General features: G+C 66.4%; 104 protein-coding genes and 1 pseudogene (1 of these 105 running past the window's edge). 64 read left to right on the forward strand and 41 right to left on the reverse strand.

Features of this window, described 5'->3' with window-relative positions; translation table 11 throughout:
- Positions 1–213: 213 nt before the first annotated feature.
- On the reverse strand, positions 214–477 hold the full coding sequence (locus tag BS38_RS0114060) for a hypothetical protein (protein WP_028271394.1): 264 nt from the start codon (positions 475–477) through the stop codon (positions 214–216).
- A 230-nt stretch (positions 478–707) separates the two neighbouring features.
- Between BS38_RS0114060 and BS38_RS0114065 the strand changes: the two genes are divergently transcribed.
- Positions 708–980 (forward strand): DUF2277 domain-containing protein, encoded by a 273-nt coding sequence (locus BS38_RS0114065; protein WP_028271395.1) that lies wholly within the window; start codon positions 708–710, stop codon positions 978–980.
- Here BS38_RS0114065 and BS38_RS0114070 read toward each other — a convergent pair.
- The 8 genes from BS38_RS0114070 to BS38_RS0114105 all read right to left on the reverse strand — a co-directional run bounded on the left by BS38_RS0114070 (position 977) and on the right by BS38_RS0114105 (position 9,461).
- Complete coding sequence (locus tag BS38_RS0114070) at positions 977–3,316, reverse strand: heavy metal translocating P-type ATPase (RefSeq protein WP_442853347.1); 2,340 nt, start codon at positions 3,314–3,316, stop codon at positions 977–979. The two genes, BS38_RS0114065 and BS38_RS0114070, sit on opposite strands and share 4 nt — an antisense overlap.
- Positions 3,317–3,451: 135 nt before the next feature.
- The gene (locus BS38_RS0114075; RefSeq protein ID WP_028271397.1) at positions 3,452–3,682 is read right to left on the reverse strand and encodes a heavy-metal-associated domain-containing protein; all 231 of its coding nucleotides are present in this window, start codon (positions 3,680–3,682) and stop codon (positions 3,452–3,454) included.
- A 93-nt stretch (positions 3,683–3,775) separates the two neighbouring features.
- Complete coding sequence (locus BS38_RS0114080; RefSeq protein WP_028271398.1) at positions 3,776–4,120, reverse strand: metal-sensitive transcriptional regulator; 345 nt, start codon at positions 4,118–4,120, stop codon at positions 3,776–3,778.
- Positions 4,121–4,201: 81 nt separating this feature from the next.
- Positions 4,202–5,401 carry an MFS transporter gene (locus BS38_RS0114085; protein ID WP_156037128.1) on the reverse strand — a complete coding sequence of 400 codons (1,200 nt, stop codon included), beginning with the start codon at positions 5,399–5,401 and terminating at the stop codon, positions 4,202–4,204.
- Between the two features lie 240 nt (positions 5,402–5,641).
- Positions 5,642–6,175, reverse strand: coding sequence for a DinB family protein (locus BS38_RS0114090; protein WP_028271400.1), 534 nt, complete (start codon positions 6,173–6,175; stop codon positions 5,642–5,644).
- On the reverse strand, positions 6,172–6,678 hold the full coding sequence (locus BS38_RS0114095; RefSeq protein WP_028271401.1) for a universal stress protein: 507 nt from the start codon (positions 6,676–6,678) through the stop codon (positions 6,172–6,174). Before BS38_RS0114095 ends, BS38_RS0114090 begins: the two co-directional genes overlap by 4 nt.
- Before the next feature lie 96 nt (positions 6,679–6,774).
- The gene (locus BS38_RS25165; RefSeq protein WP_051628915.1) at positions 6,775–7,134 is read right to left on the reverse strand and encodes a CU044_2847 family protein; all 360 of its coding nucleotides are present in this window, start codon (positions 7,132–7,134) and stop codon (positions 6,775–6,777) included.
- Positions 7,131–9,461: a CHAT domain-containing protein gene (locus tag BS38_RS0114105; RefSeq protein WP_197024950.1), complete on the reverse strand. Its 2,331-nt coding sequence runs from the start codon at positions 9,459–9,461 to the stop codon at positions 7,131–7,133. Before BS38_RS0114105 ends, BS38_RS25165 begins: the two co-directional genes overlap by 4 nt.
- Positions 9,462–9,693: 232 nt before the next feature.
- Here BS38_RS0114105 and BS38_RS0114110 point away from each other — a divergent pair, with 232 nt between their 5' ends.
- From BS38_RS0114110 to BS38_RS0114120, 3 genes are read left to right on the forward strand one after another with little or no spacing between them, the layout of a single operon-like run.
- Entirely contained in the window at positions 9,694–9,894 is a 201-nt protein-coding gene (locus tag BS38_RS0114110; RefSeq protein WP_028271403.1) for a hypothetical protein, read from the forward strand.
- Positions 9,895–9,953: 59 nt separating this feature from the next.
- Complete coding sequence (locus BS38_RS0114115; RefSeq protein ID WP_028271404.1) at positions 9,954–11,087, forward strand: WD40/YVTN/BNR-like repeat-containing protein; 1,134 nt, start codon at positions 9,954–9,956, stop codon at positions 11,085–11,087.
- A gap of 9 nt (positions 11,088–11,096) precedes the next feature.
- Positions 11,097–11,384, forward strand: a complete 288-nt coding sequence (locus BS38_RS0114120) for a MoaD/ThiS family protein (RefSeq protein WP_028271405.1) — start codon at positions 11,097–11,099, stop codon at positions 11,382–11,384.
- A 5-nt stretch (positions 11,385–11,389) separates the two neighbouring features.
- On the opposite strand, the gene BS38_RS0114125 is transcribed toward BS38_RS0114120, so the two are convergent.
- The 3 genes from BS38_RS0114125 to BS38_RS0114135 all read right to left on the reverse strand — a co-directional run bounded on the left by BS38_RS0114125 (position 11,390) and on the right by BS38_RS0114135 (position 14,499).
- Positions 11,390–11,626, reverse strand: coding sequence for a hypothetical protein (locus BS38_RS0114125; RefSeq protein WP_028271406.1), 237 nt, complete (start codon positions 11,624–11,626; stop codon positions 11,390–11,392).
- 198 nt (positions 11,627–11,824) lie between these two features.
- A complete protein-coding gene (locus BS38_RS0114130) occupies positions 11,825–13,516 on the reverse strand; it encodes an alpha-amylase family protein (protein ID WP_028271407.1) in 1,692 nt (563 codons plus the stop codon).
- Complete coding sequence (locus BS38_RS0114135) at positions 13,513–14,499, reverse strand: TIGR03885 family FMN-dependent LLM class oxidoreductase (protein WP_028271408.1); 987 nt, start codon at positions 14,497–14,499, stop codon at positions 13,513–13,515. The genes BS38_RS0114130 and BS38_RS0114135 overlap by 4 nt, the downstream gene beginning before the upstream one ends.
- 137 nt (positions 14,500–14,636) lie before the next feature.
- Between BS38_RS0114135 and BS38_RS25170 the strand changes: the two genes are divergently transcribed.
- The 4 genes from BS38_RS25170 to BS38_RS0114155 all read left to right on the forward strand — a co-directional run bounded on the left by BS38_RS25170 (position 14,637) and on the right by BS38_RS0114155 (position 18,628).
- Positions 14,637–15,809 carry a Re/Si-specific NAD(P)(+) transhydrogenase subunit alpha gene (locus BS38_RS25170; protein WP_051628916.1) on the forward strand — a complete coding sequence of 391 codons (1,173 nt, stop codon included), beginning with the start codon at positions 14,637–14,639 and terminating at the stop codon, positions 15,807–15,809.
- A complete protein-coding gene (locus BS38_RS0114145) occupies positions 15,809–16,105 on the forward strand; it encodes an NAD(P) transhydrogenase subunit alpha (protein WP_028271409.1) in 297 nt (98 codons plus the stop codon). Before BS38_RS25170 ends, BS38_RS0114145 begins: the two co-directional genes overlap by 1 nt.
- Positions 16,102–17,475, forward strand: a complete 1,374-nt coding sequence (locus tag BS38_RS0114150; RefSeq protein ID WP_028271410.1) for an NAD(P)(+) transhydrogenase (Re/Si-specific) subunit beta — start codon at positions 16,102–16,104, stop codon at positions 17,473–17,475. The genes BS38_RS0114145 and BS38_RS0114150 overlap by 4 nt, the downstream gene beginning before the upstream one ends.
- Before the next feature lie 70 nt (positions 17,476–17,545).
- On the forward strand, positions 17,546–18,628 hold the full coding sequence (locus tag BS38_RS0114155) for an ATP-dependent DNA ligase (RefSeq protein ID WP_028271411.1): 1,083 nt from the start codon (positions 17,546–17,548) through the stop codon (positions 18,626–18,628).
- A gap of 170 nt (positions 18,629–18,798) precedes the next feature.
- Here the strand turns inward: BS38_RS0114155 and BS38_RS0114160 are convergent, their stop codons facing one another.
- Positions 18,799–20,118 (reverse strand): MFS transporter, encoded by a 1,320-nt coding sequence (locus BS38_RS0114160; RefSeq protein ID WP_028271412.1) that lies wholly within the window; start codon positions 20,116–20,118, stop codon positions 18,799–18,801.
- Between the two features lie 304 nt (positions 20,119–20,422).
- Between BS38_RS0114160 and BS38_RS0114165 the strand changes: the two genes are divergently transcribed.
- The 12 genes from BS38_RS0114165 to BS38_RS0114220 all read left to right on the forward strand — a co-directional run bounded on the left by BS38_RS0114165 (position 20,423) and on the right by BS38_RS0114220 (position 32,126).
- Positions 20,423–21,217 carry an IclR family transcriptional regulator gene (locus BS38_RS0114165; RefSeq protein ID WP_043438754.1) on the forward strand — a complete coding sequence of 265 codons (795 nt, stop codon included), beginning with the start codon at positions 20,423–20,425 and terminating at the stop codon, positions 21,215–21,217.
- A 166-nt stretch (positions 21,218–21,383) separates the two neighbouring features.
- The gene (locus BS38_RS0114170; protein WP_028271414.1) at positions 21,384–22,265 is read left to right on the forward strand and encodes a shikimate dehydrogenase; all 882 of its coding nucleotides are present in this window, start codon (positions 21,384–21,386) and stop codon (positions 22,263–22,265) included.
- A complete protein-coding gene (locus BS38_RS0114175) occupies positions 22,265–24,241 on the forward strand; it encodes a bifunctional sugar phosphate isomerase/epimerase/4-hydroxyphenylpyruvate dioxygenase family protein (RefSeq protein ID WP_028271415.1) in 1,977 nt (658 codons plus the stop codon). Before BS38_RS0114170 ends, BS38_RS0114175 begins: the two co-directional genes overlap by 1 nt.
- A gap of 45 nt (positions 24,242–24,286) precedes the next feature.
- On the forward strand, positions 24,287–25,192 hold the full coding sequence (gene pcaH / locus BS38_RS0114180; protein WP_028271416.1) for a protocatechuate 3,4-dioxygenase subunit beta: 906 nt from the start codon (positions 24,287–24,289) through the stop codon (positions 25,190–25,192).
- 4 nt (positions 25,193–25,196) lie between these two features.
- Positions 25,197–25,787 (forward strand): protocatechuate 3,4-dioxygenase subunit alpha, encoded by a 591-nt coding sequence (gene pcaG, locus BS38_RS0114185; protein WP_028271417.1) that lies wholly within the window; start codon positions 25,197–25,199, stop codon positions 25,785–25,787.
- Positions 25,784–27,271 (forward strand): lyase family protein, encoded by a 1,488-nt coding sequence (locus BS38_RS0114190; RefSeq protein ID WP_028271418.1) that lies wholly within the window; start codon positions 25,784–25,786, stop codon positions 27,269–27,271. The genes pcaG and BS38_RS0114190 overlap by 4 nt, the downstream gene beginning before the upstream one ends.
- On the forward strand, positions 27,264–28,082 hold the full coding sequence (locus BS38_RS0114195) for an alpha/beta fold hydrolase (RefSeq protein WP_028271419.1): 819 nt from the start codon (positions 27,264–27,266) through the stop codon (positions 28,080–28,082). Before BS38_RS0114190 ends, BS38_RS0114195 begins: the two co-directional genes overlap by 8 nt.
- Complete coding sequence (gene pcaC / locus BS38_RS0114200) at positions 28,079–28,555, forward strand: 4-carboxymuconolactone decarboxylase (protein WP_442853346.1); 477 nt, start codon at positions 28,079–28,081, stop codon at positions 28,553–28,555. The genes BS38_RS0114195 and pcaC overlap by 4 nt, the downstream gene beginning before the upstream one ends.
- Positions 28,552–29,751, forward strand: coding sequence for a thiolase family protein (locus tag BS38_RS0114205; protein ID WP_028271421.1), 1,200 nt, complete (start codon positions 28,552–28,554; stop codon positions 29,749–29,751). Before pcaC ends, BS38_RS0114205 begins: the two co-directional genes overlap by 4 nt.
- Positions 29,752–29,753: 2 nt before the next feature.
- A complete protein-coding gene (locus BS38_RS0114210) occupies positions 29,754–30,431 on the forward strand; it encodes a 3-oxoacid CoA-transferase subunit A (RefSeq protein ID WP_028271422.1) in 678 nt (225 codons plus the stop codon).
- 1 nt (position 30,432) lies between these two features.
- Complete coding sequence (locus BS38_RS0114215; protein ID WP_028271423.1) at positions 30,433–31,116, forward strand: 3-oxoacid CoA-transferase subunit B; 684 nt, start codon at positions 30,433–30,435, stop codon at positions 31,114–31,116.
- Positions 31,117–31,301: 185 nt separating this feature from the next.
- Positions 31,302–32,126, forward strand: coding sequence for an IclR family transcriptional regulator domain-containing protein (locus BS38_RS0114220; RefSeq protein ID WP_028271424.1), 825 nt, complete (start codon positions 31,302–31,304; stop codon positions 32,124–32,126).
- 21 nt (positions 32,127–32,147) lie between these two features.
- On the opposite strand, the gene BS38_RS0114225 is transcribed toward BS38_RS0114220, so the two are convergent.
- On the reverse strand, positions 32,148–32,630 hold the full coding sequence (locus BS38_RS0114225; RefSeq protein ID WP_028271425.1) for a pyridoxamine 5'-phosphate oxidase family protein: 483 nt from the start codon (positions 32,628–32,630) through the stop codon (positions 32,148–32,150).
- Positions 32,631–32,739: 109 nt separating this feature from the next.
- Between BS38_RS0114225 and BS38_RS0114230 the strand changes: the two genes are divergently transcribed.
- Positions 32,740–33,663 carry a diacylglycerol/lipid kinase family protein gene (locus BS38_RS0114230; RefSeq protein ID WP_028271426.1) on the forward strand — a complete coding sequence of 308 codons (924 nt, stop codon included), beginning with the start codon at positions 32,740–32,742 and terminating at the stop codon, positions 33,661–33,663.
- Between the two features lie 100 nt (positions 33,664–33,763).
- Here BS38_RS0114230 and BS38_RS0114235 read toward each other — a convergent pair whose 3' ends face one another.
- The 6 genes from BS38_RS0114235 to BS38_RS0114260 form a co-directional block, all read right to left on the reverse strand.
- Positions 33,764–34,492, reverse strand: a complete 729-nt coding sequence (locus tag BS38_RS0114235; RefSeq protein ID WP_028271427.1) for a maleate cis-trans isomerase family protein — start codon at positions 34,490–34,492, stop codon at positions 33,764–33,766.
- 8 nt (positions 34,493–34,500) lie between these two features.
- Positions 34,501–35,955, reverse strand: a complete 1,455-nt coding sequence (locus BS38_RS0114240) for an amidohydrolase family protein (protein ID WP_028271428.1) — start codon at positions 35,953–35,955, stop codon at positions 34,501–34,503.
- 10 nt (positions 35,956–35,965) lie between these two features.
- Positions 35,966–36,781 (reverse strand): aspartate/glutamate racemase family protein, encoded by an 816-nt coding sequence (locus BS38_RS0114245; protein ID WP_028271429.1) that lies wholly within the window; start codon positions 36,779–36,781, stop codon positions 35,966–35,968.
- Entirely contained in the window at positions 36,778–37,461 is a 684-nt protein-coding gene (locus BS38_RS0114250) for a GntR family transcriptional regulator (protein ID WP_028271430.1), read from the reverse strand. The genes BS38_RS0114245 and BS38_RS0114250 overlap by 4 nt, the downstream gene beginning before the upstream one ends.
- Before the next feature lie 105 nt (positions 37,462–37,566).
- Positions 37,567–38,913 (reverse strand): MFS transporter, encoded by a 1,347-nt coding sequence (locus BS38_RS0114255; RefSeq protein ID WP_028271431.1) that lies wholly within the window; start codon positions 38,911–38,913, stop codon positions 37,567–37,569.
- 264 nt (positions 38,914–39,177) lie between these two features.
- The gene (locus tag BS38_RS0114260; RefSeq protein WP_043438729.1) at positions 39,178–40,017 is read right to left on the reverse strand and encodes an ACT domain-containing protein; all 840 of its coding nucleotides are present in this window, start codon (positions 40,015–40,017) and stop codon (positions 39,178–39,180) included.
- Positions 40,018–40,443: 426 nt separating this feature from the next.
- On the opposite strand from BS38_RS0114260, the gene BS38_RS0114265 reads away from it, so the two are divergent.
- The 17 genes and pseudogenes from BS38_RS0114265 (at position 40,444) to BS38_RS25200 (ending at position 60,400) form a co-directional block, all read left to right on the forward strand.
- Positions 40,444–42,057, forward strand: a complete 1,614-nt coding sequence (locus BS38_RS0114265; RefSeq protein WP_043438731.1) for a sugar transferase — start codon at positions 40,444–40,446, stop codon at positions 42,055–42,057.
- Positions 42,058–42,072: 15 nt separating this feature from the next.
- Positions 42,073–43,185 carry a Gfo/Idh/MocA family protein gene (locus tag BS38_RS0114270; RefSeq protein WP_028271434.1) on the forward strand — a complete coding sequence of 371 codons (1,113 nt, stop codon included), beginning with the start codon at positions 42,073–42,075 and terminating at the stop codon, positions 43,183–43,185.
- Positions 43,182–44,177 carry an NAD-dependent epimerase/dehydratase family protein gene (locus BS38_RS0114275; RefSeq protein WP_028271435.1) on the forward strand — a complete coding sequence of 332 codons (996 nt, stop codon included), beginning with the start codon at positions 43,182–43,184 and terminating at the stop codon, positions 44,175–44,177. Before BS38_RS0114270 ends, BS38_RS0114275 begins: the two co-directional genes overlap by 4 nt.
- Positions 44,174–45,349: a DegT/DnrJ/EryC1/StrS family aminotransferase gene (locus tag BS38_RS0114280; protein WP_028271436.1), complete on the forward strand. Its 1,176-nt coding sequence runs from the start codon at positions 44,174–44,176 to the stop codon at positions 45,347–45,349. Before BS38_RS0114275 ends, BS38_RS0114280 begins: the two co-directional genes overlap by 4 nt.
- Positions 45,342–45,989 carry a NeuD/PglB/VioB family sugar acetyltransferase gene (locus BS38_RS0114285; protein ID WP_028271437.1) on the forward strand — a complete coding sequence of 216 codons (648 nt, stop codon included), beginning with the start codon at positions 45,342–45,344 and terminating at the stop codon, positions 45,987–45,989. Before BS38_RS0114280 ends, BS38_RS0114285 begins: the two co-directional genes overlap by 8 nt.
- Positions 45,989–47,071 (forward strand): glycosyltransferase family 2 protein, encoded by a 1,083-nt coding sequence (locus BS38_RS0114290; RefSeq protein WP_051628917.1) that lies wholly within the window; start codon positions 45,989–45,991, stop codon positions 47,069–47,071. Before BS38_RS0114285 ends, BS38_RS0114290 begins: the two co-directional genes overlap by 1 nt.
- Positions 47,068–48,591, forward strand: coding sequence for a lipopolysaccharide biosynthesis protein (locus tag BS38_RS0114295; RefSeq protein ID WP_197024951.1), 1,524 nt, complete (start codon positions 47,068–47,070; stop codon positions 48,589–48,591). The genes BS38_RS0114290 and BS38_RS0114295 overlap by 4 nt, the downstream gene beginning before the upstream one ends.
- Positions 48,588–49,721: a DegT/DnrJ/EryC1/StrS family aminotransferase gene (locus BS38_RS0114300; protein ID WP_043438733.1), complete on the forward strand. Its 1,134-nt coding sequence runs from the start codon at positions 48,588–48,590 to the stop codon at positions 49,719–49,721. The genes BS38_RS0114295 and BS38_RS0114300 overlap by 4 nt, the downstream gene beginning before the upstream one ends.
- Positions 49,718–50,923: a rhamnosyltransferase WsaF family glycosyltransferase gene (locus BS38_RS0114305; protein ID WP_028271441.1), complete on the forward strand. Its 1,206-nt coding sequence runs from the start codon at positions 49,718–49,720 to the stop codon at positions 50,921–50,923. The genes BS38_RS0114300 and BS38_RS0114305 overlap by 4 nt, the downstream gene beginning before the upstream one ends.
- A complete protein-coding gene (locus BS38_RS25175; protein ID WP_197024952.1) occupies positions 50,920–52,140 on the forward strand; it encodes an acyltransferase family protein in 1,221 nt (406 codons plus the stop codon). The genes BS38_RS0114305 and BS38_RS25175 overlap by 4 nt, the downstream gene beginning before the upstream one ends.
- Entirely contained in the window at positions 52,137–53,060 is a 924-nt protein-coding gene (locus BS38_RS25180) for a DUF6492 family protein (RefSeq protein WP_051628919.1), read from the forward strand. Before BS38_RS25175 ends, BS38_RS25180 begins: the two co-directional genes overlap by 4 nt.
- A pseudogene (locus BS38_RS27960) lies at positions 53,057–53,434 on the forward strand (VanZ family protein); the annotation flags it as partial. The gene BS38_RS25180 and the pseudogene BS38_RS27960, both read left to right, overlap by 4 nt.
- A gap of 93 nt (positions 53,435–53,527) precedes the next feature.
- Positions 53,528–54,124 carry an acyltransferase gene (locus tag BS38_RS27630; RefSeq protein WP_028271442.1) on the forward strand — a complete coding sequence of 199 codons (597 nt, stop codon included), beginning with the start codon at positions 53,528–53,530 and terminating at the stop codon, positions 54,122–54,124.
- A gap of 9 nt (positions 54,125–54,133) precedes the next feature.
- Positions 54,134–56,764: a WecB/TagA/CpsF family glycosyltransferase gene (locus BS38_RS26730; RefSeq protein WP_081818899.1), complete on the forward strand. Its 2,631-nt coding sequence runs from the start codon at positions 54,134–54,136 to the stop codon at positions 56,762–56,764.
- Positions 56,761–58,125, forward strand: a complete 1,365-nt coding sequence (locus tag BS38_RS25190; protein ID WP_051628920.1) for an O-antigen ligase family protein — start codon at positions 56,761–56,763, stop codon at positions 58,123–58,125. Before BS38_RS26730 ends, BS38_RS25190 begins: the two co-directional genes overlap by 4 nt.
- A gap of 9 nt (positions 58,126–58,134) precedes the next feature.
- On the forward strand, positions 58,135–58,956 hold the full coding sequence (locus BS38_RS25195) for a hypothetical protein (RefSeq protein WP_051628921.1): 822 nt from the start codon (positions 58,135–58,137) through the stop codon (positions 58,954–58,956).
- Between the two features lie 268 nt (positions 58,957–59,224).
- The gene (locus tag BS38_RS25200) at positions 59,225–60,400 is read left to right on the forward strand and encodes a DegT/DnrJ/EryC1/StrS family aminotransferase (protein ID WP_081818900.1); all 1,176 of its coding nucleotides are present in this window, start codon (positions 59,225–59,227) and stop codon (positions 60,398–60,400) included.
- 11 nt (positions 60,401–60,411) lie between these two features.
- On the opposite strand, the gene mscL is transcribed toward BS38_RS25200, so the two are convergent.
- Positions 60,412–60,873 carry a large conductance mechanosensitive channel protein MscL gene (gene mscL, locus BS38_RS0114350; RefSeq protein ID WP_028271443.1) on the reverse strand — a complete coding sequence of 154 codons (462 nt, stop codon included), beginning with the start codon at positions 60,871–60,873 and terminating at the stop codon, positions 60,412–60,414.
- Positions 60,874–61,076: 203 nt separating this feature from the next.
- Between mscL and BS38_RS0114355 the strand changes: the two genes are divergently transcribed.
- Positions 61,077–62,153, forward strand: coding sequence for an FUSC family protein (locus BS38_RS0114355; protein WP_028271444.1), 1,077 nt, complete (start codon positions 61,077–61,079; stop codon positions 62,151–62,153).
- Positions 62,154–62,196: 43 nt separating this feature from the next.
- Here BS38_RS0114355 and BS38_RS0114360 read toward each other — a convergent pair whose 3' ends face one another.
- Entirely contained in the window at positions 62,197–63,474 is a 1,278-nt protein-coding gene (locus BS38_RS0114360; RefSeq protein ID WP_028271445.1) for an MFS transporter, read from the reverse strand.
- A 136-nt stretch (positions 63,475–63,610) separates the two neighbouring features.
- On the opposite strand from BS38_RS0114360, the gene BS38_RS0114365 reads away from it, so the two are divergent.
- From BS38_RS0114365 to BS38_RS0114375, 3 genes are all read left to right on the forward strand, one after another.
- Positions 63,611–64,378, forward strand: coding sequence for an IclR family transcriptional regulator (locus BS38_RS0114365; RefSeq protein ID WP_028271446.1), 768 nt, complete (start codon positions 63,611–63,613; stop codon positions 64,376–64,378).
- A gap of 151 nt (positions 64,379–64,529) precedes the next feature.
- Positions 64,530–65,717 carry a 4-hydroxybenzoate 3-monooxygenase gene (locus tag BS38_RS0114370; RefSeq protein WP_028271447.1) on the forward strand — a complete coding sequence of 396 codons (1,188 nt, stop codon included), beginning with the start codon at positions 64,530–64,532 and terminating at the stop codon, positions 65,715–65,717.
- A gap of 44 nt (positions 65,718–65,761) precedes the next feature.
- Positions 65,762–66,787, forward strand: coding sequence for an FAD-dependent monooxygenase (locus tag BS38_RS0114375; protein ID WP_028271448.1), 1,026 nt, complete (start codon positions 65,762–65,764; stop codon positions 66,785–66,787).
- Between the two features lie 31 nt (positions 66,788–66,818).
- Here the strand turns inward: BS38_RS0114375 and BS38_RS25205 are convergent, their stop codons facing one another.
- The 5 genes from BS38_RS25205 to purB form a co-directional block, all read right to left on the reverse strand.
- A complete protein-coding gene (locus BS38_RS25205; RefSeq protein ID WP_081818901.1) occupies positions 66,819–67,253 on the reverse strand; it encodes an acyl-CoA thioesterase in 435 nt (144 codons plus the stop codon).
- Positions 67,254–67,363: 110 nt separating this feature from the next.
- Positions 67,364–67,867 carry a GNAT family N-acetyltransferase gene (locus BS38_RS0114385; protein WP_043438736.1) on the reverse strand — a complete coding sequence of 168 codons (504 nt, stop codon included), beginning with the start codon at positions 67,865–67,867 and terminating at the stop codon, positions 67,364–67,366.
- A 117-nt stretch (positions 67,868–67,984) separates the two neighbouring features.
- Positions 67,985–72,853, reverse strand: coding sequence for an NAD-glutamate dehydrogenase (locus BS38_RS0114390; protein WP_028271450.1), 4,869 nt, complete (start codon positions 72,851–72,853; stop codon positions 67,985–67,987).
- Positions 72,854–72,974: 121 nt separating this feature from the next.
- On the reverse strand, positions 72,975–73,646 hold the full coding sequence (locus tag BS38_RS0114395) for a histidine phosphatase family protein (RefSeq protein ID WP_028271451.1): 672 nt from the start codon (positions 73,644–73,646) through the stop codon (positions 72,975–72,977).
- On the reverse strand, positions 73,643–75,085 hold the full coding sequence (gene purB, locus BS38_RS0114400) for an adenylosuccinate lyase (RefSeq protein WP_028271452.1): 1,443 nt from the start codon (positions 75,083–75,085) through the stop codon (positions 73,643–73,645). Before purB ends, BS38_RS0114395 begins: the two co-directional genes overlap by 4 nt.
- Before the next feature lie 192 nt (positions 75,086–75,277).
- On the opposite strand from purB, the gene BS38_RS0114405 reads away from it, so the two are divergent.
- On the forward strand, positions 75,278–75,583 hold the full coding sequence (locus BS38_RS0114405; protein WP_051628922.1) for a hypothetical protein: 306 nt from the start codon (positions 75,278–75,280) through the stop codon (positions 75,581–75,583).
- Positions 75,583–77,013 (forward strand): hypothetical protein, encoded by a 1,431-nt coding sequence (locus BS38_RS25210; RefSeq protein ID WP_051628923.1) that lies wholly within the window; start codon positions 75,583–75,585, stop codon positions 77,011–77,013. Before BS38_RS0114405 ends, BS38_RS25210 begins: the two co-directional genes overlap by 1 nt.
- Here BS38_RS25210 and BS38_RS0114415 read toward each other — a convergent pair.
- Complete coding sequence (locus tag BS38_RS0114415; protein WP_028271454.1) at positions 77,010–77,435, reverse strand: phage holin family protein; 426 nt, start codon at positions 77,433–77,435, stop codon at positions 77,010–77,012. The two genes, BS38_RS25210 and BS38_RS0114415, sit on opposite strands and share 4 nt — an antisense overlap.
- A gap of 60 nt (positions 77,436–77,495) precedes the next feature.
- Here BS38_RS0114415 and BS38_RS0114420 point away from each other — a divergent pair, with 60 nt between their 5' ends.
- The 5 genes from BS38_RS0114420 (at position 77,496) to BS38_RS25215 (ending at position 83,517) form a co-directional block, all read left to right on the forward strand.
- Positions 77,496–78,614, forward strand: coding sequence for a histidinol-phosphate transaminase (locus BS38_RS0114420; RefSeq protein ID WP_028271455.1), 1,119 nt, complete (start codon positions 77,496–77,498; stop codon positions 78,612–78,614).
- A gap of 149 nt (positions 78,615–78,763) precedes the next feature.
- Positions 78,764–80,011 (forward strand): pyruvate dehydrogenase (acetyl-transferring) E1 component subunit alpha, encoded by a 1,248-nt coding sequence (gene pdhA, locus BS38_RS0114425; protein ID WP_028271456.1) that lies wholly within the window; start codon positions 78,764–78,766, stop codon positions 80,009–80,011.
- Positions 80,008–80,988, forward strand: coding sequence for an alpha-ketoacid dehydrogenase subunit beta (locus BS38_RS0114430; protein ID WP_028271457.1), 981 nt, complete (start codon positions 80,008–80,010; stop codon positions 80,986–80,988). Before pdhA ends, BS38_RS0114430 begins: the two co-directional genes overlap by 4 nt.
- Before the next feature lie 54 nt (positions 80,989–81,042).
- Positions 81,043–82,575, forward strand: a complete 1,533-nt coding sequence (locus BS38_RS0114435; RefSeq protein WP_028271458.1) for a dihydrolipoamide acetyltransferase family protein — start codon at positions 81,043–81,045, stop codon at positions 82,573–82,575.
- 42 nt (positions 82,576–82,617) lie between these two features.
- A complete protein-coding gene (locus BS38_RS25215) occupies positions 82,618–83,517 on the forward strand; it encodes a LysR substrate-binding domain-containing protein (RefSeq protein WP_043438742.1) in 900 nt (299 codons plus the stop codon).
- Positions 83,518–83,556: 39 nt separating this feature from the next.
- Here the strand turns inward: BS38_RS25215 and BS38_RS0114445 are convergent, their stop codons facing one another.
- Entirely contained in the window at positions 83,557–83,895 is a 339-nt protein-coding gene (locus tag BS38_RS0114445) for a hypothetical protein (protein WP_028271459.1), read from the reverse strand.
- A gap of 229 nt (positions 83,896–84,124) precedes the next feature.
- Between BS38_RS0114445 and BS38_RS0114450 the strand changes: the two genes are divergently transcribed.
- The gene (locus tag BS38_RS0114450; RefSeq protein ID WP_028271460.1) at positions 84,125–85,708 is read left to right on the forward strand and encodes an AMP-binding protein; all 1,584 of its coding nucleotides are present in this window, start codon (positions 84,125–84,127) and stop codon (positions 85,706–85,708) included.
- A 9-nt stretch (positions 85,709–85,717) separates the two neighbouring features.
- Here the strand turns inward: BS38_RS0114450 and BS38_RS0114455 are convergent, their stop codons facing one another.
- Both BS38_RS0114455 and BS38_RS0114460 read right to left on the reverse strand, forming a co-directional pair.
- Positions 85,718–86,149 (reverse strand): universal stress protein, encoded by a 432-nt coding sequence (locus tag BS38_RS0114455; RefSeq protein ID WP_028271461.1) that lies wholly within the window; start codon positions 86,147–86,149, stop codon positions 85,718–85,720.
- Positions 86,150–86,216: 67 nt separating this feature from the next.
- A complete protein-coding gene (locus tag BS38_RS0114460) occupies positions 86,217–87,509 on the reverse strand; it encodes an aminotransferase-like domain-containing protein (RefSeq protein WP_028271462.1) in 1,293 nt (430 codons plus the stop codon).
- 122 nt (positions 87,510–87,631) lie between these two features.
- Between BS38_RS0114460 and BS38_RS0114465 the strand changes: the two genes are divergently transcribed.
- Positions 87,632–88,477, forward strand: a complete 846-nt coding sequence (locus BS38_RS0114465; protein WP_051628924.1) for an isocitrate lyase/PEP mutase family protein — start codon at positions 87,632–87,634, stop codon at positions 88,475–88,477.
- Between the two features lie 34 nt (positions 88,478–88,511).
- Here the strand turns inward: BS38_RS0114465 and BS38_RS26735 are convergent, their stop codons facing one another.
- Together BS38_RS26735 and BS38_RS0114475 are read right to left on the reverse strand one after the other, a co-directional pair.
- Entirely contained in the window at positions 88,512–89,342 is an 831-nt protein-coding gene (locus tag BS38_RS26735; protein ID WP_231511252.1) for a GerMN domain-containing protein, read from the reverse strand.
- Between the two features lie 161 nt (positions 89,343–89,503).
- Positions 89,504–90,070, reverse strand: a complete 567-nt coding sequence (locus BS38_RS0114475; protein WP_028271465.1) for an NAD(P)H-dependent oxidoreductase — start codon at positions 90,068–90,070, stop codon at positions 89,504–89,506.
- A 127-nt stretch (positions 90,071–90,197) separates the two neighbouring features.
- Between BS38_RS0114475 and BS38_RS25220 the strand changes: the two genes are divergently transcribed.
- The 6 genes from BS38_RS25220 to BS38_RS0114505 all read left to right on the forward strand — a co-directional run bounded on the left by BS38_RS25220 (position 90,198) and on the right by BS38_RS0114505 (position 98,438).
- Entirely contained in the window at positions 90,198–90,851 is a 654-nt protein-coding gene (locus BS38_RS25220; RefSeq protein WP_051628925.1) for a TetR/AcrR family transcriptional regulator, read from the forward strand.
- Between the two features lie 360 nt (positions 90,852–91,211).
- Positions 91,212–92,198, forward strand: a complete 987-nt coding sequence (locus BS38_RS0114485) for an ABC transporter permease (RefSeq protein ID WP_028271466.1) — start codon at positions 91,212–91,214, stop codon at positions 92,196–92,198.
- Positions 92,199–92,200: 2 nt separating this feature from the next.
- A complete protein-coding gene (locus BS38_RS0114490) occupies positions 92,201–93,172 on the forward strand; it encodes an ABC transporter permease (RefSeq protein WP_028271467.1) in 972 nt (323 codons plus the stop codon).
- On the forward strand, positions 93,169–95,466 hold the full coding sequence (locus BS38_RS0114495) for a dipeptide ABC transporter ATP-binding protein (RefSeq protein ID WP_028271468.1): 2,298 nt from the start codon (positions 93,169–93,171) through the stop codon (positions 95,464–95,466). The genes BS38_RS0114490 and BS38_RS0114495 overlap by 4 nt, the downstream gene beginning before the upstream one ends.
- Before the next feature lie 53 nt (positions 95,467–95,519).
- Positions 95,520–97,229, forward strand: coding sequence for an ABC transporter family substrate-binding protein (locus BS38_RS0114500; protein WP_028271469.1), 1,710 nt, complete (start codon positions 95,520–95,522; stop codon positions 97,227–97,229).
- Between the two features lie 120 nt (positions 97,230–97,349).
- Positions 97,350–98,438, forward strand: coding sequence for a Gfo/Idh/MocA family protein (locus BS38_RS0114505; protein WP_028271470.1), 1,089 nt, complete (start codon positions 97,350–97,352; stop codon positions 98,436–98,438).
- Between the two features lie 106 nt (positions 98,439–98,544).
- Here the strand turns inward: BS38_RS0114505 and ald are convergent, their stop codons facing one another.
- Positions 98,545–99,663, reverse strand: a complete 1,119-nt coding sequence (gene ald, locus BS38_RS0114510) for an alanine dehydrogenase (RefSeq protein WP_028271471.1) — start codon at positions 99,661–99,663, stop codon at positions 98,545–98,547.
- Positions 99,664–99,898: 235 nt separating this feature from the next.
- Between ald and BS38_RS0114515 the strand changes: the two genes are divergently transcribed.
- Entirely contained in the window at positions 99,899–101,119 is a 1,221-nt protein-coding gene (locus tag BS38_RS0114515; protein ID WP_028271472.1) for a helix-turn-helix domain-containing protein, read from the forward strand.
- A gap of 10 nt (positions 101,120–101,129) precedes the next feature.
- On the opposite strand, the gene BS38_RS0114520 is transcribed toward BS38_RS0114515, so the two are convergent.
- The 5 genes from BS38_RS0114520 to ptsP all read right to left on the reverse strand — a co-directional run bounded on the left by BS38_RS0114520 (position 101,130) and on the right by ptsP (position 105,385).
- Complete coding sequence (locus BS38_RS0114520; protein ID WP_231511254.1) at positions 101,130–102,422, reverse strand: FAD-binding protein; 1,293 nt, start codon at positions 102,420–102,422, stop codon at positions 101,130–101,132.
- A gap of 202 nt (positions 102,423–102,624) precedes the next feature.
- Complete coding sequence (locus BS38_RS0114525; protein ID WP_028271474.1) at positions 102,625–102,828, reverse strand: hypothetical protein; 204 nt, start codon at positions 102,826–102,828, stop codon at positions 102,625–102,627.
- A gap of 98 nt (positions 102,829–102,926) precedes the next feature.
- A complete protein-coding gene (locus BS38_RS0114530; RefSeq protein ID WP_028271475.1) occupies positions 102,927–103,322 on the reverse strand; it encodes a helix-turn-helix domain-containing protein in 396 nt (131 codons plus the stop codon).
- 61 nt (positions 103,323–103,383) lie between these two features.
- Entirely contained in the window at positions 103,384–103,662 is a 279-nt protein-coding gene (locus tag BS38_RS0114535) for an HPr family phosphocarrier protein (protein WP_028271476.1), read from the reverse strand.
- A gap of 37 nt (positions 103,663–103,699) precedes the next feature.
- Positions 103,700–105,385 carry a phosphoenolpyruvate--protein phosphotransferase gene (ptsP, locus tag BS38_RS0114540; RefSeq protein WP_028271477.1) on the reverse strand — a complete coding sequence of 562 codons (1,686 nt, stop codon included), beginning with the start codon at positions 105,383–105,385 and terminating at the stop codon, positions 103,700–103,702.
- A gap of 163 nt (positions 105,386–105,548) precedes the next feature.
- On the opposite strand from ptsP, the gene BS38_RS0114545 reads away from it, so the two are divergent.
- The 6 genes from BS38_RS0114545 (at position 105,549) to BS38_RS0114570 (ending at position 111,943) form a co-directional block, all read left to right on the forward strand.
- Positions 105,549–106,274, forward strand: a complete 726-nt coding sequence (locus BS38_RS0114545; protein WP_028271478.1) for a TetR/AcrR family transcriptional regulator — start codon at positions 105,549–105,551, stop codon at positions 106,272–106,274.
- 58 nt (positions 106,275–106,332) lie between these two features.
- Positions 106,333–108,294 carry a PTS mannitol transporter subunit IICBA gene (locus BS38_RS0114550; RefSeq protein ID WP_028271479.1) on the forward strand — a complete coding sequence of 654 codons (1,962 nt, stop codon included), beginning with the start codon at positions 106,333–106,335 and terminating at the stop codon, positions 108,292–108,294.
- A complete protein-coding gene (locus tag BS38_RS0114555; RefSeq protein ID WP_028271480.1) occupies positions 108,294–109,448 on the forward strand; it encodes a mannitol-1-phosphate 5-dehydrogenase in 1,155 nt (384 codons plus the stop codon). Before BS38_RS0114550 ends, BS38_RS0114555 begins: the two co-directional genes overlap by 1 nt.
- 203 nt (positions 109,449–109,651) lie before the next feature.
- Positions 109,652–110,185: a GNAT family N-acetyltransferase gene (locus BS38_RS0114560; RefSeq protein ID WP_442853348.1), complete on the forward strand. Its 534-nt coding sequence runs from the start codon at positions 109,652–109,654 to the stop codon at positions 110,183–110,185.
- Positions 110,186–110,241: 56 nt separating this feature from the next.
- On the forward strand, positions 110,242–110,691 hold the full coding sequence (locus tag BS38_RS0114565) for a MarR family winged helix-turn-helix transcriptional regulator (protein ID WP_028271482.1): 450 nt from the start codon (positions 110,242–110,244) through the stop codon (positions 110,689–110,691).
- Positions 110,692–110,716: 25 nt separating this feature from the next.
- The gene (locus BS38_RS0114570; protein WP_028271483.1) at positions 110,717–111,943 is read left to right on the forward strand and encodes an MFS transporter; all 1,227 of its coding nucleotides are present in this window, start codon (positions 110,717–110,719) and stop codon (positions 111,941–111,943) included.
- A gap of 111 nt (positions 111,944–112,054) precedes the next feature.
- Here the strand turns inward: BS38_RS0114570 and BS38_RS0114575 are convergent, their stop codons facing one another.
- Positions 112,055–113,494 (reverse strand): sugar porter family MFS transporter, encoded by a 1,440-nt coding sequence (locus tag BS38_RS0114575; RefSeq protein ID WP_028271484.1) that lies wholly within the window; start codon positions 113,492–113,494, stop codon positions 112,055–112,057.
- A 319-nt stretch (positions 113,495–113,813) separates the two neighbouring features.
- Positions 113,814–114,932: the 3' portion of an MDR family MFS transporter gene (locus BS38_RS0114580; protein WP_028271485.1), read on the reverse strand. It continues 534 nt past the right edge of the window; 1,119 of the gene's 1,653 nt are visible here — the last part of the coding sequence; the start codon falls outside the window, past its right edge — the gene reads right to left on this strand; the stop codon is at positions 113,814–113,816.

Raw genomic sequence — 114,932 nt, forward strand, 5'->3', positions numbered from 1 at the left:
GGGTTGACGAGCTTCGCGGCGCCGGCATTCCGGCAGTGCCGGTGCGGGCGCCGCTGGACCATGCCAACGACGTCGAGCCCGTTCCCTAAGCGGACGCACGATTCCCGTATCACCGGTTGAAACGCGGATGCCCCGGACGCATGGTTGCGTCCGGGGCATCCGGCAGGAAACGGTGGTTTCCCGAAGTCCATCCCTGGCGGGCAGGCGGCTTTCCTAGCGGGAAGCCTCTTCCTGCTGGGCGGCGTTCTTGGTTGCCTGCTTGCCGGCTTCCTCCAGCGCCTGCGCCACCTTGGCCAGCGCCGTCACGTGCGAACCGGACCATTCGCTGCGGAACTTCTCCGCGTCCGGGCCCTTCCAGTCCGTGCCGTTGAGAGCCTTCGTCAGCAGCGACTTCTGCTTCTCAAGCTCCGACGAACCAGCCTGAAGCTTGGTTCCGAGCGCCTTGAGCTGAACAATGTCTGCACCCCAAATAGCCATTAGTTTTCTCCTTCAGTCAACGGATCCGATCCGATCGGCATCCCCAGCGGCCCCCGGCTCATCCGGAAGATCCATTACCTAGAAACTATCCCGCGGCCCGACGTTCCGTCGATGGGCACCGCTCCCCATGCACCGCTGCCTTGCAAGGACGGCAGGACAGTTGCAGGGTGTCGGTGACCGGACGGGCTTCGAGCCTCGATCCCAGGCGGTCCAGAGCCTAGCATGGGAATATGTGCCGCAACATTAGGACCCTGCATAATTTTGAGCCCCATGCCACGACGGCCGAGGTGGAAGCCGCTGCACTGCAGTACGTGCGCAAAATCAGCGGCAGCACCAAGCCGTCCAAGGCCAACGAGGAGGCGTTCAACCGCGCCGTGCATGAGATTGCCCATGCCACCCAGCATCTGCTCGATTCGTTGGTGACGCATGCCCCGGCCAAGGACCGGGACGAGGAAGCAGCCAAGGCCCGGGCGAAGGCCGCCGTCCGGTTCGGCGCCGCTTAGGCCGCCCGGCTAGCGGGGGCAGGCTTGCCGAAGCTTCGCAGCCGCAGCGAATTGGCAACCACCAGCACCGAACTCGCGGCCATGGCAGCGCCGGCGATCATAGGGTTCAGTAACCCGAGCGCCGCCACCGGAATTCCGACCGCGTTGTAAAAGAAGGCCCAGAACAGGTTTGTCTTGATGGTGGCCAGCGTGCGCCGGGACAGCTCGATGGCCTGGGCCACCTGCCCCAGGTCGTTGCCCATCACGGTCAGGTCCGCGGCCTCGATGGCAACATCCGTGCCCGATCCCATGGCGATGCCAAGATCGGCCTGGGCCAGGGCGGCCGCGTCATTCACGCCGTCGCCCGCCATGGCCACCGTGGCGCCGCCTGCCTGCAGTTTCCGGACTGCCTCCACCTTGCCTTCCGGCAATACGCCGGCGAACACGTCTTCCGGCGCAATGCCGACGGCGGCGGCCACCTGCGCGGCCACCGCGGCGTTGTCCCCGGTCAGGAGGATCGGCCGGAGGCCAAGCTGCTTCAGCCGCGAAATCGCGGCAGCCGAACCCGGCTTGAGGGTGTCCCGCAGCGAGACGATGCCTGCCGGCGCGCCGTCCACGGCAACCCAGATCGCGGTGGCACCGGATTCTTCGGCGGACTGGAGCGCCTGCTCCTGTTCCGGCGTGACACTTATGCCGTTTTCCCGCAGCCAGCCCGTCCGTCCGGCGAGGATGTACCGGCCGGCGACGTGTCCGGAAACTCCGCCGCCCGGCGCCGAACGGAACTGTTCGACGGCGGGCAGCCGCCCGCCGTCGTCGTTCCGGCGCTCTGCGGACAACGCGGCGGCCGCAATGGCGTGGGCGATGGGGTGTTCCGAACCGGCCTCAACCGCCCCGGCGAGCCGCAGCACGTCGGCGTCGGTGTGCGTGCCGAAGGCTCTGGTGCTGTCCACGGCAAGGTGTCCGGTGGTCACCGTACCGGTCTTGTCCAGCAGGATGGTGTCCACGGTGCGGGTGTCTTCAAGGACCTGCGGTCCCTTGATCAGGATCCCGAGTTGGGCGCCGCGGCCCGTGCCGGTGAGGAGGCCGACGGGAGTTGCCAGTCCCAGGGCGCAGGGGCAGGCGATGACCAGCACCGCCACCGCGGCGGTGAAGGCCGCCCGGATTTCGGCAGCCTCAATCACCGGGCCGCTGACGATGGTCCAGAGTGCGAAAGTGGCAACGGCGATCGCGAGCACAATCGGAACGAACACTGCGCTGATGCGGTCCGCGAGCCGGGCGATGGGAGCCTTGCCGGTCTGCGCCTGGGAAACCAGCCGAGCCATCTGGGCCAACGTGGTTTCGGAGCCAACCCGGGTGGCGCGAACCAGCAGGCGGCCGGAAGTGTTGATGGTGGCGCCTATGACGAAGCTGTCCGGACCCACCTCAACAGGGACAGATTCGCCCGTGACCAGGGAGGCGTCAACGGCCGATGCGCCGTCGATCACCACGCCGTCCGTGGCGATCTTCTCCCCGGGGCGGACCACCAGAACGTCGCCAACCGCCAGCTGATCGGCGGGAATCCTTACCTCTGTTCCGCCGGACAGGACAGTGGCATCCTTTGCGCCCAGGTCAAGCAGCGCCTTCAGGGCGTCGCCCGCCTTCTGCTTGGCGTTGGCCTCAAGGTAGCGGCCCAGCAGCAGGAAGGTGGTGACCACCGCGGCCACCTCGAAGTAGAGGCCCCCGCTGCCCATCTCCATGCCGGGGTGTTGGGTCATGCGGGGATCGGCGAACAACTGCCAGGCCGAGAACAGATACGCGGCAATAACGCCGATGGAAACCAAAGTGTCCATCGTTGAGGCGAAGTGCCGGGCGTTGACTGCCGCGGCCCGGTGGAACGGCCAGGCCGCCCACGTGACCACCGGCAAGGCAAGAACCCCCGCCACCCAGCCCCAGTCGGGGAACTGGAAGGAGGGAAGCATCGAAATTGCGAACACCGGGACGGTCAGAATGGCAGCGACGATGAGCCTGGGGCGCAACTTGGCCGCGGCGCCACCGGGGACATGCTCTGCATGCTCGCTCGTACCTCGCTTAGACGCTTGCTGCCGCATGCCCCCGGCGTCGCCGCTGGTGGGCAGCTCGCCGTACCCGGTGGCTGAGCCGGTCGAAGTCTCAGCGCCGCCATCCCGGTTCGGGTAGCGGGGAGGGCGGACCTTGGCCTTGTAGCCTGCCGCTTCCACGGTGGCGGTGATCTGTTCGTCAGTGATGCCCGCCGGGACCGTGACGTGGGCCGACTCCAGGGGCAGGTTCACCGAGGCTTCCACGCCCTCGAGCTTTCCGAGTTTCCGTTCCACCCGGCCCACGCACGAAGCGCACGTCATGCCTTCGATGTCGAGTTCAATCACCCGGCTTCCCGGCTGGTGAAGCAGTTGCTCGTTACTCACGGAGTGTCCTTGGTGTGCGTGTCAATGGTGCGGGTCTGGCTGTCCGCCCCTGGATGCAGCGGGCGGACGAGTTCAGGCTTCGTTGGCCACCACCAGGTAGCCGGCCTCCGCCACTGCTTCTCCGATCTCGGAGCGGGAGAGCTTCTTTTCTGAGGTGATGGTGACGGTGGAAATGCCGCCGGCGTTGAGGTCGACGTCGACCGCTTCCACGCCTTCGAGGGCTTCGAGTTCCTCGCTCACGGAGGAAATGCAGTGTCCGCAGGTCATGCCGGACACGTTCACGATGGTGGATACGGGGCTCATGGTTTGCTCCTGATCTTCGGCGTTCCGATGGTGCCGATCTTGCCAGATTGATCCGGTTGGATCATCTGAATGGTGTGGTGCGTGGGATTGCCGCTACCGCAAGAGGCGCCCGATGGCATCGGTAGCCTCTTTGACTTTGAAATCGATGGTTTCCGCGCGGAGGGCCGGGTCGGGCTCAGAGGCGGCCCCGACGACACAATGGCCGATGTGCTCTTCCACCAGGCCCAGGCTTACGGCGTGGAGGGCTTTGTTTACCGCGGCGACCTGGGTGAGGATGTCGATGCAGTACTTGTCCTCGTCCACCATCCGTGCGATGCCACGGACCTGGCCTTCGATGCGTTTGAGTCTTCGCAGGTATGCGTCTTTGTTCGAGCTGTAACCGTGCCGGGGAGCGGTTCCGGCGTCCTCGGCCAAGGGAGCGTCTGTTGGCGAATCCATATCCCCAACCTATACCCCTAAGGGGTATAAAACAAGTACCCCTAGGGGGTATCTGCGCTGTGCGGGTTACCGTTGTGCCGGTTACCGTTCCCCGGGCTGCCCCGGGGACGGAGGCCCGGGCCTGACGCTGCCCATGCCGAGCAGGGACGTGGCCGCGACGGCCGCGGCGAGGACTCCAAGCCCCAGGGGCAGTGCGGAAGCTGTGGCCACGGCACCCACCAGGAGGGGGCCACCGGCATCGCCCAGTTCCCGTCCCAGTTCGGCTGATCCCATGGTCCGGCCCAGCCGCTCAGGTGGCGTGGTGGCAGCTAAGTGAGCGAAGCCCAGCGGTGTCGCCGTGCCTATCCCCACACCGATCGCCGCCGCCGCGCCGAAGATGGTGACGGGCCCGGGAAACAGCGCCACGCAGGTGATTCCGGCCGCCGTCAGCAGCAGGCCGGCCGTCATGCCGGGCCCGTCCTGGATCCTGCCCCGGTCACGCAGGCGGCCGATCCAGGGTTGGGTCGCAGCGGATGCGAGTGCGAGCAGGCTGACGGCGGCCACTGCCGCCACGGGATCGAGGCCGTGCCCGGTGGCCAGTGCAGGGAGGAAGCCAATTGCCGTTCCCAAGGCTCCGGTGGCAGCCGCCAGGACGAGCGTAGGAACGAGGAAGCTGCGGTGAGTCACTTGGCGGGAAAGGTCCAGCAACGTGTAGCGGGGCCGTGGCAAGGGGGCCAGCCGCGGCAGGGCCACCATGGCCCACACTGCCGTGGCTGCCGCGAGGATGCCCAGGGTGGCAAAGAGGAGGGCGAAGCCGCCGAGGAAGATCAGGGCCGCACCGATCAGGGGACCGCCAACGTAGCCCAGGCTCTTCCACGAACCATATCGGCCAAAGTACGTGCCTGCGTTGCGGCCCGCGAGCCGCGCCACCATCGCCGAGGACGCCGGTGAAAACGCAGAGGCGGCCGCACCCTGGCCGATCCTGGCGAGGCCGAGCATCAGCGGGTTCGCGCCCCACAGCCCGATCAGTGACATCAGGGCAAAGGCGAGGAGCCCCGCCACCACCACCGGCTTGGCGCCAATACGGTCGCTGAGCGCTCCGAACACCGGCTTCAGCACCACCTCGGCAAGGTCGTAAACAGCCAGCAGGATGCCCAGATTCAGCAGGCTCAATCCGATGTCACCACTGTGGGCACCCATGCCCGCCGCGATGCTGTGCGCGCCGAAGGCTGTCACGAAGCCTGCTGCGTACAGAGGCGCGGTGACGGCGGCGGTAGCGGTGGGGATTGGCGCTGTGGTCACGGAATTCGCTCCTGACGTACGGCCGGACATTAAAAAGCTCCGGAGTGCGTTATTGGGGGATACGCACTCCGGAGCAGCTTATGGGGCAGGTTCAACTTCTTCCTGCGAGTACCAGCTTACTTGGCGGTAGCGGTGAGCGCCACCACCTTGAATAACTACTTTCACTTTACTTTCACAGGGTCTTTCGGCCCTCTTTTCACAGTGTTAATTCATAGCGTCGTAAATGCACAGCGCCGTTGGTTACAACGCCCCGCGGGTGCCCATACTGAGCTGGGTGGCATGGAAGTCGAAATGCTCGATGGGGTAGGCGTAGACATCTGCCAGCGACATCCACGGCGTGAAGAACGGATCCCAGCGATCAGGAAAGGACATGCCCCGGGCCATCGCGGTGGCCGACTCACGGCCCATCCGCCGCTCCAGGGAGCGCGTCACCCGCCGGAGTTTCGCCGCCATCCGCTTTCGGTTGAACACGCGGGCCGCAGCCTTGGATCCCAGGTAATTGACGACGTCGAACGGTGCGGTTCCGGCGTTAAGCAGCCTCGCAAACGCGCGGCTGAACGGAGCCGGCAGGACTCCGAACAAGCGGACCAGGGGAAGCAGTGCCTGCACCACCATGTAGCCGAAAACCATATGGAACAGGAGTTCCTCGTTGGTCCAGCGGGTGCCCGAGCTGCGGCGGCGCAGATCGGAATCGGATGCATCCGCCAGCCATCGCTCAAGTTCCGTGAGGTTGCGCTCGTAACCGTGCTGGACAGTCCCGGGAGCCGCGCTCACCCGGACGTATCCCGGTGGGCGCCCATGTGGGCCGGTACCACCAGGACGGGCCGGTCCTGGTGATGGGTCAGCCATGCGGCCACAGAACCGTTGAGGGCTGCCGAGAGCCGGTGCCCCAGCCCGCGCTCCGGCGTCCCCACGATGATCATGGAAGCATTTGCCTCCGCTGCCACGCGGCCCAGGGCGCGGGCAGGGTCTCCAGCCAGTATCCGCAGCGTCCACTCCACCGACTTCGCATCGCAGGCAGCGCCCACGAGGCCGCGGAGCTCTTGGCTCACGGCGCGGACATCGGCGTCGTCCTTGTCCGGGTGCAGGGACAGCCGGTGCGCCGACCGGGCCGGATCCCACTCGACGAGGTAGCTCGCCTCGTCCACGTAGGCGCACAGCAGGGGGGCGCCCAACTTTTGTGCGAGGCCGGTGGCCGACTGCAGCACTTCGGCGTGCTGGCCCGGCAGTACGCCGACCACCAGGGGAGGCGGTCCGCTGAAGCGCTCTGGAGACATACTCCATTGTGACCCTGGGGGCATCCCTTGAACAGCATCCCCGGCCGCCGGGTCACCGGACGGTTCCCGGTCCGGGCCGCCTCAGTCCGGGCGGTCTTAGTCCGGTTCGTCCTCGTCCGCAGCCTCCCGCGCCGGCTTGGGGCGGCGCCAGGTGAGCGTTACCGTGAAGTTTGAGCTGGTGCTGGCCGCGGCAATGAAGGCGCCGGCCTCGGCATGCAGGTCCAGGCCGAACTTGACCGAGACCTCGTCCGGTTTGTCGGGAAGGCTTGTGAGCTCATCAATGACGCCTTGGACCGCCGGCCGGATGTTGCTGAGGGCGCGCTCAAAGGTCTGCTGTGCCCGGGCGAAAACGCTGCTCTGTCCGCCGCCGCGCGTCACCAGCCCGCCGGTGTTGTCTGAAACTTCCAGGAGCACGGTTCCGCCGTCGTTCGTCGGAAATTCCACCAGGCGCGTCATCTCTCGTCCTTCCAATTCTGTCTGAGGGCCAGTCCCAGGAAAATCAGACCGCCGGCGGCGACTGTTGCGTTCTGCACCATTAGCACCAGCGCCCTGGCCGACAGGTCATCGCCCGGGAGCCACATCAGCGGCAGCGTGGCAAGGCAGACCAGGAGAAGCCAGCCGGCCAGGGCCGGTGTGTTGGCAGCGCGGATGGCCAGAATGCCTGCCCATGCGCCGAAAAGTGCTTGGAACAACGTGGCGGCCGTTGCAGCCCATAGAAGGTCCGGTTCCACGCCCACCACGCCAAGCAGCGCACCGGCTCCGGCCGCTACCGCCAGCGTCACGCGCCCCCTTTCGGTCCGATCAGGCAGGCCGGCGAGCAGGAGCAGGAGGTAACCCGCTGGCGCCAGTATTGCGTAGACGAAACGCACGCTGACTTCCCCGCCGGAATACCACCAGTCCATGTCGACCCATTTGAGGTAGGCGAAGAAGACTGCCAGGAGTGCCCCGGCCAGGGCCAGGACAATCCCGCCGGCCGCAAGGAACCTGGAATCCAAGGCCGCCGGCGCGGGCCTCGACTGTGGTGCCGGTGCAGGGCCGGCTGCGCTGCCCGGGGCCGGTGCAGCCTGGCGGGCGGTCCGCTGGGCTGTTTTCTCCGCGGCCCGTAAAGCGTCGTTTTCGCGGCGCAGTTCGTTGCGCGCCTTCGTCGCCAGTCCGGCCGGATCTGACGCGGCGGGATCCAGGGCATACAGTTCCGCCGCCACGTCCACAACGGCCTGCCAGTTTCGGCTGCCTGCGTGATACTCCATCTCACCCTGCAGGTCGGCTGTCCGCTGCCGTTTGGCGCATTCCCGGGCCCGGGCGGCGGCGTCGGGGAAGTCGGGATCCTCCTGCACTGCGGCGTAACCGTCGGCAGCGGCCGTCCAATCTCCGGCGTCTTCGGCTTCCCTGGCGTGGCGGTACGCCTCGGAATGTTCCAAGTGCTGCGCAGCGGAAGCGCGGAGCAGGGCCGCGTCGCGGTAACTGCCGTCAAGCGTCAGCAGGTCATCGAACAACTCGATGGCCACCGGATAATGCTTGGTCCTGAGTTCCGCGCAGGCCTGCACGTACAGCGCGCGGAGCTCCGCCTGCCGGATCCGGGCACTGGACGGCTCCGCTGATCCGGCCGTGCTGTTTGCGGAGGTGCCCGTGGCCGGCTCCTTCGCTGCGGCCTTTTCCCCCACGGCGGGGCGGGGCGGTGCCTTTAAGTTGAACAGGGCGGTGTCGCCGCCCCTGACGTACAGCGCCGGCGTCACCCATTCCAGGGTTCCGTCAGGGCTTCCCATGACCGAGATCCGCCCGACGCGGGCGGCCTCGTCCACGCCGCGTCCGTTGGCGATCGCGGCATAGAAGCCCTGGGCAAAGGCGATCGCGGCGCCGTCGCTGATGGCGAACTGCATCGCTGCCACCGCACTGATGCCGCTGCGGACGAGGGTGGAAGCTGTGCCGGAGAAGAGATCCTCCCGGCCGGTTTCGCCGGAGGAGCAGGAATTCAGGACCACCAGGCGAGGGCGGGGTACGGCAACACTCAGCAGGGCCATCAGGCGGATGGCCCGCACCATCGAGGCCCGGCCGTCGGCCCCCACCAGGGCAACCCGGCCTTCATCGTTCCTGGCGTCGTAGTCACCGTGGCCGATGAAATGGACTGCGTGCCAGGGTCCGTCCAGCAACATCGACTGGATCTCGTCCCACGCACCGCCCGGCGCCCACACGAGTTCAATCCTGCCTTCGGAAACCGGGCCCGCCAAGGCCGCCGCAAGATGGTCGCGTTCCGCTTCGACGTCCAGCGGCGGAAGGTCGCGCGGGGAGGCTATGAGGCCAAGGATCCTCAGCGGAGGGACGATTTCCAGCGGGTTCAGGTGATAGTCCGGTGCGGGAATATGGCGGAGCAGCGGCTCCGTCTGGCATAGGTAGCTTTCGGTTTCCGGATCAAACAACATTTCCCACGGCATCGCCGCCAGTTCAGGAGCAGCGAGCCGCAACACCACCCTCAGCTGCTGGCCGCTGTGCTGGGCGGCGCCCAGGCTGGCCCGGTAAGTTCCATAGACCTCACGGGTAAACAGGGCCTGGAAGAGTTCCTGCCCCACTCCCCGCACTGGCAGCTCTGCCACCGGCGTGGTGCGCCGGGCAGCCACGGCGGAAGCCAGGACGGTGGACTCCAATTCGGTGCGGCGTGCCAGGATCCGGTCCACGTCCAGCCTGAACACCCCCGACGCGTTTCCCCCGGCCGGCGCCTGAACCACGCGCACTGTGTACTCGCCCCGCTCGGAGCCTGATGCAAGTTCGAGTTCTATGTCACCGTCCATGGCAACCTTCTCAGCGCAGTGCGGCATCCCCACAGCGGACGTTCGGTTCCGGTCGTTCGGTGCCGGTTGTTCCGGTGCCGGACAGCCCTACAAGACAAGATTGGCGCAGCGGGACTGCCGGCACAAGGGGTGCGCGGCTGCGTGTCCGGGGAGGCGGGCGCCACGGCCGTTGGGCCCTTGTACACCCCTTTGCCGCGGAATAACGTTGAGGCATAGGGAGAGGTGGTCCACGGTGGAAATCTACATGTGGTGGCTTGATCTGGACTTGGCCAGCAAGGAGTGGCTGCGCGAGAACCTGCGGATGGAGGAATTGCCGTTGCCTGTGCTGCAGGGGATTGCCGAGGCCGGCGGCCCGCACCCTGACACCGCAACCGGAGTCCTCACGAACGCGGATTGGGACTTCATCGAGACCCAGTCTGAATTCGTGGACTGACCGCCAGCACGCATAAACCCGCGTCAAAACCATTGCAGCCTCCGGGCGGGAGTGGTTGCATGGGGTGCATGGCCACCGAAGAGAGTTATGTCCTAGCGATCGGAACCAAAAAAGGGCTGTGGCTGGCGACCAGCCACGACCGGCAGGCATGGTCCATGTCCGGCCCGCATTTTCTGATGAGCGAAGTCCCCAGCATCGGCATCGACACCCGCAACGGGCGTACCCGGATCATGGTGGGCGTCCGCTCCGAGCACTGGGGACCCACCGTTGCGCATTCGGATGACCTCGGTGCCACCTGGACCGAGCCGGAGCAGGGTGCCATCAAGTTCCCGGAGGGCACTGACGCCGCGGTGGAACGCATCTGGCAGATCTACCCCGACGCCGAAGACCGCCCCGGCGTGGTCTGGGCCGGCGCCGAGCCCATTTCCGTGTGGAAATCGACCGACGGCGGCGAACACTTCGAACTCAACCGCGGGCTCTGGGACCATCCGCACCGCAGCGAATGGGGTGCCGGGTACGGCGGCGCGGCCGCACACTCGATCGTGGTTAATCCCTCCGGGGAGAACGTGCACGTCGCGATGAGCACGGGCGGCGTGTACCGGTCGCTCGACGGCGGAACCTCCTGGGAGCCCCGGAACAGGGGTATTTCGGCCTACTTCATGCCGGATCCCAACCCCGAGTTCGGCCAGTGCGTGCACAAGATCGCCGCGGATGCCGCCGTCGAGGGCCGCCTTTACGCGCAGAACCACCACGGCGTGTACCGCACCGATGACAACGGCGAGACCTGGGAGTCGATCGCGGAAGGCCTTCCGGCAGATTTCGGGTTTGTGATGCTGACGCATCCGCGGCGGGCAGGCACCGCGTGGGTGGTCCCGCTCAAAGCCGACGGCGAACGCATCCCGCCGGATGCCAAGCTGGCCGTGCACCGGACGGACGATGCCGGGAAGACGTGGAAGCGCCTTGATTCCGGGCTGCCGCAGGGCGAATACAACGCGGTGCTCCGTGACGCTGCCTCGGTGGATTCCGCGGAACCGGCCGGGGTGTACTTCGGAACGCGCGGTGGCTCGGTCTACGCCAGCCCGGACGAGGGCGAGCACTTCACCGAAGTGGCGTCACATCTGCCGGACGTCCTGTGTGTCCGCGCGGCCGTGGTGTCCGCGGCCCTGGTGCCTGGCGCTCCGGTACCCGCTTAAGGGTCCGTTGTGGCTGACATCAGCGTGGTGCTTCCCAGCATCCTCCAGCCGCTCGCCGGCGGGCAGTCCATCTTGACTACGCCCGCCGACGGGGCGGTGACTGTGGGGATCTTGCTGGACTCGCTGGCCGGTGATTATCCGGTCCTTGCGAGGCGGTTGAGAGATGAAACCGGTGCCCTGCGCCGTTACGTGAATATTTACGTGAACGGGGACGAGGTCCGGCGCTTGCGGGGATTGGAAACTGAAGTGGCTGCCGGCCAGGAAGTGGTGATCATCCAGTCCGTGGCGGGCGGCTGAAGAGCTCAGGCTACTCGCCAAACGCTGCATTCATCCGTATTGATTGCTTTGCGCATCCCGGTCTGACGGTCCATGATCCACACGACGCCGATGCCCGGCGCAGTTTCCTGCACGCGGCCCCGGCGGATCACCACGTCGTCATAGCTGGGGCCCACGGACAGGCGGGCTTCAATCTCGTCGCCGCGGTGCAACTGGTCCAGGGCACGAACACGGGTTACATGGGTTTTGGCTTCCTTCAACATGGCGGGGCCTCCTGAGCTGGAGCTTGTGCTGTTGCCTGCAATTGCCGGCACATCCAGTGTCCTGCGCCATTGTTGCCGCCGCGTTTCATGCCGGTAATGTGCGCGTTAGTTTTCCGCGCCCACCCTGTTTCCGCCCGGAAAGCACCCACCGGCACCTATCCGCCGGTGCTAGATCCGCCGGTGCTAGATCCGCCTGTGCTATATCCGCCGGTCGGCGGGGTGCTGGATCCTGAACCAGCGGTAGCCGTAGCGCTCCAGCTCCAGCTCGAAGCCGCCGTCGTCCGCCAGCGGAACGTTGTCGCCGTCGAGCAGGTCCAGCAGGGTGGCCCCCGCGAAGTTCTCCGCAGGATCTTCCGGGGACGAGACTTTTGCCGTGACGGACGCGGGCTGTGCTGCCATGTTGTGTGCCAGGACCAGTGTGGAACCGGCGCGGGTGCAGCTGTGCAGGAGCACGCCGGGATGGGGCTGCTTAATGAGTTCGAAGTCGCCCCAGGCCAGCTCCGGGCTTTCGCGGTAGCTTCGGATGAGCGCCGCGATGAAATTCCACAACGAGTCGGGGTCCCGCTTGGCGTGGGCAGCGTTGATGTTCTTCGGCCCGAAGTAGCCGTCAACCACCTGGGCCACCAGCTTGTCCGCCGGCGCCGTGGAGAATCCGCCGTTAGCCGTGTCATTCCATTGCATGGGGGAGCGCACCGCGGAGCGGCCCTTGGCACGCAGATCCTCACCCATCCCGATCTCCTCGCCGTAGAACAGGACCGGCGTTCCCGGGAGGGAAAACATCAGGGAATAGACCATGCGGATCCGGGCGGGATCGCCGTCGAGCATCGTCGGCAGGCGGCGCCGCAGCCCCCGGCCGTACATCTGCATGTCCGGGTCCGGCCCGAAGGCCGCGAAGACCTCGGCCCTTTCCTCGTCCGTGAGCTTGTCCAGCGTCAGCTCATCGTGGTTGCGGACGAACATGGCCCACTGGTTGTCAGGATGGATCGCCGGCCTGCCGGCGAGGCTCTTGGCCAGCGGGCGGGCGTCCTCCCTGGCCAGGGACAGGTACAGGTTTTGCATGCTCAGGAAGTCGAACTGCATGTTCAGCTCATTGCCGTCCGGGCCGCCGAAGTATTTCAGCTGGTCCTTATAGGGAAGGTTTACTTCGCCGAGGAGAACGGCACTCCCGTTCCGCCTGTTGACGAAGCTGCGAAGCGCCGCCAGGTAGTCGTGCGGATCGATCTTCGCCGCGTCCTCCTTGGACACGCCCTGCAGCTCCAGGAAGAACGGCACGGCATCCAGCCGGAAACCGTCCAGCCCCAGCTGCAGCCAGAAACCCATCGACTTGGCGATCTCGTCCCGGACCTTCGGGTTGGCGACGTTCAGGTCCGGCTGATGCTTGGCGAACATGTGCAGATACCACTCGCCGGTGGCCTTGTCCTGGGTCCAGATGGACGTTTCCTCGCCGGGAAACACCACCTGCTCCGATGTGTCCGGGGGAGTGTCCTTCCGCCACACGTAGTAGTCGCGGTAGGGGTTGTCCACGGACTTCCGGGATTCCCTGAACCAGGGGTGTTTGTCCGACGTGTGGTTGATGACAAAGTCCGCGATCACCCGCATTCCCCGGTCCTTGGCCGTCCGGACAAACTCCACCACATCGCCCATGGTGCCGAGGCGCGGGTCCACTCCGTACATGTCGGTGATGTCGTAACCGTCGTCCCGGTCCGGCGAGGGGTAGAACGGCATGAGCCAGATGCACGTGACCCCCAGGGCCGCCAGGTAGTCCACGCGCTGGATCAGGCCGCCGAAATCCCCGGTGCCGTCGCCGTCGTCGTCGAAAAAGGTTTCCGGGTCCAGGCAGTAGATCACGGCGTTCTTCCACCACAGATCGGACGTCTCCGCAATCCTCATGCCGTCACCTCCCGGATCGCACTGCCGGCCTGCAGCCGGGGCAGGACGTGTTCGCCGAACGCCTCGATGAAGGGTTTCTGCTCCTGGCCGACGAAGTGCAGGTAGAGCTCATCGAAGCCCAGGTCCGCATACTCCTGCAGCCATGTGGCGTGCTGGTCCAGGCTGGCGGAAATGTTGACCGCCTTCCGGACCTGGTCCTCGCCGACGTCGGTGCTGACGCCGTCAAAGTGGGCCGCGGTGGGCAGGTCCCAGGGTATGGGCGGGGCGAAAACGTTGGACCGCCACTGGTCCAGGGCAATCGAAACCGCATCCTCCTGCCGCGGCGCCCAGGACAGGTGGATCTGCAGCACGGCCTTCCCCCGGCCGCCGTTGTCCCGGTAGACGTCGAGCATCTCTTTCAGCTTCGCGTGCGGCTGGTTCACCGTGACCAGGCCGTCAGCCCAGGTGGCGGCGCGCCGGGCGGTCTGCACGCTGATCGCCGGCGCGATCAGCGGCGGCTTGGTCGCGGGGACGTCCCAGATGCGGGCCTGCTCCACCGTGACCAGGCCGTGGTGCGTCACCTCCTCGCCGTTGTGCAGGCGGCGGATGATGTCAACGCACTCCTCCAAGCGCTGCTGGCGTGTTTCCTTGGCCGGCCACGCATCGCCCGTAATGTGCTCGTTCATGTTCTCACCGCTTCCCGGTGCCATCCAGAACCGCCCGGGGAACATGTCCGCCAGGGTGGCCGAGGCGTGCGCGATGATGGCCGGGTGGTAGCGCTGGCCCGGTGCTGTGACCACGCCAAACCGGAGCGAGGTTGTGGCCAGTGCGGCGCCCAGCCAGGACCAGGCGAAGCCCGAATGGCCTTGCCGGGCGGACCAGGGCTCGATGTGGTCCGAGCACATTGCGGCACCGAAGCCCGCCCGCTCGGCAAGCTGGACGTCCTGGAGTAGCCGGCCCGGGCTGATCTGTTCATGCGACGCGTGAAAACCGATAGTTGCCATCGTTCATGTCTACCCGCGCGGCGGAGGTGTGTCGAGGAAAGCACCGGCGGAGCGGGCTCTTTCTGCATAGACTCTAGCCATACCGACCCGGGACAGCGGGACACCGGACAGCGACGACGCTGGAAAGGGAGTGGCGGGTGAAACTGGGCATTACGCGGGAGCGCCGCGAGGGCGAGCGACGGGTGGCCGCGACCCCGGAGACGGTCCAGCAATTGATTGGCCTCGGACTCGAGGTCCTGGTCGAATCCCGCGCGGGAACCGCGGCCGGCCACAGCGACGCGGAGTATGCCCGGGCCGGAGCGCGGATCGTCCCCGAACTGGATCCCGGATCCCTCGACATCCTCGCCCACGTGCGGCCGCTGGAAGCAACGACGGCGGCGGCATTGCGCCGCGGTGCCGTCACAGCCGGCCTGGCGTCGCCGTCGTCCGAATTACCCACGGTGCGGGCCCTGGCGGACGCCGGGGTGACATCCTTCGCGCTGGAACTGGTGCCGCGGATTTCCCGCGCCCAGTCGATGGATGCCCTGTCCTCCCAGGCCCTGGTGGCCGGCTACCGCTGCGTACTCGAGGCGGCCATCCGCCTGCCGCGCTTCTTCCCGCTCTTTATGACAGCCGCCGGAACCATCCCGCCGGCGCGCGTGCTGGTACTCGGCGTGGGTGTTGCGGGCCTGCAGGCCATCGGTACGGCAAAGCGGCTGGGCGCCCGGGTTTCGGCGAACGACATCCGGCCCGCGTCGGCGGACGAGGTCGCCTCGATGGGCGGCACCTTCATCAAACTTGATCTGGAAACAGCCGAAGCGTCCGGCGGCTACGCCCGCGAGCTCAGCGCGGACCGCGGTGCCCTGCAGCGCCAGCTTCTGGCACCGCATGTGGCCCAGGCGGACGTCCTGATTACGACGGCGGCCGTCCCCGGCCGGCGGGCACCGCTCCTGGTGAGCCGGGAGATGGTCCAGGGTATGCGGCCCGGCTCCGTGGTGGTGGACCTCGCCGCCGAATCCGGCGGCAACGTGGAAGGCTCGGTCCCCGGCCAGGAGATCCAGGTGGATACCGCCGACGGCCAGGGCACCGTGACCCTGGTGGGCCTCAAGGACGCCGCGTCGGCCATGCCGGCCGATGCCTCCCGGCTCTATGCCAAGAACGTGGCCAACCTCCTTGCCCTGGTGGTCCGCGACGGCGCGCTCACCCTGGACTTCGGCGACGAAGTCGTGGCCGGCACCTGCCTGACGCACGACGGCGAGGTCCGGCACGCGCCCACGGCGGAAGCCCTCGCTGCCGCGCACCAACAGCCCGACAACGAGGGGGTGGCCTGATGGACGGCATCAGCCTGCTCACGATCACCGTACTGGCGGTCTTCGTGGGCTTTGAGGTGGTCTCGAAAGTATCCAGCACGCTGCACACACCGCTGATGTCCGGCGCCAACGCGATCCACGGCATCATCCTGGTGGGCGCCATCATTGTGGCCGGTCAGGCGGCCGACCCGTGGGTACTGGCCGTGGCGCTGCTGGCCGTCGTCCTGGCCACCGCCAACCTGGTGGGCGGCTTCGTGGTGACGGACCGGATGCTGGAGATGTTCCGCGGCCGCAGGGACGGGAAGGGTCCGCGATGAGCATCCTGGACCCGGCCTGGACGGGACTCCTCTACCTGTTGGCGGCAGTGTTGTTCATCCTCGCCCTCATGGGCCTGAACTCACCGCGCACCGCGCGCCGCGGCAACCTCGTGGGTGCCGCGGGAGCCGTGCTGGGCGTGGCCACTGTGTTCCTCTCGGCGCGGCTGGACAACATTCCCTGGATCCTCGGCGCAATCGCCGTAGGCTCCGCGGTGGCCGCCCCCGTGGCCCGGCGCGTGAAGATGACCCAGATGCCCCAGCTCGTGGCCGCCTTCAACGGAGTGGGCGGCGGCGCCGCTGCCCTTGTGGCGCTCCTTGAACTGGCACACACGGAGGACGCCTGGGTCCGGCTGGCCATCTCCTTCACGTTGCTGGTGGGCGCGGTCTCCTTCGCCGGCTCCGCCGTTACCTTCGCCAAGCTGCAGGAGCTCATGACCACCAGGCCGGTGGTCTTCCCGGGCCTGCCTGTGATCATGGCGGCGGTGCTGCTGGCCGCGGCGGGTGCCGGGGCCGCCGTCGTCCTGACCGGTTCGCTGCCCCTGGCGCTGGCGCTGCTGGTGCTGGGACTCGCCGCGGGAATCTTCCTGGTGCTGCCCGTGGGCGGCGCGGACGTGCCGATCGTCATTTCGCTGCTGAACGCCTTCACCGGCCTGGCTGTCGCGGCCTCCGGCCTGGTGCTGGGCAATGTGCTGCTGCTCGTGGCAGGCACCCTGGTGGGCGCCTCCGGTACCATCCTGACCCGGGCCATGGCTGCCGCCATGGGCCGCAGCGTGGCGGGCATCCTCTTCGGGGCGTTCCGGGGAGGCTCGACGGCGGGATCCACCGCCGTCAGTGAGCGGCCGGTGCGCTCGTCCAGCGCGGAGGACGTCGCCGTGCTGCTGGGCTACGCGCAGCGCGTGATCATCGTTCCCGGCTACGGCCTGGCCGTAGCCCAGGGCCAGCACACCGCGGCGGAACTGGCCAAGGCCCTGCAGCTCCGCGGAATCCAGGTGGACTTTGCCATCCACCCCGTGGCCGGCCGCATGCCGGGGCACATGAACGTGCTCCTCGCGGAGGCCAACGTGCCGTATGAGGAACTGAAGGAAATGACCGAGATCAACTCGGAGTTCAAGACCGCCGACGTCGCCCTGGTGGTGGGCGCCAACGACGTGGTCAACCCGGCGGCGAAGACGTCCTCCGGCTCGCCCATCTACGGGATGCCAATCCTGGAAGTGGCCGACGCCCGGCAGGTGGTGTTCCTCAAACGTTCCATGCGGCCGGGCTTCGCCGGGATCGAGAACGAATTGCTCTACGAACCGCAGACCACCCTGCTGTTCGGCGACGCCAAGGATTCGCTGACCAAGGTACTTGGGGCGGTCAAGGCCCTGTAGCAGCCTGGCCGCACGACGGACACCGCCGAAGGGGTGGTGCGGCGCGTACCGGCGGGTAAGAATGGGCGTTATGCAATTGCCGGTGATGCCCCCGATCGCGCCCATGCTGGCCAAAGCCGTCAGCTCCCTGCCCGAAGTCCCGGATTCCGGCCCGAAATGGAGCTTCGAACCGAAGTGGGACGGCTTCCGGTCCATCATTTTCCGGGACGGCGACGAGGTGGAAATCGGCAGCCGCAACGGCAAACCCATGACCCGCTACTTCCCCGAACTGGTGGAGGCGCTGAAGGCGAACCTGCCGCCGCGCTGCGTGCTCGACGGCGAGATCGTCCTGGTGGGTGCCTCCGGTGACCGGCTCGACTTCGAAGCGCTCCAGCAGCGGATCCACCCCGCCGCCAGCCGGGTGAAGCTCCTGGCGGCGCAGACGCCGGCAAAGTTTGTGGCGTTCGACCTGCTGGCGCTTGACGACGAGGACCTCACCGGGCGGCCGTTCTCCGAGCGGCGGAGCATGCTGGAGAAGGCCCTTGCGGACAGTTCCGCGCCGGTCCACCTGACCGCCACCACGCGGGACAACGGCACGGCGCAGCAGTGGTTCCACCAGTTCGAGGGAGCCGGCCTGGACGGGATTGTGGCCAAGGCCCTCGACGGCAGCTACCAGCCTGACAAGCGTGTCATGCTGAAGGTCAAGCACGAACGCACCGCGGACTGCGTTCTGGCGGGGTACCGCGTGCACACCAGCGGCCCGGACCGGATCGGGTCCTTGCTGCTGGGGTTGTACAACGGCGACGGCGTCCTGGCGAGCGTGGGCGTGGTGGGCGCTTTCCCGATGCAGCGCCGCAAGGACCTGTTCGAGGAACTCCAGCCCCTGGTGACGGATTTCGACGGCCACCCCTGGGCCTGGGCCAAGCAGGAGGAAGGCAGCCGGACGCCGCGGAACGCCGAAGGCAGCCGGTGGAGCGCGGGCAAGGACCTGTCGTTCATCCCGCTCCGGCCCGAGCGGGTGCTGGAAGTGAAGTACGACCACATGGAAGGTGAACGGTTCCGCCACACCGCCCAGTTCGTCCGCTGGCGGCCGGACCGCGAGCCGGAATCCTGCACCTACGAGCAACTGGAAGAGCCCGTGAAGTACAACCTCGACGACGTGCTCGCCACCTGATCCGGCCGCAAACACCCGGACAAACTGCGGCGGCCCGCCCCCCAAAGGGGACGGGCCGCAGTCGTGACCTTCTTATGTGTGCATCCGGTCGGAAGATCAGGGAATCGCCGTGTCGGAACCATTGTGACTATCAATAGAGAGTCACGACGGCGGCTTCCGCGCTGCCGCTGCTACTTCAGGCCGAGCTCCCGGGTGGGAGTCTTGAAGGATTCCTTGGCCGTGAGGGCCGAGATTGCTGCGATGCCGCAGATGACGGCCGTGAAGATGCTGATCTGGACCCAGCCGCCGGGCTTGATGCCGCCCATTGCCGCCACGATCGCCGGGGCGAAGCCGGCCATCAGGAAGCCGAGCTGGGTGCCGATGGCCAGGCCGGAGAACCGGACCTTGGTGCTGAACATCTCGGCGTAGAAGGACGGCCAGACGGCGTTGGAGGCTGCGTAGCCGAAGGCGAAGAAACCGATGGCGGCCAGGAACATCAGCGGGACGCTGCCTGACTCGAGGCTCAGCAGGAAGACCGGAGTCAGGATCGCGCTGGCCACGGCGCCGTAAATGAACACCGGCTTGCGGCCGATCTTGTCCGCCAGCATGCCGAACAGCGGCTGGGTGCCGAGGGCCACGAAGTTGGCGCCGACCACAAGCCACAGGGTGGTGGTGCCGTCCACGCCGGCAACGGTCTTGGCGTAGCTGATGGCCAGGGTGCCGAAAACGGTGGACACGGCGGCGATGAAGGCGCAGGCCACAACCCGGAGGACGTCGCGCCAGTGGTGCTTCAGGAGGTCGGCAACCGGCAGCTTGGAGATGGCGGCGGACTTCTGTGCTTCGGCGAAAGCCGGCGGTTCGTGCAGGGTGCGGCGGATGAAGAAGGCCACGATGACCACCACGGCGCTGAGCCAGAACGGGATGCGCCAGCCGATGCCGTACTTGATCTCGTCCGGCAGGGCGAGCACGGGGATGAAGACCAGCGCGGCGAGGATCTGGCCGCCCTGGGTGCCGGTGAGGGTCCAGGACGTGAAGAAGGAGCGGCGGTTGTCCGGGGCGTGTTCCAGGGTCATGGAGGAGGCGCCGGCCTGCTCGCCGGCGGCGGAGAGGCCCTGGCACAGGCGGGCGAGCACCAGCAGGGCGGGAGCCCACCAGCCCACCGTGTTGAAGGCGGGGAGGCAGCCGATGAGGAAGGTGGAGGCTCCCATCAGCACGAGGGTGAACATAAGGACCTTCTGCCGGCCCACACGGTCACCGAAGTGGCCCAGGACGACGGCGCCGACCGGGCGTGCCACATAGGCGAAGCCGAAGGTGGCGAAGGACATGATGGCGGCATTGGCATCAGCACTGGGAAAAAACACGTGCGGGAAGATCAGCGCTGCGGCGGAACCGAAGATGAAGAAGTCGTAGTACTCGACGGCGCTTCCCAGGAAGCTGGCGAGGGCTGCCTTCTTCGGGGTCCCGGCCGGTGCAACGGTGCCCGGCGTCGTGGACGGGAGTGTCTGGCTCATGGTGTTCCTTTGTGTGACGACATTGTCGCGGATGGATCAGGATTTTCGCAGCTGCCGCCTGTCTCCAGCCCTCCGTCTCTGACGGAGGCATTCGTGGCGGCGGCCGGTGGTCCTTGTGAAGACCCGGACGAGTAGCCACATGGTGAGAGCTACTTGTGCGATACAGCAATGATGGCTGTGAGGGCTGTCACTTGTCAAGAAAAATAATCACCATCTAGAAATAGCTCTCACAATGTGGCAACATCGAGCTATGAGTGTGAACCAAAACACAGAGCCTGAGGGCGTAGTGGCTGCAGCCCCGGCCATGGCCAAAGAGGCGAACTCGTCCAGGGCCGCCAAGGATGACTCCCGCACGGACATGGTGGGCAAGGCCCTGGGCCTTCTCGTCCTGCTGGGCGATGAGCCGCGGGGAGCCAGTGCGGCGGAGCTGTCCCGCCGCGCGGAGCTCCCCTTCAGTACCACCTACCGCCTGCTGGGCTCGCTCACGCGGGACGGGTTTGTGGATTATGAGCCGGACGGCCGCCGCTACCACCTGGGCCTGCGCGTCTTCCAGTTGGGCCAGCGCGTCTCCAACCATCACGGATTTGCCGGCACGGCGCTGCCCATCCTCCGCCGGGTCACGGAGAAAACCGGGGAGGCCACCATCCTCTCCGTCCGCGACGGAAACCATCACCTGACGGTCAACAAAGTGGATGGACCGCAGACGTTCCGCGTGACGAGTGATCCGGGGCATCTTGGCGCTCTTCACACCACGTCGGTGGGCAAGGCCCTGGTGGCTTTTGCCGAGGACTCCGAGCGGAAGCGGCTGGTGGAGGAGCTGCCGCTTGACCCGCTGACGGAATTTTCCATTACGGACCGGGATGCCTTTCGCGCCGAGATAGACCAGGTCCGCCGGCGCGGCTACGCCGTCATGGACGAGGAGAACGAGCTGGGCATGCGTGCCGTGGCCGTCCCCGTCTTCAATGCCCAGGGTTACGCCTTTGCGTCCCTGGCCACGGCGGTGCCGGTCTTCCGTCTCAGCCTGGAGGACCTGGTGGCGCTCGTTCCCGCACTCCAGGAAGCCGCTTCCGAACTGGCCGCAAGGCTGCCGCAGCGATGAGGTGCGCCGCCCGCGGGGCCATGCGCCGTCGTCGTAATTTGTTCGTCATAAGAACATCGGTGCAATATGTGAACTTTTCCTGTACTGTAATCCCTACCACCCGGCACACCGCTGGCGCCCAGTGCGCCCCGGTCCGCCGGATGCCGTTGTCAAAGGAGCTAAACGGATGAGCAATCGAGCAGAGTCCTTTCTGGTGGGCCTCGTGGGTGATGGCGTCATGCCGTCCCTCACGCCCCACATGCACGAGCGCGAAGGCGATGTGCAGGGCCTGCGGTACCTCTACCGCCCCATCGACCTGCTGGAGCTGGGCCTGCCCGGTGAATCCGTGGGCGATCTCCTGCAAAGCGCGCACCGCCTCGGCTTCAACGGGCTGAACATCACGCATCCGTGCAAGCAGCTGGTCCTGGACCACCTCGACGAAGTGTCGCCGGACGCCCGCCGCCTCGGAGCCGTCAACACCGTGACCATCCGCGACGGCCGCTTCATCGGCCACAACACGGACTTCTCCGGCTTCGCGGCCGCCCTCGCCTCCGGCCTCCCGGACGCCAAGCTTGACCGTGTGGTCCAGCTGGGCGCGGGAGGCGCGGGATCCGCCGTCGCGTACGCCCTCCTCAGCGCCGGCGTCCGCCACCTTGACCTCGTGGATACGGACGCCGCCCGCTGCGCCGCGCGTGCCGCCGAACTGGCCGGGTTCTTCCCGGACAGCACCGTCACCGCACGCACGACGGCGGAGCTCCCGCAGCTGATGCCCCTCGCCGACGGTCTGGTGCACTGCACCCCCGTGGGCATGGCAGCTCACCCCGGCGTTCCGCTGGACCTGTCCCTGCTGGAATCACGGCACTGGGTGGCGGACATCGTCTACCGCCCGATCGAAACCGAGCTGGTCCGCGAGGCCCGGGCCAAGGGATGCGAAGTCCTGGACGGCGGACGCATGGCCGTGGGCCAGGCGGCAGACGCCTTCAGGATCTTCACCGGGCTGGAGCCGGACGCGGACCGCATGCGAGCCCACTTCCTGGAGCTCGTGGCCGCCGAAGAGGTTGCTGCCTGATGCGCACCGGAATCGCAACGGTGTGCCTGTCCGGCACGCTGAAGGAAAAAATGCAGGCCTGCGCCATCGCGGGATTCGACGGCATCGAAATCTTCGAGCAGGACCTCGTGACGTCCTCCTTGAGCCCGGAGGAGATCCGGAAGATGGCCGCAGACCTGGGCCTGACGCTGGACCTCTACCAGCCGTTCCGCGACTTCGACAGCGTTGCTGAAGACGTCCTCGCTGCCAACCTGCGCCGGGCGGAGGCCAAGTTCAAGCTGATGTCCCGCCTGGGCATGGACACCATCCTGGTCTGCTCCAACGTCGGCACGGCCACTGTCGACGACGATTCCCTGCGCGCCGAACAGCTCGCCCGGCTGGCCGGACTCGCCGGGGACCACGGCGTCAAAGTGGCCTACGAGGCGCTGGCCTGGGGAAAATACGTCAACGACTACGAGCACGCCCACCGCCTGGTGGAAACCGTGGACCACCCGAACCTGGGCACCTGCCTGGACTCCTTCCACATTCTTTCCCGCGACTGGGATACCGCGCCGATTGAAGCGTTCAGCGCGGACAAGATCTTCTTCGTGCAGGTGGCGGACGCCCCGAAGCTCTCCATGGACGTGCTGTCCTGGAGCCGGCACTACCGCGTCTTCCCGGGCGAGGGCCAGTTTGAGCTCGCCAAATTCATGGGCCACGTGGTCCGTGCCGGATACACCGGACCGGTGTCGCTGGAGGTGTTCAACGACGTCTTCCGCCAGTCCGACGTCGAACGCACCGCCGTGGACGCCATGCGGTCGCTGATCTGGCTGGAGGAGCAGAGCGCCAAGTGGCTGGACGCCAACGACGCCCGTACGGACAGTGCCGTTGTTGGTGGGCCTGGCGTCAGCGGAGCTGTTGGTGGGCCTGCGGCCCCCGGCCGCCGCCGCTATCCCATGGAACTGGCCACGCTCCCGCAGGTGGCCGAACCGGCAGGCTTCAACTTCGCCGAGGTCAAAGCTGCCGACCCTGCAGGCCTCGAGGAGGTGCTGGGCCAGCTGGGATTTGAATTCAACGGCAGACACCGCACCAAAGACGTGCAATTGTGGAGCATGGGCCACGCACGCGTGATCATCAACGAGCAGGATCCGTCCGGCGGGGCCGGCTCTAACTCTTCACCCGCGATTGCAGCCCTCGGCTTTGACGTCGATTCGCCCGTGATTGCCGCCGCCCGCGCCCAGCAGCTCAAGGCTCCCGCCGTGCCCCGCAAGAGCCAGGCCAACGAAGAAGTCTTCCAGGGCTTCGCCGCGCCGGACTCCACCGAAATCTTCCTCTGCCAGGGCAGCCCGGACGGCACCGCCGCCTGGATCAACGAATTCGGCGAGCCCCGCGAGTTCGGCGAAGGCCTGGAAATTCCGGCCGCCGGCGGACGCATGGCCGTGATTGACCACGTGAACCTCGCCCAGCCGTGGCAGCACTTTGACGAAGCCGTGCTCTTCTACACCAGCGCCCTGGCACTGGAACCGCAGCCGTTCGCGGAGGTGCCAAGCCCCAGCGGGCTGGTGCGCTCCCAGGTGATGCTGACGGCCGACCGCGCCGTGCGCCTGGTCCTGAACCTCGCACCCGTCATCCAGCAGGACGGTGCGGAGGCCGGAACTGCGCACCGGAAGACCTACCAGGAACACATCGCCTTCGCCGTGGACGACCTCGTGGAAACCGCACGCTCAGCGCGGGCCCGGGGCCTGGACTTCCTGCAGATCCCGGCCAACTACTACGAGGACCTGGACGCCCGGTTCGACCTCGATCCCGCGTTCCTGGCCACGCTGCGGGAGCTGAACCTCCTGTACGACCGTGATGCCGACGGCGAGTTCCTGCACTTCTACACCGCCACCGTGGGCAGCGTGTTCTTCGAAGTGGTGGAACGCCGCGGCGGCTACGACGGCTACGGCGCGCCCAACGCGCCGGTGCGGCACGCCGTCCAGTACGACTACCTGCACCAGCAGGGCCGGACCACCTGAACTGACCAACCATCTCCAACCATCAATATCTGAAAGGAGGCTGCTGTGCCTGAAGACATCAACCTTGAGATTTTCAACGCCGACCCGATTACCGAAGACGTGTCGGACGCGGCGCGCCAGGCCGGAACCGAAGCCGCACCGAAGACCTCCGCGCCGCTTGATGCCGCTGCGGAATCGCAGGCGGACCTCAGCGCCGAGATGAAGTCGATCGGCGAGGCCTACGCGGCGGCGCTCAAGAACGGCGCCAAGCCGGAGATCCAGCCCAGGCTGGACTACGCACCTTACCGCAGCAGCGTCCTGCGCCACCCGACCAAGGACCTGCACCACGCGGATCCGGAGACCATCGAGCTGTACTCGCCGGCCTTCGGACACATGGACGTGCACGCGCTGGAAGCGGACCTGACCATCCAGCACAACGGTGAACCCCTGGGCGAACGCATCCTGGTGTCCGGCCGTGTGCTCGACGGTGACGGCCGTCCCGTGGCGGGCCAGCTCGTGGAGATCTGGCAGGCCAACTCCGCCGGCCGCTACATCCACAAGCGGGACCAGCACCCCGCCCCGCTCGACCCCAACTTCACCGGCGTGGGCCGCTGCATCACCGGGGCCGACGGCTCCTACAGCTTCACCACCATCAAGCCCGGCGCGTACCCGTGGAAGAACCACCTCAACGCCTGGCGGCCTGCGCACATCCACTTCTCGCTGTTCGGGCAGGAGTTCACCCAGCGCATCGTCACCCAGATGTACTTCCCCGGTGACCAGCTCTTCCCGCTGGACCCGATCTACCAGTCCATCGTGGACCAGGATGCCCGGGACCGCCTGGTGGCCACCTACGACCACGACCTCACCAAGCCCGAGTGGGCCATCGGCTACAAGTGGGACATCGTCCTGACGGGCTCCAAGCGGACCTGGACCGAAAACGAAGCCTTCGGCACAGATGGCGAAGAGGAATAGTCGGATGAATAACACCACGAAGCTGACCCCAACCCCCGGCCAGACCGTTGGCCCCTTCTACGGCTACGCCCTCCCGTACGAGAAGGACCGTGAACTGCTGGCTCCGGGTTCACCGGGCTCCATCCGCCTGCAGGGCACCGTGTACGACGGCGCCGGACACCCCATCCCGGACGCGATCCTGGAAATCTGGCAGCCGGATTCCGAGGGCAAGGTGGTGCACCGCACCGGCTCACTGGTCCGCGACGGATACACGTTCACCGGCTTCGGGCGGAGCGCGGTGGGCAACACCGGCGTGTACACCTTCACCACGGTTAATCCCGGCCCCACCGAGCCCGTCCCCGGAAAACCAGCGGCGGCTCCGTTCATTTCGGTGGCAGTGTTTGCCCGCGGCCTGATGAACAGGCTCTTCACCCGTGTGTACCTGCCGGAGAACGAGGAAGCACTGGCAGCTGATCCGCTGCTCTCCTCCCTGGACCCCGAACGCCGCAGCACGCTGATTGCGCGCCGCGACGCCGACGGTGGACTCACCTGGGACATCCGGCTGCAGGGTGAGGGCGAGACCGTTTTCCTCGACTTCGAGGGCGCCTCCCAGTGACTGCTTCCCACCTGTCCGACGGCGACGTCGGGCTCCTCAGTCCCGTGTCGGCGTCGCCTTCGGTGGCGGCGCTGACGGGGGACCGGGCTGTCCTGGCGGCGATTCTCGCCGTCGAGGCCGGCTGGGCATCGGTGCTGGAGAAGGCCGGCCTCGCGCCGGCCGGCTCCGCCGCCGTCGTGGCTTCCGCGGCGGACGTGGACCGCTATGACGTGGCGGGCATCGCTGTCCGCGCACAGGGCGGCGCCAACCCGGTCATCCCGCTGCTCACCGACCTCCGTGCCGAGGTCAAGGCACTGGATACGGATGGCGTGGACGCTGCCGGCCCGGGTGGCAGTGTTGGTGCCCTGCGCGCGGTTCACACCTCGCTGACCAGCCAGGACGTGCTGGATTCGGCGCTGATGCTGCTGGCAAAGAACGCCGTTGCCGCGCTCGTGACGGACCTTCGCGGAATCACGACGGCGCTGGCGGACATGGCGGAGCAGCATGCGGAGACGCTGTGCGTCGGCAGGAGCCTGACGCAGCACTCGCTGCCGTTTACGTACGGGCTGAAGGCGGCGCAATGGTTCCACGGCCTGGCCGCTGCGGCCCGGCGCCTCGAGGCCGTGGAGCTGCCGCTGCAGACCGGCGGCGCCGCGGGCACGCTGGCGGCCGGAACAGTGCTCACCAAGGACTCGGTGGAGACGCCCTTCGACCTGGCGGGCAACCTCGCCGCGCACCTTGGCCTGGCGGCAGCGCCCGGGCCGTGGCACACCAACCGGCTGGCCGTCACGTCGCTGGGCGATGCCCTGGCCGGCGTCACCGATGCCCTGGGCAAGATGGCCTCCGACGTGCTGTTCCTCAGCCGGCCGGAAGTGGGCGAGCTCGCCGAACCCCGGGCTGCCGGCCGCGGAGTGTCCTCGGCGATGCCGCAGAAGCAGAACCCGGTGTTGTCCGTGCTGGTCCGCAGCGCGGCACTACAGGCCCCGAACCTGGCCGCACAGCTGCACCTGGCAGCGGCCAACTTCAACGACGAGCGTCCCGACGGCGCCTGGCACAGTGAATGGCCGGCCTTCCGCCAGCTGCTCCGCCTGGCACTCGGCGCGGCCGGGCAGCTGCGCGAGCTCGCCGAAGGCGTCCAGGTCTTCCCGGATGCCATGCGCCGCAACCTGGAGCTGTCCGGGCCACTGCTGCTCAGCGAAGGAGTGTCCGCCGCCGTGGCGCCGCTGCTTGACGAGCGGGACGGCAGGAACGGCAAGCAGCAGCTCCAGGAGGTGGTGGACCGGACGCTCCAGGCTCCGCCCGCAGAACAGCCCGGAACGTACCGCCGCCTGCTGCGCGAGACCGTACCCGCCAGCGCGGTGTCCGATGACCGGCTGGAAGAACTCCTGGATCCTGCCAGCTACCTGGGGCAGGCCGCCGAAATTTCCCGCCGCATCCTGGCCGCCTACCCCGACTTTGCGCGCACCCCTATCCAAGAAGACCTGAACGGAGACTCCCGTGGCTAGACCCACAGTCAAGGCAGTATTGCTCTCCCCGCAGCGACCGCTGGGGGACAAGCCCCTCGTGGTGGTGGGGCCGTCGCTGGGGACGTCCTCAGTGCTGTGGACGCAGGCCGGCGCCCTGCTCGGGACCGACTTCGACGTCGTCGCCTGGGACCTGCCCGGCCACGGCGTCTCACCGGCCGCGACGGAAACGTTCGACGTCGCCGAACTGGCTGACGCCGTCGTCGACCTTGTCGACTCAATCGCCCCGGGCGAGAGGTTCCACTACGCGGGCGTGTCCCTCGGCGGGGCCACCGGACTGCAGCTGGGCATCAAGCACGGCGAACGCCTCAAGAGCCTCTCCGTGCAGTGCAGCGGCGCCAAGATCGGCACGCCCGAAGGCTGGCTGGAACGCGCCGAGACCGTCCGCGCCCAGGGCACCGCAGTGATGATCCAGGGTTCGGCGCAGCGCTGGTTCGCCGCCGGTTTCATGGACCGTGAGCCCGAGGTCAGCAGCCGCCTGCTGCACTCCCTGCGCGACGCCGACCGCTTCAGCTACGCCTTCTGCTGCGAAGCCCTGGCCGGATTCGACGTCCGCGCTGAGCTGGGCAGCATCCGGGTTCCCACCCAGGCCGTGGCGGGCGCGGAGGACTCCGTGGTGCCGCCGCCGTTCGCCAAGGAAATCGCGGACGGCATCACCGCCGGCGGCGGGACCGCAAACGCGGTGACGCTCGAGGGCGTGGCACACCTGGCTCCGGCCGAGGCGCCCGCCCACGTTGCCGAGTTGCTGAAGAGCCTGATTACCTGGAGCGAAACCAGCGGAGCAGCCAAGTGAGCGGCGCGGAAGTGTCAGGCACAGGCACAGGCACAGGCACCGGTACTGGCGCAGGCACAGAGCGGCACGGCGTGGTCCAGCCGGACGCCACCAGCCAGGAAATTTACGACGGCGGCATGGTGGTCCGCCGCGAGGTGCTGGGTGCCGCGCACGTGGACCGCGCGAACGCCAACAAGGACGCCTTCACCGAGGACTTCCAGGACATGATCACCCGCATCGCCTGGGGCGGCATCTGGACCCGTCCAGGCCTGACCCGGCAGATGCGCTCCGCGGTCACCCTCACCGCGATGGTGGCGCACGGGCACTGGGAAGAACTGGCCATGCACGTCCGCGCAGCCATCACCAACGGCCTCAGCAGGGACGAGATCAAGGAAATCCTGCTCCAGACCGCCATTTACTGCGGAGTCCCCTCCGCGAACACCGCCTTCAAGACCGCGCAACAGGTTTTTAAAGAAATGGATGCAACCTCATGAACCAGGCTTTTGTGTACGATGCCGTGCGCACCCCGTTTGGGAAGTTCGGCTCCGGCCTTGCCGGTGTCCGGCCGGATGATCTTGCCGCGCATGTGATCGGTGAGATTGTGAAGCGGGCTCCGAAGCTCGATGTTGAGCGGATCGACGAGGTGGTGTTCGGGAACGCGAACGGCGCCGGCGAGGAGAACCGGAACGTGGCCCGGATGGGCACCTTGCTGGCCGGGTTGCCGGTGTCGATCCCGGGCACCACGGTCAACCGGCTCTGCGGTTCCTCGCTGGACGCGGCGATCATCGCTTCCCGCCAGGTCAACGCCGGGGACGCGGAGTTGATGCTGATCGGCGGCGCGGAGTCGATGTCCCGGGCCCCGTGGGTGCTGCCCAAGACGGAGAAGCCCTACCCGGCAGGGGACCTGAACCTGGCCTCGACCACGCTGGGCTGGCGCCTGGTGAACAAGGCGATGCCGAAGGACTGGACCATCTCCCTGGGCGAAGCCACCGAGCGTTTGGCCGAGAAGTACGGGGTGAGCCGTCAGCAGCAGGACGAGTTCGCGGCCAACTCCCACAACCTCTCCGCCGCGGCCTGGGATGAGGGGTTCTACGACAACCTCGTGGCGCCGGTGCCGGGCACGGACCTGGTCCGGGACGAGGGGATCCGGGCCGGGTCCTCGGCGGAGAAGCTCGCCGGGCTCAAGACCGTGTTCCGGGCCGAGAACGGCACCGTGACCGCCGGGAATGCGTCCCCGCTCTCGGACGGGGCGTCCGCGGCCTGGATCGGGAGTGAGAACGCGGCCGGGATCCTCGGGATGGCGCCGCTGGCCCGGATCGCCGGGCGCGGCGCGCACGCGAACGATCCGCAGTACTTCGGCTACGCCCCGGTGGAGGCGGCGAACAAGGCCCTCGCGAAGGCGGGCATCAGCTGGGAGCAGGTGGGCGCCGTCGAACTGAACGAAGCGTTCGCCGCGCAGTCCCTGGCCTGCATCAACGCCTGGGGCATCGACCACTCGATTGTGAACCGGCACGGCGGCGCGATCGCGATGGGCCACCCGCTGGGTGCCTCCGGCGGCCGGATCCTGGGCACCCTGGCCCGGTCCCTGCAGGCCTCCGGTGAACGCTGGGGCGTCGCCGCGATCTGCATCGGCGTCGGCCAAGGCCTCGCCGTCGTCCTCGAAAACGTAACTTCCGGAGTTAAGGGCTAACCATGCTGAATTTCATTGACACCGTCGGCGAGGCAGTCGCCGGCATCAAGGACGGTTCCACCGTGATGATCGGCGGCTTTGGCAACGCCGGCCAGCCGTTCGAACTGATCGACGCGCTGCTGGACAGCGGCGCCACGGACCTGACCGTGGTGAACAACAACGCCGGCCAGGGCGACCAGGGCCTGGCCCTGCTCATCAAGGAAGGCCGGGTGAAGAAGATGATCTGCTCCTTCCCTCGACAGTCCGACTCCTGGCACTTCGACGCCAAATACAAGGCCGGCGAGATCGAACTCGAACTGGTCCCGCAGGGCAACCTGGCCGAGCGCATCCGGGCAGCCGGCGCAGGAATCGGCGGCTTCTTCACCCCCACCGGCTACGGCACCATGCTGGCCGAGGGCAAGGAAACCCGCATCCTGGACGGCCGCGGCCAGGTCTTCGAGACCCCCATCCACGCCGACGTCGCCCTGATCAAGGCGCTCAAGGCCGACGGCGTCGGGAACCTCGTATACCGCAAGACGGCACGCAACTTCGGCCCGATCATGGCCGCTGCGGCCAAGCACACCATCGTCCAGGTCTCCGAGATCGTCCCGACCGGCGGACTCGACCCGGAAAACGTCGTGACCCCCGGCATCTACGTCAACAGCATTGTCCGTGTTAGTAATTCAGTGAAGGTGGCCTGAGATGAGCATCCAGACAGCATCCATCCAGACATCCGACGCGCCCCTGGGCCGCGACGACCTTGCCCGCCTGGTGGCCCGCGACATCAAGCCCGGTTCGTTCGTGAACCTGGGCATCGGCCAGCCCACCCTGGTGTCCAACTACCTCGAACCGGAGCAGAACATCACGCTCCACACCGAGAACGGCATGCTCGGTATGGGCCCGGTGGCTGAAGGGGACCAGATCGACGGCGACCTCATCAACGCCGGGAAGATCCCCGTCACCGAACTGCCGGGGGCGTCCTACTTCCACCACGCCGACTCCTTCGCGATCATGCGCGGCGGGCACCTGGACATCTGCGTCCTCGGCGCGTTCCAGGTCTCCGCCACCGGAGACCTCGCCAACTGGCACACCGGCGCACCGGACGCCATCCCCGCCGTGGGCGGCGCGATGGACCTGGCCACCGGCGCCAAGGACGTCTTTGTGATGATGACGCTCCTGACCCGCGACGGCGCGTCCAAGATCGTGGAGGCCTGCACCTACCCGCTCACCGGCGTGGGCTGCGTGACCCGCGTGTACACGGACAAGGCCGTCTTCCTGACCGGTCCGGACGGCGTTCAGGTCCGCGAGACGTTCGGCTGCACCCTTGAGGAACTCCAGGCCCTGGTGCCCGTCCCCCTCACAGCAGCCCCCGCCGTCGAACGCTAACCGCGCCCAGCGCGAACGGACACCTAAGGCCCAAACCCCGGCGCGAACTGGCAGCAGATGCCCTCAAATCCCCGATCTGAGGGCATTATCTGCCCGTTCGCGCTCAAGGGCGGGGCCGGAACTGCCCGTTCGCGCTCAAGGGCTGTGGGGGACCGGCGCCGCGCAGGCTAATAGGATTGGTAACCATGACCGACGCAGCAGCAGAGACCGCGCCCAGGCCTTCATCTGCGCCCCAGGCCAGTGACCAGTACGTGCAGTCCCTCGCCCGCGGGCTGGCCGTGATCCGCGCCTTCGATACCGACCACCCGGTGATGACCCTCACCGAAGTCGCCGCCCGGACCGACCTGACCCGCGCCACCGCCCGCCGCTTCCTGCACACGCTCGTGGAGCTGGGCTACGTCCGCACGGACGGGAAGACCTTTGCCCTCACGGCGCAGGTGCTGCAGCTCGGCTACGCCTACCTGTCCGGCCTGTCGCTGCCGCAGCTCGCGCAGCCGCACCTCGAGGAACTGTCGCTGCGGCTGGGAGAGTCGACGTCGGCCGCTGTGCTGGACGGGAAGGACATCGCCTACATCGCGCGGGTCACCACCCGCCGGATCATGAACATCGGCATCACCGTGGGGACCCGCTTCCCGGCCTACGCCACGTCCATGGGCCGGGTGCTGCTCGCCGCGCTCCCCCCGGCGGCACTGGAGAAGTACCTTGCCGAGGCCGAGATCAAGCCGCTGACTCCCCGCGCCATCGGCACCAAAAAAGACCTCGTGGCAGCGCTGGACACGGTCCGCGCGCAGGGCTGGTGCCTGCTGGACCAGGAACTCGAACTTGGCCTGATGTCCATCGCGGCCCCGGTCTACCACGGCCCCACCAAGGTGGTGGCAGCCATCAACGTGTCGCTCCAGGCCCAGTCGGTGGCCACCAAACCGGACCCCAAGGCCTACCTGGAAATGGTGCAAAAGGAAACGGTGGAGACGGCCCGGCTGATATCCGCGGACCTCTCAGCCAAGCACTAGCAGGCTCACTTGGCGGGCGCTTTACTGCTGGTGCCCGACCTGCTGCTGGTGCCCGGGCAGGGTGACCGGTTCCACGGGCGGCCACCATTTGGTGGGCGGGCCGATGACAAACCGGCGCCCGCTCAGTTCACTGGGCGTGATGCGGACCAGGATGTCCTTGGCACCCTCCTGCCACGGCGACGGCGTCTCGGCGGGGGCGTCCTCACCGGGCTGCACGGCCTCGGCGACTCCCTTGACCACAACGCTCCACGCAATGGTCCCGTAGATGTTCAGCCCGTCCGCTTCAAGAACCACCGGCTCTCCGGCGAGGACGGCGTCCAGCTTGGTTCCGTGACCTGTCCGGAAAAGCACCGTACCTTCGTCCGGCAGGTAGTTGACCGGAAAGATCTCCGGCTTCGCATCGCTGATGACCGCCAGCCTTCCCACGGACGCGGAACGAAGGTGCTGCCAGCATTCATGAACGGTGAGATCTTTTGTTTCCGGCCCCGGCCCAGACGTGTTCATGCTGCTGAGCCTAGGTGCCCGGTCCGCGTTGCGGCAGGGTAGCAAGTCCCGGATTTCAGTTACGCTTCACTTTGGGAGAACCCCCGACCATTTGCCTGTGAAGGATGCCATGACCCAGGAAAACAAACGCGCCGCCATCATCATCAATCCCGCCAAGCCGGTGGACTTTGATGTCCGGGGCCTGATGGCCAAACACTGCGCAGACGCCGGCTGGGATGAACCCCTGTGGATCGAAACCACCAAGGAGGACCCGGGCGTCGGGCAGGCGAAGGAAGCGCTTGAGCGGGGCGCCGACGTCGTTATTGCTGCCGGCGGCGACGGCACCGTGCGGTGCGTGGCTGAGGTCCTTTCGGGCACGGACACCCCGATGGGGCTGCTGCCGCTGGGCACCGGCAATCTGCTGGCGCGCAACCTCGGGATGGACGTCACCGACATCGAGGGCGCGATGGCGGGTGCCCTGACGGGCGAGGACCGCAAGATCGACGTTGTCCAGGCAGTCCGGAGCGATCCGGAGAAGGAGCAGCTCTTCCTGGTGATGGCGGGCATGGGCTATGACGCCACCATCATGGCGGACACCAACGAGGACCTGAAGGACAAAGTGGGCTGGCTGGCCTATGTGGACGCGGGGATCCGGAACCTTCCGGGAAAACCGGTCAAGGCAAACATCGTCATCGACGGAAAGTCGGTGGCACACCGCCGGGTCCGCAGCGTCATGGTGGGAAACTGCGGCAAGGTCCAGGGCGGCCTGGAAATCTTCCCCGACGCGAAGGTGGACGACGGCCTGCTGGACGTGGTGGTCCTGGCGCCCCGGGGCAAGCTCGGCTGGTTCTCCGTTGTGGCCGGCATGATCGGCAAGGGCAAAGGCCGTGACACGTCCGTGGAGTTCTTCCAGGGAAAAACTGTCGAAATCACGTTTGAACATGCCGACGACTACCAGCTCGACGGCGATCACGAGGGCGACACCAAGTACGTCAACATGACCATGCTTCCCGGTGCGCTGACCGTCCGAATGAACGCGCCGGCCGACGCCTAGCCGGAGGCGCACAACAGACACAAAAGGTTCGACGGCGGCCCGCTCCCAGTGGGCGGGGCCGCCGTCGGTTCTTGCCTGGGCTGCTTTCTGGCTGACTGAATCAGTCCGCCAGCAGCCTGCCCCACCTCGGTGCGAGCAAGGGGGACCCGGCAAGTTTGAGGCAGTGCCACAGCGTCACGGCAACGGAGTCCAGCACCGGAACGCCGGTTTCTGCCTCCACTTCCGCGGCGATATTGGCGCCGTACAGGTTGGTGCAGAGGTAGATCAGTGCATCCGGGCGGGCTGCGGCCAGCTCCAGTGATCCGGGCCGCATCTCATCGTCCGTGACCCGGGCGAACGACTCGTTGTCGCTCAGCCCCAGGGCCCGGTGGCCGATGGTCTTGATGCCGTCCGCCTCGTAGGAGGCCATGATCGCGCGGTTGACGTCCTCCGTGTACGGCGTGAAGAGACTGATCCGTTCCGTGCCGAAGGACTCGAATGCGGCCAGGTAGGCGAGCGTGGACGTGGTGGCCGGGATGCCCGTCGCGTCCATGATTTCCCCGACTAGCTCGCGGTCGTGGTCCGCGCCGAGCCAGGAACCGGACGTGCCGTTCCAGGCGATGACATCAACGTCTGCCGTTGCCAGCAGCTCGGCGGCGGCGCGCATCACAGCGGGATCAAACTGCTTGTCTGAAGAGTCGTCGAGGGCGATCCTGGTGACGGGGATCCGGGTGAAGTGGATGGTGACGTCGTCCCGGCCGCCGAGGATCCGGTAGCTCTGCGGCTCCAGGCAGGTGTTGGAGGACGGCACGATCATGCCGATGCGGGTCTTGCGTGCTGCGGATGGCATGGTGGCTCCTACTTTGCTGCGGAGAGGGTTGCGGGAGTGGCTGCGGCCGAATCCGCGGCGGCACCCGCACCGGACGAGAGGTGCTCGCGGAAGCCGTTGCGGGCCACGAAACGCCCCACGGCGCCTGGATCGTGGAAGCCGTCAGCGTCGAGAACCACCCGTCCGGCGGACACCACGACGGCGGGCCAGCCGGTGAGCGTGCGGCCGTCGAACGGCGAGAAATCAGTGCCCATGTGCAGCGCACCGCCGTCGACCGTCCGTTCTTCGGCGGGGTCGAAGACCACCAGGTCAGCGTCGAAGCCCTCGGCGACGGTCCCCTTGCCGGGGACCGCGTTGATGCGTGCCGGGCCTGCGGAGAAAACTTCCACGAAGGCCTCCACCGAGCTGCCGGCTGAAGCCATGGCTGTGAAGGTGACGGGCATCCGGGTTTCCACCCCCGGAAGGCCGTGCGGCATGGCGCGGACGTCGTCCGTACGTTCACGCTTCTGCGACAGGTCATAGCAGGAGTGGTCCGAGGAGACGGTGTGGATGGCGCCGTCGGCGAGCCGTTCCTTGAGGGCGGCGACGGTTTCGGGGCTGCGCATGGGCGGGCAGCAGGCGTACCACTCCGGGAATGCGGACCCGTAGACGGTGTCATCGAGCGTCAGGTAGTGCGGGCACGTCTCGGAGTAGGCCTCCTGGCCGCGGGCACGGGCCTCGGTGACCAGATCGACGGCGCCCGGGGTTGACTGGTGAACGAAGTACACGGGGGCTTTGGTGTACTCGGCCATTGCCAGGGTTTCCTTGACCGAGATTTCCTCGGCCAGCTCAGGGCGGGTCCGGTGCAGGTGCTCGATGCCGATCCGGCCGTCGTCGGCGTGCTGCTGCGTGCAGTCGCTGATGATGGGGTCGTGTTCGGCGTGGATGTAAGTCAGGCCGTCCAGCCGGACCATCTCGCGCATGACCTTCAGGATGGTGTCCCCGTCCGCCATGGTGGTGCCGCGGTTGGTGGTGTACATCTTCACCGAGCGGACACCTTCGGCTGCCAGCTGCTCCAGCTGCCAGGGCACGGTCTCATCCCAGCTGACAACGGCACCGTGCAGGGCGACGTCGCAGCGGGATTCCAACGCCAGTTCCTTCTTGTGGAGCACGGCCGCCAGCGGGGTTTCCTGGGCGTCGCGGGGAATGCCGAAGTCAATGATTGTGGTGGTGCCGCCCCAGAGTGCTGCCGTGGAGGTGGTGCGGTAGTCGTCCAGGGTCCGGAAGCGTCCGGTTACCTGGGCCACGTGGCAATGGCCGTCCACGCCGCCGGGAACCACCAGCCGGCCGGTGGCGTCGATGGTCCGGGCAGCGGCGGGGACGGGTTCGGTCGCGTCGATGAGTTGGTCGATGCGGCCGTCGCGGACCACCACGTGGGCGTTCCTGCGGCCGAAGCTGTTGACCACGGTGCCGTGGGCGATGACGAGGTCTGGAGTGCGGGACATCATTGTCCTCCTAGTTCGTTGAAGCGGCGTTTGTTGCCGCGGTGTGTGCCGACTGTGCGGCGGCCAGGGCGGCGTCGAGGTTTTCGGAGAGGCCCTTGCGGGCCTTGAGCGGTGGCGGCGCGAAGGCGCCGGCGCGGTGCGGTCCGGACTGCAGTCCGACGACGGCCTCCGCCATGCGGATGCCGGCGGAGATGCCGTCCACCACCGGAACCGGGATCTGTCCCCGGAGTTCGCGGGCCAGGCCGGCGAGGGGCGCACCTGCGAGGATGACGACGTCGGCCCCGTCCTCGGTGACGGCCTGGCGGCTGAGCGCCAGCAGCGTTTCCTTGAAGTCCTGCTGTACGGAACCGATGCCGTTAAGGCTTTCGTTGATGGAGCGGATGGAGGCCAGCCGGCCGCCGAGGCCGAAGCGCTCCACGCAGTCGCGGTACCAGGGCCGGATCCGGTCCGAGATGGCAATGATGGAAAAGCGGTGGCCCTGCAGGGCGGCGGCGCACAGCGCGGCCTCGGTGATGCCGATGACGGGGACGTCCGTGAGTTCCTTCAGTGCGGGCATGCCCGGGTCGCCGAAGGCCGCGACAACGACGCCGTCGATGGGTGCGCCGTCGATAGGTGCGCCGTCCACCTTTCCGGTGTATTCGGCCATCACCTCGGCCACGGCGCCGGCGGCGATCAGGGATTCGAAGCGGGTTTCGATGTATTCGACGCCGTGCCCGGCGGTGCGGACCACCAGTTCGGTGCCCGGTGAGGCGGAGCGCAGGGCTTCCGATTCGATCAGCGCCGTGACGTCGTCGCTGATGTTGGGGTTGATGACAAGGAGTTTCATTTTTTCTTCCGGTGAAGGGCGGGTTCTGTTTTCTGGAAGTCGTCGGGGAACTGTTCGCGGTATTTGCCGATGTGCGACGCCGATTGGGCGGCGGCGCGGTCGGGGTCGCCGCTGGCGATGGCGCCATAGAGCTCCCGGTGTTCCTGGATCAGTTCGGGCAGGTCGCTGACGTGCCGGAACAGCCAGTGCATGCGGCCCTGCAGGGGTTCCAGGGCTGACTTGAGGAAGCCGTTGTCCGCGATCCGGGTGATGGCGTCGTGGAATTCACTGTTGGCCCGGTGCGCCTCCATGACGGCGCCTTTGGCGAGGCATCGTTGGGCATCGTCCAGCAGTCCGTCAAGGTAGGCCAGGTCATCCGGTGTTGCGCGGACGGCGGCCAGCCGGCAGGCCAGCACCTCCAGCGACTGGCGGACGTCGAAGAGATCCTCCACGTCCTTGGGGCTGAGCGAACTGACCTCGGCGCCGCGGGCTCCCCGGTCGCTGAGGAGGCCTTCCTGGCGCAGCATCCGCAGCGCCTCCCGGACCGGCAGCCGCGACACGTTGAACTCGGCTGCAAGGTCTCGTTCAACCAGCCGGGTGCCGGGAGCGTAATGCCCTTCGAAAATCCGCGTGCGGAGCGTGTCCCGGACAGTCTCGCGAAGGGGGCGGTCCTTGTCCTGGGTTTCTTCTGCGGTAAGCATGGTGCTCCATTCGGGTTTTCGTGACGGGTGGTGCGCTCCCGGCGCCGGGAGAGGTGCTGCGGTGCCTAGCTTAGGGCTGCGTGCCCAGGGTCGTGTGCCGGCCGCTTAGACAGGGAGCCGCTTGTTGTAGTCCAGCATCAGGACGGACACGCCCATGATGATGGCGGATCCCACGAAGTACAGCAGTGCCCACGTGTAGGAGCCGGTGGCGCCCACGATCAGGCCGACGGCAATGGGAGTGACGAAGCCGGAGATGTTTCCGCTGAAGTTCATCGCGCCGCCCAGCACACCGGCGTTGGTCCGGCCGCCCAGGATGGACGGGATGCTCCAGAAGAGGCCCACCCAGCGGAGGAAGAACATCACCACGGAGAGGAGTACGACGGCGGTGGTCGGGTCCGCCACGACGGTCACCCCGATGAGGCCGCCCACCACTACGACGCTGGAGATTCCCAGCAGGGTGCGCATGACGCGGTTGGCCGAGGCGCCGGCTGCCCGCCATTTGTCGGCGAGGGTGCCGCCGAGGATCTCGCCGACGAAGCCGGCTCCGAAGATCACGAAGGTGGACCAGCCGATGGTCTTCAGGTCGAAGCCCTTTGCCTGGGCAAGGTAGAGCGGGCCCCAGGTCAGCAGGCCGTAGAACACGCCGTTGAAGCCCAGCCAGCCGAAGCACATGGCCCAGAAGGAGCGGAACTTCAGGTAGGGGAGCAGGGCGCGTTTGCCCTTGCTGCCGTCCAGTTCGGCCTCGGCATCCTCTGCTGCATGGGAGGCCTCGATGTATTCGGCCTCGGCTGCGTTGACGCCGCGGTGCTGGCGAGGGTTGTCCCGGACATACCACCAGACGGCGAGGCCCATAAGCACGGTGGCGGCACCGGCGATGACGAAGGAACTGCGCCAGCTGCCGGTGGCGGCGATCAATCCGGCGATGAGGATGCCGCCCAGCCCGGCGCCGAGGGGAGCTCCGGCGTCGAGGATGGTGGCGCCGCGGCCGCGTTCCGATTTGTGCATCCAGATGGCATTGAGCTTGCCGCCGGCGGGCATGACCCCTGCTTCGGTGATGCCGATGCCAAGCCGGGCGATGAACATGCTCAGGAAGCCGCCGGCCATGCCTGAGGCGGCCGTTGCGGCGCCCCAGCCGACGCAGGAGGCTGTCATGACCTTGCGCGGGCCGAACTTGTCGATCAGCAGGCCGACAGGGATCTGCATGAGGGCGTAGGTCCAGAAGAAGGCCGAGAGCAGGAGGCCCACCAGCTCAGGGGCGAGGTTGAATTCCTTCTGGATGATGGGGAGCGCCACGGAGATGGAGCCCCGGTCGATGTAGTTGACGGCGACGAGGACGAGGAGCAGCAGGAAGAGTTTCCAGCGGACGTTGGTGCGCCGTTGCACGCCGTCCTTGCCGGTCTGGCCTTCGGGGGACTGGACTGTTGGGTCGGTTTCGGTACTGGGGAGGGACACAGCTTCTCCTTCACGGGGAAGATTGCGGGCAGGGGAAAGACTCTGGTGCTGTGGCTGGCCGGGGCCTGATCGGGCGGCGGCCGTACTGTCCGGGCCTGATCTTGGGTCCGCGATGCGGATGGCCAGAGGTCCGGGAGAGTGGTCACTTTTGGGATCCCATTTTGGGATCCCAAAATTAAAGATAGAAGTGACCCCTGCCACTGTCAAGGGTTTTTTCGGCAATGCCCGCCGGGCAGCCTATTTACCGATTGTGACTGCGGGCAGCTACCGGCTGTCGCTATGCGCCAGGATCTCGGCCAGCTCAGCCAGCCGGTGCGCCCGCGCCGATTCTGCGGGCGTAAAGGGCTCACCCGGGCGGTAAAAGGTGATGGGACCGTGCCAGGCCGTCGGGATCTTAAGTACTGTCCCGTCGTCGGCAACGGCCGGGGTTTCTTCGCGGCCCTCCGCGGTCACGGGTACGATCCTCGCCGAAAGCAGCTCGGCGACCGCCAGTGGGAGCTCATCCGGGTTGCCGGCAATCCGCGCGGCAAGGCTCAGCGCCTTGGTCTGGCCGTCCGCCATGGCAAGGGCCGTGGTGGGCCAGAGGTGGGAGTGCCTCCCGCCGCCGTCGCGCAGTGCCTCGAGAATCTCCCGCTCGCCAAGGTGCCCCGGTGCGGACAGGACGAACTCGTCCATGACGCCGCCTGGCACCGGATGGAGGTGGATGCTGAGGATGTTGGTGTCCAGCCGGGCCAAGGCCTCCGTGATCTTTTGAAGCGACCCTGGCTCGTCGCGCAGCACTGTGCGTGCGCGCCACAGGGCCGGTGCAGTGTTCAGCCGCTTGCGGTGCCGGAGGGCAGGAGCGTGCAGCCAGTTCCTCAGCATCCTGGCCGCGGAAGGCTCAGCCACCCAGATCACCAGGACTGTGGCAGTCAGGGTGAGGACGAGGACTTTGGCCACGTACGGGAGGTGCGTTTCCACCACGGCGGCATGGACAAGGAGCTCAATCGGCAGCATGACGGCGATGTTCGCCAGGGTCAACCGGGTTTTTGTGGGTTCCGGCATCTGTCCGCAAACTTCGCAGCTCAAGTCGGCCGATTCGGGTGACTGTGCCTTGCGCTTCATACTCACATCTTGTCCGGGCCCTGTTTCCGCGGCGTTGCAACCGCGTCACGAACGCCAACATCCTTGAAACGGCGCGGTTTTCCGAGTACTTGCTCCGGCCGGAGGAGGGAGGTCCGGCGGGGCCGCCGGACCCTGGACGGCGGCTCGCCCGCAGGTAGGCCCGGGTGTCCCGGGTCATGAGGCGTCACGTAGTTCCCGGCGCCATCACCTAACAAGCCGCTATCCGTCCGAGTAATACCCGTCCATGGCCCCGACGCCATGTGGGCAAAGCCGGGTAGGTGGCCCTCGTGACGGGGACACAGGCCCACGGCTTTTATTGGGGAAGGCATCATCCGGTGCCGCCTACCAATGGTCGGGGGGATAGGCAGTGGCGACGTCGTCTGCTCGCGTATCGCGCTCGTCCTCCATAAATGTGTGGGGGCCGAAATGAGTCAACTGGGCAAGACCAGCCCGTTCGTCATGAAATTCCTCGGGCCCGGGGGAAGTTCCGGGACCGTCGCCAGTCCGCCGCGTGGCGCCGTCGGATCCCCCGCCGGTTCCGCTGCCTCCGCCGGATCCGCCGTCGTCGGGCGTTCCCCCGGAAGCCCGGCAGGGCAACCGGCAGAACGCAAGCTTTCCGGCCGCGAATGGGCCCGTTTCCTGGCCCGCTTCCTCCGCATGACCGACTCCCTGGTAGTAGTTCTTTCGGTGCTGATCGGATACGTGATCCGGTTCGACGGCGGCCACTCCTTTGCGGAAAGCCGGGACAACGCTGTGGGTGCGGTGCTGGCCGCAGGCCTCGTGGTGTTATGGACCGGGGCCCTCCATTTCTATCGGACACGGGACCCGAAGGTCCTTGGCGTCGGTTCCAGTGAATACAAACGCGTTGCCGTTGCCACCACCCGGGTCTTTGGCGTGCTGGCAGTGTTCCTGGTGGTGTTTCGGCTGGAGCCCGCCTGGGCCTTCTACGTCGCGTCGTTTCCCCTGGGTGTCCTGGCTCTTGTGGGGAACCGGTGGTTCACCCGCCGCTGGTACAACCGGAAACAGGCCGACGGCCAGTTCCTGGTAAAGGCAGTAGTCATTGGCCAGCCCGAGGATGTCCGCTACGTATTGGGGCGGATCGCCAAGAAGACCGGTGCGGCCTACGAAATCCTGGGGGTGTCCCTCCCGGGAGCCCGGCGGGGGATGACGCTCGACGTCGACGGGCACCGTGTTCCCGTGCTGTCCTCCACCGATGACGTTGTCCGGACAGTGGGAAAGTGCGGAGCCGAGGCCGTTATTGTGGCGGGCCCGGTGCCGGGAGGCAACCAGTACATCCGGGAGCTGGGCTGGCGGCTGGAGGAGCACTCCGCCGAACTCGTGCTCGCGTCCACGCTGACCAACGTGGCCGGGCCGCGGATTCACTGGCGGCCTGTGGAGGGCCTGCCGCTGATGCACGTGGACGTCCCGCAGTACAGCGGCGGCAAGCATGTCCTCAAGCGGCTGCTGGACATCGCGGGCGCCTCGGTGGCCCTGGTCCTGCTCTCGCCGCTGTTCCTGGTCCTTGCGGTCATCGTCAAGCGCAGCGGTCCGGGACCGGTGTTCTTCAAACAGGAGCGCGTCGGCAAGGCCGGCCGGCCGTTCCGGATGATCAAGTTCCGTTCCATGGTGACCGACGCTGAGGCGTCGCTCGCCGCCCTGATGGCACGCAACGAAGGGGCCGGCGTGCTGTTCAAAATGCAGAACGACCCGCGGGTGACCAGCTGCGGGCGCTGGATGCGCCGCTACTCACTTGATGAGCTGCCCCAGTTCTGGAATGTCCTCACCGGCGAAATGAGCCTGGTGGGACCCCGGCCCCCGCTGCAGCGCGAAGTGGAGGCCTACGAACGGCACACCCACCGGCGGCTGCTCATCAAGCCCGGAATCACCGGCCTCTGGCAGGTCAACGGCCGCTCGGACCTGCCTTGGGATGAGGCAGTGCGGCTCGATCTCTACTACGTCGAAAACTGGTCGATCATGGGGGACGTCATCATCATGTGGCGGACCTTCAAAGCAATGTGCATGCCTGCGGGCGCGTATTAAGTGGAGGGGACAGATATGGAATCGTCACAGGAGTCCTACCGTCGGGACCTTGACCTTATGGCATCCGCCGCACCGCTGCGGGCAGCCGTTATCGGAGCCGGCTACTGGGGGCCTAACCTCGCCCGGAATTTCAACGCGAGCCCCGACTGGAAACTGGCCGCGATCGTGGATATGGACCGCGACCGCGCCGTCAAGCTCGCGGCAGCGAACGGCGGCGTTCCCGTCTGCGAGTCCATCGACGAGCTGCTGGATACGGTCGACGTCGATGCGGTGGCCATTGCCACGCCGGCGCACACCCACCATGGCATCGCCCTGACAGCACTGCGGGCCGGAAAGCACGTGCTGGTGGAAAAGCCCCTGGCCGACAGCAGGGCCAAAGGCGTGGAGATGGTTGAAGAAGCGGAGAACCGCGGGCTGGTCCTGATGGCCGATCATACCTATTGCTACACCCCCGCGGTGCTGAAGATTCGTGAACTGATTGCCGACGGATCCCTGGGCGAGATCCTGTTCATCGACTCGGTGCGGATCAACCTGGGTCTGGTACAGCCCGACGTGGACGTTTTCTGGGACCTTGCTCCGCACGATCTTGCCATCATCGACTTCATCCTGCCGGGCGGCCTCCGTCCGGCGGAAGTGGCGGCCCACGGCGCGGATCCGCTTGGCACCGGGCGGGACTGCGTGGGGCACCTAACGTTTGCCCTGCCGAACGATGCCATGGCGCACGTGCACGTGAACTGGCTCAGCCCCACCAAGATCCGCCAGATGGTGGTGGGCGGCTCGCAACGGACGCTCGTCTGGGATGACCTGAATCCACAGCAACGGCTGAGCGTGTACGACCGCGGCGTCAGTCTGGACCGGAAATACCGTTCTCCCGCTGAGAAGAAGGCCTTCGCCATTTCCTACCGGTTGGGCGACACCTGGTCCCCCGCGCTGCCGGAACATGAGGCCCTTGGCCAGATGGTGGCGGAATTTGCCAGCAGCATCTGGCATCACCGGCCGGCGCGGACCAGCGGGGCATCCGGCCTTCGGGTGCTGTCGGTACTGGAAGCGGTAAGCCGCAGCCTCAGCGGCGACGGACAGTCCGTCCCCGTCACGGGAAACGAAACCCAGCTGGAGGGACGGCGATGAGCATGCTGCAGGGCGCACGGGTCCTGGTCACAGGCGGGGCCGGCACCATCGGATCCACTGTTGTCGACCATCTGATCGCCGCAGGAGTTGAGCGGATAACCGTCCTGGACAACCTGGTCCGCGGCCGCCGCGCCAATCTCGACGAGGCAGCTGCCACGGGCAGGATCGAACTCGTCGAAGGGGACCTGCGCGACCGGGACCTGGTCCATGACCTCACCCGCGGCAAAGACATCGTCTTCCATCAGGCGGCCATCCGGATCACGCAGTGCGCGGAGGAGCCGCGGCTGGCCCTCGAAGTGCTGGTTGACGGCACATTCAATGTGTTTGAAGCGGCAGCCGAGCACGGTGTGGGCAAGCTGGTGGCAGCATCCAGCGCATCGGTCTACGGGATGGCAGAGGATTTCCCCACCACCGAGCGCCACCACCACCACAACAACGACACGTTCTACGGCGCCGCGAAGTCCTTCAACGAGGGAATGGCCCGCAGCTTCCGGGCCATGACAGGCCTGGACTATGTCCTGCTGCGTTACTTCAACGTCTACGGACCCCGGATGGACGTCCATGGCCTCTACACGGAGGTGCTGGTCCGCTGGATGGAGCGCACTGCGGACGGGCAGCCGCCGCTGATTTTCGGGGACGGACGGCAGACCATGGATTTCATCCACACCAGGGACGTCGCCCGCGCCAACATCCTGGCTGCCGGTAGCGGAGTCCGCGAGGGCGTCTACAACGTGGCCAGCGGTGAAGAGACCAGCCTGCTGGAACTTGCCCAAGCACTGTTGAGGGCCATGGACTCCGACCTGCAGGTGGAGCACGGCCCGGACCGCGCCATCAACGGTGTTGTCCGACGCCTTGCCGACACCTCCGCTGCCCGGCTGGACCTCGGTTTCGCGGCTGAAACAGGACTTGAGGAGGGGCTCCGGGAACTCGTGGACTGGTGGCGTCCGCTGCGCGGCGAGATTGCCGCCGCCCGGGTGGGAGGCGTGCGGTGACCGTCAGCCAGGATCAGGCCGTGAGCCGGATCAACGTGATGAAGCCTTGGCTTGGCATCGAGGAAGCGGAGGCGGTCGCTGAGGTGATTGCCTCCGGCTGGGTGGCCCAGGGGCCCCGGGTGGTGCAGTTCGAGGAGGCCTTCGCCGCCACGCAGGAGGCGATGTACGCTGTCGCGGTTTCCAACTGCACCACTGCCCTGCACCTGGCGCTGAAGGTGGCGGGCCTCGGTCCGGGCGACGACGTGGTGGTGCCGTCCTTCTCCTTCATTGCCACCGCCAACGCTGCCGGCTATGTGGGAGCGCGGACGGTGTTCTGCGACGTTGACGAGGAAACCGGCAACGTCTCGGCACAGACTGTCGCCGCCGCCCTGACGCCGGCCACAAAAGCTGTGATCGTGGTGGACCAAGGTGGAATGCCGGTGGATCTGGATCCGATCCGGGCGCTGTGCGACCCACTCGGCATCACGGTGGTGGAGGATTCAGCCTGCGGTGCGGGCTCCACGTACCAGGGCCGTCCCGTCGGCGCCGGCGCCGATTTAGCGGCGTGGTCCTTCCACCCGCGCAAGATCCTGACCACTGGTGAGGGTGGCATGTTGACCACCCGGAACGCCGAGTGGGCGGGCCGTGCGCGAAGGCTGCGTGAACATGCCATGAGCGTCTCGGCCAACGACCGCCATGCTGCCCTCCTGGCCCCGGCGGAGGAGTACCTGGAAGCCGGATTCAACTTCCGGATGACTGACATGCAGGCCGCGGTGGGACTGGTCCAGCTGGGCCGGCTGGCCGAGGCTGTGGCCCGGCGCCGCGAAATAGTGGCCGGGTACCAGTCCGGCCTGGCAAGCGTTGAGGGTTTGCGGCTGGTCCGCGACCCCGCCTACGGCACAAGCAATTTCCAGTCCTTCTGGGTGGAGGTTTTGCCTTCTTTCCCCCTGAACCGCGAGGAACTGCTGGAGCGCATGGCACGCGACGGGATCTCCGCCCGCCGCGGAATCATGGCCGCGCACCGGCAGCCTGCCTACGCGGGCCGGGACACCGGAGACGCCGACTTGTCCGTCACCGAACGCCTGACGGACAACACCCTGATCCTGCCCGTGTACCACCAGCTGACGCCGGGCGAGCAGTCCCGGGTGCTGCGGTCCATCCGGCTGGCAAGCGGGGAGGGAAACCGTGGCTGACCTGATTCTCATCGCAGCCAGCGGGCTCGCCCGCGAAGTCCTAGCCACAGTGCGCGACAGCGGCCAGTTCGATGTTGTGGGCATCCTCGACGACGACCCGGGCAGGGCGGGCACCACGATGGACGGCTCGCACATCCTGGGACCGGTCAGCGACGCGCTCAACTACCCGGACGCGAAGGTGGTGGTCTGCGTCGGAGCAGGCGGCGGGCGGGCCGGGATAGTGGAAAGGCTGGCCGGGCTCGGGTTCCCCGACCGGCGGTACGCCACAGTGGTTGACGCCTCGGTCCGGCTGCCGGAGGGATGCCGGATCGGCCACGGCAACATCCTGCTGGGCCATGTCACCCTGACGGCCGACGTCACCATCGGAAACCACGTGGTGGTGATGCCCGGAGTGACCCTCACCCATGACGATGTGGTGGAGGATTTTGCCACGTTTGCGGCCGGCGTTTCGCTCGGCGGAGGCGTCCGGGTGGGGCGGGCCGCGTATCTCGGCATGAACTCCTGCGTGCGGGAGCGGACGGCCGTCGGCGCCGGTGCCACGGTGGGCATGGGGGCCGTCGTCCTGGCCGACGTTCCGGCCGGAGAAACCTGGGTCGGTGTTCCGGCGCGGGCCGTCAAACGCGCAATGGCGGTGGCCTGATGCGTAGCGCCAAACCCGTCCAGTTTGCCGGTACCTCAGGGGTCACCGTAGTGGTGCCCTGCTACAACTACGGGCATTTCCTGGCTGACGTCGTGCACAGCGCGCTGTCCCAGGAACGCGTTTCAACCAGGGTGATCATCGTGGACGACGCCTCTCCGGACGGGTCGGCTGAGGTTGCCCGCATGCTGGCCGCCGCGGATCCGCGCATAACTGTCGTGTGCCATGAAGTGAACCAGGGCCACATCGCCACGTACAACGACGGCCTGGCGCGCGTAGAGACGGAATTCGTGGCACTCGTTTCTGCAGATGACCTGCTGGCGCCCGGTGCGCTGGGGCGGGCCACGGACTTGATGAAGGCGCATCCGGGAGTAGGCATGGTTTACGGGATGCCCGTGGAATTCAACGACGACGAGGGCGTGCCCGATATCCCGGCTCCCGGCCGGCGAGGCAGCTGGACCGTCTGGCCCGGCGGGGAGTGGTTGCGGTGGGCATGCTGGCGGGGGCGGTGCTTCATCCTCTCCCCGGAAGTCGTCATGCGCACCGACGCCTTGCGCCAAGTGGGTCCGTACAACGCCGAACTGCCGCATTCCGGGGACTTGGAATACTGGGTCAGGACTGCCGCGCGTTGGGATGTCGGCCGGATCAACGGCCCCGCACAGGCCTACTACCGCGTGCACGGGCACAACATGCACCTGACCAGCTTCGACACCATGCAGGTAGACCTGAAGCATCGGCTGGACGCCTTCAATGTGCTGGCCACCGCCGAACTGGCAGCGGAACTGCCTGCTGCTGCCCGGTTGCACAGGATGGCCCGGCACGGAGTCAGCCGGGAGTCGCTCCTGCTGGCGGAACGGAACCTCGACGCGGGTGGCGCCGTTTCCGTGTCCCTGTCCCTCATGGACGTGGCCACGTTGGCCCGCCCGTCGGCGGAGTCCACGCTGCGCGGCAGGGCGCTGCGGTACAGGCTGGTCCGCGCCGGACGGCGTGCCGCGCCTACCGGCTTCCAGGGCATGATCGAAGCCTACCGGCGCCAGGTGGACAGGGTCCGCTGGACCATCTGGCGAAAAGCAGGCATATCGTGAGCGCGCCAGAAAAGGCTGAGGCGGGCCTGGAGACCGTGAGGACTGGTCTCAGGGGCGGGCTTCTGTGGGGCGCCGTGGGAGTCGGCTCAGGCCGTGTGCTGCAATTCGTCACCACCCTGCTCCTTGCCCGAATCCTCGCTCCCGAACACTTCGGCGTTCTCGCCATCGCCCTGGTAGTGCAGACCATCGCCATGAACGTCACGGAGCTGGGTGCCACAGCAGCACTCGGGCGTGCAGACCGCGATCCAGCTGAGATTGCGCCAACCATCTTCACTATCGGCCTGGTGACGAGCGCCGCCATCACGGCTGCGGTCTTTGCCGGCGCACCCTTACTCGCAGGAGCAATGGGTGATCCTTCTGCGGCACCTGTCGTTCAGATCATGGCTTTCACCATCCTCCTGTCCGGCCTGTCCGGAGTGCCCGCCGCCATGGTTTGGCGGAACTACCTCCAACGGCCACGGGCTCTCGTGGAAATCGCGGGTGCGCTGTGCACTCTCGCGCTAGCAATTCCGATGGCATTGGACGGCTGGGGGGCATTCGCTTTGGCCTGGTCGAGGCTTGGCGGGCAACTGCTAACGACCATCGGCTACTGGCGGGTGACGCCCCAGCGTTTCCTGCCGGGGTTCCGGCGCGCCGAGGCTGCCTACGTGCTCCGACTGGGCCTGCCGCTGGCCCTGGCAAACCTCGTTGTCTTTGCCACCTTGAACCTGGACTACGTCATAGTGGGCAGGACCCTCGGCACAGCGCAGCTGGGCGTCTACCTTTTGGCGTTTAACCTTGCGAGCCTGCCCAGCAGCCTCATTACCGCCGTGATCCGTACCGTTGCCATTCCTACGTTCGGCCGTCTCCACAAAGCGGGCATGCTTGCCGGAGCCGCGCCTGCAGCATTCGGGTCCGTGGCCTACCTGGCCCTTCCTGCCTCTGCTCTCCTGGTCGGTCTGTCCGGTCCGCTGATCCATGTTCTCTACGGTGAGGCATGGAGCGCCGCGGCCGCAGCAATGATCGGACTGGGCATTTTTGGGGCCGGCCGCATCCTCACCGAGATGCTGGCTGACCTGTGTGTCGGAGCCGGGCGGACAGTGGGCCTGTTCTGGGTCCAGGTGGTTTGGTTCGTGACGCTGCTCCCGGCACTCCTGGCCGGGGCCCGGTACGGGGGCCTGGCGGGCGTCGGCGCAGGCCAGGCAGCGGTGATCTGGTTTGTCGTGCTGCCGGTCTACTTCCTCGTCGTCCGCCGCACAGTGGGCGCACGGATCGGCGCGATGCTGCTGGTATGCCTGCCCAGGGCTGCTGCCGCCGCCCTGTCCGGGCTGCTGGGATGGATGGTGGCGGGAGCAGTTCGCGAGCCCTTCCTCGCCGTGGTGGCCGGGGGGTTCGCGGGACTTGCGCTGTACGTGCTTCTCACTCGTCGTTATGCCATGCAATCGCTTGCCAGCCTGAAATCCCTTACTGCCGCCAACGCTGCGGGCAACCACGCACAGGCTGGCGACGCTGAGTCACTGAAACTAAGGAGCGGAACATGACCTTTCCGACGGACATACGAGTCCCCTTGGTGGACCTCGTCGCTCAGCAGGCGGAAATCCACGACGAACTGGCCCCCCAGTTGCAGGACATCCTGCAGCGAGCCGCCTTCATTGGGGGGAAGGAGGTTGAGCTGTTCGAGCAGCAGTACGCTGATTTTCTCGGGGCCCGCCACTGCATAGGCGTCGGAAACGGCACGGATGCGCTGGAACTCGCGCTATTGGGCGCAGGCGTCCGGCCCGGGCAGGAAGTGATCGTCCCGGCGAACACTTTCATCGCGAGTGTGGAAGCTGTAGTACGCGTGGGTGCCGTGCCCGTCCTTGCGGATGTGGACGAAGAGCATCTACTGCTGGATCCGGAATCGGTCCGGCGCCGCGTGACCGGCAGCACCGCAGCCATCCTTCCTGTGCATCTTTTTGGCCAGGTTGCCCCTGTGGAGCGGCTGACCCCTATCGCCGAAGAGTGCGGCGCGGTGATCATTGAGGATGCCGCGCAGGCGCAGGGCGCGGCACGGTTCGGCCGGCCCGCGGGCACGCTGGGCCACATAGCGGCCACCAGCTTCTACCCGGGAAAGAACCTTGGTGCCGCAGGTGACGCCGGTGCAGTCATCACCGACGACGACGATGCCGCCCGCCTGGTCCGGCTGCTTGGCGCGCACGGCAGCGAACGCAAATACGAGCACGAGGTGATGGGGTGCAACTCGCGGCTGGACACCATCCAGGCCGCGGTGCTGTTGACCAAACTCAAGCGGCTCCATGCCTGGAACGAAATGCGCTGCCAGGCTGCAGCGCGGTACCAGGAGCTGCTGGCGGATGTGGAAGGTGTCCGGCTGCCCCGATCTGCACCGGGGAACTCGGACGTATGGCACCTTTTCGTCGTCAGGCTTGAGAACCGGGACCGGGTTGCGGCAGACATGCAGCAGTCGGGAGTGTCCACCGGCGTTCACTACCCGGTCCCGGTCCATCGTACTGAAGCTTGGCAGAAGCTGGGGCTGGAATCCGGCAGCTTTCCGGTTGCCGAGGCGGCGTCCCGTCGGATCCTGTCGCTGCCCCTCTACCCGCACATCACCGTCAGTCAGCAGGAGCACGTCGTGGCGAGCCTGCGGAATGCCATGACAGGGGCAAATCGATGAGCGCCATCGATATTCGCGAAGTGCTGGCGCGGGCCAGAGCTAGAGGGCTGAAGGAAACATCCAAGCGAGCGGTTCGCCGGGTTTACCACAGCCTGGAGCAGCGACTCGACCTTCGTTCCTTGGACTTCCCATTGGAAGCCGGTGACATAGCCAGCCCGGCAGTTGGGCGTGCTTCAGAGCGAACCCCCTTAGCTGAGTCCCAAGCCATCGGATGGATCTGCACGCCCCCGGGGGCCGGATCGGGCGGCCATACGACGTTCTTCCGGATGGTGCGGGGCATGGAAGAACGCGGGCACCGCTGCACAGTTCTGTTGTATGACCGGCACGGAGGAGAGCTGGACAGGCAACGGGCGCTGATCAGGGCCAACTGGCCGGAGTTAGAGGCCGATATCAAGGCAGTCCCGGCCAATCTCGATAGTTTTGATTCTTGTGTTGCCAGTTCCTGGGACACCGCCCATGTGTTGGCTTCACGGATAGCCGCGGGCTCTGTGACCAGGCCGTTCTACTTCATCCAGGACTACGAACCATACTTCTACGCCCGTGGCTCACTTTACGCCCTGGCTGAGGACAGCTACCGCTTCGGTTTCACACACATCGCATTAGGGCAGTTCGTCGCAGGCGCCTTGCGCCGCGAAGCAGGCGTGGACTCCGAAGTCATCCCTTTTGGGAGCGACTTGTCTGCCTACCGCTTGATCAGTTCACGGCAACGCTCGGGCATCGTCTTCTTTGCCCGCCCGGACACGGACAGGCGCGGCTATGACTTGGGGCGGCTGGCGCTGCAGGAGTTTCACGCCCTTCACCCGGCCCAGGAGATCCACATTTATGGTTCCCGCGTCCGGGGTTGGGGTATTCCCCTCACCCAGCACGGGACGCTGACCGCACGCGGACTGAACGAGCTATACAACCGCACCATTACGGGCCTTGCCCTCTCCTTCACCAACATCACCCTGGTGGCTGCCGAGATGCTGGCCGCGGGAAATATAGCGGTTCTCAATGACCACGAGTTCTCCCGTCAGGTCCTGACCAACCCCGAAGCAGTATGGGCGGCACCCTCGCCTTCACAGCTGGCCCGCGCGCTTGGCTCAGTCGTAACGGATCCGCATCGGGCTGATCGCTCCATACGCGCTGCCTCCCATACGGGACCAAGCTGGGCAGGGGCGCAGGCCGAGGTCGCGCGAATTATTGCAGGTGGGGCCTCGTGAAAGATCTGACCTCTGCTACGTCGGTTCCGACAGTTGGCCCCACTGCGCCCGCCGCACGGGTTGAATGGCTTGATGGTCTCCGGGCCCTGGCCGCAGTGTTTGTCGTGCTCCACCACTGTTGGCTTTTGAGCTACGGGGGCTACCCCGGAAACAACGGTCCCTGGCTGACTGACTGGATGGTCTATGGTCACCTGGCGGTCTCGGTCTTCATTGTGGTCTCCGGTTTTTCGTTGACATTGTCACCAGCCAGTCATGGAATGCGTCTCAAGGATGGCGCCTGGAAGTTTTTTGGCCGGCGATTCTGGCGAATAGTCCCCCCATACTGGGCTGCCCTAGCCATTTCTGTTGTGTTGATCCTGACCGGTCTAATCAGTTCCCCGACTGGCACCCCCCTGACTGCGGGAGACATCCTCGTTCATTTTCTGCTGGTGCAGGACGCCATCGGAAGCACGCCCCCGAACGGGGTTTTCTGGTCAATCGCCGTTGAATGGCACATCTATTTTCTGTTTCCGCTGGTGCTTCTGTGCTTCAGACGGTACAGGACAGCGGTCGCCGTGATCGCGGTGGCTCTGCTGGCTATTGCTCAGCATGTGGCGGGCCAGTTCATTCCGGAAATCGGTGCATTGGACCGGTTCACGCCGGCGTTCCTGGTGCTGTTTGTGGCCGGCGCGGCCGCAGCGAGGTTGTCCCGGCGCGGACTCTTGGCGACTCCCAGCGTCATCCTCGCGGCGGTCCTGATTCTGGGATTCGTCGCGGCCGCAACGCTGGCTGGTTCTGTGTGGGTTGTCTCGCAGTATTTTTGGATGGATCTCGTTGTGGGCGGCGCCGCGGCCGCATTGTTCAACGCCCTAGCCCAGGGCCGTTTGGCATGGCTGATCCGACTACTGGCCGCGCGGCCTCTGGCATTCACCGGAGAATTCGCTTTCAGCATCTACCTCGTCCACGCCCTGGCTCTTGAACTATTACGCCGCTATGTTGTGCAGCCCGCCGGCCTTAGCGGTGCCCCGGCGTTCTGGATCCTCCTGGCGGTGGGTATTCCGGCTTCCCTTTTGGCCGCCTACGCGTTCTTTCTCGCATGCGAACGGCCGTTCTTGACAATCCGCAGCGTCCCGCAGTTGGCGAGGGCACTCAAACGAGCCGTCCGCCACCAGGGTGGCCGCGGCACCGGAGGTAGCAGGGTCGATGACGCTCACAACACGAAAGGGGCAGTCCGATGAATACGATCGCGATCCTTACGCCATCGTTCAGGCCCGACTACGAGCGTTTTGTCCGGTTGCATCAATCGGTGCTGGAATTCACCGCGGAGTCTGTTGTCCATCACGTGATTGTCCCTCGCCGGGACCTTGAGCTGTTCCGTTCATTGGCATCGCCCCGGCTGCGCGTGTGGGCTGAGGCCGACTTCCTGCCAGACGGGTTTATTCCTACCGCCGGACTGGCCGCCGCGGTCAAGCGGGTTCGAATCCTGCCAGCTATGTTGCGGTTCAGCGCGCTGAATCTTCGCCGGCCGTGGCCTCCTGTTCGCGGGTGGGTCCTTCAACAGATTCTGAAGCTGTCTGCCGCAAGGCAACTGGGCTGCGGGGCCGTGGTAATCATCGACTCCGACGTTGAACTCCTACGGACGATGTCCACGGATCTGTTCTTCAAGGACGGCACGGTGCGTTTGTACGAAAAGCCGGATGCCGTCACGGATGACATGGGCCGTCACGTGTTGTGGACACGGACCGCTCACAAGCTCTTGGGGCTGCCGGCCCCGGAACCCGGGGCCCGCCCGGATTACGTGGCTGGCATCGTCACGTGGGACCCCGAGCTGCTCACCGGCTGTCTGGCTCGGATTGAAGCAGTTACGGGAACGCCGTGGGCAACGGCTGTCGGAGCCCAGCTCCACATCAGTGAGTTCATTCTTTACGGTACTTACGTTCAGCACTTTGGAACCGAGCAGCAACGCTCCTTCGTCGAACCTTCCAACCTGTGCCACAGCTATTGGGAGGGCGGCCCTTTGACGGGAGGCCGGCTGGAGGACTTCATTGCGCGATTCGGGAGCTCAGATATCGCCGTCCAGATCCAGTCCAACTCCGGTACATCAAATTCAACCACCCGTCATGTGCTGGACGAGCTGCGGACGGAGATCAATCGATGAAAGGGACGGCGCGCCGCTGGATACTGCTCACGCTACTGGCCCTGTACGCAACAGTCTTGGCCTGCACAGGGTTCTGGCCTACGCCGGTGGACCGGCCCCTGGTGACTTTCGTAAATGAGGTCTTGTCAGCACTGCAGAAATATGACCTAACGTCGGATATTCGCTATGGACACGTGGAAAGTGCCGCCAACGTCGTTCTGTTTGTGCCGCTGGGAGTTTTTGTCGCATTGCTCTTGCCGGCACGCCGGTGGTGGCTCGCGGTCGCAGTCGGCTTGGTTTGTTCCGCCGGGATGGAAACCATCCAATTCTTGGTGCTGAGCGAGCGCCATGCGGGGCTGAGGGATGTGGCCAACAACACGCTGGGTGCACTGCTCGGGGCGCTGGCCACCGTGCCAGCACGCCCGCCGCGCAATTTGACCCGAGTGACTCCGGCCGCGGCCGGCTCAGTGATTCCTGGAAGGAACAGTATGATCACCATCGCCCCATCGGCAGACGTGGCAGAGTCCGCCAGCATCGGAGACGGATCCCGGGTCTGGCATTTGGCGCAGATTAGGGAACAGGCCACCCTGGGCAGCAACTGTAATATCGGCCGCGGCGCCTACGTTGGGCCTGCCGTTCGGCTTGGGGACAACTGCAAGCTCCAAAACTACGCACTCGTCTATGAACCGGCGCGGCTGTCCGACGGTGTCTTTATTGGGCCTGCCGCCGTGCTCACCAACGACCTGCACCCGCGGGCAATCACACCCGACGGAACGCTTAAGGGAGCCGACGACTGGGTGGCCGTCGGCGTTACCGTCGGCAAAGGCGCGTCCGTCGGAGCCCGCGCCGTCTGTATCGCACCCATCGCCATCGGCGAGTGGGCTACCGTCGCCGCTGGCGCCGTCGTCACCAGGGATGTCCCGGCCTATGCCGTGGTGGCTGGCGTGCCGGCACGCCAAATGGGCTGGGTGGGCGAAGCGGGCCACCCGCTCAAGCAGGACGACGGCGGCAGTTGGCTCTGCCCGGTCACTGGCCGGCGTTACCTCGAAACCAACGGGCAGCTCGTGCCCGCGCAAACGAACTGAGGGGGCGACATGGAAAACTTGGATGTCAACAAAGTCATCTTGGGTGGCACCCCGGTTGATCTGATGGATCCGGAGCCGGCCCTGGAACTAATCCTGGATCGGGCCGGAGAGCTCGGCCTTCCGCCAATGGGTGTAGCCTCCGTCAATCTCGACCATCTGCACCACTTTGGTGTCGGTGGCCGATGGGAAGGCACGCTGCACGCCGATCCAGCCAGCACGGTCGAGTGGCTCTATTTGCTCGATGGTGCGCCGCTCGTGTCGCAGTCCCAAAGGCTGACCGGGCACCGCTGGCCCCGGCTGGCCGGCAGTGACCTCGCCGCGCCGCTGCTGACGCGGGCTGAGCAACTGGGCCTTCGGGTCGGTTTTCTCGGTGGCTCCGCGGAAAACCAGCGGCTGCTGGCCCGGAAGATCGAGGAGGAACACCCCCGTTTGCTGGTGGCCGGGATGTGGTCGCCGGACAGGGATGAACTGGCCTCTGCCGAACGCTCAGAACAGATTGCCAAGGACATTGCGGCCGCCGGCGCCCAGATTCTGTACGTCGGGCTCGGCAAGCCCCGCCAAGAGCTGTGGATCGACCGCTACGGGGCATCCACCGGGGCGCCAGTGCTCCTGGCATTCGGCGCGGCTGTCGACTTCCTGGCAGGGAGGGTGCAGCGCGCACCTCAATGGGCCAGCGAGCACGGGTTGGAATGGGGCTACCGCCTCGCACTGGAGCCTAAACGACTCGCCAGCCGCTACCTTATTGACGGCCCGCAGGCGTACATCAAGTTGCGGACTGCTTCCTGCACGGTACCGCCTGTCGTGCGCGAGCGGCCGTCCTCGGCCAGTCCAGCGCCGCGGACACCCGGCCAGTTCACCGGACTTGAGGGCTCGCCGGACGTCGTCGCCGTCGTCGTGACGTATAACAGCGGCGGTAATATCGGCCGTCTCCTGGACAGCCTTCGGGCGGAAACGGAGGATCTGACTTTGCGCGTCGTCGTCGCCGACAACTCCTCCAGTGACGACACTGTAGAGATAATACGGCGGGGCAATCCGGATGCCATCGTCCTCGACACGGGAGGAAATCTTGGCTATTCAGCCGGCATCAACATCGCCATGCGAAGCGCCGGCGACGCACCGGCAGTGCTCGTGCTCAACCCTGACCTTAGGGTGGGTCGAGGCAGCCTACAGAAGATGCTGCACCGGCTGCGCGCTTCCCGTGCCGGAGCCGTGGTCCCCCGATTGACTGACGCTGACGGTGCAACGAGTAGGACCCTCTTTCGCGAACCTGGCGTCACACGTGCCTTCGGCGACGCGCTGCTGGGGCGGCATGCCCCCAACCGGCCCGGCTGGTTGGCAACCATCGACTTGAGTCCTGAAAGCTATGCCCATCCTCACACAGTTGACTGGGCGACAGGTGCCGCGCTGATGGTACGGCGGAACCTGACTGATTCGCTTGAATGGGATGAGTCGTTTTTCCTCTATTCCGAGGAGACTGATTTTTTCCGACGGCTGAGGGCGCTGGGAGGCACCGTTTGGTATGAGCCGGCGGCCACCATGGTTCACGACGGGGGCGGCTCGGGCAGCTCGGCAAAATTAAACGCACTGCTCGCCGTCAACCGTATCCGCTACATCCGCAAGTACCACTCGTCGGTATACGCAGCGGCATTCCGCGGCGCCGTCGTGCTCTCAGAAGCGCTCAGGTGCTGGAAATCGGACCGGCGGGGCGTGCTGCAGACGGTGATCGACGAAGGAAGCTGGCCTCAGTTGCCGGGTCCAACCCGGTCCGACAGCACCGACAGGAGATCAACAGAATTCCCCGCGGGCGCGGTAATTATCCCCGCCCACAACGAACGCAACGTCATCGCACGGGCACTTGCACCGCTGGCGCCACTTGCTGCATCGGGTCAGATAGAAGTGATCGTCGCCTGCAACGGCTGCACTGATAACACTGCGGAAATCGCCCGCACGTTTGAAGGGGTAACCGTGCTGGAGTCGGGCGAGGCGTCCAAACCTGGAGCCCTAAACGCCGGTGATACGGCAGCCTCACTGTGGCCCAGGCTTTACTTGGACGCGGACGTGCAGATCAGCCCGGCTGCTCTTCGAGGAGTGTTCAACGCGCTGGTGCCCGGCGGACCCCTGGCGGCACGTCCGGCCGTGCACTACGATCTTCGGGGCGCCCACCCGATAATCCACTCGTACTATCAGACGCGTTCGCGTTTGCCCTCAGTCCGAAACGGGCTCTGGGCCGGCGGTGTTTACGGGTTGTCCGAAATGGGGCATCGGCGGTTTAAGCGCTTTCCCGACCGGACCGCCGACGATCTCTTTGTTGACCGCCTTTTTGCACCCTCAGAAAAGTCCGTGCTCGACGTGGAGCCGGTGGTGTTTTGTCCGCCGCGGACGCTTAGGGACCAGATTGCAGTGCTTCACAGGGTGTACCGAGGCAACTCCGAACAGAATGCGGCCGCGGGACAGGCCACTACGGCACGGCAGACCTTGACGGAAGTTCTCCGTTCCGTCCGTGGTCCGCTGACTGCCGCAAACGCCGCCGTATACCTGGGGCTTGCCATTGTTGGCCGCCAAGGTGCAAAGGGATCGGGAGTCTGGGAAAGGGACGAAAGCAGCCGCGTTCTTGGACCAACCGGAAGTGCGGGGCCATGAGTTTCGAGGACACACCGTATGCCGTCTCGGTTGGGAAAAAAGGTCCGCCGCGGTTTCTCAAGGTGACCATGTTCTGCGTTCTGGCCGTCCCGCCTTATATGGTCCTTGCGCCAGTCGGCGCAAGCGGAAGCCTTCCAGAACTATTGGCCCTTGGGCTGTTCGGGCTGTGGGCTGTCTCTACTTTGTTGGGCCTGCATGATCCGCTGAGGTTCCGGCACCCGGGGAGGGCAGCCGTCCTGCTTCTGTTGCTGGCTTCCTGCGTTAGCTACGCCCACCTCTTCGCCGGCCTCAGTGGCGCCAGCACTGTCGAAGGCCGTGCCGCCGCGGACCGCTGGATGCTCTTGATGTTTGCTGCAGCCGGTATTGCCTTTGTGACCACCGAGTCCGTCCGCACCATGGATGATGCCATGGCGCTAGTCCGTTGGGTCCTGGCTGGCGGGGCGGTGTGTTGCGTAGTTGCCTTGATTCAATTCACGACTCGCTGGAATCCGCTGGACTCGCTGCCGGCGCTGATGGTCGGATTTACTGAAAATGGGAGCCCGAGTGCGTTTCAATCCCGGGGGGCGTTGATGCGGGTGGCGGGAACTACGCTACACCCCATCGAGTTGGGTGTGGTCAGCGCCATGCTGCTCCCGTTGGCCATCTGGCGCGCCCTGCACGACCGGAGGGGCAGGAAGGGAATGCACTGGATCTTGGTGTGCCTCCTTGTGCTCGCAAATACCATGACGGTTTCCAGATCAGGACTCATCGGCCTCGTTATCGCAACAGTGATCACCATCCCATTCCTCCCCAGGACAGCCAAACGCTGGTCGGCTGTCCTCATACCGGTGGGCGCTGCCGGTCTATTTGTCGGAGTTCCTGGACTGATCAGCACACTGTTCAACACCAGTACGGCAGGCAGCTCGGACTCATCTATTACGTACCGCACCGACGACTACCCGCTCGCACTCCGCCTGGTCTCTGCCCGCCCGTTGTTCGGCACCGGCCCCGGGACTTGGCTTCCAGCCGAGGCGAAAGACAACTTCGACAATGAGTACCTGCTGGTTGCTGTGACGATGGGCGTAATCGGGCTATGTGCTTTGCTGGCGTACCTTGCGGTCCCCGCGCTTGCTGGTTTGGCGGCAGCAAGGAACGCGCAGGGCAACGAGCTGAAGTTGCTTGCCGCGGCCTGTGCGGCATCCGGGCTCATCGCCACCATAGTGTCGGCAACCTTCGATTCGATGTCGTTTCAGGTCTTCGCATTGCTGGTGCCGTTTTTCATAGGTCTGTCAGGAGCCTCCTGGCTGATGGTCAAGAATCAACTGAACGAAGGCCGGAACGACCCCTCCCGGGTTAACACCGGCAAAGTCACTTGGGGGTAGGAAGAAACCATGGATCCGATTTCCGTAATCAAGACGCTTTGGCGGCACAAGTGGGTTGCAATGCCAGTGGTGGTGCTCACGGTAGTTGCCTGTGTCTACGTAATGTTCTTCGGCCAGCGCACCTATCAGGCCACCACGACCTACGCGCTTATCACTCCGAAAGTGCCCACGGCTCTCGAACTGGAAACGAGCCCTCAGCTGGCCAAGATTAACGGGGACAACCCGTACCTCAGAAGCCCGGACAGCACGCTGCTGTCCCAGGTACTGATCACCAAACTGGGTGCCCAGGAAACAGTCAAGAGCCTGCAGGAACAGGGTCTGGGTACTGAATACTCGGTGTCTCGCGCCAGCAGCTTAGGCTCCGGTATGCTCCTTGAACTCTCTGCTTCCGGTACCTCGCCCGAACAGGCGGTGGACACCGCCGTCGCACTGGGTAACCGTCTCACCAGCACATTGCACGACGTGCAGAAGATCAACGGCGCGGATGAGAGCTACCTGTTTTCGGCGCTTCCGGTGGATGGGCCAGGGCAGGCAGAGGAGATGTTCTCCAGCCGGTTGCGGACCCTGATCATCGTGGGCGTTGGCGGGGTAGTGCTTGTCTTCGGAGCAGTCTCCATCGCCCGTTCCCTCGAGCTGGCCAGCGCCGGCCGGCGGACCAAGGAAAAGCCGGCAAAACATGCCGGCGGTCCCGAGGTGGACTCGCCCGAACGGCAGGTACGCAGTTCCGGGCGCCCAAGAGAATTCGCTGACAACCATCCGTCACCCGCTGACCAAGGCCTCCTGGAAGACGCGTTCAGGGTCCCTGTTCCGGACCGGGAACGCCGGACCTGAGCTACGCCGGGCACCCCGGGGACCCGGCGCCCCTGACCGGCGCCCCTCCGGAACGCCCCGCACAAGTAACCCCGGGGTGCCCGGCGGCAAGGAATCCAAGTACTGCCCTACCCGCCGGGCAGCACCGCGGTTCCCAAGCGGGTAATACGCACTGCGACGGCGGCGCCCCGCGGGAAAAGGCGCGTACGTGACTCTCGTGACCGCGCCGTCGAGTGGCGCGTTGAATGGAAGGGCATACCATTTCTTTTTTGACGAGCGGGAGGTCCCGGTGACCATCAGCGAAGACCGTGCGGTTAGCCACATCGGTGTCATGAGGCCGTGGCTCGGACCGGAGGAAGCGGACGCCGTTGTGCAGGTGCTTTCTTCGGGCCGGACGGTGCAAGGGCCACGCGTAGGGCAGTTTGAAGAGGCGTTCGGATCGGCGCAGCAGGCGCCGCACGCCGTCGCAGTGTCCAGCGGGACCGCTGCCCTCCACCTGGCGCTCAGGGTGGCCGGGGTTCAACAGCAGGACGACGTCGTTCTGCCCTCGTTCTGTTCAGTTGCGAACGCCGACGCCGTTAGCCGCCTGGGCGCCCGGACGGTTTTTGCCGATGTGGAGTCCGGAACCGGCAATGTATCGCGCGAAACCATCGAGGAGGCCCTGACACCGGCAACCCGGGCGGTGATCGTGGCGGACCAGGGCGGCATGCCGGTTGACCTGGAACCCATACGCGAGCTGTGTGATCCGCTAGGCATCACAGTCATCGAGGACGCTTCCTGCGGCGTGGGCTCCACCTACCAGGGACAGCCGGTGGGTGCCGGCGCCGAGCTGACCGTGTGGTCCTTCGATTCGTGTGAGGTCCTGACCACCGGCGAAGGCGGCATGCTGACCACCCGGAACGAGGCGTGGGCCGCCGCGGTCCGGGACCTTCGTGACGACGCCGGGAGTGACGCGGGGTTGGATCACCGCATGACAGATCTGCAGGCCGCCATCGGCCTGGTCCAGCTGGGTCGGCTGCACGAGGCAGTAGCCCACCGCAGGGAAATTGTCGCCAGCTACCAGCTCGCGCTCGCACGGATCGCAGGGCTGCGGTTCATCAAGGACCCGGACTACGGCACCAGCAATTTCCAATCCTTCTGGATGGAGGTGCTGCCGTCATTTGCCTTGCCGCGGGACGAGCTCCTGGAGCGGCTGGCGCGCGACGGTATTTCTGCCGGCGTCGGGCTTACGGCGGTCCATCGGCAGCCGGCGTACTGGGACCGGGACACCGGCGTGGCGGACCTCTCGGTCACCGAGCGGTTGGCGGACCGGCTGGTGGTCCTGCCGGTGTACCACCAGTTGACCCCCGGCGAGCAGTCGAGGGTGCTTCGTTCGGTCCGGCTCGCGGCGGCCGGAATTCCCGTCACCGTTCGGCGGGGCAAATGGAACGGCGGCTTCCGGCGCACAGACGCGGCCAGCGCCTGACGGCCGGATCGTCAGCGGGAGCCTTCGGACTCTTTCGCTGACGATCCGGCGGTGGTGAGTTCGCTGTCGGTCCCTGCGAGCTGGGTCAGCAGGTCCCGGATCTCGGCCAGCAGAGCGGTGTCCGCGGGTATGGGCTCCTCCTCGGGCTCCGCCGTCGCCAGCCGGCTCTTCACCAGCGAATTGATCTTGTTCATGGGCGCCACGAAGATGAAATAGACCACGGCGGCAGTGATGAGGAAGGTCACGAACGCGGTGATGACGCCGCCGATATTGACGAACGTCTTGCTGTTGCCGGGCCAGATGGCGAAGCCCAGGCCCTCGGTCTGGACCCCGCCGGCGGCTGCGATGATCGGGTTCACAATGTTGGTGGTGAACGCGCTGACGAGCGCCGTGAACGCCGTGCCGACGACGACGGCGATGGACAGTTCGATCACGTTGCCGCGAAGGATGAAATCCTTGAATCCTTTGAGCATGGGTACCTCCGGTATGCGTTTCAGTCGGTAATTTAACCCATAGACACTACCAGCCCGGCCCTTCCGGACGCTCCCGGGGAGGCGAGCTTGCCACCGGAGCCGGGCCGCTTCAAGGGGGCCGCCGAACGGCCGGGCGTAGGATTTGAAATGGACGCCAACGCTGCCGCCATCAGACTGGCACCGTACGGAAAGGCGTGACCCCCTTGAAGCTTTTCGCCGAGATGTTCACCATTGCCCCCGGCAATAACGACCATCAGGTCGCGATCCGTTGCGCCGTGGGGGTCTTTGTTCCGCTGATCATCCTGGTCCTGATCGGCCGGAGCGACCTGGCGATCTTTGCCTCCTTCGGTGCCTTCACCGGAATCTACGGTCGCGGGGAGCTCCACCGGAAGCGGCTCTTCATCCAGATGCGCGCCGGTTCCCTCATGCTGCTCGTCATCCTCATGGCCACGTTGTCTGCCCGCGCCGGCCAGGCCCTGGGGCTGTCGGACACCGCGAGCACCTGGACGCAGGTGGCAGCCACCACGGTGGTTGCCGGCGCGTGTTCGCTGGTGATTGCCTTGTGGCGCCACCGGCCGGCGGGTTCGTTGTTCCATATCTTCGCCTTCGCGGCCATTGCTTCGATTCCGAACCAGCCGCCGCTCTGGCAGTGCATGGTCGTCGCTATTCTCACCACCGTTTTCTGCCTGCTGATCGGCATTTCCTCACGCCTGGTGCGGAGCCGCCGAACGCCTTGGGCCATGCCGGCGCCGGCACGGCTAACACAGGAAGAGAAGCGCACCGCCTGGCTCGAAGCGGTGGGTTACGTCGTGGCGGCGGGGCTTGCCGGCACGCTGGCCACCATTGTGGGGCAGTGGCTCGGCTTCGGCCACAACTACTGGGCCATGGTGGCTGCGGTCGTTCCGTTGGTGGGCCGGACCACCCGACACCGTGTGGCCAGGGGGATCCAGAGAATCATCGGCACCGTGCTGGGCCTGATCGTTCTGGCCGGTGTGCTGCTGCTGAATCCTGCCCCGTGGCAGATGGTCCTGGTGATCGCCGCGTGCCAGTTCGGCGCCGAGATGTTCATCGCCCGCCAGTACGTCCTGGCGCAAATATTCGTGACGCCGCTGGCACTCAGTGCCACGCTGCTGGCGGCGCCCGCTGTCCCTGAAGTCCTGCTGCGGGACAGGATCGTGGAGACGGTCATCGGCGCCGCCGTCGGAATCGCCGTTGTGAGTGCCCCCGCCGTTTGGCGGCGGATGCGGGCGTGGGACCACGCCCGGCGCATAGCCGTGTAGGAAGGCCCGCCGCTGGGACCGCCTCGGTTGGAGCGCCCGGCCGCTAGGAAGGCCCGACGGCGGTCCGCTTGCCTGCCGCTGCGGTGACCGCCTGCGGCACCAGGACGAGGGCCGCCACCGCGAGGACGGCCGCGCCGGCGAAGACGTAGAAGCCCCAGGGGTAGGCGATTCCGGCGGCCACCAGGGTGCCCGTCACGGCCGGGCCGAGGATGGCGCCAAGGCGTCCGACACCAGCGGCGAAGCCCAGTGCAGTGCCGCGCAGCCGGGCCGGGAACAGCTGGCTGACCCAGGCGTACACCAGCACCTGCGAGCTAAAGACGAAGACGCCTGTTACGAACACGGCCGCGTTCAGGAGCAGTTCATTCTGGATCTTGACGCTGAGCGCTGCGAGGAAGACGGCGGAGAGGAAGAACCAGAGAAGCACTATCTTTTTGGTTCCATGCTTGTCGGCGAGAATGCCGGCCACCACCAGGCCAGCCACCGCGCCCACGTTAAGAACGAGCAGCAGGGAGAGTCCGGCGTTGAGCGTGTAACCGGCGGAGGACATGAGTTGCGGCAGCCAGGTGTTCAGCCCGTACACCAGCAGCAGGCCCATGAAGGAGGCGACGGCGACGCCTGCCGCGACGAGCGGGTACGGTTTCCGGCCGAGGTCCCGGAAGCTGGCGCGTCCTTCGACGGCGGGCTCAGCGGCCTTGGTGGCATGGGTGCCGGACGCCGGAGAGAGCGCAGGGAGGGATACAACGGCCGGCAGCGTCTCGGGAAGCCTGAACCAGAGGAACGGAACCAGCACGAAGCCGGCCACACCGCCAACCACGAACATGATGCGCCAGTCCGGGATGACCATCAGTGCCAGGAAGGCGGTGGCCACGGCCCCGGCGTGGTAGCCGGTCATGGTCCGTGTGGTGGACTTGCCGGCGGATCCTGCGGGGGCATAGTCGTTCATGTAAGCCAGGGCGGCCGGGAGGCAGGCGCCCAGCCCCAGGCCTGCCAGCAGCCTGAAGATGCTGAAGACGGCAACGTTAGGAGCAAAGACCACGGCAATCGTGAAGATGGAGAACCACGTCACGCAGGCAACCAGCAGGTTCCGTCGGCCGAAGCGGTCGGAGAGCGGCGCAATGAACAGCGCTCCCAGCCCCACGCCCACCAGTGAGATCGTTGCGGCGAACGTGGCGCCGACGGCATCGAAGCCGAGATCGTGGGTCTTGATGAGGGTCGGGATGACGGTGCCGAGCACCACCAGGTCAAAGCCGTCCAGGACCATGGCCAGCCAGCACAGCCAGACAGGCCAGCGTGATTTGTTTTCCAACGACGTCGTTGACATAGCTACCTCAGAGTTGATTTCTTGCCGGTTGGTTTCTCCGTGGCTCCGGCCGGGACCGAACGTTCCCTCTCCTGAGATTTGTACCACTGGCCCCTGTTGTGTGGGACACTTCAAACCATTCAATGGAAGGAGAAATGTGGCCAACTCGGGCTCCGGGGACTCAGTGGTGGACCGCGTGGTCCGCGTCATCGCCGCCTTTCCGGAAGGCGTCAACGTCCTGCCGCTTTCCGAACTCGCGGCCCGGGCCGGGCTTCCGCTCACCACAGCCCACCGGCTGGTCCGGCAGCTGGCGGGACACGGGCTCTTGGATGTCGGATCCGGCGGCTCGGTGCAGCTCGGGCTGCGGCTGTGGGAGCTGGTGAACCGCAATTCGCCCACACTCGAACTGCGCCGGGCTGCCATGCCGTTCATGGAGGACATCCAGCAGGTACTCAACCAGAACGTGAACCTCGCCGTGCTGGACGGCTGGGAGGCCCTCTTCGTCGAGCGCTTGTCGCGGCGCGGCTCCGTGGCCAACCGGGCGCAGGTAGCCGGTCGGATGCCGGTGCATGTGTCCTCCGCCGGGCTGGTCCTGATGGCCAACCAGCCCCACGCGGTCCAGGCGGAATACCTGGCAGGCTTTACGGATCCTGCCGGCAGGCTGACGGTGGAAGAGCTCCGCATCCAGCTGGGGGAGGCCGCGCACCAGGGCTACGCCCAGCTCGCCGGCGTGGTGGATCCGGACACCTGGGGCATTGCCGTCCCGGTGATGAACCGCAAGAAGCGGACGGTGGCGGCCATCGGCGTCGTGGTTCCACTGCGCGAGATGCGCCTACAGGCGCTGGTGCCGGCGCTGCAGACAGCAGCCCGGGGAATCGGGCGACGCCTCGGTGAATCGCAAAGCCTGCCGGAGGGGCGGGACTAAGGTCCGGGACTAGGAGAGGCTCGCCGGGCGAATTCCATTCAACGGAATCCTTGTAACGCGGATCACTCCTGCGGGAGCACACTGTAGCCAGACGATCCAACAGGCCCCGGACACCTCCCCGCCGGGCCCCGCAACGAAGCGAGGAAACACCATGGCAGCCCGAAAAATCATCACCACCCAAGTGGCCATCCTGGGTGCCGGTCCGGCAGGACTGATGCTCTCCCACCTGCTCGCCAAGTCCGGCATCGAATCCACCGTCATCGAAATCCGCAGCCGGAAGGAAATCCAGGAGACGGTCCGCGCCGGCATCCTGGAACACGGCACCGTGAACATGCTGGTGGACAGCGGGGTCTCGGACCGGGTGCTGCGGGACGGCGACCGGCACGACGGGATCGAGCTGCGCTTCAACGGCGAAAGCCACCGGATCGACTTCAAGGACCTGGTGGGGGAGTCGGTGTGGCTGTACCCGCAGACCGACGTGTTCATGGACCTGGCCGCACGCCGTGAGGCCGACGGCGGCGACGTCCGCTACAGCGTCACCGACACCACCATCCACGACATCGAGGGGTCGCCGAAGGTCTGGTTCACGGACTCCGACGGCGTGGAATACGAGCTGCAGGCCGACTTCATCACCGGTGCGGACGGTTCCCGCAGCCACTGCCGCTTCCAGATCCCCGAGGCAGACCGCAAGTGGTACTTCCACGAATACCCCTTCGCCTGGTTCGGCATCCTGGCTGAGGCGCCCCGCAGCTCCGATGAGCTCATCTACGCCAACTCGGACAACGGCTTCGCCCTGATCAGCCAGCGGACCGAGACCGTCCAGCGCATGTACTTCCAGTGCGATCCCAACGAAGACGTGAACAACTGGAGCGAGGACCGCATCTGGGACGCCTTCCGCAGCCGGGTCAACGGCAACGGATTCGAGCTCAAGGAGGGCCCGGTCATCGACAAGATGGTGCTGAAGTTCCGCAGCTTCGTCCACGCCCCCATGCGCCACGGCAAACTGTTCCTGGCCGGCGATGCCGCCCACACCGTGCCGCCCACCGGTGCCAAGGGCCTGAACCTTGCCATCCACGACGTCAAGGTCCTGTTCGAAGGGCTGGAAAGCTTCTACAAGGGAGGTTCCACGGCACTGCTGGACGCCTACAGCGACCGCGCCCTGGAGCGCGTCTGGAAGGCCCAGCAGTTCTCCTACTGGATGACCTCCATGCTCCACACGCCGGTGGATGCCGATGACTTTTCCCGCGCACGCCAGTTGGGCGAACTCAACTCGGTGGTCTCTTCCCGCCATGGCAGGGCCTACCTGGCCGAGGCCTACACCGGCTGGCCGTCCGCCTGACACGTACGGCGTAGACCCTGACGCCTTCGCCGTAGACTCGGTGAATGGACGCCATCACCATCGTCGGCGGGGGCATTGCCGGGCTGGCACTAGCCGCGACGCTTGACCCGGACCGCTTCGACGTCACCGTGCACGAGCAGCGGAACGTCCTCCCGGCAGTGGAAACGTCCCTGGCTATGTGGCCCGAGGCCCAGCGGGCCCTCGAAGCCGTCGGGATCCTGCCGGAAATCCGGGCGGCAGGGTCCGCCTTTGAAGCCATGGCGCTGCGGAATGCCACCGGGAAAGCGTGGCTTCGGGCCGGGGCACCAGACGTCATCGGCATCTCACGGGCGGACCTGCTCCGGCAGCTGGACGCCGCCGTGCCGGATTCGGTAACCCGTGTGTTTGGGGCGGTGACCTCGCTGCCCGCTGGCGGCCTGCTGGTCGGGGCCGACGGCGTGCACAGCGTGGTCCGCGGGGCCTACTGGGGTCCGCGGTCCCGGGAACGGCTCAGCCCCTACCTCGCGCTGCGCGGCGTCATCAACGAACCTGTTCCTGCGGACAGCGGCGGCGAATACTGGGGCCGCGGCGAATTGTTCGGCATCGCGCCGGCTTCCCGGCAGCGGACCTACTGGTACGCCTCCTACCGGTCAGACCTCGGACCTGGCGGCATCGACGTCGAAGCGGCGCTGGACCTCACCCGCCGTCGGTTTTCCGGAAAAGCGGCCGGAATCGTCCGTGTCCTGGCGGGGGCAACACCGGAGGGGACCCTCGCCCAGCGCATTTGGACCGTGCCTGCCCTGCGCAGCTACGTGCGGGCGGGCTCCGTGCTGGTGGGAGATGCCGCCCACGGCATGACGCCCAATCTTGGGCGCGGAGCCTGCGAAGCCCTGGTTGACTCCGTCACGCTTGCGGACCTGCTCAATTCCCGGCCGCTCCCGGAGGCGCTCAAGGCGTACGACAAACGGCGCGTGTTGCGCAGCCAGGCCCTGCGGGTGGCATCGTCGGCAATGACCAGGCTCGTGCTCGCAGAATCCGCCCAGCCGATCAGGGACAGGATTCTCAGCGTGGCCGGGCGGCTCAGCCGCTAAGCCCGCTCGCCGTCGACACCCTGGCGCAGGGTCAGTCCTGCTCCAGGGTCTCCGTCAGGTGGTGCGTGGGGATGCGGTCGCGGTCGTAGGTGATCTCGGTGTACCCGTGCGGTTCGGGCTTGCCGTGCTGGTTGAGGTTCACGAACACGATTTCCTCGATGGTGAGGATGCTCTGCCGGGTGATCATGTTCCGCACCTCGGCGCGCATGGTCAGCGATGTCCGGCCGAACCGGGTGGCAGTCAGCCCCATCTCGATGAGGTCGCCCTGGACCGCCGAGCTGACGAAGTTGATTTCGGAAATGTACTTGGTGACGGCACGGCCGTTGCCGAGCTGCAGGATGGCGTAAATCGCCGCTTCCTCATCGATCCACTTCAGCAGGCTCCCGCCGAACAGCGTGCCGTTGGCGTTGAGGTCTTCAGGACGCACCCATTTGCGCGTGCGGAAAGTGATGTCTGCCGATTCCATAATGCGAGATTAGCCGACGGCGGGCCGCCTGCCGCAGTGTGACGGTCCGCCAGACGCGGTCCGCCACGTGCGGTCCGCCAGGGGACGACGGCGGCCGGCTCCTGCCGCCGTCAGGCCATGGCCGTGTGGGCGGCGCTGTGCGAATCGATCGTCTTCGCGTAGCAGTAGGAGTGTTCCACCCCGATGTACGGCCCGAAGTTGGGCACTTCGTCAAAGCCGCAGCTCTGGTAAAAGTTCCGGCCGTCCGTCTGGGCGGAGCCGGCTTCGGCGGCGATCGAGGTGACGCCCATGCCGTGGGCGTGAGCTTCCAGTGCGGCGAGGATGGAGCTTGCCACACCCGAACCGCGCGTGTAGGGCAGGACGTACAGCCGCTTGATCTCCGCCGTCGTGGAGTCCAGCATCCTCAAGCCGCCGCAGCCCACCGGCTGCCCGGAGCTCTTCTCGTAGGCCACCAGGAATACGGCGGTGTCCACTTCCGACGGCGGCGGGCCGGGTTCGTGGTCCTTCGTGCCGAAGCGGGCGTCCAGTTCCGCCTGCTGTGCCGCACGCAGGTCGGCGCCCACGGGGTTGGCCCAAGTGACCTGCCTGATGTTGAGACGGGGGTTGGTCTGCATCTCTGCCTCGATTCGCCGAAGGGTTATGCAAAATAAGCCTAAGAGGGGGCGGTTTCCGCGGTGTTTCCTGCGGGTAAGCGTCCGGAGAACTGTGGATTCACGGACGTCTGCCGCGACTCAGCGCCGGACCAGCGTCCTCAGCAGCTTGAGCGCCACGGAAATGGAAGCGATATCCACGTTGCCCGGCCGGGTTACCTCGGCGAAGGTGTCCTTGATCCGTCCCAGCTGCTCCTGGTGCCCGCGTTCCCAGGCCACGATGCGCTCGACGGAGTCGGAACCGCCGGCGTCGGGAACCTGCGTTGTCTCCATCACCGAAACTGTCATGTCCGCCACCGCCGAATACACGTCATCGCGCAGGGCCGCCCGTGCCAGTGCCTCCCATTTGCTCTGCCGCGGCAGGTCGGTGATCCTGAGGAGCAGGTTGGCGGCGCCGATCCGCTGGAACACCGCGTAGTAGACGTCGGCGATGGTTTCGATCGGTTCGTGCACCTGTTCGGAAACCAGGGAAATGTCCAGCAGCCCGAAACTTTCGAGCAGGTCCGAGGCGCGCAGGCCAAGCTCCCGGGGCATCCCCACGGCATCCCAGTGGGCGAGCCTGCCCTGCACCCTGTCCAGATCGGAGCCGCGGAGGTAGTCCACGGTTCGGGTGCGCAGGGCTTCCAGCGTGGGCAGGATCCGTCCCAGTGCCTCGGCGACAGGCTGGTCCCGGTGGTCGTGCGTGACGTACCACCGGGTGGCGCGGTCCAGGACCCTGCGCATGTGCAGCGTCGCTTCGGCGGCGTGTTCGCTGGGGTATCCGGCAGGGAGCGCGGCCAGCCGGTTGACGATCCACGGCAGGTCGTAGGCCTCACGTGCCACGACAAAGGCCTTGGCCACGGCTGCGGCCCGTGCCGTGGTTTCCTCGATGGCGCGGAACGCGAACGTGATGCCGCCGAGGTTGACCATGTCGTTGGCCACCACGGTGCACACGATCTGGCGGTGCAGCGGGTGCGTCTCCAGCTCCGCCTCGAACCGTTCGGACAGCTGGCGCGGAAAATAGCCTCTGAGGACGCGCCGGAACCACGGATCCTCGGCGAGGTCGCTGGCATTGAGCGCCGCCGCCAGTTCGATCTTGGCGTAGGCGGCCAGCACCGCCAGTTCCGGCGAGGTCAGGGTCTTCCCTGACCGCAGCCGCTCCTCGAGTTGCTCGTTGTTTGGCAGGCCCTCCAGCCGGCGGTCCAGGTCCGTGGCGTTCTCGAGCCAGTCCATGGTCCGTTCGAAGCCCGGGCTCCACTCGCGCACCAGGTGCCGGTCGTTGAAGAGCAGTACGTTCTGGTCGGTGTTGTTGGCGAGCACGAGGCGGGCCACTTCGTCGGTGAGGGAATGCAGGAAGGCTGCGCGTTCCGGTACTGCCATCTTTCCCGCAGCGATCATCCGGTCCACGAAGATCTTGATGTTCACTTCGTGGTCCGAGCAGTCCACCCCGGCCGAGTTGTCGATCGCGTCGGTGTTCAGCAGGACGCCGGAAAGCGCGGCCTCAATCCGCCCGAGCTGCGTGATTCCCAGGTTCCCGCCCTCGGCGATAACCCTCGCCCGCACCTCCTTGCCGTTGATCCTGATGGGGTCGTTGGCCTTGTCGCCTACCTCCGCGTTGCCCTCCGCAGAGGCTTTGACATAGGTTCCGATGCCGCCGTTGTACAGCAGGTCCACCGGTGCCCGGAGGATGGCCTGCAGGAGCGCATGGGGCGGCAGTGAACGGGTGCCCGGGGCAAGGCCGAGTGAGCTCCGGACCTCATCCGTGATGCTGATGGCCTTGACCCGGCGGGAATGTACCCCGCCGCCTTCGCTGATCAGCGCGGGATCGTAGTCCGCCCAGGAGGAGCGTGGCAGGGCAAAGAGCCGCCGCCGTTCCTCGAGCGATGCCTCGGCATCGGGGTCCGGATCGAGGAAGATGTGCCGGTGGTCGAAGGCGGCCACCAGGCGGATGTGGCGGGAGAGGAGCATGCCGTTGCCAAAGACGTCGCCGCTCATATCGCCGATGCCGACGACGGTGAAGTCCTCCGCCTGGCAGTCCACGCCCAGCTCGCGGAAGTGGTGTTTCACCGATTCCCAGGCCCCGCGGGCCGTGATCCCCATCTGCTTGTGGTCGTAGCCCACGGAGCCGCCGGAGGCGAAGGCATCGCCCAACCAGAAGCCGTATTCCCCGGCCACGGCGTTCGCGGCGTCGGAAAAGGATGCTGTTCCCTTGTCCGCCGCCACCACAAGGTAGTAATCGTCGACGTCGTGACGCACCACCCGCTCGGGCGGCACCACTGTTTCGCCGTGCGCCGTTGCGACCAGATTGTCGGTGAGGTCCAGCAGCCCGCGGACGAAGATCCGGTAGCATTCCAGGCCCTCGGTCAGCCAGGCTTCGCGGTCCACGGACGGGTCCGGCAGCTGTTTGGGGTAGAAACCGCCTTTGGCGCCGGTGGGCACGATCACTGAGTTCTTCACGTTCTGGGCCTTGACCAGGCCCAGGACCTCGGTGCGGAAGTCCTCGCTTCGGTCCGACCAGCGCAGCCCGCCGCGGGCCAGTGGCCCGAAGCGCAGGTGGACGCCTTCAACCCGGGGCGAATACACCCAGATTTCGTACTTGGGGCGGGGAAACGGTGCGTTCGCGATGGCGGCGGGGTTCAGCTTGAAGCTCAGATGGGGTTTCCCTTGGAAGTAGTTGGTCCGCAGCGTGGATTCCACCAGGTTCATGAAGGTGCGCAACAGCCGGTCGGCGTCCAGGACGGGAATGTCCTCGATCGCCGCCAGCAGGTCTTTCCGGACGGCGTCGGCATCACGGAACCGGCCAGGCACGTCCAGGTCCGGATCAAACTTTGCCTGAAACAGGGCCAGGAGCCCGTGGGTTGCCCGGACGTTGGCCAGCAGGGTGTCGGCCATGAAGCCGTATGAGTTGGTGGTGCCCAGTTGCTGGAGGTACTTGGCATAGCTGCGAAGAATGGCCGCCTGACGCCATTCGATGCCTTCGCGGAGGACGAGGCCGTCAAACCGGTCCGATTCCGAGTCGCCGCGCATCGCCGCCCCAAAAGCGTCCGCCAGCAGCCCGCTGGTCCCGGCCGGATCCACGCCGGCGGGGTAACGGACGCCAAGGTCATAGAGGAACAACGGCCGGCTGCTCCCGCGCATCACGTCGAATGGCCGCTGGTTCAGCACCTCCAGGCCGAGGTTGTGGAAGAACGGCAGGATGCGCGTCAGGCTGTGGGCAGTGGTCAGGTAAAGCCGGATCCGCGCGTCTTCGGCCAGCGTCGGGGACGCTCCGGTCCGGACGTAAACGGCCAGCTGAGGGTCGTCCAGCGGTCGTCCGCCGGCGCCGTCGAGATCGAACTGCTCAAACCGGCGGATGTCCTCCACGGCATCCTCGACCTCGAAATCCGCCCGGTAGCTGGCCGGGAACGCAGCCGACCACAGCGCAGACAGCCGGCTTGCCTCTGCTGACGGCAACCTGTCACGGAGCGTTTCATCCAGCCCCTCGGCCCAGGTCCGCGTTGCGTTGACCACGCTTCGCTCCAGTACGCCCGGATCGACGTCGGGCATGCCGCTGGCAGGCAGCAATATCCGGAAGAAAACCCGCGCCATGGGGGATTCGCTTAAACGGACTTCGAATTCGAGGGATGAGGAGCCGAAAGCGTGCTTGAGTTCCTGTTCGATGCGGAGCCTGACTGCGGTGCTGTACCTGTGCCGGGGGAGGAACACCAAGGCTGACACAAAGCGGCCGTAGGTGTCGGGCCGCAGGAACACCCGCGTCTGGTGATGCACCTGCAGGAGCAGGATCTCGCGGGAGAGCCTGGCCAGTTCGTCCACGTCCAGGTGGAACAGTTCATCCAGCGGGAACGACTCGAGGACCGCCAGCAGCTGCCGGCCCGGATGGGAAGCTTCGGTGAAACCGAACCGTTCCTGGACAGCAAGGACCTTGTCCCGGATCATCGGGATGCGACGCACCGAGCGGCCCGTGGCGCCGGGGGCGAACAAGCCCACAAACCGCACTTCGCCCGTGGCCGTCCCCGCGGTGTCGAAGGTCCGTAGGAGGATTTCGTCCAGGTAGGCCGGGCGGGGAACGGAGGACCTCAGGTCGGAGGTGGCGATCGTCAGAACCTGCGAATGGGGGAGCCCGGTGACCGGCTGGAGGGCTTCCGGCCGTCCGTCCCTGAGCAGGCCCAGCCCCGTGCCGGGTGCCAGCCTTACGCTGTCCGGGCCGCCCGCCGTCGGGTATTCATACTCGCTGTATCCCAAGAACATGAAGTTGCCGCGGTCCAGCCAGGTCAGGAGTTCCCCGAGCTGCTCAGGGGTCGGCATCATGCCGGCGGGCAGCCGGTCCAGGGAAGTGACGGCCCGCGCCAGACTGGTGTGGATCGCCGGCGTGTCATCGGCGACCAATTGAACGTCAGCCAGGACACGCCGCACGTTGCCGATGAGCTCCGCGATGGCCCGCGGCCCCGCCAGGCGCCCTATCTCCGCCGCCACCCAGGTCTCGGCCGACCACACCCGCCGGTCCCGTGCGGTGTGCGCTGCCGCGGTGTGCACTGCCGTGGTGTGCCCTGCCGCGGTGCCGGCGATGTTACCCGCCGCTCCGGTCGGCGGCGGCCCGTGACGCACTTCCGCCAACCGGTCCGTCTGCGGATCCCGCCGCACCAGGAAATTGGGGTGCACCAGCAACCGGATGGATTCGTCCTGGCGGGTCAGCTCCGCGGTGAGCGAATGCAGCAGATGCGGTATGGCGTCGGCAACCACGAGCAGGACACTCGCGTCGCTTTCATTCAGGATGTCGACGGCCGCCGTCCCCGCGGGACGGGTGTCTGCCAGCTTGGCATGGCGCCGGGCCCGCTGTTCCAGGTTCTCGGAACTGTAACCCTGGAGATCCTCCGGCGCTACGTGCTCGTAGTAGGCCGCGAGGAACTTTTCGTCGACGCCGAGCAGACCGCCGGCGGGGGCGTGCTCGGGGTGTACCGCCTTGCGTGACATGCCACTGCGCCTCCACTGCGCGGGAGCAACCGCACGCCGCGGCCGACCATCCTGTCCCCACGCCTGCTTTCATCATGAACGCGTTCGGGGGAGCAGTCCAGTGCCTGCGGGCAGGAGGCGCTTAGGCAGGTCCGCCGGTGGGGTCCTCGGCAGTGGGGTCGGCCAGAGCCAGGCCGCCCACCGGGCTGTCGTCCCAGTGGATGAGCTCCCAGCCGGTGTCGGGGTCCCCTTCCAGCGCCACGATGCCCGTGTTGTCCAGGACGTGCCTGACAGCAAAGTCCGGTTCGATGTTGGCGGCCCGCAGGCCGGCCCAGACCCGGATGGCTGCGCCGTGGCTGACCACGGCCACGGACGAGGAATCCCCGAGGCCATTCGCCCGTTGCGCGACCTGAGCGATCGCGGCGTCATAGCGGTCGAAGAAGTCCCGGCCGCTGGGGCCGGCCGGCATCCGGCGGTCCAGGTCGCCGTCGGCCCAGGAGAATATGGTCCCCAGGTACCGCTTGTGCGATTCGTGGTCCGTCTGTTTTTCCAGCGACCCGGCCTCGATCTCGTGGATGCCCTCGATCACTTCGGCCTCCAGGCCCTGGAGACGCGCCAGGGGAGCAGCCGTGATCTGCGTCCGGATCAGGGTGGAGGCATAGAGGGCCTGGATCGGCTCATTCACCAGGGCACGCGACAGCGCCTCGGCCTGGCGCTCGCCCAGCTCAGTGAGGCCAGGCCCAGGGTGTGCGGTGTCCAGCTGGCCCAGCACGTTCCCGGGGGTCTGGCCGTGGCGGATCAGCAGAAGCCTCATTTGAGGTGGTTCACCAGCTCGGTGGCGATGCCGGTGTACTTGCCGGGCGTCAGGGCAAGCAGCCGCGCTTCGGCGTCGGGGGAGAGGCCCAGGCCCTGCACGAATTCCTGCATCCGGGCGGCATCCACGCGCTGTCCGCGGGTGAGGTCCTTGAGCCGTTCGTAAGGGTTTTCCATCCCTTCGACACCGGCAATCGCTTCGGCGCGCATTACCATCTGGATCGCCTCACCCAGCACTTCCCAGTTGGTGTCGAGGTCGGCGGCCAGGACGTCCTCAGCCACGTCCAGGCGCTCCAAGCCCTTGACCACGTTGGAGATGGCCAGCAGGGAGTGCCCGAACGCCACGCCGATGTTGCGCTGGCTGGAGGAATCGGTGAGGTCGCGCTGCCAGCGCGAGGTGACCAGGGTGGAGCCGAGGACATCCAGCAGTCCGGAGGAGATTTCCAGGTTGGCTTCGGCGTTCTCGAAACGGATCGGGTTGACCTTGTGCGGCATGGTGGAGGAACCCGTGGCGCCTGCCACCGGAATCTGCGCGAAGTAGCCGATCGAGATGTAGCTCCAGATGTCCGTGCACACGTTGTGCAAGATTCGGTTGAACCGCGCGACGTCGGCGTACAGCTCCGCCTGCCAGTCGTGGCTTTCGATCTGTGTGGTCAGCGGGTTCCAGGTCAGGCCCAGGCCCTCGACGAACGACTTCGCAACCTGCTGCCAGTCTGCGCCCGGCACCGAGGCCACGTGTGCCGCGTAAGTGCCGGTGGCGCCGTTGATCTTGCCCAGGTATTCCGTCTTCGCGATACGGTCCAGCTGGCGGGTCAGGCGGTGCGCGATGACGGCCAGCTCCTTGCCCAGCGTGGTGGGCGTGGCCGGCTGGCCGTGCGTGCGGGAGAGCATGGGCACGCTGCGGTTGTCGTCAGCCATTTTGCTGATCTGGGCCACCAGGGCCCTGGCGGCCGGCAGCCACACGTCCTCCACAGCGCCCTTGACACCCAGGGCGTAGGAGAGGTTGTTGATGTCTTCGGACGTGCAGCCGAAGTGCACCATGGCGGTCAGCCGCTCAATGCCGATGGCCGGGAGCCTGCGGCCGATGTAGTACTCCACAGCCTTGACGTCGTGCACCGTCACGGCCTCGATTTCGGCCAGCTCGGTGACCGAGGCGGAGTCGAATTCGGTCACGATCGCGCGGAGCTGGTCCTGCTGTTCAGCCGTCAGCGGACCGGCGCCCGGCAGCACGTTGTTGCCGGTCAGGTGGATGAGCCATTCAACTTCCACGGCCACGCGGTCGCGGTTCAGGGCCGCCTCGGACAGGTAGTCCACCAGGGGCGCTACGGCGGACTGGTACCGGCCGTCCAGCGGGCCGAGGGCAATCTTGTCCTGCGACGCGGCGAGGGCCAGGCGTCCGGAAGGCGTACGGGTGTCAGCTGTGGCGGCAGTTTCAGGCATGTGCTGATTGTTTCACGAAGTCGCGCCGCCCCTTAAGCGCGGAGTCCGTGTGACTTCTCCTCCCCAGCGCCGAGGTTGCCGGGGCGCCCGCCGTTTTCCACATAGTCGACGCCGGCGGTACCAGGCCTGCAGGCCGCTCCGTAGCGTCGTCATCACCGACCATGCAGAACAAACAACGTCAGGGGAGCTGAAATGAGCGGCAGCATCACCGCAGCAGATGCCAACGCGTGCGGATCGCGGAGCTTCGAAGTGCAGCAGCTGGCCTGGCGGGTCGCCCGCTTCGCCCATGGCCTCGATACATCGATGCTCAGGTTCCGCCATGTGCAGCTTGCTGAGTGGCAGTCCCCGGCAGGGCAGGCATACCGCACCGCCATCTCGCTGCAGGCGGCTGCGCTGGACCGGGCACGGGAGCGGCTGATGGCGGCTTACGAAGCCGTGCTTCGCCACTCACAGCAGGTCCCGCTCTCATCCCAGCGGACGCCCGGGGGCGGGTACTGATGGCAGAGGCCACACCCTCCGGCAGCGGCGGGCCGCTGGGACCGCTGGAGCCGGCCACGGACGGGAGCATGCGGATCCGCGGTGGTGTGGGCGGAATCCGCTTCCAGCTGGAGGAACTCATGGCCGGTGTGTCCGAGCTGGAAGGCATGGCTGACGAACTCGCCGCCGTGGAGATAGGTATCCGCCGGATCTGGGAAGAGCTGTGTCCCTACCAGTACGATCCACGGCCCAGCGGCACGGCGGCACTCATCGCGGTGGGTGAAGGCGGTCAATCGGTGCGCGCCGTCAGGGAAGAGCTCCAGCGCCTCAGCGACCAGGTCCGCGCAAGCCACCGCGACTACGAAAGGGCGGAGTCGCTGGCCGCCGCCGGGATCCGCCTGCCGGAGGACGGCTGGGGCTTCCTGCCTTTGTTGTTCGTGGATCTGACCCAGGCCAACTACCCCAGCCGTGACGCGGCCGAGGCCGTCGCGCTGCAGGCATCGATCATGCTGCTGGGCACGATTGCACCGAAAGAGGACCTCGCCAGGGCACTGGCCGCAGAGGTGGCTGCCGGGCGGCACATTTCAGCCTCGGGCGCCTTCGTTCGCAGGCTGGCGGAGAACTACCTTCCGCGGCTGAAGCCCCGGCCCGTCACCGCGGTAGAGGAACTGACACGCGACGTTGACGTCGACACCTCCCCGGCCGGGTTGCTCGCCCGGCTCCGGAAGCTGGATGCGGACGGGCACGGAACGATAGAGGTGGTTCAGGTCGATAACGGCGGGCACAAAGCATTCATTGTCATCATCCCCGGCACGCAGCCCACGGATCCGCCCGGAGGAGTGAACCCGCTGGATGAGGCAGGAATCGTAGAGGCACTGGGATACGGCTCGGAGCAGCTCAATGCCGCCGTCACCTCGGCGTTGCACCAGGCAGGGGCCTCCAAGGGCGACCAGGTGGTGGCTGTCGGTTACAGCCAGGGCGGGGTGCATGCCATGAACCTCAGCAGCGACAAGGCGTTCCTGGCCGAATTCGACCTGAAGTATGTCCTCACGGCCGGATCGCCGGTGGGCGGAATTACCCCCGAAGCCGGAATCACGTCCCTTCATGTCGAACACCGCCAGGACTGGGTCCCCGGCAGCGACGGAATTCCGAACGCGGACACCCGGGACAGGGTCACCGTCACGCTGACGGACCGGGTGGTCACCCCGGCGGGCAAAGACCCAGGTCTCGGGCCCGGCCACAACCTTGAAAACTACGAGGCTGGGGCAAGGGCGGTGTCCGCGAGCGAAGACCCCTCCCTGATCGCCAACACGGCGGTCCTGGCCGGAGTCCTCGGAGTCGGCGGCGCAGGGACAGCAACCCGTTTCGCCGTGAACCGGGAGCCCCGGGTTACGCCTGCCCGCCAGCCGGACCGGCCGCTATTGGGCGCTGCCAGGTGGGTTGCGCGCTAACGGCGGACGCCCGTGATCCTGCCCGCCACGAGGGAGACCAGCGTGATGATGATGGCCGCCAGAACAGCCGTCCAGAAGAAGGAGTCGATGGTGAAGTGGACGGGGGTGTAACTGCTCAGCCAGGAGGTCAGGTACAGCATGGCGGCGTTGATGACGATAGTGAACAGCCCCAGCGTCAGGATCGTGATCGGCAGGGACAGTAGGCTGACGATCGGCCGCACCAACGCATTCACCAAACCGAAGATCAGGCCGATGAACAGGTAGGCAAGAATAATGCCCAGCGGGTCGGTTCCCTGTGTGACGCCGCCCTGGGCAACGGCTTCTGTCGTTGCGGTGGTGGAGATGTCCAGGCCGGGCAGTATCCAGCTGGCAATCCAGAGGGCAAGGCCATTGATGAGAACCCGCACGATGAAAGAAAACATGGGCCCATGCTTTCACACGGCGGAGGAAAGCGGCAGGACCGGAGAAGTAGGCTAGTTGGCATGACTTCACCAGAGAACCCTGCCGGGGGAATCAGGCCCCGTCCGGTCGTGGACAGGCTTCCCCGTTATGCCGCCGGCAAGCCTCCCGCCGCCGTCGAGGGCCTAGCCAGCTACAAGCTGTCCTCCAACGAGAACCCGCTTCCGCCCATCCCTGCAGTGTTGCAGGCCATCGCGGACCAGACCGACTTCAACCGCTACCCGGATCCCCTCAGCACGAAACTCCGGGGGGCCCTCTCGGAGTTCCTGCAGGTTCCTGCCGAAGACATCGTCACGGGCGCGGGCAGCCTGGGAGCGCTGAACCAGCTTCTGGTGACCTTTGCCGGGCAGAACGATGACGGCAAAGCCGATGAAGTCATCTACGCCTGGCGGTCTTTTGAGGCCTACCCCATCTGTGTCGGCCTCGCCGGCGCTGAAAGTGTAAGGATTCCCCTGACGCCCGACGGCCGCCACGACCTCGATGCCATGGCAGCCGCGGTGACCGCGCGAACCAAGGTCATCCTGCTGTGCACTCCCAACAATCCCACCGGTCCCATCCTCGAAACCGACGAAACCGAGCGGTTTATCCGCTCTGTCCCTGCCGACGTCGTCATCGTCATTGACGAGGCATACCAGGAGTTCGTGCGGGCCGAGCACGCTGTGGACGGTATCGAGATGTACCGCAAGCACCCGAATGTGGTGGTCCTGCGGACCTTCTCCAAGGCCCACGGGCTGGCCGGCCTCCGCGTGGGGTACAGCGTCTCCCACCCGGACCTCACCCAGCACCTCCGGGTGGCCGCCACGCCGTTCGCCGTATCGCAGATCGCCGAGCGGGCGGCTATGACCTCGCTGCAGAACTTCAGCCAGGTTGTAGAAAGGGTACAAAGCCTCGTGGACGAGCGCGACCGCGTCACGGCCGGGCTGCGCGAACTCGGCTGGTTTGTGCCGGACGCGCAGGGCAACTTCGTGTGGCTCAATCTGGGCGAGAACAGCGCGGAGTTCGCAGCACTGGCGGGTGAAAGTGCCCTGTCCGTGAGGGCGTTCGGCAACGAGGGCGTCCGGGTAAGCATCGGGGAAGAGGAAGCGAACAGCCGTTTCCTCAAGCTCTGTGCGAACTATACAAAGGCGCCACGGCGTTCCTAGCGCTTAACATAACGCCCCGCGTCCGCCTACTGCGGATAAAGTAAGGGACAGTAAGCCAAAATATATGCCGGATCAGGAATGTATTCCCGATCCGGCATATATCCCAGCGAGATTGCGACGCTCTTGTGAGCGGCAAGCAAGGAGACGGTATGGGCGCCACACATCTGCCCGCTACCGAGTTCGACGGAACCGGGGTAGACGACCAGCTCGAGGCGGAAGCCGAGGCCGTGCTGGGTGAACCTCCCACCCAGATGGTCCAGCTCCTGGGCCCGGACGGCACCCTGGGTGAAGACCCGGTCTTCTCCGCCTATGCCAACCGCCTGGACGCTGAAAAGCTGCGGGGTTTCTACGCCGACATGGCGGCCATCCGGCGCTTCGACCAGGAGGCGACCGCGCTCCAGCGGCAGGGCCAGCTTGCCCTGTGGGTGCCCCTGACGGGCCAGGAGGCCGCCCAGATCGGTTCGGGCCGGGCCAGCCAGCCGCAGGACTACATTTTCCCGACCTACCGTGAGCACGGGGTGGCCCTGACCCGCAACGTCGACCTGGCTGAGCTGCTGCGCCAGTTCCGCGGCGTGTCCAACGGGGGCTGGAACCCCAAGGACACCAACTTCCACCTGTACACCCTGGTCCTTGCGGCGCAGACTCCGCATGCAGTCGGCTACGCCATGGGGATCCAGCGTGACCAGAAGCTCGCGGCCGCCAACGCCACGCCGGGCCAGCCGCAGGAGCCCAAGGCGGCCGTCATGGTCTACTTCGGCGACGGCGCGAGCTCAGAAGGCGACGTGCACGAGTCCATGGTGTTCGCTTCGTCGTACAACGCGCCCGTGGTGTTTTTCTGCCAGAACAACCATTGGGCCATCTCGGTCCCCAGCACCGTGCAGACCCGTGTCCCGCTCGCGGACCGCGCCAAGGGCTACGGTTTCCCGGGCATCCGGGTGGACGGCAACGACGTCATCGCAGTCCATGCCGTCACAGAGTGGGCACTGGAGCGCGCCCGCGAAGGAAAGAGCCCCGTGCTGATCGAGGCGTTTACCTACCGGGTCGGCGCCCACACCACCGCCGACGATCCCACGAAATACCGCGGCTCCGATGAGGAAGCGCAGTGGAGGGCGAAAGACCCCCTCGAGCGGCTCGAGAAGTACCTCCGCGCCGAAAACCTGGCGGACGATGACTTCTTCGCCAAGGTCAAGGCTGACGGCGATGAGCTCGCCGCCTACGTGCGCAAGACGACCCACGACCTCGAAACCCCGGACATCCGCACGGCGTTCGCCAACACCTACGCCGAAGCGCACCCGCTGGTGGCCGAGGAGCTGGCCTGGTTCGAGGAATACAGTGCAGGATTCGCCGACGAATCGGAAACAGTCGAGGCAGATACAGACGGGGCAGCCAACCGATGACCACCATGACCATCGCCAAGGCCATCAATGAGGGCCTGCGCGCGACGCTGAACAACAACCCCCGCACCCTGCTCATGGGCGAGGACATCGGTCCGCTCGGCGGCGTTTACCGCGTCACCGACGGTCTGATCGGAGAATTCGGCGCCGACCGCGTCGTGGACACCCCGCTGGCCGAGTCCGGCATCATCGGCACCGCGATCGGACTTGCCCTCAGCGGCTACCTCCCCGTGTGCGAGATCCAGTTTGACGGCTTCGTGTTTCCCGGCTTCAACCAGATCACCACCCAGCTGGCCAAGATGCACGCGCGCAGCAACGGAAACCTCACGGTGCCGGTCGTCATCCGTATTCCGTACGGCGGCGGCATCGGCTCGATCGAACACCACTCGGAGTCCCCTGAAGCGCTGTTCGCCCACACGGCCGGCCTGCGCATCATCACCCCGTCCAACCCGCACGATGCCTACTGGATGATCCAGCAGGCCGTCGACTGCCAGGACCCGGTGATCGTATTCGAACCGAAGCGGCGCTACTGGCTCAAGGGCGAGGTCGACACCGAGTCACCCGGTGCCTCGGCGGACCCGTTCAAGGCCCACGTCCTGCGCGAAGGCACCGACGCCACCGTAGTGGCCTACGGTCCGCTGGTTCCGGTGGCCCTCGCCGCGGCAACCGCCGCCGCCGAGGACGGCCACAGCGTGGAAGTCATCGACCTGCGGTCCATCTCGCCGATCGACTTCGACACCGTCACCGAATCCGTGAAGAAGACCGGCCGGCTGGTCGTGGCCCACGAGGCACCGACGTTCGGCGGCATCGGCGGCGAAATCGCGGCCCGGGTCAGCGAGCGGGCGTTCTTGTCCCTCGAAGCCCCCGTGATCCGTGTTGGCGGATTCCACATGCCCTACCCCGTGGCGAAGGTGGAAGAAGACTACCTGCCGGACATCGACCGTATCCTCGAGGCGCTGGACCGCGCCTTCGCCTACTGACGACTGCCTGCTGACAGCCTCCCCACTGACGATGCCTTTCAAACCGAGGACCCCATGACTGTAAACAAGTTCAACCTCCCCGACGTGGGCGAAGGGCTCACCGAGGCCGAGATCGTTTCGTGGAACGTCAAGCCCGGAGACAGCGTCGCCATCAACGACATTCTGTGCGAGATCGAGACGGCCAAGTCCCTCGTGGAACTGCCGTCGCCGTTTGCGGGCACCGTCACCGAACTGCTCGTGCCCGTGGGAGTGACAGTCGACGTCGGAACTCCGATCATCAGCGTGAGTGACGCCGTGTCCGGCGACCCCACGCCCGCGGATGCGCCGGTTCCGGCCGCAGCTGCCCCGGCCGCGCCGATGTATGGAACCCTGCCTGCGGAAGACACTGCGGCGCCGGCAGCCCGTGCCGTGCCCGTCACCGGTGGTGCGGCCAGCCCGCTGGTTGGCTCGGGCCCCAAGGCCGACGCCGTCAAGCGCCGCCCGCGCAAGGCATCGCCGTCCGCGGTGGCCCCTGTGGCATCAGCCGCAGCGCCGTCCCCGGTGGTCGAGCCTGTCCCAATGACCGAGCCGGTCGAGTCCCAGGGCATCTGGATCAACGCCGGGGCGCCGTCGGCCCCCGATGCTGCCGCAGCCCCCGAAGAAGGCGCGGTGCGCCCCACCCTCGGCGGCACCATCAGCGGCCTGGTGAACAAGGTCCTGGCCAAACCTCCGGTGCGAAAGATCGCCCGCGACCTCGGGATTGACCTCGCGGACGTCGTGGCCACTGGTGCACGGGGCGAAGTCACCCGCGAGGACCTGGTGAGCTACCAGGCCCAGCGCGACGCCGAAGTGGACAAGGCGGACACCTTCTGGGGCAAGTCGGGCCGGCCGCAGGACCAGCGCATCGAGCGGATTCCCGTCAAGGGCGTCCGCAAGGCCACTGCCAAGGCGATGGTGGAGTCGGCGTTCGCCGCACCGCACGTCAGCATCTTCGTGGACGTGGATGCCAGCCGCACCATGGAGTTCGTCAAGCGGCTCAAGGCATCCCGCGACTTCGAAGGCATCAAGGTCTCCCCGCTGCTGATCCTCGCCAAAGCGGTGATCTGGGCAGCCGCCCGCAATCCCAGCGTCAACGCCACCTGGGTGGACAGCGCCGACGGCAGCGATGCCGCCGAGATCCACGTCAAGCACTTCATGAACCTGGGAATCGCAGCGGCAACCCCGCGGGGCCTGATGGTGCCGAACATCAAGAACGCCCAGGACCTTTCGCTCAAGGAACTGGCCCTGGCGCTCAATGACCTGGCCACCACAGCCCGGGCGGGAAAAACCCAGCCTGCCCAGATGCAGGGCGGCACCCTGACTGTCACCAACATAGGCGCGCTGGGCATCGACACCGGCACTCCGATCATCAACCCCGGCGAAGTGGCCATCGTGGCCTTCGGCACCATCAAGCAGAAGCCCTGGGTCCTGGACGGGGAAGTCATTCCGCGCTGGATCACCACCCTTGGCGGTTCCTTCGACCACCGCGTAGTGGACGGCGATCTCTCGGCGCGCTTCATGGCCGACGTCGCCGCGATCCTTGAGGAGCCAGCCCTCCTGCTGGATTAGTACTGCTTGATCAGTACCAGGACTTCCAGTCGAGAGGCACCGATGGAGACGCGACACCTCAAGTACTTCATTGCCGTGGCCGAGGAGCGCCATTTCGGTCGGGCGGCAGTCCGGCTGCACATGGCCCAGCCCCCGCTGTCGCAGCAGATCCGCCAGCTCGAGGACCAGCTGGGAACGCAGCTGCTGGTCAGGACCACCCGCAAGGTGGACCTGACCCCTGCCGGGCAGCTGCTCCTGGACCGGGGCAGGCAGCTGCTGCACGAACTTGAGGCGCTGGAATCGGATGTGCAGCAGGTGGGGGCCGGTGCCACGGGCGTGCTCCGGGTGGGATTCACCGGCACAGCTACCTACCGGCTAATGCCGGCAGTGGTCCAGGCCGCGCGCCGGGCCCTTCCAGGCCTGCGGATTACGGTCCAGGGCGAAATGCTGACCCCGCAAATGGAGGCTGCCCTCGAGGAGGGCCGGCTCGACGTCGCCGTCCTTCGGCCGCCGGTGGGTTCGGGCGAGATCGCCTTGAAGCTGCTGGAACAGGATCAGCTGGTGGCTGCGCTTCCTGCGGATTCGCTCCTGGCCGGGAAGGGGCCGCTGGACCTTGCGGATCTGTCCTCGCATGATTTCATTGGCTACCCCGGGTCCTCGGCCGTGAGCAGCATTGTCATCGATGCTTGCCGCAAGGCCGGCTTCCAGCCGCGGCTCGTCCAGGAAGCCCGGGAAACGTCCACGCTGTTGTCGCTGGTGGCTGCCGGGATGGGCATAGCGCTCGTGCCCATGACCGCCCGGATGTTTTCCTTCCAGGGCGTGGTGTTTCGTCCGCTCCGCGGACTGTATCCGGTTGACCTTGCCGTTGCGTGGAACCTGGGCAATGAAACACCGCTCCTGAACAGTTTCCTGGCACTGTTTGATTCGTTGCCAACGTTTCCGGCCGTCGACGAGCCGGAGTAGGGCGGGCAGCCGGGCAGCGGGGCCCGCGGCGGAGTTCGCCTAGTAGGCGGGGTAGTTCGAGAGCATCTGGGCCAGGGCCGGATCGGAAGTCATTCCGCTCAGGGCGACAGCCGCTGTGATCATCAGACCGGAAAAGACAGTGACGCACGCGGTGACGACGGCGAAGAACTTCCAGTCATCACGCATGACGCTGCGGATGGTCTCCGGCAGGTTCAGGCCGGGCGTGATGAGGTTGGGTGCGGAGTCGGTGGAGCCGTCGTCGAGGAAAGCAATCACCCGGTCGTTGGCGCGGTCCACACGCATCATGCTGATGTGGTTCCCGTGGCGGGCAAGAAGGATGTCGTGGCCTACGAGCTGGCGGCGCTGAAGAGTCAGCATAATGTTCCCCTGAAGTCGGTGGTACTCGGATGTCCGCACCATCGAGCACCTTCTAATTTTATCGCTGTAAACCGCGTGATTCCGCCGGAAAACGGGTGAGGCTGCCCACCAGGGGGAGTGACGCCGGTCAAGCGCGTGAGGTTCCGTCCTTGACACGCCGCACTAGAGTTGCACCAGTTGCCGCCCTCACCGGCCCCCGGCTGCTGGAGCAAATCAAAGGAGATGTTGCGTGTTTTCGAGCCCCTTCCCGGACGTGGTCATTCCGGACCAAAGCATTTATGAGTACCTCTTCGGCGGCATCACGGAAGCGGACCTGGACCGGACCGCCGTCGTGGACGGCGCGAACGGCGCGGAAACCACCTACCGGCAGCTGCTGGAGCAGATCGATGCAGTGGCGGGGGCCGTGTCCGCGCGCGGACTGGGCCCGCACGGGGTCGCGGCCATCCTCTGCCCGAACGTCCCGGCCTTCGCGGCCGTATTCCACGGCCTGCTCCGCGCCGGTGCCACCGTCACCACCGTCAACTCCCTCTATACCGCCGACGAACTGGCGCTTCAGCTGGAGGATGCCGGCGCCAGCTGGCTGTTCACGGTGTCAGCGCTGCTCCCGGGGGCCGAGGAAGCCGCTGAACGCGCCGGAATTCCGGCGGACCGGCTGGTGGTGCTCGACGGCGCCGCAGGTCACCCGTCGCTGAAGGACCTGCTCACCGCCGGGGCGCCGGTTCCGGCCGTTTCCTTCGACCCGGCAACCCACGTGGCGGTCCTGCCGTATTCCTCCGGAACCACCGGACGGCCCAAGGGCGTCAAGCTCAGCCACCGCAACCTTGTGGCCAACGTGGAACAGTCCCGGGGGCTGCTGAACGTGAAGGACCAGGACAGGCTCCTTGCCTTGCTGCCGTTTTTCCACATCTACGGCCTGACTGTCCTGCTGAACCTTGCCCTGCGGGAGCGGGCCTGCCTGGTCACGATGCCCCGCTTCGAACTCGCCGAGTTCCTGCGGATCATCCAGGACCACAAATGCACCTACCTGTTCATCGCCCCTCCCGTGGCCGTGGCATTGTCCAAGCACCCGCTTGTTGCCGACTACGATCTGGGCTCCGTCCACACGACGCTCTCGGGCGCCGCACCGCTGGACGGTGAACTCGGCGCTGCCCTCGCCGAACGGCTCCGGTGCCGCGTGCTGCAGGGCTACGGGATGACCGAGATGAGCCCGGTGTCGCACCTGATCCCGGTGGGCGCACCCGACGTTCCCGTGAGCTCGGTGGGGTTCACCGTGCCCAACATGGAATGCCGGCTGGTGGACCCCGCCAGCGGTGAGGACATCGGCGTCCCCGCGGCGGGCACCAGTGCCCCGGGCCATCTGCTGTGCCGGGGTCCGAACGTCATGCTGGGCTACCTCAACCGCCCGGAGGAAACAGCAGACACCCTGGACGCGGACGGGTTCCTGCATACCGGCGACATCGCCACGGTCCGGGCCGACGGCGTGGTGACCATCGTGGACCGGCTCAAGGAACTCATCAAATACAAGGGCTACCAGATCGCCCCGGCGGAACTTGAAGCCCTGCTGCTGACGCACCCCGGCATCGCGGATGCCGCCGTGATCGGGACGCCCGATGCCGACGGCCAGGAAGTCCCGATGGCTTTCGTTGTGCGCCAGCCGGGCGGGCAGGCAGGGACGCTCGACGAAGCCGGCGTGATGGACTTCGTCGCCGGCAGGGTGGCGCCCTTCAAGAAAATCCGCCGGGTGGAGTTCATCGAGGCGGTCCCCAAGTCCGCGTCCGGGAAGATCCTGCGCAGGCTGCTTAAGACGCCCTAGCCGGAGGTCCTAGTCGGCGACGTCGGTCTTCGCGATGTAAACGTCGCAGGGCGCGTTGTGCGCCACGCTGTTGGCGACGCTTCCCAGGACCCGGCCGAGTCCGCGCATCCGGCGGTTGCCCACCACGATCATGCGGGCGTCGAACCGTTCGGCTTCCCTGATGATGGCTTCCGCCGGCTTGCCCCGGGCCGAGGAATAGGTGACCTTGAGGCCTTCCCTGCTCAGCCGTGCCGCCACGTCCTTGGCCACCTTCTCGGCCTCGCCGGCATCGGAGACGATGAACCGGTCACTGCCGCTGCCGTAAACCTCGGTGCGGTCGCTGTCGAACGCGGTCACCACATGAAGCGTCGCGTCCAGGGAGGCGGCGAGCCCTTGGGCTGTTTCCGCGGCCCGCATGGCAGTCTCACTGCCGTCAACGCCGACAACAATAATTCCGGTCATAGTCCTGCTCCTCAGGGATTGGTCAGCCTAATGAAAAATGGTGGGCCGCATGCAGTAATGATTCAGGCTACAGCGCAGCAATGGCGTCCCGCAGTACCGGCGCGAGCCGCCGCACTCCCTCGGCGATGGCTTCGGGAGGCACGGCACTGAAAGCGAGGCGCAGCTTGTTCGAGGGTTCGTCCGAATGGGTGAACGCCGCCCCGGGGATGAATACCACGCCGGCGTCGATTGCCTTGCGAAGCAGGGGGTAGGTGTCCACACCCTCTGGCAGGGTGACCCAGACGAAGAAGCCGCCCTCGGGCCGGGTCCAGCTCAGTCCCTCGGGCATGTACTCCTCGAGGGCGGCGAGCATGGCCTGGCAGCGCTCCGCGTATAGCCCGCGGTAGGTTTCGATCTGCCCCATCCAGTCGTAGTCCCGCAGGTAGGCCGAGACCAGCATCTGGTTCAGGGTGGACGGGCAGAGCGTCACGGCTTCGGAGGCCAGGTAGTAGCGGCGCTGAAGGTGCGCCGGCACCAGGGCCCAGCCGATCCTCAGCCCCGGGGCGAAGATCTTGGAGAAGGAGCCCATGTAGATGACGTCGTCCGGGTTGGCGGCCCGCAGCGGAGCGAACGGCTTGCCCTCGAAGCGGAGCAGTCCGTAGGGGTTGTCCTCCAAAACCAGAATATTCGCTTTCCGGCATATATCGACGATTTCCTGCCGCCGCTCCACGGCGAGGGTGATGCCGGACGGGTTGTTGAAGTTCGGGATGGTGTACAGGAACTTGATGTTCTTCCCGGCCGTCTGGAGGGCGGCGATCCGGGCTTCCAGGAGATCCGGGACCAGGCCGTGCTCGTCCATGGGGACGGGCGCCACCTCCACCTGGTAGGCCTCGAAGGTGTTCAGGGCGCCCACATACGTCGGGTCCTCCACCAGCACCACGTCGCCGGGGTCGCAGAAGACCTTGGTGGCCACGTCCTGTGCTGACTGTGAGCCGGCGGTGACCACCACGTTCCGGGGATCGGCGTCGAGGATCCCCTCCGCTGCCATCACTTCGCAAATCTGGGTGCGGAGTTCTTCGGTCCCCTGGCCGCTGCCGTACTGGAGGGCGGTCATGCCCTGTTCGGCAATGATCTTCGCCGCTGTCTGGCCTAGCCGCTCCAGCGGCAGCGAATGCAGGTAGGGGCTGCCGCCGGCCAGCGATACCAGGCCGGGGCGCAGGGAGATGTCGAAGACGTCGCGGACGGCGGACTGCTTGATGTTTGCTGCGCGCTCCGAGAAAAGTTCATCGTGGCGGTGGGCGGACGTTGCCGCGCGTTCGATTGCGTCAATTGCCTCGGCCGGCAGGATGTCTGCGGCGGCATCAAGTGTTTCGTGGGTCACACTGACAGGATACAGCCAGTTGTTGTCAATTAGGCAACGTTTGTTGCTGAAAATCTGAATCATCCCTCGGCGCGGGGACCGAATTGCTTTACCTGGGACGGCGCAGGGCATGGAATAGAGCCATGACAACGCAGAGTCGCCTCGGACCCCTGGCTGCCGCCTTCCACGCACTGCACGACGGCCCGGCGCCGCTGGTCCTGGTCAATGTCTGGGATGTGGCCTCCGCCCGCCTCGTGGAAGAAGCAGGGGCGACCGCGCTGGCCACCTCCAGTTCCGCCCTGTCCTGGAGCCTCGGCTTTCCGGACGGCAACCACCTGCCGCGGGAACTCGCCATGGCTGCCCTGGGCCGGATTGCGGCATCTACGGCGCTGCCGGTCACAGCGGATATTGAGACGGGGTATGCAAGTTCGAGCGGTGCGTTCGACGATGCTGAGCTGCAGGAAACGATCCGCAGCGTCCTGGCGGCCGGAGCTGTGGGCGTCAACTTCGAGGACTCAGGCGATGATCCGCTAACGGACGTTGACGAGCAGGCGCGACGCATCGCCGTCGTCCGCCGCACAGCGGAGGAAGGAGGCGTTGACCTGTTCATCAACGCCCGCATCGATACCTACCTGTCCGGCCGGTTTCCGGAGACCGCCTTCCCGGAAACGCTTCAGCGTGCGGAGGCATACCTTGCGGCCGGGGCGAACGGGATCTTCGTGCCCGGCGTGCAGGACCTGCACCTGCTCCATGACCTGTCGCGGCGGATCGCCGCGCCCCTGAACGCGCTGGCCGGCCTGGGAGCGCCCTCCGTGGGCGAACTGCACGACGCCGGCGTCCGCCGGGTCAGCATCGGCGGCAACACGGCGAAGGCTGCTTATGCCACCGTGTCCCGGGTGGCGGACGACGTGCTCGGGGACGGCAACTGGTCCGAACTGGCCGGCGCCCGCAGCCACGAGGCCATGGATGGGCTGTTCCGGAAAGGCTAGGCGGCAAGTGCGGCCCCGGCCCGGCGGAGGCGGCTCACCGGAGGCTCAGGACGTCCGCCAGCCGCCGTCCGTCCACATAGATCTCCGCCCGCGCCGCACCGACGGCTGAAACGGCCGTGTGCGTGAGCTGGGCTTCCAGCCGGGGAATGTCGCAGGTGCCGCCCGGCCGGATGGTCCCGGTCAGGTTCACCACCACGGTGGTGCCGTCAAAGTAGGCGGAAACGTACTTCAGCGCGGAGCCGGCCAGCGAGTTGTACAGGCCCTCCGGGGGATCGCTGCCGCCGAGCAGGAAATCGAGGGCTGCCTGGAGTGGTTCCTGGGCCGCGGCGGTGTCATGGGTAACGGCCACGAGGCTGTCGTTGCAACCGAACCGCACGCCTGAGCTGCCGCCGTCATCCAGTGCCACGAAGTAGACCGGCGTCCCGCCGGACAACCGCCCGCGCGCAGCCTGGTCGTCGTCGGCGGCTTTGGTCGGCGCCGCCGGGTTCCCGGATCCGGAACTGCCCGAACGGCCCGCAGCGGGAGAGCCCGGAGCTGTGGACGCGGAGCCGGTGACGGAGCCGGAGTCATCAATGATCGCGGCGCCGTCGTCGCCGCCGGCCTGCGGCGTGATGCTGCCGCCCGTTCTGGGTTTGGCCGTGGGGCCGGAGGCCGCAATTTCCGATCCGGCTGAGGCCGGGAGCGGGGCCTCGGTTGTGGCCCCGGGAAATGGCGGCGGGAGTGGTTGCGGTTCGGGCACGCTGCCGGGCTGGGCGGTGGTGCCGGCCGGGTTTGCCGACAGGGGCAGCGAGCAGGATCCGAGCCACAGCGGAAGTATCAACGCGGCGGCCGCCGCAACTGCCCGGACCCCAGGCATCACCATCATGAAGGCACCGCACTTCCAGCTCTCGCACGTCCCCCGTCTCCACGTTACGGCGGGGCGTCGGTGTGCGGAACAGGTGCCAAGTGACGGTTTTGCGTCAGCTCCATCACGGATTGGTGACGCAAAAGCCCCCGGCGGTTGCCGGGGGCTTCAGGGGTGGCGAATCAGGCTGCTTCGGCAGCAGTTTCGGCCTTGGTCAGGGCAGCGAAAACGCCCTTGATCTGCTCCACGACCTCGGCGTCGTCCTTGGGGTGGACTTCGGCGAAGCGGACCATGGAGCCGGGAACGGCCAGCTTGGCGTCCTCAACGACACGGGCGCCGGCGATGCCGACAGCCTTGCGGGCTTCGTCCTGTGCCCAGACGCCGCCGAACTGGCCGAAGGCGGTGCCGACGACGGCGGTGGGCTTGCCGCTGAGGGCACCGGCGCCGAACGGGCGGGACAGCCAGTCGATGGCGTTCTTGAGTGAGGCCGGCACGGTTCCGTTGTGCTCCGGGGTGACCAGCAGCAGGGCGTCGGCGTCATTCGCGGCGGCGCGGAGCGCGGCGGCAGCAGCCGGAACCTGGCCTTCGACGTCGATGTCCTCGTTGTAGAACGGGATGTTGCCCAGGCTTTCGTGGATGACAACTTCAACCTGCTCGGGCGCGTTCAGCTGGATGGCCTCGGCGAGCTTCTGGTTGGTGGATTCGGCGCGCAGGCTGCCGACCAGTGTAAGTACGGTGCTCTTGGACATGTGAACTCCTAGTATCTGGCCGCGGGAGGGATCCGCCGGCTGTTTGGTTTGCGGAGGCTGTTGGTGCCTTCATCCATGCTAAACGGACTGCGGTCCGCATATTATTCCCGGGGCTAGAATATTTCTTGTGAGCCTCATCCCAATCCGCTCCGGATCGCCGCTCGGCGGGGAAGCGGAACGCAGCGACGCCGCCCGAAACCGGGAGCTGCTGCTCAAGGCTGCCCGCGAACTCATTGAGGAGTGCGGTGCGGACGGCCTCACCATGGACAGGCTGGCCGGGCGCGCCGGCGTCGGCAAGGGCACGGTCTTCCGGCGGTTCGGCTCCCGCGCGGGGCTCATGATGACGCTGCTCAGCGACTCGGAGGCCGCATTCCAGGGCCGGTTCATGTTCGGGCCCCCGCCCCTGGGCCCCGGGGCGCCGCCGCTGGACCGGCTTGTGGCGTTCGGCGCGGAACGGATCGCCTACGTGCTGGAGTTTGGCGAGCTGGCCCGGGCCGCGGACGCCTCCGCCTACAACCGCTACGACGTGCCGGCCGCCGTCCTGTGGCACCGGCACATCGAAATGCTCCTGCAGGCCGCGGGCGTCACCGCCGATCCCTGGCTGATGGCGATGTCGCTGAGCTCAACCCTGGACCCGGAGCGGCTGCTGTACGCGGTGCGGGTCCACCATGTGGCCCCGGAACGGCTCGCGGAGTCATGGCGCGAACTCGTCACGCGCGTGGTCAGCTGCCCCGGAGGCGTCCCCCGCCCGGACGGCGTGTCTCAACCGGACGAAGGCTAGTCCATGGCGCCCCGTCCGGCCAGTCAAATCAATCCTCGTGATTTATTCATAACGATCTGGTACAGGACGCCCGTGTTTCCGCTTTTAGGCACCGTGGAGGGTTCCCCATATGTGGTAGTTTCCTCTGGAATGTGACCCGCAACATAGTCCACAAGGACAAGGCCCCCAGGGCCTGCGGGCGGCCAGACACCCGCTGGCCATGATCCCGGATCGGCGGCGGAACCCCTGCCGGTCCGGGAGATAACGGAAGGATCACCTGCTGTGAATGCTGATATGACACCGGCCCGGGGCGGCTCATCCGAGGAGCCGCCGTCACTGCGCGGCGCGGGACTGGCACCGGCGATCCGGAGCTAGGCAGACATGTTCCGTTACCTCGCCAAAAGGGCAGCCACCTACCTGCTCATGATCTTCCTGACTACGACGGCGGGGTACTTCCTGGCCGTCAGTACGCTTCAGCCCGCGCTGCTGGAGCAGGAACGCATTCCACGGCCGACGCCCGAGCAGGTGACAAACTCCTTCCGGCTCAAGGGCCTTGATCCGACTCTCAGCCCCTGGGAACGCTACGTCGACTGGCTGACGGCAGTGGTCACGCGCTGGGACTGGGGACGAAGTCCCAACGGCGCCTTCATCAACGCCGAGTTCGGTGACCGCGTGTGGATTTCCACCCGGCTGTTCCTGGCCTCCATCGTCCTGACCCTCGTCATCGGGGTTGCGCTGGGTGTGTACACCGCCGCCCGGCAGTACAAGTTCCAGGACCGTGTGATCACGTCCTACAGCTACCTTGTGTACATCGTGCCTGCGCCGATCGCCTACTTCCTGGTGCAGCTCGGCGCCATCAACGTCAACGAAACCATCGGCGAACGGATCTTCTTCGTCACCGGAATTTCCACGCCCGGGCTGGAAGGCAGCGCCTGGGTCCAGTTCGTTGACATGGTGGCCCACTACACGGTGCCCACCCTGGCCATCACCCTGGTGGGCTGGGGCACGTACCAGATCGCCCAGCGCCAGTATCTGCTGGACAACGTCAACGCGGATTTCGTCCGGACGGCCCGGGCCAAGGGACTCACCCGAAACCAGGCCATCGCCCGCCATGCCCTGCGCGTCTCGTTCATCCCGGTGGCGCAAAGCATCGCCTTCACCATTCCGGCCATCTTCGCCGGTGGCTTCTTCGCAGAGAAGATCTTCGCGTGGCCGGGTGTGGGTTCGTGGAGCATCGACGCCATCGCCCTGCAGGACGTCAACGCGGCCACGGCCACCCTCGCGTACGGTTCGGTGATCTTCGCCATCGGCGCGATCCTCGCGGACTTCGCCACTACCCTTGTCGACCCGAGAGTGCGGGTGCAGTAGCCATGACCAACCTGAACGCGATCGACCCCGCCGCCGTGGCCGAGGAAGCAAGGATAGAGAACGACGACGTCGTGATCGCCAAGTCCGCGATCATCCTGCGGCGCTTCCTGCGGAACAAGACCGCCGTGGCCGGCCTGGTCATCTTCCTCGCCTTAACGGTCTTCTCCTTCGTGGGAGGCATCCTCTCCCCCTGGGACAAGGAAACCATCGACCCCTTCAACATCGGCATGCCGCCGTCCGGGGAGCACCTCCTGGGTACGTCCCAGGCCGGCATCGACCTCTACGCCCTGATGGTGGAAGGCACTCGGATCTCCATCCTCATCGGCCTGGTGGTCGGCCTGGTCTCGGTGCTGATCGCCGCCGTCTACGGCTGCACCATGGCCTACTTCGGCGGCAAAGTGGACAAGGTGATGCTCTTCATCCTCGAAGCCCTCATCATGATGCCGGCACTGCTGGTCGTGGCGGTCGCCACCAGCGGCGGCGGCAACGGCCTCCGGGAAAACCTGCCCAGCTGGCTGCTGCTGATCATCGTGCTCCTGGTCTTCAGCTGGATGGGCACCGCCCGGCTGATCCGCTCCCTGTCGATGTCGCTCATGCAGCGGGACTTCGTCAAGGCAGCCCAGTACATGGGCATCCCGGCCCGCCGGATCGTCTGGCGGCACCTGGTCCCCAACATCGGATCGCTGCTGGTCCTGGACGTCACCCGCGGCGTCACCGGCGCCATCCTGGCCGAAGTCGCGTTCTCCTTCATCGGCATCGGCATCAAGGTCCCTGACGTCAGCCTGGGCGTCCTCATCAACCAGGCAACGTCCCAGGTCCAGACGTTCCCGTGGATGTTCTGGGTCCCGCTCGTGGTGATGTTCCTGCTGACCGGTTCGCTGGCCATGATGAACGACGGCCTGCGCGACGCCTTCGATCCCAGCTCCAGCTCCGTCGGCAGCGCCAAAAAGACTGCAGGGAAGAGGAACAAATGAGCCGCGAAACCACCGCCGGCGCCGAAATGACCGCCGAGCGCCTGCACGTCGCCGGGTTGCATGCCGCAGGTGACGGCGCGGCAGGGGCCGTCCTCTCCGTCCGGGACCTGAACGTCCGGTTCAACTCGGAGAACGGCGTGGTCCACGCCGTCCGGGGCGTCGACTTCGACCTCCTGCCGGGCAAGACGCTCGGCATCGTGGGCGAGTCCGGTTCAGGCAAGTCCGTGACCTCCCTGGCCATCATGGGCCTGCTGCCCACCACCGCCGAAATCAGCGGCTCGGTGAAGCTGAACGGCAAGGAACTGCTGGGCCTCAGCGACAAGGCCATGTGCCGGTACCGCGGCAACGACATCGCCATGGTGTTCCAGGACCCGCTCTCCTCCCTGACCCCCGTGTACACGGTGGGCCACCAGATCATCGAGGCGCTGACGGTCCATCACCCGAAGATGAGCAACCAGGCCAAGGAAGCCCGCGCCGTCGAACTTCTGGGCATGGTGGGCATTCCCAGCCCGAAGGACCGCCTGAAGGCGTTCCCCCACGAGTTTTCCGGCGGCATGCGCCAGCGAGTCATGATCGCGATCGCGATCGCCAACAACCCGCGGGTGCTCATCGCGGATGAGCCGACGACGGCGCTGGACGTCACGATCCAGGCGCAGGTCCTGGAGGTGCTGCACACGGCGCAGGAGGAGACCGGCGCCGCCGTCGTCATGATTACGCACGATCTTGGCGTGGTGGCCGGCATGGCGGACGACATCATGGTGATGTACGCGGGAAAGCCGGTGGAGACCGGCAGCGTGGACGATATCTACTACAGCCCGCGGATGCCGTACACCATGGGCCTGCTGGGCGCAGTGCCCCGCGTGGACATTGCCGAAAAGGCTTCGCTGGTGCCTATCGAAGGCATCCCGCCGAACCTGATCCACGAGCCCACCGGCTGCTCCTTCGCCCCGCGCTGCCCGCTGGTGAGCGACGCCTGCCTGAAGGGGGAACCGGAGCTGTGGCCGGTGAGCGGTCCGCGGGGAGCGGGAAGCGGCATGGCCGGCAGCGGTGCCCACAAGGCGGCCTGCATCAAGACCGACTCACTGGGTGCCGAAGTGGACGTCCACGAGATCTTCCACGCCCCGGCCGTGCCGGTCTCGCGTTTCGATGCCGTCCCGCGGCTTGAACGCAGGAAGGTCCTGGAACTGAGGGACGTCAGGAAGCACTTCCCGCTCCTGAAGGGGTCGCTCATCAAGCGCCGGATCGGCACCGTGAAGGCCGTGGACGGGCTGAGCTTCGACATCCGCGAGGGCGAGTGCTTCTCCATCGTGGGCGAGTCCGGCTGCGGGAAAACCACCACCCTGCTGGAAATCATGGAGTTCCACAAGGACCAGGACGGCGAGGTGACCATCGGCGGGCTGAGCAACAAGGCTGCCTCCGATGCCCGGACCAAAACCGCCATGCGCAAGGAACTCCAGATGGTGTTCCAGGATCCCACCGGTGCGCTGGACCCGCGCTTCACCGTCTTTGAGGTCCTGTCCGAGCCGCTCGAAAACGCCGGCCTGGACAAGCCCGCGATCCGGAAGCGGATCATGGAACTGATGGAACTGGTGGGCCTCCAGCCGGACCACGTCAACCGGTTCCCCAACCAGTTCTCCGGCGGCCAGCGGCAGCGCATCGGCATCGCCCGCGCGCTTGCGGTGAACCCCAAGCTGGTGGTCCTCGACGAACCCGTGTCCGCCCTCGACGTCTCCGTCCAGGCCGGCGTCATCAACCTCCTGGACAAGCTGCGCGCGGAACTCGGCCTGAGCTACCTCATGGTGGCCCACGACCTGTCCGTGGTGCGGCACATCTCCAACCGCGTGGCAGTGATGTACCTGGGCAAGATCGTGGAAATTGGCGACGTGGACAACGTGTTCGACAACCCGCGCCACCCGTACACCCGGGCACTCCTGTCCGCAATCCCGGTGCCGGACCCGCAGCTGGAACGAACCCGCGAACGCATCATCCTGCAAGGCGACCTCCCGTCGCCGCTCGATGCGCCCAAGGGCTGCAATTTCGCCACCCGCTGCCCGGTGTTTGCCGCGCTCCCTGCCGCGAAACAGGAAAAATGCCTCACCCTCGAGCCGCCGCTGGAACCGGTCTCTTCGCCGCAAGCGGCCCCGGCCACCGCGGCCACTGCCGCCGCGGCCACTGCCGCCGCGGCCGTCCGGGCGGCCCGGGCGGCCGTCCAGACCGCCGACCAGCAGTTCGCCTGCTTCTTCCCGGACGGTGAACTCGACGCGGACATGCTTGTTGTCCACGACAGCCCCTAACTTGCCCGATCCCCAAAGCACCAACTCTCGCACCAAAGAATGAAGGGAAAACAATGAAGAATCTGACCAAGATTGGCGGGGTGGCCGCTGTAGCGGCAGCGCTCGCGCTCACCGGCTGTGGCGGAGGCGGGACTCCCACGGGTCCCGACGCAGGCAAGGGCCAGGAAGCCGGCAGTGACCTCACCAAGCTGATCAGCATTAACGCCAAGGATGCCAAGGACCTGGAACCCGGCGGCACCGTGACGCTTCCGCTGGGCAACATCGGTCCGGACTTCAACGGCTTCTCCAACAACGGCAACAGCGCGGACAACACCGCACTGCACCGCCCCATCGACCAGGCCGGCACCTGGGGCTGCTGGAACTTCGACTTCGACGGCACGGCGACTCCGAACAAGGACTTCTGCGAAGACGTCAAGAGCGAAGTCAAGGACGGCAAGCAGACCATCACCATCAAGGTGAACGAAAAAGCCACCTACAACGACGGCACGCCGATCGACGTCAAGGCCTTCCAGAACACCTGGAACATGCTCAAGGGCGAAAACAAGGACATCGACATCGTCAGCTCCGGCGCCTACGAGTTTGTTGATTCCGTGAAGGCCGGCTCCAGTGACAAGGAAGTGGTGGTCACCACCACCCAGCCCGTCTACCCGCTGGATGCCCTCTTCACCGGCCTGATCCACCCGGCCGTGAACACTCCCGAGATATTCAACACCGGGTTCACCGGCGACATGCACCCGGAGTGGATGGCAGGACCCTTCAAGCTGGACAAGTACGACAGCGCCGCCAAGACCGTGACCCTGGCCCAGAACGACAAGTGGTGGGGCAACAAGCCTGTCCTCGACAAGGTGGTGTTCCGCCAGCTCGAGAGCAGCGCTGCGATCGCCGCCTTCAAGAACGGCGAGATTGACGGCGTTTCCGCGAACACCATCACCCCGTACAAGCAGCTGGACGGCACCAAGGATTCCGAGATCCGCCGCGGCCAGCGGCTCTTCGCCGGCGGCCTGAATCTCAACGCGCAGAAGGCTCCGCTCACGGACGTCGCCATCCGTAAGGCAATCTTCACCGCCGTGGACCGCGAAGCCCTGCGCAAGGTCCGCTTCAACGGTCTGAACTGGGAAGAAACCAGCTCCGGCTCCATGATGCTGCTTCCGTTCTCCAAGTACTACCAGGACAACTACCCGGCCACGGAATCCGGTGCAGAAGCAGCCAAGAAGGTGCTGACCGATGCCGGCTACAAGCCCAACGCTGCGGGCATCATGGAGAAGGACGGCGTTCCGGCCGCCTTCAAGATCAGCAACTTCGGCGACGACCCCACCACCCTGGCATTCGTGCAGACCCTGCAGAAGCAGCTCCAGGCCGGCGGCATGGACGTAGGGATCGACCAGCGCGCCTCTGCCGACTTCGGCAAGGTCCTGGGCAGCCGCGACTTCTTCCTGAGCGTCTCCGGCTACACCGTGGGTGCCGACGCAACGGACGCCGTCAAGCAGTTCTACGACTCCAAGACCAACGAAAACGAGCTGGGCGACGCCGAGCTGGATGCCGAGATCAAGGCGCTCAGCAGCATTGAAGACAACGCCGAGCGCAACAAGGCGGCCATGGAAGTTGAAAAGAAGCACATGGCCAAGTACTTCTCCATGGGTGTTGTGATGAACGGCCCGCAGATCTCCTTCGTCCGCACCGGCCTGGCCAACTACGGCCCGTCCCTGTTCAAGAGCCTGTCCCAGGTTCCGGACTGGACCACCCTCGGCTGGGAAAAGAAGTAACCATAGCCTGACAGCAGTAACGCCAGGGCCGGCATTCCCGTGATCTGTTCACACGAACTCTTCACGCGGGGTGCCGGCCTTCGCCGTCCCCGCGGGGGCGTGCGGGGGTAGCGTTGGACCATGAGCACTGAAGCAACCCCCGGCACCGGCCCGGGCAAACCCGCGATCCGGACGGCGGTCGCCGGCTTCGGCCTCTCGGGCCGCGTGTTCCACGCGCCGCTGATCGCCGCCAATCCGTCATATTCCCTGGACGTTATTTCAACGTCCGACGCCGGCCGGCAGGCTGAGGCGTCCGCCGGTTACCCTGCCGCCCGCCTCGTGAACACCCCGGCCGACATCCTGGGGCTGGCCGAGGACCTTGACCTGGTGGTCCTGGGGACGCCGCCGGCCACCCACTACCCGCTGGCGAGGGCCGCGCTGGAGGCGGGGCTCGACGTCGTCGTCGACAAGCCCTTTGCGGTGCGCAGCAGCGAAGGGCAGGAGCTCCTGGAGCTTGCCGCCCGGCTGGGGCGGGTGCTGACCGTCTTCCAGAACCGCCGCTGGGACGGCGACTACCTGACGGTGAAGGGCTTGCTGGAAAGCGGCGTGCTGGGCGGCGTGACCCGGTTCGAATCGCGGTTCGAGCGCTGGTCCCCGGAGGTCTCGAAGGCGTGGAAAGCGGAAGCCACGGCGGACGACGGCGGCGGGGTGCTCTTCGATCTCGGCACGCACCTCATCGACCAGTCGCTGCAGTTGTTCGGCCCGGCGACGGTGGCGCATGCGGAACTCCGGGCCCGGCGGCCGGGCGAAAGGACCGACGATGACGTGTTCGTGGCGCTGCAGCATGATTCGGGCGTGGTCAGCCACCTCTGGATGAACATGCTCTGCGCCCAGCAGGGACCGCGGTACCGGCTCCTGGGCTCCGAGGGCGGTTTTACCAAGCACGGCGTCGACCCGCAGGAGCCCTACATCGTGGCCGGCGGCAGCCCGCTCGACCCCGAATACGGCATCGAAGACACGGACTGGGCAGGGCTCCTGGGCCGGGACGGCCACCTGGACCGCCTGCCCACCGAGCGCGGCGCCTACCCGGAGTTCTACCGGCTCCTCGCGGCCAAGATCCACGACGGCGGCACGGCCTCGCCCCTGCCGCTGCCTGTGGACCCGGCCGGCCCCATCGAGGTCCTCAAACTCATCGAACAAGCACGGGAACTGGCGACGGCGACGGCTTAACCAAAACTGCGCTAGACGACAGACATCCGGCAGCGTGCGTCTAAGCGACGAAAGAGCGAGCACGCCGAGGATGTGTGTCGTCCAGCGCAGCCGGACGAACTAAGGTTTACGCGGAGACCAGCTCGTGCCAGTCGGCTACGAGCGGCAGGTTGTGCGCTTCGGAGACCGAGTGGTGCGCCACGTGGCCGGCGGCAATGTTGAGGCCGGCGGCCAGTGCGGGGTCCTTCTCGAACGCGGCCTTGACGCCGAGGTTGGCGAGGGCCACGCCGTAGCGCAGGGTCACGTTCGTGAGTGCGTACGTGGACGTGTTGGGAACGGCGCCGGGCATGTTTGCCACGCAGTAGAAGATCGTGTTGTGGACCCGGTAGGTGGGCTCCTGGTGCGTGGTGGGGTGGGTGTCTTCGAAGCAGCCACCCTGGTCCACGGCGATGTCCACGAGGACGGAGCCGGGCTTCATCCGGGAGACGAGTTCGTTGGTGACCAGCTTGGGTGCCTTGGCGCCCGGGATAAGCACGGAGCCGATCACGAGGTCCGCGTCCACCACGGACTTTTCGATTTCGTACTTGTTGGACGCGACCGTCTTCAGCCGTCCCTGGTACAGGGCGTCGAGTTCGCGGAGGCGGTTGATGTTGATGTCCAGGATGGTGACGTCGGCGCCGAGGCCCAGGGCCATGGCGGCGGCGTTGGTACCGGCCACGCCCGCACCGAGGACAACCACCTTGGCGGGGCGGACGCCCGGGACGCCGCCCAGCAGTACGCCCTTGCCGCCGGCGGGTGCCATCAGCGAGGTGGCGCCGACCTGGACGGACAGGCGGCCGGCCACTTCGGACATCGGGGCCAGGAGCGGCAGGGTGCGGCCTTCCTGGACGGTCTCGTAGGCGATGGCGGTGACGCCCGAGTTGATGAGCTCGCGGGTCAGTTCCGGCTCGGCAGCCAGGTGGAGGTAGGTGAAGAGGATCAGGCCCTTGCGGAAGCGGTGGTATTCCGCGGCAATGGGCTCCTTGACCTTCATGACCATGTCGGCGCGCGCCCAGACATCGTCGGCTTCGATGACGATTTCGGCGCCGGCGATGGCGTATTCCTCGTCAGTGATTCCGGAGCCCAGGCCTGCGCCGCGTTCCACCAGAACGGTGTGGCCGTGGGTGCGGAATTCGTGGACTCCGGCGGCGGTGATGGCCACGCGGAATTCGTTGTTCTTGATCTCTTTGGGGACGCCGATGATCATTTCTTGGGCTCCATCGTTGGTGGGCTTTGTGGGCCGGATGTGCGGGGAATCTGGTACTTCCAGAATAAATCCGCATGTGAGGTAGCCGACACGATGCCGCAGTTCGGACAAGGTGTCTTCCGCTTGTTTCAGGGGTTTTCCCGCCCGCGGCCTAGACATCTGTCGAGTGGTGAAGCGTCAGGTGTCGCCTGGTGTCCGTTCACGTTCCGTCGGCGCCGGGCAGTAAGGTGGCACCATGCACCAGCAGGATGTGGAACAGCTCGTTGAGCAGGTGGCCGAGAAGCTCGGCCGTGGACTTTCGCTGGAGGATCTCGACGGCGTCCTGCTCGCCTACAGCTCCAACCAGTCGCACGCGGACCGCGTCCGCGTGAACTTCCTGCTCAGCAAGCGTGTGCCGGCGGATGTGAAGGCGTGGCAGCTCTCGCACGGGATCGCGACAGCGGTGCGTCCCGTCGTCGTGCCCGCCAACGAGGAGCTGGGCATGCTGGGACGCGTCTGCGTCCCGCTGCTGGTGCGCGGCTTCCGCGTGGGCTACCTGTGGGTGCAGCAGGACATCGAAGACCAAAGCGCGACGGCGATCCTCACCCAGCTGCCCGGCGTCCGGGACGAACTCGAGCTGCTGTCCGGACTTCTCCTGGAGTCGAACACCGCTGAATCGGAATTCAGGCGCCGCAGGGAGCAGGAGTTCCTGAGCGCGTGCCGGGGCGAAACGAATGCGGTGGCAGCTGTGGGCGGGTGGAAGGAAGTGCAGGGGCGCGGTCCGTGGCAGCTGGTCACCGTGCTCGACGCCGACGGCTGGGCGGAGGGATCCGATCCCATCGCCTCAACGCTGATCCACCGTTCCGCGGCGCTGCAGGCCACCATCGGCGTGGACGCGGCGCTGTTCAGCGCAGGCACGGAAACACATGCGGTGGTCCTGTTCCGGGAGTCCACCGGGCGTGCGGCCCACGCACAGGTGCTGGTGCACTACCAGCTTGAACTCGCCAAGCGGTCCGGCCGGCCGGTGCGCCGGATCATCCTCGGCACGAGTGAGGGCTTCGCCAAGCCGCGCGAACTGGCGGATGCTTACGCCCAGTCCAGGCAGGCTGCCCAGGCCGCAGCCGTGGACCCGCAGCTGGGCGAGCTGGTGGATTGCCGGGCCACGGGCGTCTACCAGCTGCTGGCTTCGGCAGGCGGCGGCGCCGGGGCGTGGACCGACGCCGGCTCCGTCTACTCGCGCATCCTCGAAGACCACGACCGGAACGGCGAGCTGCTCCCCGTGCTGGAACTCCTGTACGACAACGACGGGTCCGTGCAGGACGTCGCCACCAAGCTGCACCTGCACCGGAGCAGCATCTACAACCGGCTGGGCCGCATCCGGCAGGTACTGGGCGTGGACCCGCTGAAGGGCATGGTTCGGCTGGAACTCCACGCGGCGCTCAAGGCCCGCCGCTGGTCCGGGCGGCCCCGGATTTAACTCCCGGTCCCTACTCGCCGAAGACCTTCCGGGCCAGGAAGTCGTTGCGGAATTTATGCTCCGGGTCCATCCGTTCGGCAAGGTCCTTGAAGTCGGCGAAGCGCGGGTAGAGTCCTGCGAGCGAGTCGGCGCCCGCATGGAACAGCTTGCCCCAGTGCGGGCGGGCGCTGAATGGCGCAAGTGCCTCCTCCATCACCGGGAGCAGCTCCTCCACTTCGGCCTGCCGCTGCTTCCAGGTGAAGTGGAATCCCACCGAATCCTGGCCGTACGCCGTGCTGAGCCAGAGCCGGTCTGCTGCCACGGTGCGGATTTCCGACACGAGCAGCAACGGCGTGATCCGGTCCGAGAGGGCGCGCAGTTCCGCAATGGCGGCCACGGCGTCCTCGCGGCGGACGAAGAACTCGCTCTGGAGTTCCTCGCCACTGCTTGGCGTGAACGCCATCCGGAAGTGGGCCAGGCGCTCCGACCACGGCCCGGGGACTCCGAGCTGCCCGGTGCAGTTTTCGGCCGAAACTCCGGGCAGGGGGTGCCTGGCAACCGTGGCACGGGTGCCGCCGAAGAACGTCCCGCCGCGGTACGCCGGCAGGCCGGAGCCGGCAGCGTCGGCGCCCGGCACGCGGCTCTTCAGCCAGGACTGGGCGAGGGCGTCACCGCTCCAGTCCGTAAACAGGCTGACGCTGTACGCGCTGGAGGTGGCGGCGTCGAAATCCTCCAGCACCATCTCCCACGGAAGTGCTTCAAAGACGTCCTGCCGGACCATAAAGGTGGGTTCGATGTCCAGGGTCACCTTGGTGACCACGCCCAGCGCGCCGAGGCCCACGACGGCGCCGTCAAAGTCGGGCGAGCCGCCCCGGCTGAGATGGTGGACGGTTCCGTCCGCTGCCACGATTTCCAGCCCCGCCACGGAGGTTGCCAGGTTTCCGTTGGCATCCCCGGAACCGTGGGTGGCGGTCGCGATGGCGCCGGCCACGGAGATGTGCGGAAGGGAGGCGAGGTTGGGCAGCGCAAAGCCGTTGGTCTCCAGCTTTTCCGCGAGCGTGCCGTAGCGGGTCCCGCCGGATACCGTGACGGTGCGTGCGGCGGCGTCGATGCGGATGCCCGGGTCCAGGTCCTCCAGCGAGATAAGGGAGCCGGGGGAGTCGGCGATGTCGTTGAAGGAGTGCCGGGAGCCGAGTGCGCGGATCTTCGAGGCGCCGGCCACCACTTCCTGGACTTCCTCGAGAGTGCGTGGGCGGTGGATGGCAGCCGCGGTGTAGCGGTAATTGCCGGCCCAATTCAGTTCCGGCACGGCCCCGCGGGTCATGCTGGAGCTGACCGGGTGGCTGTCCAGTCCGGGCAGTTCGGTGGCCTCAGTGCGCATCGCATCCCTTTCGCGCCGGACCAACGTCCACCGGCGGTTGTGTTATCGCTAACAATTCTGCTGACCGGGTCCGCCACGTGTCAATGGCATTCCGCCGTTCAGACGTAGGCCGGGATCCGGGGCGGACGCTGGCGATTGCGCCCGGCTATGACGAGCCGCCGTCGCGCTCGGCAGCTTCGCGGCGGCGCCGGGCTAGATGGCTTTCCAGGCCCTTGGAGACCGCGACGAAGGCCACGCAGCTCGCCGTAAACGCGGCCGTGTCGTTCAGTCCCATGACCCGTCCGAGGGCGGCAGTCAGCAGCATCGCGGCGAATCCCGCCACAATATGCCACCCTCTGAACTTACCCACGAATAAAGGGTAACCCCGGCCTTTACGGCGTTTTGGCGAAGAACGGGGATCGTTGCTTGATCCTTATCACTGCTTCACAAATTGCGTCCGGCGCTACATCAAACCCGCTCGTCGGGGCCGGCCGCCTTGGCCTTCTTCTGCGTTTCCAGCCATTCCATGACGGCCGCCAGCCTGATCCGCCGGTGCGTGCCGCGGTACTCCACGGGAATTTCCCCGCGGTCCGTCATATTGCGAAGGTACGTGTGCGAAATCCCGGCGAGTTCAGCGGCCTGGGAAGTGGTCAGCATTTCCTCAACGCTGCTGACCGTGACGGCTTCGCCGCGGCTGAAGCGGCTCAGGAGGTCCACGACGGCGTCCCGTGCCTGGGGCGGCAGCCGGTGGACCGTGCCGTCCACAAACACCGTGATGTCGTGACTGTCGTTAAGGGCGTGCTTCAGCTTCAAGGCTTCATCGCCGGGGAGCCCGGCGGTCACGCGGGGAGCAATCAGTGCCATGCGGAAATCCTAGCGCCCCCGCGCGACCCGGCCTTGTCCTGTGATCCGGAAACCGGCGGCGCTATTCGGCGTCGAGGTCCGTCTCCAGGAGCGCGACCAAGGAATCCAGCGCCTGGTCCGCGCCGTCGCCGTCGGCCCGGAGTACCACGACGTCCCCCTTGGCCGCCCCCAGCGTCATGAGCGAAAGGATGCTGGCGGCGTCGAGGGCCTCGTCCGCCGGCTCGCCCTGCATGGAAATGGTGACGTCAACGCCGGCATTGCCGGCCGCCTCGGCAAAAAGTGCGGCCGGGCGGGCGTGCAGGCCGGATCGGCTGGCGATGGTTGCGGTACGTTCGGGCATTGCTTCTCCTGAAAGGGTTATGAGTGGGCGGCGGCCGTTAGAGGCCGAGTTCGTTGAGGACGGGCAGCTTTTCGCGCACCCAGGCCCGGGCTTCGGTGGCACTCGGTGCGGACAGCGCCAGTTTGGCCAGGTCCTGCGCTTCGGCCAGTGTGACGGTCTTGAGCACGGCGGCCACAGCCGCCAGCGAGCGTGCGGTCATGGACAGTGTGGTGACACCCAGTCCCGTCAGCACGACGGCGAGGGCGGGATCCGCTGCCGCTTCGCCGCAGACGCCCACGGGTTTGTTGTGGCCCTCGGCGCGCGAGCCTTCCACAGTGAGGCCAACAAGGCGCAGCACGGCGGGCTGCCAGGGGGTGTTCAGCGCGGCCAGCGGGCCGAGCTGCCGGTCGGCGGCCATGGCGTACTGCGTGAGGTCGTTGGTGCCGAGGCTGGCGAAGCCCACCTCGCGCAGGATGGATTCGGCGGTCAGGGCGGCCGAGGGGACCTCCACCATTACGCCGGGGGTCTTGATCCCGGCGTCGGCGCACATGGAGGCGAAGCGCGCGGCTTCTTCCGCCGTGGAGATCATCGGGGCCATGACCCACACGTCCGCCTCGGACTGCTTCTCGGCCAGCGCGATGGCTTCCAGCTGACGGTCCAGGACGCCGGGCGTGGTGAAGTCCGTGCGGTAGCCGCGGACGCCCAGGGCGGGGTTGGGCTCAGTGGAGTCGGTCAGGAAGGGCAGCGGCTTGTCGGCGCCGGCATCGAGCGTCCGCAGCACAACCTTCTTGCCCGGGAAGGCATCGAAGACGCTCTTGTAGGCCGCGGCCTGCTCTTCCACGGAGGGCTCGGTGTCCCGTTCCAGGAAGCAGAATTCGGTGCGGAAGAGCCCTACGCCCTGCGCGCCGAGTTTGGCTGCCGCTTCGGCATCCTTGCCGCCGCCGACGTTGGCGAGGAGGGGCACCAGGTGCCCGTCCGCCGTCGCGCCCGTTCCGCTGAATTCGGCGAGCAGGGAAGCTGTGGCCGCCCAGGCTTCTGCTGCGGCACGCAGGGAATCGTCGGGCTCGGCCGTGATGGTTCCGGCCGCGCCGTCCACATAGACCTCCATTCCGTCCGGGAGCTGGTCCACACCGACTGCCGCCACAACGGCCGGCAGGCCAAGGGAGCGGGCGATGATGGCCGTGTGGGACTGGGGTCCGCCGCCCGCCGTGACGAGAGCCAGGACCTTGTTCGGGTCCAGGGTGGCGGTGTCGGCCGGCGCCAGGTCTTCGGCCACCAGGACGAACGGCGTGTTGGAGGCGGGGATGCCGGGTGCGGGGACGCCGCGCAGCTCGGCGACGATCCGGGCGCGCACGTCCAGGACGTCGGTGGCGCGCTCGGCCATGTAGCCGCCCAGGTTGTGGAGCATTTCAGAAACGGAGGAGCCGGACTCCCAGATGGCGCGCTCACTCGAGACGCCGCGGGCAACCAGTTTGGCCGCGCCCTTGATCAGCATGGTGTCCTTGGCCATCAGTGCCGTGGCCTCCAGGACGGCCTTGCCGTCGCCCGTGGCGTGGGCGGCGCGTGCCTTCAGCTCGTCATGCACGGCCTGCGATGCCGTCTTGAGGGCGGCAGTGGCGTCCTCGGCCGTGACTCCGGCGGGCAGTTGCTCGCCCGCCGGCGGTTCACTGATGGGCTTGGGCATTTGGCGGATGGTGCCGATGATGCGGCCGGGGCTGACGCCTACTCCTGGGAAGTTCTGCACTGAAGGTCCTCATTCTCTGCCGGTAAGCAGGCCCCGCCGTTCGTCTGCCCGGGCGGTTGCCCGGACCGTCGCAACGGCTACGTCCGACGGCGTTTGCGGTGCCTGAAAAAATTGTATGTGATGCACTTCATATAGCGTTGCTATAGGTGCTAGGGTAGCGGTTATGAGTTTCGATGGCCAGCTTCCGCCCAAAGTTCGGCTGCTGCGTGCGGCCGCCGAGCTGCTGGCCAAATCGGCGGGCGCGGCCGTTTCAACCCGCCAGATCACGCAGCTGGCAGGAGTCTCGGCGCCGACGCTCTACCACCACTTCGGTGACAAGGAAGGGCTGTTTGACGCCGTCGTCGCGGCGGGGTTCGAAGAGTACGTGGCCGGTGAACGCGATTTCGCGCCGTCCGGCCAGCCGCTGGAAGATATCCGGCGGATGTGGGACAACCATGTCCAGTTCGGGCTGAACCAGCCGGAACTCTACCTGGTCATGTTTGGCAACATTCGCCCTGAGAGCCGTCCGGCCATCGTCGCCGATGCCGAGGCCCTCATGGAGGAAATGCTGAACAAGGCTGCGGTGGCGGGGCAGCTGAACGTCCAGCCGCGTGAGGCGGCCAGGAGCATCCTGGCGGCGAACGTGGGCGTGACGCTCATGCTGATCGCGGAGCCTGCCGCGGACCGGAACCTTGAACTATCCACCATGACCCGGGACGCCATGATTTTTGCGGTGTCCGCGGAACAGGCCAGCGGCACCCCGGAAGACTCCGGAAAGTCGTCGGTCGTGGTGGCAGCAATCGCCCTGAACGCCGCGCTCCAGGCGTCGCACTCGGACCAGCTCTCCAGCTCGGAACTCAAGCTCTTTCTCGAATGGCTCCACCGGATCTCCACCAGTTCCTCCAGCTAAGTCGTCGAAAATATCGGACCATCCTGCGGTGCAGCAGGAATCACGGTTAGGAAATCACATGGCAACAGAGACAGTTGCAAAACCCCGCACCAGCCTGCGGGTTGGCGTCCAGAAATTCGGGACGTTCCTGTCCGGAATGATCATGCCGAACATCGGCGCCTTCATCGCCTGGGGCATCGTCACGGCCTTCTTCATTCCGGCCGGCTTCACTCCCAATGAAGAACTGGCCAAGCTCGTCGGGCCAATGATCACCTTCCTCCTGCCGCTCCTGATCGGCTACACCGGCGGACGGATGGTCCACGGCGTGCGTGGCGGCGTCGTCGGCGCGGCCGCAACCATGGGCGTGATTGTCGGTACGGACATCCCCATGTTCATCGGCGCCATGATCATGGGACCGCTGACCGCCTGGATCATGAAGAAGCTGGACAAGGTCTGGGAAGGCCGGGTCAAGCCGGGCTTCGAGATGCTGATTGACAACTTCACTGCCGGCATCGTGGCCGCCCTCATGGCCATCTTCGGCATGCTGGTGATCGGCCCGGTGGTGAAGACTTTCAGCAACGGCGCCAGTGCCGTCGTCGAATGGCTCGTCACCAACGGCCTGTTGCCGTTCACCAGCATCTTCATCGAACCCGCCAAGGTGCTGTTCCTGAACAACGCCGTCAACCACGGGATCCTGACACCCCTCGGCACGGAACAGGCCCTGCAAAACGGCAAGTCCATCCTGTTCCTGCTCGAAGCCAACCCCGGCCCCGGCGTGGGCATCCTGCTGGCCTACATGATTTTCGGCAAGGGCCTGGCCAAGGCGTCAGCCCCCGGTGCTGCCCTGATCCAGTTCGTCGGCGGTATCCACGAAATCTACTTCCCGTTCGTGCTGATGAAGCCCATCATCATCCTCGCCGCAATCGGCGGCGGCATGACCGGCATTTTCACCCTGGTGCTCACCGGCGCCGGCCTGCGCTCCCCGGCAGCCCCGGGCAGCATCATCGCCGTCTTCGCCGCGACCGCCAGCGACAGCTACTTCGGGGTGGCACTGTCCGTGCTGCTCGCCGCCACGGTGTCCTTCCTGATCGCCTCGGTGATCCTGAAGTCCAGCAAGACCCCCGTGGGTGAAACCGAGGAGGACAGCCTCAGCGCCGCCACCTCCCGGATGGAAGCCATGAAGGGCAAGAAGAGCTCCGTCTCCTCCACCCTGACCGGCGCGGGAGCAACCACCGCCGTTATGGCAGGTCCCATCAAGAACATTGTGTTTGCCTGCGACGCCGGCATGGGCTCCAGCGCCATGGGCGCCTCGGTGCTGCGGAACAAGATCAAGGCGGCCGGCTTCCCCGACGTCAAGGTCACCAACTCCGCCATCGCCAACCTGAGCGACACCTACGATGTTGTGATCACGCACCAGGACCTGACCGAACGGGCCAAGCCCGCCACGGCCAGTGCCGTACACGTGTCCGTCGACAACTTCATGAACAGCCCGCGGTATGACGAGATCGTGGAGCTGGTCAAGAGCAGCAACACCGAAAGGTCGGCTGCCCCTGCCGCCGCTGCTGCCGCCCCGGCAACTGCTGAGGCCGCACCTGAGGCCGCACCGCCGTCGGACATCCTGGTGGCAGACAGCGTGATCCTCAACGGCACGGCCACCACCCGTGACGGCGCCATCGACGAAGCGGGCAGGCTCCTGCTGAACCGCGGCGCCGTGGACAGCGGCTACATCGATGCCATGCACGAACGCGAGGAATCCGTGTCCACCTACATGGGCAGCTTCCTGGCCATTCCGCACGGCACCAACGCCGCCAAGGACCACATCATGAAATCCGCTGTGTCCGTGATCCGTTACCCGAACGGCATCGACTGGAACGGCAAGGAGGTCAAGTTCGTAGTGGGCGTCGCCGGCATCAACAACGAGCACCTGCAGATCCTGTCCTCCATCGCCAAGGTCTTCACCAACAAGGCCCAGGTGGCCCAGCTTGAGGCGGCCACCACGGTGGACGAAGTGCTGGAACTCTTCGGAAAGGTCAACGCATAGTGAAGGCAGTTCATTTTGGGGCCGGGAACATCGGCCGGGGCTTCGTGGGGCTGCTGCTGCACCAGGCAGGCTACGAGCTCGTGTTCGCCGACGTCGCGGAGGAACTGATCTCGCAGCTCGCCGCCGCGGACAGCTATGACGTCCACGAAGTGGGGGAGAACCCCACTGTCCGTACCGTGGACAACTTTCGGGCGCTCAACTCCGGAACCCAGGAGGCGGACGTCGTGGCGGAAATCGCGACGGCGGACGTGGTCACCACCGCGGTGGGGCCGCACATCCTGAAGTTCGTGGCGCCGGTGATCGCCAAGGGCATTGCTGCCAGGGCGGCGGGGCTGGCTCCGCTGCAGGTGATGGCGTGCGAGAACGCGATCAATGCCACCGACATCCTGCGGGACGAAGTGGCGGCTCAGTGGGACGCCGCCGCGGGACCGCTCGAGGCCGCGGCCGTGTTTGCCAACACGGCCGTTGACCGGATCGTCCCCAACCAGGAGCCGGGCAACGGCCTGGATGTCACGGTGGAGACGTTCTACGAGTGGGTCATCGACCGCACGCCCTTCGGGGACAATGCGCCGGTCATTCCGGGTGCCACGTTTGTGGACAACCTGGAGCCGTACATCGAGCGGAAGCTGTTCACCGTGAACACCGGCCACGCCTCGGCCGCCTACTTCGGGTTCGAGGCTGGGCTCGGCAAGATCTCCGAGGCCATGGCGGACCAGGATGTCGCCGCCGATGTGCGTGCCGTCCTGGACGAGACCAAGGAGCTGCTGATCCACAAGCACGGCTTTAACCGCGAGGAGCAGGAAGCCTACGTCGAGAAGATCCTGGGCCGCTTCACCAACCCGCACCTGCCGGATACCGTGAACCGGGTGGGGCGGGCGCCGCTGCGCAAGCTCAGCCGGCACGAGCGGTTCATCGGCCCGGCGGCGGAGCTGGCCGAACGCGGAATCGTGCCCGAGGCGCTGCTGGGAGCCATTGCGGCGGCCCTGCGCTTCAACGACCCCGCGGACGCCGAAGCAGCCGAGCTGGCGCAGATCGTGGCATCGTCCACGGCTGCGGAGGCCACGGAAAAGGTGACCGGCCTGACCGCCGAGCACCCGCTCTTCGCGGCTGTGGAGGCACTGGTGGAAGAAGTCAAAGCGGAGGCCAAGGTCTAGCGCGCACTTCCCAGAGCCCGACGCTCTCTCACTTTCCGTCGGTTTTTCGGCGACCCTCTCTCAGATCCGGTCCGGTTTACGCAGGCGCTCTCTCACCCCAGTTCATCAGGTGAGAGAGCGTTTGTGGTTTCCGCGCGAAAGGTGAGAGAGCGTTGGGGATTTGGGGACAGGAAGTGAGAGAGCGTTGGCTGTGGCAGGCTGGGCTGGTGACTTCAGCGCAACATGACCCGTCCGCCCTGCTCACCCTCGACGTGGACGGCGGGACCTTCCGCCTCCGCCACGCCACCCGGGCCGACCTTCCCGACATCCTGGACCTCCTGGCCGACGACCAGCTGGGTGCAACGCGCGAGGACAGTTCGGAAATGGCGCCGTACGAGCGTGCCTTCGAGGCGATCGACGGCGATCCGGCCCACCTTCTCGTCGTCGGCGAGCTCCTGGAGACGGGGGAGTCGGGGGAACCGGCCGGGGCGGTTGTCGCCACGTTCCAGCTGAGCTTCATCCCGGGCCTCTCCCGCCGCGGCGCCTGGCGCAGCCAGCTCGAAGCCGTCCGGGTGTCGGCGCGGCTGCGTGGCCTCGGGATCGGAGCGGCCATGGTGCAGTGGGCCGCGGAGGAGTCCCGCCGCCGGGGTTGCGCCCTGATGCAGCTCACCACCGACAAGTCACGCAAGGACGCCCACCGCTTCTACGAACGCCTGGGCTTTGCGGCCAGCCACGAGGGCATGAAACTCACCCTCTAATCCCGTGAGCCCGACTTCTTGACTATTAGGCGCCCTAACTATTAGGCTACCTAACTATGAGTGATGTTGAACTACCGCCGGCCTCCCTGCAGAACCTCGCCCAGGACTTCCGCGAGGCCCTCAGGCACAGCGTCTACCTGGTCCGCCGCCTCGATAACGAGGGTGAACTCAGCGCCGCACAGCTCAGCACGCTGAAGATGCTGCTTCACGACGGCGTCCGCGTGGGTGAGATTGCCCGGAACCTTGGCGTCAAGGTGCCCAGCGCCACCGAGCAGATCATCAAGCTGGAAAAAGCAGACCTTGTGCGGCGCGATCCCGACCCCGACGACTCCCGCGCCGTGCGCGTTGTGCTGACGGCGGAAGGCCGGGCCGCCGTCGACTCCGCAAACGAGCGGCGCAATGCCGTGATGGCGAAAATCCTGGTGGCCCTCAGCGACAGCGAACGTCAGGCACTGGCCGCGGCACTGCCGGTGATCGAAAAAATCAACAGCACCGTTCAGAACTAGAATCCCAGACTTAGGAGAACCCTTCATGGAAGGCCAGCTCGCCGCCACGCGGCCGGCAGTGGAAGAAACCCTCGAGGCTGAAAAGGCCTCCCTGATCAAGCAGCCAAAGGCGGTATGGGCCACGGCGCTCGCTGCCGTGTTCGCCTTCATGGGCATCGGCCTGGTGGATCCGATTCTCCCGGCGATCGCCAAGAACCTGGACGCCACGCCCAGCCAGGTCTCGCTCCTGTTCACGAGCTATTTCCTGGTTACTGCCCTGGCCATGCTGATCACCGGCTTTGTGTCCTCCCGGATCGGCGGCAAGAAGAGCCTGCTCATCGGCCTCGCCGTGATCGTGGTCTTCGCCTCCCTGTCCGGACTGTCCGGCAGCGTGGGTGAACTGATCGGCTTCCGCGCTGGCTGGGGCCTGGGCAACGCGCTGTTCGTGGCCACGGCGCTCGCCGTCATTGTGGGCGTCGCGAGCGGCGGCGCGGGGACGGCCATCATCCTCTACGAGGCGGCACTGGGGTTGGGCATCTCCCTCGGCCCGCTGCTCGGCGCCCTGCTGGGCGGCTGGCAATGGCGTGCCCCGTTCTTCGGGACCGCGGTGCTCATGGCCGCAGCCTTCATCGCGCTCATCGCCCTGCTGCCCAAAACCCCGCTCCCGGAGCGGAAGGTCCGGCTCCGCGACCCGCTGCTGGCCCTGGGCCACAAGGGACTGCGCACGACGGCGGCCAGCGGCCTGTTCTACAACTACGGCTTCTTCACCATCCTGGCTTTCACGCCGTTCATCCTCGGCATGGACGCCTACGGAATCGGCGGGGTGTTCTTCGGCTGGGGTGTGGCCGTCGCGGTGTTCTCCGTCTTTGTGGCCCCCGTCCTGCAGAACCGTTTCGGGGCCACAAAGGTGCTGATGGGCACCCTGGCCGTTCTCATGCTTGACCTGGCCGGGCTGGGGCTGGCAGCCGGGCACTCGGTGCCTGCCGTCGTCGTCCTGGTGGTTGTTTCCGGGGCGCTGCTGGGCATCAACAACACTGTCTACACGGAACTGGCCATGGGCGTTTCGGATTCACCGCGGCCGGTGGCGTCTGCCGGGTACAACTTCGTGCGCTGGATGGGCGGCGCCCTGGCACCCTTCGCCGCGGCCCAGCTAGGTGAGCACTTCGGCCCGCAGGTTCCGTTCTTCGCCGGGGCGCTGGCCATGGTGGCGGCCATCGCCGTTGCCTTCGGCGGGCGGCGATACCTGGCAGCCCACGAACCCCACGTGGTCTAAGGCGGACCCCCGGAGACAGTCCCGGAGAAGGTCCCGGAGATGAATAAGGCCCATGCTCGCGAAGAGCATGGGCCTTATCTGTCCGCTCGCGCGGGGTGCTGAGAGCGTCGGCTAGACCTTGACGGTCCCCTTCGGCACGAACAGCGTTTCCGCCTGTTCCAGGGACATGCCGTTGGTCTCCGGCACCTTGAACATCACAAAGAAGAACGACGCCGCCGCGAACAGCGCGTACAGGGCGTACGTGAGCGGCAGCGAACCTGCCGCCATCACGGGGAAGCTCAGCGTGATGGCGAAGTTGGCAATCCACTGGGCAGCCGCGGCAAGGCCCAGGGCGCGGGCGCGGATCCGGGACGGGAAGATCTCGCCCAGCAGCACCCACACCAGCGGGCCCCAGGAAGCGCCGAAGCTGATCACAAAGACGTTCGCGGCCACCAGGGCAACCGGACCCCAGGCGCCGGGCAGCGAAATCTCCTCGCCCGAGCCGGTGGCCGAGGCGAAGGCCAGGGCCATGGCGCCCAGCGAAACCGCCATGCCCACCGAACCGGCCAGCAGGATGGGGCGCCGGCCGATGCGGTCCACCAGTGCGATGGCCACCAGCGTGACCAGGATGTTGGTGACGGACGTGGCCACGGAGATGGTGAGCGAGTCCTTCTCCTGGAAGCCCACGGCCTTCCACAGCGTGGTGGAGTAGTAGAAGATCACGTTGATGCCGACGAACTGCTGGAGTACGGACAGCGTGATGCCGATCCACACCACGGCCTGCAGGCCGAACACCTTGCCGCGGAGCGAGCCCTTCTGGCCTGCGAGCTTGTCTTCCTCGATGGCGGACTGGATTTCGCGGATGTGGCGGTCGGTGTCCTCGGAGGGGGCAATGGTCTGGAACACCTTGCGGGCCTCGTCCTCCTTGCCCTTGAACACCAGGAAGCGCGGGGATTCCGGCAGGGTGTACGCGATCCAGCCGTACACGACGGCGGGCACGGCGCCGGCGAGGAACATCCACCGCCAGGCGTCGATGCCGAGCCACAGCGGCTGGTCCGCGCCGCCTGCCGTGTTGGCAAACAGGGCGTCGGAGAGCAGGGCGGCAAAAATACCCGTGGTGATGGCGAGCTGCTGGAGCGAGGCGAGCCGGCCGCGGACGTGCCGGGGCGAGATCTCGGAAATGTACGCCGGGGCAATGACCGAGGCCAGGCCGATGCCGAGCCCGCCCACCAGGCGCCAGAAGATCAGGTCCCAGACGCCGAACGCGAAGCCGGTGCCGGCGGCGCTCACCAGGAACAGGACGGCGCCGAGCTTCATGGCGGGAATGCGGCCGTACTTGTCGGCCACCTTGCCTGCCAGGTAGGCGCCGGCGGCGCAGCCCAGGAGGGCGACGGCCACGGCAAAGCCGGTGACGGCCTCACTGAGGGCGAATTCGCCCTTGATGGCATCTACGGCGCCGTTGACGACGGAGGAATCGAAGCCGAAGAGGAACCCTCCCACTGCTCCCGCGATTGCGAGGCCGATCACCTTGCGGGGAACGCCAGGGCGGCCTTCAGTGCTGGATGTGGACATGGATCTCCCTTGGGCTTTTGACGCGTTGGGTTTTTGGCTGTGCGGACATCGTTGACCACGGAACCGGCCCTGTTGGCCGGCGCACACGCGCTAAACAGTGTGCCACTTCACGCTGTGAGGTTCCACTTAGGGAAGGAGGGACGACGACGGCGGCGCTCCCGCCGTCGTCGTCTCCGGCCTGGCTGGGGGCCTCATCCGCGGCGTCACGCTGTGCAGGTTTCTACCGGCCGTGGCCGACGGCCGTCCCGGACTTCCGCGGAATCGAAACGGCAGGCAGCCCGAAAGGCTGCCTGCCGTGACGTTCGCGCGAACGGGTGGCCTAGTGCGCCGGTACCGACTCCTTGGAGACGGCCTTCGGGTCCGTCAGCTTCTTGTTCGGCAGGGCGAAGCTGATCAGGAAGGCAATACCGGTGAGCACTGCGGCGGTGAGCATCACGGCGTCGATCGACTGCGCGAAGCCCTCGGTGATGGGGCGGGTGAGCACGGGATTGGCCGTGTGCAGCCAGCTGGTGTCGTTGAGGGAATCGTTGGTGGCGCCGTTCTGGAAGAACTCGTAGAGCTTGGCGTTGGCTGGGTCGGCGGCCACGGCGGGGTCCTTGAGGACCTTCAGGTAGTCGGCGTTCTGCATGGCGTCCTTCATGCCCGTGGCGATCTTGTCCGCGGCCAGGCTGAACAGCATGGAGATGAACACTGCGGTGCCCACTGCGCCGCCCATGGACCGGAAGAACGCGGCCGAGGAGGTGCCCACGCCCATGTCCTTCGCCGGGACGGAGACCTGCATGGCCAGCGTGAGCGGCTGCATGCAGAAGCCCAGGCCCAGGCCGAAGAACACCGCGATGACGCCCGGAACCCAGAGCCCGGTGTCCACGCCCAGCGAGAAGCCCATCACGACGGCGGCGGCGGTCAGGACGGCCGTCCCCATGATCGGGAAGATCCGGAAGGTGCCCGACGCCGAGATGGTCCGGCCGGCGGTGATGGAACCGGTGAGGATGCCCACCGTGAAGGTGATCATCATGAGGCCGGCCTCGGTGGGGGTGAGGCCTTTGACCAGCTGGAGGTACATCGGGAGCATCGCGATGGCGCCGAACATGCCGATGCCGATGATGAAGTTCAGCAGCGAAGACAGACCGAATGTGAGGTTGCGGAACAGGCGGAGCGGGATCAGGGCGTAGTCGCCGGCGCGCTTCTCAGCCAGCAGGAACGCGATGATGCCGACGACGCCCAGCCCGATGCAGAGGAGGGAAGCCGCCGAGGTCCAGCCCCAGCTGCGGCCCTGCTCGGCCACCAGGAGCAGTGGAACGATGGCCAGCGTAATGGCTGCGGCGCCCCAGTAGTCGATCTTCTGCTTGACGTGCTTGGCGGGCAGATGCAGGTAAAGGAACACGACCGCCAGTGCGGCGAGGCCGATGGGCAGGTTGATGAAGAACACCCAGCGCCA

Origin of the sequence: Arthrobacter sp. UNC362MFTsu5.1 (assembly GCF_000685965.1) — a bacterium.
In the GTDB taxonomy this organism is placed as follows: Bacteria; Actinomycetota; Actinomycetes; order Actinomycetales; family Micrococcaceae; genus Arthrobacter.

Coding starts and splice junctions, on each gene's coding strand:
- BS38_RS25165 (WP_051628915.1), bottom strand. CDS start 7,134: ATGACGCGCCTGGTGGAATTTCCGACGAACGACGGCGGAACCGTGCTC.
- BS38_RS0114075 (WP_028271397.1), bottom strand. CDS start 3,682: ATGAGCCCCGTATCCACCATCGTGAACGTGTCCGGCATGACCTGCGGA.
- BS38_RS0114070 (WP_442853347.1), bottom strand. CDS start 3,316: ATGACGTGCGCTTCGTGCGTGGGCCGGGTGGAACGGAAACTCGGAAAG.
- BS38_RS0114260 (WP_043438729.1), bottom strand. CDS start 40,017: ATGAAGCGCAAGGCACAGTCACCCGAATCGGCCGACTTGAGCTGCGAA.
- BS38_RS0114515 (WP_028271472.1), top strand. CDS start 99,899: ATGCACCAGCAGGATGTGGAACAGCTCGTTGAGCAGGTGGCCGAGAAG.
- BS38_RS0114430 (WP_028271457.1), top strand. CDS start 80,008: ATGACCACCATGACCATCGCCAAGGCCATCAATGAGGGCCTGCGCGCG.
- BS38_RS0114215 (WP_028271423.1), top strand. CDS start 30,433: ATGAGCATCCAGACAGCATCCATCCAGACATCCGACGCGCCCCTGGGC.
- BS38_RS0114145 (WP_028271409.1), top strand. CDS start 15,809: ATGGACGGCATCAGCCTGCTCACGATCACCGTACTGGCGGTCTTCGTG.
- BS38_RS0114205 (WP_028271421.1), top strand. CDS start 28,552: ATGAACCAGGCTTTTGTGTACGATGCCGTGCGCACCCCGTTTGGGAAG.
- ald (WP_028271471.1), bottom strand. CDS start 99,663: ATGATCATCGGCGTCCCCAAAGAGATCAAGAACAACGAATTCCGCGTG.
- BS38_RS0114455 (WP_028271461.1), bottom strand. CDS start 86,149: ATGACCGGAATTATTGTTGTCGGCGTTGACGGCAGTGAGACTGCCATG.
- BS38_RS0114370 (WP_028271447.1), top strand. CDS start 64,530: ATGGCAGCCCGAAAAATCATCACCACCCAAGTGGCCATCCTGGGTGCC.
- BS38_RS0114250 (WP_028271430.1), bottom strand. CDS start 37,461: ATGCTTACCGCAGAAGAAACCCAGGACAAGGACCGCCCCCTTCGCGAG.
- BS38_RS0114225 (WP_028271425.1), bottom strand. CDS start 32,630: ATGAACACGTCTGGGCCGGGGCCGGAAACAAAAGATCTCACCGTTCAT.
- BS38_RS0114245 (WP_028271429.1), bottom strand. CDS start 36,781: ATGAAACTCCTTGTCATCAACCCCAACATCAGCGACGACGTCACGGCG.
- BS38_RS0114240 (WP_028271428.1), bottom strand. CDS start 35,955: ATGTCCCGCACTCCAGACCTCGTCATCGCCCACGGCACCGTGGTCAAC.
- BS38_RS0114505 (WP_028271470.1), top strand. CDS start 97,350: ATGAGCACTGAAGCAACCCCCGGCACCGGCCCGGGCAAACCCGCGATC.
- BS38_RS0114175 (WP_028271415.1), top strand. CDS start 22,265: ATGCGCACCGGAATCGCAACGGTGTGCCTGTCCGGCACGCTGAAGGAA.
- BS38_RS0114490 (WP_028271467.1), top strand. CDS start 92,201: ATGACCAACCTGAACGCGATCGACCCCGCCGCCGTGGCCGAGGAAGCA.
- BS38_RS0114105 (WP_197024950.1), bottom strand. CDS start 9,461: ATGGACGGTGACATAGAACTCGAACTTGCATCAGGCTCCGAGCGGGGC.
- BS38_RS0114385 (WP_043438736.1), bottom strand. CDS start 67,867: ATGCAGACCAACCCCCGTCTCAACATCAGGCAGGTCACTTGGGCCAAC.
- BS38_RS0114535 (WP_028271476.1), bottom strand. CDS start 103,662: ATGCCCGAACGTACCGCAACCATCGCCAGCCGATCCGGCCTGCACGCC.
- BS38_RS0114065 (WP_028271395.1), top strand. CDS start 708: ATGTGCCGCAACATTAGGACCCTGCATAATTTTGAGCCCCATGCCACG.
- BS38_RS0114465 (WP_051628924.1), top strand. CDS start 87,632: ATGACAACGCAGAGTCGCCTCGGACCCCTGGCTGCCGCCTTCCACGCA.
- BS38_RS25195 (WP_051628921.1), top strand. CDS start 58,135: ATGGATCCGATTTCCGTAATCAAGACGCTTTGGCGGCACAAGTGGGTT.
- BS38_RS0114080 (WP_028271398.1), bottom strand. CDS start 4,120: ATGGATTCGCCAACAGACGCTCCCTTGGCCGAGGACGCCGGAACCGCT.
- BS38_RS0114390 (WP_028271450.1), bottom strand. CDS start 72,853: ATGTCACGCAAGGCGGTACACCCCGAGCACGCCCCCGCCGGCGGTCTG.
- BS38_RS0114095 (WP_028271401.1), bottom strand. CDS start 6,678: ATGTCTCCAGAGCGCTTCAGCGGACCGCCTCCCCTGGTGGTCGGCGTA.
- BS38_RS0114150 (WP_028271410.1), top strand. CDS start 16,102: ATGAGCATCCTGGACCCGGCCTGGACGGGACTCCTCTACCTGTTGGCG.
- BS38_RS0114360 (WP_028271445.1), bottom strand. CDS start 63,474: ATGTCAACGACGTCGTTGGAAAACAAATCACGCTGGCCTGTCTGGCTG.
- BS38_RS0114290 (WP_051628917.1), top strand. CDS start 45,989: ATGCGTAGCGCCAAACCCGTCCAGTTTGCCGGTACCTCAGGGGTCACC.
- BS38_RS26730 (WP_081818899.1), top strand. CDS start 54,134: ATGGAAAACTTGGATGTCAACAAAGTCATCTTGGGTGGCACCCCGGTT.
- BS38_RS0114570 (WP_028271483.1), top strand. CDS start 110,717: ATGGAAGGCCAGCTCGCCGCCACGCGGCCGGCAGTGGAAGAAACCCTC.
- BS38_RS0114500 (WP_028271469.1), top strand. CDS start 95,520: ATGAAGAATCTGACCAAGATTGGCGGGGTGGCCGCTGTAGCGGCAGCG.
- BS38_RS27630 (WP_028271442.1), top strand. CDS start 53,528: ATGATCACCATCGCCCCATCGGCAGACGTGGCAGAGTCCGCCAGCATC.
- BS38_RS0114235 (WP_028271427.1), bottom strand. CDS start 34,492: ATGCCATCCGCAGCACGCAAGACCCGCATCGGCATGATCGTGCCGTCC.
- BS38_RS25180 (WP_051628919.1), top strand. CDS start 52,137: ATGAATACGATCGCGATCCTTACGCCATCGTTCAGGCCCGACTACGAG.
- BS38_RS0114475 (WP_028271465.1), bottom strand. CDS start 90,070: ATGTCCAAGAGCACCGTACTTACACTGGTCGGCAGCCTGCGCGCCGAA.
- BS38_RS25190 (WP_051628920.1), top strand. CDS start 56,761: ATGAGTTTCGAGGACACACCGTATGCCGTCTCGGTTGGGAAAAAAGGT.
- BS38_RS25205 (WP_081818901.1), bottom strand. CDS start 67,253: ATGGAATCGGCAGACATCACTTTCCGCACGCGCAAATGGGTGCGTCCT.
- BS38_RS0114115 (WP_028271404.1), top strand. CDS start 9,954: ATGGGGTGCATGGCCACCGAAGAGAGTTATGTCCTAGCGATCGGAACC.
- BS38_RS0114155 (WP_028271411.1), top strand. CDS start 17,546: ATGCAATTGCCGGTGATGCCCCCGATCGCGCCCATGCTGGCCAAAGCC.
- BS38_RS0114300 (WP_043438733.1), top strand. CDS start 48,588: ATGACCTTTCCGACGGACATACGAGTCCCCTTGGTGGACCTCGTCGCT.
- BS38_RS0114550 (WP_028271479.1), top strand. CDS start 106,333: ATGGCAACAGAGACAGTTGCAAAACCCCGCACCAGCCTGCGGGTTGGC.
- BS38_RS0114520 (WP_231511254.1), bottom strand. CDS start 102,422: ATGACCCGCGGGGCCGTGCCGGAACTGAATTGGGCCGGCAATTACCGC.
- mscL (WP_028271443.1), bottom strand. CDS start 60,873: ATGCTCAAAGGATTCAAGGATTTCATCCTTCGCGGCAACGTGATCGAA.
- BS38_RS0114210 (WP_028271422.1), top strand. CDS start 29,754: ATGCTGAATTTCATTGACACCGTCGGCGAGGCAGTCGCCGGCATCAAG.
- BS38_RS0114375 (WP_028271448.1), top strand. CDS start 65,762: ATGGACGCCATCACCATCGTCGGCGGGGGCATTGCCGGGCTGGCACTA.
- BS38_RS0114420 (WP_028271455.1), top strand. CDS start 77,496: ATGACTTCACCAGAGAACCCTGCCGGGGGAATCAGGCCCCGTCCGGTC.
- BS38_RS0114165 (WP_043438754.1), top strand. CDS start 20,423: ATGGCCAAAGAGGCGAACTCGTCCAGGGCCGCCAAGGATGACTCCCGC.
- pdhA (WP_028271456.1), top strand. CDS start 78,764: ATGGGCGCCACACATCTGCCCGCTACCGAGTTCGACGGAACCGGGGTA.
- BS38_RS0114530 (WP_028271475.1), bottom strand. CDS start 103,322: ATGGCACTGATTGCTCCCCGCGTGACCGCCGGGCTCCCCGGCGATGAA.
- BS38_RS0114060 (WP_028271394.1), bottom strand. CDS start 477: ATGGCTATTTGGGGTGCAGACATTGTTCAGCTCAAGGCGCTCGGAACC.
- BS38_RS0114130 (WP_028271407.1), bottom strand. CDS start 13,516: ATGAGGATTGCGGAGACGTCCGATCTGTGGTGGAAGAACGCCGTGATC.
- BS38_RS0114495 (WP_028271468.1), top strand. CDS start 93,169: ATGAGCCGCGAAACCACCGCCGGCGCCGAAATGACCGCCGAGCGCCTG.
- pcaG (WP_028271417.1), top strand. CDS start 25,197: ATGAATAACACCACGAAGCTGACCCCAACCCCCGGCCAGACCGTTGGC.
- BS38_RS0114125 (WP_028271406.1), bottom strand. CDS start 11,626: ATGTTGAAGGAAGCCAAAACCCATGTAACCCGTGTTCGTGCCCTGGAC.
- BS38_RS0114170 (WP_028271414.1), top strand. CDS start 21,384: ATGAGCAATCGAGCAGAGTCCTTTCTGGTGGGCCTCGTGGGTGATGGC.
- BS38_RS0114445 (WP_028271459.1), bottom strand. CDS start 83,895: ATGCTGACTCTTCAGCGCCGCCAGCTCGTAGGCCACGACATCCTTCTT.
- BS38_RS0114305 (WP_028271441.1), top strand. CDS start 49,718: ATGAGCGCCATCGATATTCGCGAAGTGCTGGCGCGGGCCAGAGCTAGA.
- BS38_RS0114485 (WP_028271466.1), top strand. CDS start 91,212: ATGTTCCGTTACCTCGCCAAAAGGGCAGCCACCTACCTGCTCATGATC.
- purB (WP_028271452.1), bottom strand. CDS start 75,085: ATGCCTGAAACTGCCGCCACAGCTGACACCCGTACGCCTTCCGGACGC.
- BS38_RS25210 (WP_051628923.1), top strand. CDS start 75,583: ATGGCAGAGGCCACACCCTCCGGCAGCGGCGGGCCGCTGGGACCGCTG.
- BS38_RS0114265 (WP_043438731.1), top strand. CDS start 40,444: ATGAGTCAACTGGGCAAGACCAGCCCGTTCGTCATGAAATTCCTCGGG.
- BS38_RS0114575 (WP_028271484.1), bottom strand. CDS start 113,494: ATGTCCACATCCAGCACTGAAGGCCGCCCTGGCGTTCCCCGCAAGGTG.
- BS38_RS0114270 (WP_028271434.1), top strand. CDS start 42,073: ATGGAATCGTCACAGGAGTCCTACCGTCGGGACCTTGACCTTATGGCA.
- BS38_RS0114395 (WP_028271451.1), bottom strand. CDS start 73,646: ATGAGGCTTCTGCTGATCCGCCACGGCCAGACCCCCGGGAACGTGCTG.
- BS38_RS0114415 (WP_028271454.1), bottom strand. CDS start 77,435: ATGTTTTCTTTCATCGTGCGGGTTCTCATCAATGGCCTTGCCCTCTGG.
- BS38_RS0114160 (WP_028271412.1), bottom strand. CDS start 20,118: ATGAGCCAGACACTCCCGTCCACGACGCCGGGCACCGTTGCACCGGCC.
- BS38_RS0114565 (WP_028271482.1), top strand. CDS start 110,242: ATGAGTGATGTTGAACTACCGCCGGCCTCCCTGCAGAACCTCGCCCAG.
- BS38_RS0114435 (WP_028271458.1), top strand. CDS start 81,043: ATGACTGTAAACAAGTTCAACCTCCCCGACGTGGGCGAAGGGCTCACC.
- BS38_RS25215 (WP_043438742.1), top strand. CDS start 82,618: ATGGAGACGCGACACCTCAAGTACTTCATTGCCGTGGCCGAGGAGCGC.
- BS38_RS0114230 (WP_028271426.1), top strand. CDS start 32,740: ATGACCCAGGAAAACAAACGCGCCGCCATCATCATCAATCCCGCCAAG.
- BS38_RS0114405 (WP_051628922.1), top strand. CDS start 75,278: ATGAGCGGCAGCATCACCGCAGCAGATGCCAACGCGTGCGGATCGCGG.
- BS38_RS0114220 (WP_028271424.1), top strand. CDS start 31,302: ATGACCGACGCAGCAGCAGAGACCGCGCCCAGGCCTTCATCTGCGCCC.
- BS38_RS0114545 (WP_028271478.1), top strand. CDS start 105,549: ATGAGTTTCGATGGCCAGCTTCCGCCCAAAGTTCGGCTGCTGCGTGCG.
- BS38_RS0114135 (WP_028271408.1), bottom strand. CDS start 14,499: ATGGCAACTATCGGTTTTCACGCGTCGCATGAACAGATCAGCCCGGGC.
- BS38_RS0114275 (WP_028271435.1), top strand. CDS start 43,182: ATGAGCATGCTGCAGGGCGCACGGGTCCTGGTCACAGGCGGGGCCGGC.
- BS38_RS26735 (WP_231511252.1), bottom strand. CDS start 89,342: ATGATGGTGATGCCTGGGGTCCGGGCAGTTGCGGCGGCCGCCGCGTTG.